This window comes from Leptospira weilii serovar Ranarum str. ICFT (assembly GCF_000332415.1).
Taxonomy (GTDB): Bacteria; Spirochaetota; Leptospiria; order Leptospirales; family Leptospiraceae; genus Leptospira; species Leptospira weilii_A.
Window position 1 is genome coordinate 56156 of record NZ_AOHC02000014.1, and the last position, 115343, is coordinate 171498.

109 protein-coding genes, 1 tRNA gene and 5 pseudogenes (2 of these 115 running past the window's edge) are annotated in these 115343 nt (G+C 43.2%); 28 read left to right on the top strand and 87 right to left on the bottom strand.

Translation table 11 applies throughout. The features are described 5' to 3' along the window. A protein-coding gene (locus tag LEP1GSC060_RS03350) for an AMP-dependent synthetase/ligase (protein WP_036095271.1) crosses the window boundary here: on the bottom strand, positions 1 to 1541 show its 5' portion. It extends 505 nt beyond the left edge of the window; 1541 of the gene's 2046 nt are visible here — the first part of the coding sequence; the start codon lies at positions 1539 to 1541; the stop codon falls past the left edge of the window. A gap of 165 nt (positions 1542 to 1706) precedes the next feature. Continuing rightward, positions 1707 to 2204, bottom strand: a complete 498-nt coding sequence (locus tag LEP1GSC060_RS03355; RefSeq protein WP_036095300.1) for a TlpA disulfide reductase family protein — start codon at positions 2202 to 2204, stop codon at positions 1707 to 1709. A gap of 87 nt (positions 2205 to 2291) precedes the next feature. Here LEP1GSC060_RS03355 and LEP1GSC060_RS03360 point away from each other — a divergent pair, with 87 nt between their 5' ends. Next, the gene (locus LEP1GSC060_RS03360; protein WP_002996200.1) at positions 2292 to 2714 is read left to right on the top strand and encodes a hypothetical protein; all 423 of its coding nucleotides are present in this window, start codon (positions 2292 to 2294) and stop codon (positions 2712 to 2714) included. Positions 2715 to 3218: 504 nt separating this feature from the next. Here LEP1GSC060_RS03360 and LEP1GSC060_RS03365 read toward each other — a convergent pair. The 9 genes from LEP1GSC060_RS03365 to LEP1GSC060_RS20720 all read right to left on the bottom strand — a co-directional run bounded on the left by LEP1GSC060_RS03365 (position 3219) and on the right by LEP1GSC060_RS20720 (position 14245). Beyond that, positions 3219 to 4385 carry a glycosyltransferase gene (locus LEP1GSC060_RS03365; protein ID WP_002996258.1) on the bottom strand — a complete coding sequence of 389 codons (1167 nt, stop codon included), beginning with the start codon at positions 4383 to 4385 and terminating at the stop codon, positions 3219 to 3221. A 16-nt stretch (positions 4386 to 4401) separates the two neighbouring features. After that, the gene (locus LEP1GSC060_RS03370) at positions 4402 to 5247 is read right to left on the bottom strand and encodes a 3'(2'),5'-bisphosphate nucleotidase CysQ (protein ID WP_002996060.1); all 846 of its coding nucleotides are present in this window, start codon (positions 5245 to 5247) and stop codon (positions 4402 to 4404) included. A gap of 24 nt (positions 5248 to 5271) precedes the next feature. Further along, positions 5272 to 5700 (bottom strand): LIC11625 family surface-exposed protein, encoded by a 429-nt coding sequence (locus LEP1GSC060_RS03375; protein ID WP_002996182.1) that lies wholly within the window; start codon positions 5698 to 5700, stop codon positions 5272 to 5274. 60 nt (positions 5701 to 5760) lie between these two features. Beyond that, complete coding sequence (locus LEP1GSC060_RS03380; RefSeq protein WP_036095301.1) at positions 5761 to 7959, bottom strand: ATP-dependent helicase; 2199 nt, start codon at positions 7957 to 7959, stop codon at positions 5761 to 5763. Positions 7960 to 7961: 2 nt separating this feature from the next. Then, entirely contained in the window at positions 7962 to 10850 is a 2889-nt protein-coding gene (locus tag LEP1GSC060_RS03385) for a BamA/OMP85 family outer membrane protein (protein ID WP_476703306.1), read from the bottom strand. A gap of 59 nt (positions 10851 to 10909) precedes the next feature. Continuing rightward, a complete protein-coding gene (locus LEP1GSC060_RS03390; RefSeq protein ID WP_002996359.1) occupies positions 10910 to 11359 on the bottom strand; it encodes an ExbD/TolR family protein in 450 nt (149 codons plus the stop codon). A 2-nt stretch (positions 11360 to 11361) separates the two neighbouring features. Further along, positions 11362 to 11967, bottom strand: coding sequence for a MotA/TolQ/ExbB proton channel family protein (locus tag LEP1GSC060_RS03395; RefSeq protein WP_002996020.1), 606 nt, complete (start codon positions 11965 to 11967; stop codon positions 11362 to 11364). Between the two features lie 111 nt (positions 11968 to 12078). Beyond that, the gene (gene recN, locus LEP1GSC060_RS03400; protein WP_002995899.1) at positions 12079 to 13785 is read right to left on the bottom strand and encodes a DNA repair protein RecN; all 1707 of its coding nucleotides are present in this window, start codon (positions 13783 to 13785) and stop codon (positions 12079 to 12081) included. Between the two features lie 337 nt (positions 13786 to 14122). Next, positions 14123 to 14245: a hypothetical protein gene (locus tag LEP1GSC060_RS20720; protein WP_268914466.1), complete on the bottom strand. Its 123-nt coding sequence runs from the start codon at positions 14243 to 14245 to the stop codon at positions 14123 to 14125. 72 nt (positions 14246 to 14317) lie between these two features. On the opposite strand from LEP1GSC060_RS20720, the gene LEP1GSC060_RS03410 reads away from it, so the two are divergent. The 3 genes from LEP1GSC060_RS03410 (at position 14318) to LEP1GSC060_RS03420 (ending at position 16259) form a co-directional block, all read left to right on the top strand. After that, positions 14318 to 15028, top strand: a complete 711-nt coding sequence (locus LEP1GSC060_RS03410; protein WP_002996124.1) for a hypothetical protein — start codon at positions 14318 to 14320, stop codon at positions 15026 to 15028. Further along, positions 15012 to 15782 (top strand): SDR family oxidoreductase, encoded by a 771-nt coding sequence (locus tag LEP1GSC060_RS03415; RefSeq protein WP_002995972.1) that lies wholly within the window; start codon positions 15012 to 15014, stop codon positions 15780 to 15782. The genes LEP1GSC060_RS03410 and LEP1GSC060_RS03415 overlap by 17 nt, the downstream gene beginning before the upstream one ends. Before the next feature lie 177 nt (positions 15783 to 15959). Beyond that, positions 15960 to 16259, top strand: coding sequence for an ArsR/SmtB family transcription factor (locus tag LEP1GSC060_RS03420; RefSeq protein ID WP_000031888.1), 300 nt, complete (start codon positions 15960 to 15962; stop codon positions 16257 to 16259). 13 nt (positions 16260 to 16272) lie between these two features. Here LEP1GSC060_RS03420 and rfaD read toward each other — a convergent pair whose 3' ends face one another. The 6 genes from rfaD to LEP1GSC060_RS03450 all read right to left on the bottom strand — a co-directional run bounded on the left by rfaD (position 16273) and on the right by LEP1GSC060_RS03450 (position 23038). Next, positions 16273 to 17244: an ADP-glyceromanno-heptose 6-epimerase gene (gene rfaD, locus LEP1GSC060_RS03425; RefSeq protein ID WP_002995949.1), complete on the bottom strand. Its 972-nt coding sequence runs from the start codon at positions 17242 to 17244 to the stop codon at positions 16273 to 16275. A gap of 14 nt (positions 17245 to 17258) precedes the next feature. After that, on the bottom strand, positions 17259 to 19016 hold the full coding sequence (locus LEP1GSC060_RS03430; protein WP_002996153.1) for a UbiD family decarboxylase: 1758 nt from the start codon (positions 19014 to 19016) through the stop codon (positions 17259 to 17261). Positions 19017 to 19020: 4 nt separating this feature from the next. Continuing rightward, positions 19021 to 20148: an A/G-specific adenine glycosylase gene (gene mutY / locus LEP1GSC060_RS03435; protein ID WP_002996210.1), complete on the bottom strand. Its 1128-nt coding sequence runs from the start codon at positions 20146 to 20148 to the stop codon at positions 19021 to 19023. 106 nt (positions 20149 to 20254) lie between these two features. Then, positions 20255 to 21352: a redox-regulated ATPase YchF gene (gene ychF / locus LEP1GSC060_RS03440; RefSeq protein WP_002995943.1), complete on the bottom strand. Its 1098-nt coding sequence runs from the start codon at positions 21350 to 21352 to the stop codon at positions 20255 to 20257. 44 nt (positions 21353 to 21396) lie between these two features. Beyond that, on the bottom strand, positions 21397 to 22383 hold the full coding sequence (locus LEP1GSC060_RS03445; protein ID WP_002996256.1) for an LIC11612 family fibronectin-binding protein: 987 nt from the start codon (positions 22381 to 22383) through the stop codon (positions 21397 to 21399). 7 nt (positions 22384 to 22390) lie between these two features. After that, on the bottom strand, positions 22391 to 23038 hold the full coding sequence (locus tag LEP1GSC060_RS03450) for a ferritin family protein (protein WP_002996263.1): 648 nt from the start codon (positions 23036 to 23038) through the stop codon (positions 22391 to 22393). A gap of 104 nt (positions 23039 to 23142) precedes the next feature. On the opposite strand from LEP1GSC060_RS03450, the gene LEP1GSC060_RS03455 reads away from it, so the two are divergent. Together LEP1GSC060_RS03455 and LEP1GSC060_RS03460 are read left to right on the top strand one after the other, a co-directional pair. After that, a complete protein-coding gene (locus LEP1GSC060_RS03455; RefSeq protein ID WP_002996011.1) occupies positions 23143 to 24042 on the top strand; it encodes a 4-hydroxybenzoate octaprenyltransferase in 900 nt (299 codons plus the stop codon). A gap of 284 nt (positions 24043 to 24326) precedes the next feature. Next, positions 24327 to 24941: a UbiX family flavin prenyltransferase gene (locus LEP1GSC060_RS03460; RefSeq protein ID WP_002996257.1), complete on the top strand. Its 615-nt coding sequence runs from the start codon at positions 24327 to 24329 to the stop codon at positions 24939 to 24941. 13 nt (positions 24942 to 24954) lie between these two features. Here the strand turns inward: LEP1GSC060_RS03460 and LEP1GSC060_RS03465 are convergent, their stop codons facing one another. From LEP1GSC060_RS03465 to LEP1GSC060_RS03480, 4 genes are read right to left on the bottom strand one after another with little or no spacing between them, the layout of a single operon-like run. Continuing rightward, positions 24955 to 25644, bottom strand: a complete 690-nt coding sequence (locus LEP1GSC060_RS03465; RefSeq protein ID WP_002996018.1) for a hypothetical protein — start codon at positions 25642 to 25644, stop codon at positions 24955 to 24957. A 46-nt stretch (positions 25645 to 25690) separates the two neighbouring features. Beyond that, positions 25691 to 26734 carry an Mrp/NBP35 family ATP-binding protein gene (locus LEP1GSC060_RS03470; protein ID WP_002996298.1) on the bottom strand — a complete coding sequence of 348 codons (1044 nt, stop codon included), beginning with the start codon at positions 26732 to 26734 and terminating at the stop codon, positions 25691 to 25693. Between the two features lies 1 nt (position 26735). Next, positions 26736 to 27614, bottom strand: a complete 879-nt coding sequence (locus LEP1GSC060_RS03475) for a metallophosphoesterase family protein (RefSeq protein WP_002995914.1) — start codon at positions 27612 to 27614, stop codon at positions 26736 to 26738. Next, a complete protein-coding gene (locus LEP1GSC060_RS03480) occupies positions 27611 to 27871 on the bottom strand; it encodes a lipoyl domain-containing protein (protein WP_002996185.1) in 261 nt (86 codons plus the stop codon). The genes LEP1GSC060_RS03475 and LEP1GSC060_RS03480 overlap by 4 nt, the downstream gene beginning before the upstream one ends. Before the next feature lie 67 nt (positions 27872 to 27938). Between LEP1GSC060_RS03480 and LEP1GSC060_RS03485 the strand changes: the two genes are divergently transcribed. Further along, complete coding sequence (locus LEP1GSC060_RS03485) at positions 27939 to 28769, top strand: hypothetical protein (protein WP_002995968.1); 831 nt, start codon at positions 27939 to 27941, stop codon at positions 28767 to 28769. Between the two features lie 397 nt (positions 28770 to 29166). Here LEP1GSC060_RS03485 and LEP1GSC060_RS03490 read toward each other — a convergent pair whose 3' ends face one another. From LEP1GSC060_RS03490 to LEP1GSC060_RS03525, 8 genes are all read right to left on the bottom strand, one after another. Continuing rightward, a complete protein-coding gene (locus tag LEP1GSC060_RS03490; RefSeq protein ID WP_002996094.1) occupies positions 29167 to 30018 on the bottom strand; it encodes an Rpn family recombination-promoting nuclease/putative transposase in 852 nt (283 codons plus the stop codon). A 42-nt stretch (positions 30019 to 30060) separates the two neighbouring features. After that, a complete protein-coding gene (locus tag LEP1GSC060_RS03495) occupies positions 30061 to 31377 on the bottom strand; it encodes a PQQ-dependent sugar dehydrogenase (protein WP_230458299.1) in 1317 nt (438 codons plus the stop codon). Positions 31378 to 31903: 526 nt separating this feature from the next. After that, positions 31904 to 33340: an ATP-dependent protease ATPase subunit HslU gene (gene hslU / locus LEP1GSC060_RS03500; RefSeq protein ID WP_036095272.1), complete on the bottom strand. Its 1437-nt coding sequence runs from the start codon at positions 33338 to 33340 to the stop codon at positions 31904 to 31906. 10 nt (positions 33341 to 33350) lie between these two features. Next, entirely contained in the window at positions 33351 to 33893 is a 543-nt protein-coding gene (gene hslV / locus LEP1GSC060_RS03505) for an ATP-dependent protease subunit HslV (RefSeq protein WP_002996179.1), read from the bottom strand. Further along, on the bottom strand, positions 33880 to 34815 hold the full coding sequence (locus tag LEP1GSC060_RS03510) for a tyrosine recombinase XerC (RefSeq protein ID WP_002995974.1): 936 nt from the start codon (positions 34813 to 34815) through the stop codon (positions 33880 to 33882). The genes hslV and LEP1GSC060_RS03510 overlap by 14 nt, the downstream gene beginning before the upstream one ends. Before the next feature lie 49 nt (positions 34816 to 34864). Further along, positions 34865 to 35431, bottom strand: coding sequence for an aminoacyl-tRNA hydrolase (gene pth, locus LEP1GSC060_RS03515; RefSeq protein ID WP_002996091.1), 567 nt, complete (start codon positions 35429 to 35431; stop codon positions 34865 to 34867). After that, complete coding sequence (cimA, locus tag LEP1GSC060_RS03520; protein WP_002996080.1) at positions 35419 to 36969, bottom strand: (R)-citramalate synthase CimA; 1551 nt, start codon at positions 36967 to 36969, stop codon at positions 35419 to 35421. The genes pth and cimA overlap by 13 nt, the downstream gene beginning before the upstream one ends. Further along, a complete protein-coding gene (locus tag LEP1GSC060_RS03525) occupies positions 36966 to 37277 on the bottom strand; it encodes a Smr/MutS family protein (protein WP_002996290.1) in 312 nt (103 codons plus the stop codon). Before LEP1GSC060_RS03525 ends, cimA begins: the two co-directional genes overlap by 4 nt. A gap of 148 nt (positions 37278 to 37425) precedes the next feature. Here LEP1GSC060_RS03525 and LEP1GSC060_RS03530 point away from each other — a divergent pair, with 148 nt between their 5' ends. Next, positions 37426 to 38985, top strand: a complete 1560-nt coding sequence (locus tag LEP1GSC060_RS03530; RefSeq protein ID WP_002995978.1) for a phosphatase domain-containing protein — start codon at positions 37426 to 37428, stop codon at positions 38983 to 38985. Between the two features lie 321 nt (positions 38986 to 39306). On the opposite strand, the gene LEP1GSC060_RS03535 is transcribed toward LEP1GSC060_RS03530, so the two are convergent. Next, positions 39307 to 39948, bottom strand: coding sequence for a DedA family protein (locus LEP1GSC060_RS03535; protein ID WP_002996032.1), 642 nt, complete (start codon positions 39946 to 39948; stop codon positions 39307 to 39309). On the opposite strand from LEP1GSC060_RS03535, the gene LEP1GSC060_RS03540 reads away from it, so the two are divergent. From LEP1GSC060_RS03540 to LEP1GSC060_RS03555, 4 genes are read left to right on the top strand one after another with little or no spacing between them, the layout of a single operon-like run. Continuing rightward, complete coding sequence (locus LEP1GSC060_RS03540) at positions 39937 to 40551, top strand: hypothetical protein (RefSeq protein WP_051061394.1); 615 nt, start codon at positions 39937 to 39939, stop codon at positions 40549 to 40551. The genes LEP1GSC060_RS03535 and LEP1GSC060_RS03540 overlap by 12 nt on opposite strands. A 5-nt stretch (positions 40552 to 40556) precedes the next feature. After that, entirely contained in the window at positions 40557 to 41687 is a 1131-nt protein-coding gene (locus LEP1GSC060_RS03545) for an AI-2E family transporter (RefSeq protein ID WP_002996218.1), read from the top strand. 3 nt (positions 41688 to 41690) lie between these two features. Continuing rightward, positions 41691 to 42956 carry an exodeoxyribonuclease VII large subunit gene (gene xseA / locus LEP1GSC060_RS03550; RefSeq protein ID WP_002995991.1) on the top strand — a complete coding sequence of 422 codons (1266 nt, stop codon included), beginning with the start codon at positions 41691 to 41693 and terminating at the stop codon, positions 42954 to 42956. Positions 42957 to 42961: 5 nt separating this feature from the next. Continuing rightward, positions 42962 to 43258: an exodeoxyribonuclease VII small subunit gene (locus LEP1GSC060_RS03555; protein ID WP_002995966.1), complete on the top strand. Its 297-nt coding sequence runs from the start codon at positions 42962 to 42964 to the stop codon at positions 43256 to 43258. A gap of 452 nt (positions 43259 to 43710) precedes the next feature. Here LEP1GSC060_RS03555 and LEP1GSC060_RS03560 read toward each other — a convergent pair. Continuing rightward, positions 43711 to 43786 (bottom strand) — tRNA-Asn (locus tag LEP1GSC060_RS03560). A gap of 208 nt (positions 43787 to 43994) precedes the next feature. On the opposite strand from LEP1GSC060_RS03560, the gene LEP1GSC060_RS03565 reads away from it, so the two are divergent. Then, complete coding sequence (locus LEP1GSC060_RS03565) at positions 43995 to 47600, top strand: vitamin B12-dependent ribonucleotide reductase (protein ID WP_002996136.1); 3606 nt, start codon at positions 43995 to 43997, stop codon at positions 47598 to 47600. Between the two features lie 174 nt (positions 47601 to 47774). On the opposite strand, the pseudogene LEP1GSC060_RS19230 reads toward LEP1GSC060_RS03565, so the two are convergent. Both LEP1GSC060_RS19230 and LEP1GSC060_RS03575 read right to left on the bottom strand, forming a co-directional pair. Further along, positions 47775 to 48666, bottom strand: a pseudogene (locus tag LEP1GSC060_RS19230) (zinc-dependent alcohol dehydrogenase); the annotation flags it as partial. A gap of 28 nt (positions 48667 to 48694) precedes the next feature. After that, positions 48695 to 48919, bottom strand: coding sequence for a tautomerase family protein (locus LEP1GSC060_RS03575; protein ID WP_036095275.1), 225 nt, complete (start codon positions 48917 to 48919; stop codon positions 48695 to 48697). 183 nt (positions 48920 to 49102) lie between these two features. On the opposite strand from LEP1GSC060_RS03575, the gene LEP1GSC060_RS03580 reads away from it, so the two are divergent. Further along, the gene (locus tag LEP1GSC060_RS03580) at positions 49103 to 49699 is read left to right on the top strand and encodes a TetR/AcrR family transcriptional regulator (protein ID WP_036095277.1); all 597 of its coding nucleotides are present in this window, start codon (positions 49103 to 49105) and stop codon (positions 49697 to 49699) included. Positions 49700 to 50130: 431 nt separating this feature from the next. Here the strand turns inward: LEP1GSC060_RS03580 and LEP1GSC060_RS20245 are convergent, their stop codons facing one another. From LEP1GSC060_RS20245 to LEP1GSC060_RS03660, 16 genes and pseudogenes are all read right to left on the bottom strand, one after another. Next, a complete protein-coding gene (locus tag LEP1GSC060_RS20245) occupies positions 50131 to 50445 on the bottom strand; it encodes an HNH endonuclease (protein WP_080634504.1) in 315 nt (104 codons plus the stop codon). Positions 50446 to 51059: 614 nt separating this feature from the next. Beyond that, positions 51060 to 51280: pseudogene (locus tag LEP1GSC060_RS20800) on the bottom strand (hypothetical protein); the annotation flags it as partial. A 54-nt stretch (positions 51281 to 51334) separates the two neighbouring features. After that, a complete protein-coding gene (gspN, locus tag LEP1GSC060_RS03595) occupies positions 51335 to 52249 on the bottom strand; it encodes a type II secretion system protein GspN (RefSeq protein WP_002996362.1) in 915 nt (304 codons plus the stop codon). After that, positions 52246 to 52773 carry a hypothetical protein gene (locus LEP1GSC060_RS03600; protein ID WP_002996139.1) on the bottom strand — a complete coding sequence of 176 codons (528 nt, stop codon included), beginning with the start codon at positions 52771 to 52773 and terminating at the stop codon, positions 52246 to 52248. Before LEP1GSC060_RS03600 ends, gspN begins: the two co-directional genes overlap by 4 nt. A 7-nt stretch (positions 52774 to 52780) precedes the next feature. After that, complete coding sequence (locus LEP1GSC060_RS03605; protein ID WP_002996328.1) at positions 52781 to 54406, bottom strand: cell division protein FtsA; 1626 nt, start codon at positions 54404 to 54406, stop codon at positions 52781 to 52783. A 6-nt stretch (positions 54407 to 54412) separates the two neighbouring features. Next, positions 54413 to 55672 carry a type II secretion system minor pseudopilin gene (locus tag LEP1GSC060_RS03610; RefSeq protein ID WP_036095278.1) on the bottom strand — a complete coding sequence of 420 codons (1260 nt, stop codon included), beginning with the start codon at positions 55670 to 55672 and terminating at the stop codon, positions 54413 to 54415. Next, complete coding sequence (locus tag LEP1GSC060_RS03615; protein ID WP_002996316.1) at positions 55635 to 56279, bottom strand: type II secretion system protein GspJ; 645 nt, start codon at positions 56277 to 56279, stop codon at positions 55635 to 55637. Before LEP1GSC060_RS03615 ends, LEP1GSC060_RS03610 begins: the two co-directional genes overlap by 38 nt. Positions 56280 to 56288: 9 nt before the next feature. After that, complete coding sequence (locus LEP1GSC060_RS03620) at positions 56289 to 56834, bottom strand: type II secretion system protein (protein ID WP_002995896.1); 546 nt, start codon at positions 56832 to 56834, stop codon at positions 56289 to 56291. Continuing rightward, positions 56809 to 57378 (bottom strand): type II secretion system protein, encoded by a 570-nt coding sequence (locus LEP1GSC060_RS03625; RefSeq protein WP_036095279.1) that lies wholly within the window; start codon positions 57376 to 57378, stop codon positions 56809 to 56811. Before LEP1GSC060_RS03625 ends, LEP1GSC060_RS03620 begins: the two co-directional genes overlap by 26 nt. 21 nt (positions 57379 to 57399) lie before the next feature. Beyond that, on the bottom strand, positions 57400 to 57876 hold the full coding sequence (gene gspG, locus LEP1GSC060_RS03630; protein ID WP_002995926.1) for a type II secretion system major pseudopilin GspG: 477 nt from the start codon (positions 57874 to 57876) through the stop codon (positions 57400 to 57402). 21 nt (positions 57877 to 57897) lie between these two features. Continuing rightward, positions 57898 to 59124 (bottom strand): type II secretion system F family protein, encoded by a 1227-nt coding sequence (locus LEP1GSC060_RS03635; RefSeq protein ID WP_002996351.1) that lies wholly within the window; start codon positions 59122 to 59124, stop codon positions 57898 to 57900. Between the two features lie 5 nt (positions 59125 to 59129). Beyond that, on the bottom strand, positions 59130 to 60803 hold the full coding sequence (gene gspE, locus LEP1GSC060_RS03640) for a type II secretion system ATPase GspE (protein ID WP_002996068.1): 1674 nt from the start codon (positions 60801 to 60803) through the stop codon (positions 59130 to 59132). Positions 60804 to 60805: 2 nt separating this feature from the next. Further along, the gene (gspD, locus tag LEP1GSC060_RS03645) at positions 60806 to 62593 is read right to left on the bottom strand and encodes a type II secretion system secretin GspD (protein ID WP_002996117.1); all 1788 of its coding nucleotides are present in this window, start codon (positions 62591 to 62593) and stop codon (positions 60806 to 60808) included. 4 nt (positions 62594 to 62597) lie between these two features. Beyond that, positions 62598 to 63500, bottom strand: coding sequence for a hypothetical protein (locus LEP1GSC060_RS03650; RefSeq protein ID WP_002996331.1), 903 nt, complete (start codon positions 63498 to 63500; stop codon positions 62598 to 62600). 67 nt (positions 63501 to 63567) lie between these two features. Then, positions 63568 to 64578, bottom strand: coding sequence for a LysM peptidoglycan-binding domain-containing M23 family metallopeptidase (locus tag LEP1GSC060_RS03655; RefSeq protein WP_155119615.1), 1011 nt, complete (start codon positions 64576 to 64578; stop codon positions 63568 to 63570). Further along, complete coding sequence (locus LEP1GSC060_RS03660) at positions 64547 to 64921, bottom strand: type II secretion system-associated lipoprotein (RefSeq protein ID WP_002996026.1); 375 nt, start codon at positions 64919 to 64921, stop codon at positions 64547 to 64549. Before LEP1GSC060_RS03660 ends, LEP1GSC060_RS03655 begins: the two co-directional genes overlap by 32 nt. A gap of 167 nt (positions 64922 to 65088) precedes the next feature. Between LEP1GSC060_RS03660 and LEP1GSC060_RS03665 the strand changes: the two genes are divergently transcribed. After that, positions 65089 to 66624, top strand: coding sequence for a YifB family Mg chelatase-like AAA ATPase (locus LEP1GSC060_RS03665; protein WP_002996325.1), 1536 nt, complete (start codon positions 65089 to 65091; stop codon positions 66622 to 66624). A gap of 19 nt (positions 66625 to 66643) precedes the next feature. Here LEP1GSC060_RS03665 and LEP1GSC060_RS03670 read toward each other — a convergent pair whose 3' ends face one another. From LEP1GSC060_RS03670 to rfaE1, 28 genes are all read right to left on the bottom strand, one after another. Further along, complete coding sequence (locus tag LEP1GSC060_RS03670) at positions 66644 to 66841, bottom strand: hypothetical protein (protein WP_002995996.1); 198 nt, start codon at positions 66839 to 66841, stop codon at positions 66644 to 66646. 95 nt (positions 66842 to 66936) lie between these two features. Continuing rightward, entirely contained in the window at positions 66937 to 67287 is a 351-nt protein-coding gene (locus tag LEP1GSC060_RS03675) for a YraN family protein (protein ID WP_002995957.1), read from the bottom strand. Positions 67288 to 67336: 49 nt separating this feature from the next. Then, a complete protein-coding gene (locus LEP1GSC060_RS03680; RefSeq protein WP_002996221.1) occupies positions 67337 to 68521 on the bottom strand; it encodes an HD-GYP domain-containing protein in 1185 nt (394 codons plus the stop codon). Continuing rightward, positions 68518 to 68781: an EscU/YscU/HrcU family type III secretion system export apparatus switch protein gene (locus LEP1GSC060_RS03685; protein ID WP_002996281.1), complete on the bottom strand. Its 264-nt coding sequence runs from the start codon at positions 68779 to 68781 to the stop codon at positions 68518 to 68520. The genes LEP1GSC060_RS03680 and LEP1GSC060_RS03685 overlap by 4 nt, the downstream gene beginning before the upstream one ends. Further along, positions 68782 to 69522 carry a hypothetical protein gene (locus LEP1GSC060_RS03690; RefSeq protein ID WP_002996364.1) on the bottom strand — a complete coding sequence of 247 codons (741 nt, stop codon included), beginning with the start codon at positions 69520 to 69522 and terminating at the stop codon, positions 68782 to 68784. It lies immediately after the preceding gene. Positions 69523 to 69594: 72 nt separating this feature from the next. Beyond that, entirely contained in the window at positions 69595 to 70272 is a 678-nt protein-coding gene (locus LEP1GSC060_RS03695; RefSeq protein ID WP_002995931.1) for a ribonuclease HII, read from the bottom strand. A gap of 6 nt (positions 70273 to 70278) precedes the next feature. Continuing rightward, positions 70279 to 70698 (bottom strand): 50S ribosomal protein L19, encoded by a 420-nt coding sequence (gene rplS, locus LEP1GSC060_RS03700; RefSeq protein ID WP_002996170.1) that lies wholly within the window; start codon positions 70696 to 70698, stop codon positions 70279 to 70281. Then, positions 70695 to 71363, bottom strand: coding sequence for a tRNA (guanosine(37)-N1)-methyltransferase TrmD (trmD, locus tag LEP1GSC060_RS03705; RefSeq protein ID WP_002996030.1), 669 nt, complete (start codon positions 71361 to 71363; stop codon positions 70695 to 70697). Before trmD ends, rplS begins: the two co-directional genes overlap by 4 nt. After that, positions 71353 to 71883 (bottom strand): ribosome maturation factor RimM, encoded by a 531-nt coding sequence (gene rimM / locus LEP1GSC060_RS03710; protein WP_002995905.1) that lies wholly within the window; start codon positions 71881 to 71883, stop codon positions 71353 to 71355. Before rimM ends, trmD begins: the two co-directional genes overlap by 11 nt. Next, positions 71876 to 72106: a KH domain-containing protein gene (locus LEP1GSC060_RS03715; RefSeq protein WP_036095281.1), complete on the bottom strand. Its 231-nt coding sequence runs from the start codon at positions 72104 to 72106 to the stop codon at positions 71876 to 71878. The genes rimM and LEP1GSC060_RS03715 overlap by 8 nt, the downstream gene beginning before the upstream one ends. Further along, positions 72106 to 72372 (bottom strand): 30S ribosomal protein S16, encoded by a 267-nt coding sequence (gene rpsP / locus LEP1GSC060_RS03720; RefSeq protein WP_002996253.1) that lies wholly within the window; start codon positions 72370 to 72372, stop codon positions 72106 to 72108. Before rpsP ends, LEP1GSC060_RS03715 begins: the two co-directional genes overlap by 1 nt. A gap of 205 nt (positions 72373 to 72577) precedes the next feature. Beyond that, positions 72578 to 73225 carry a ribulose-phosphate 3-epimerase gene (rpe, locus tag LEP1GSC060_RS03725; protein ID WP_002996097.1) on the bottom strand — a complete coding sequence of 216 codons (648 nt, stop codon included), beginning with the start codon at positions 73223 to 73225 and terminating at the stop codon, positions 72578 to 72580. Next, positions 73222 to 74217 (bottom strand): PASTA domain-containing protein, encoded by a 996-nt coding sequence (locus LEP1GSC060_RS03730; RefSeq protein ID WP_002996051.1) that lies wholly within the window; start codon positions 74215 to 74217, stop codon positions 73222 to 73224. Before LEP1GSC060_RS03730 ends, rpe begins: the two co-directional genes overlap by 4 nt. Further along, on the bottom strand, positions 74214 to 75161 hold the full coding sequence (gene fmt / locus LEP1GSC060_RS03735) for a methionyl-tRNA formyltransferase (RefSeq protein WP_002996382.1): 948 nt from the start codon (positions 75159 to 75161) through the stop codon (positions 74214 to 74216). Before fmt ends, LEP1GSC060_RS03730 begins: the two co-directional genes overlap by 4 nt. Position 75162: 1 nt before the next feature. After that, on the bottom strand, positions 75163 to 77106 hold the full coding sequence (priA, locus tag LEP1GSC060_RS03740; protein ID WP_002996073.1) for a replication restart helicase PriA: 1944 nt from the start codon (positions 77104 to 77106) through the stop codon (positions 75163 to 75165). Further along, complete coding sequence (locus LEP1GSC060_RS03745; protein ID WP_002996109.1) at positions 77103 to 77948, bottom strand: hypothetical protein; 846 nt, start codon at positions 77946 to 77948, stop codon at positions 77103 to 77105. The genes priA and LEP1GSC060_RS03745 overlap by 4 nt, the downstream gene beginning before the upstream one ends. Beyond that, positions 77941 to 79287: a sigma-54-dependent transcriptional regulator gene (locus tag LEP1GSC060_RS03750; RefSeq protein ID WP_002995941.1), complete on the bottom strand. Its 1347-nt coding sequence runs from the start codon at positions 79285 to 79287 to the stop codon at positions 77941 to 77943. The genes LEP1GSC060_RS03745 and LEP1GSC060_RS03750 overlap by 8 nt, the downstream gene beginning before the upstream one ends. 6 nt (positions 79288 to 79293) lie before the next feature. Next, complete coding sequence (locus LEP1GSC060_RS03755; RefSeq protein ID WP_002996371.1) at positions 79294 to 81081, bottom strand: LIC_11548 family sensor histidine kinase; 1788 nt, start codon at positions 81079 to 81081, stop codon at positions 79294 to 79296. Between the two features lie 14 nt (positions 81082 to 81095). After that, entirely contained in the window at positions 81096 to 81359 is a 264-nt protein-coding gene (locus LEP1GSC060_RS03760; RefSeq protein WP_002995929.1) for an HPr family phosphocarrier protein, read from the bottom strand. Then, positions 81331 to 82296, bottom strand: a complete 966-nt coding sequence (hprK, locus tag LEP1GSC060_RS03765; RefSeq protein WP_002996063.1) for an HPr(Ser) kinase/phosphatase — start codon at positions 82294 to 82296, stop codon at positions 81331 to 81333. Before hprK ends, LEP1GSC060_RS03760 begins: the two co-directional genes overlap by 29 nt. Positions 82297 to 82299: 3 nt before the next feature. Continuing rightward, on the bottom strand, positions 82300 to 83721 hold the full coding sequence (gene rpoN, locus LEP1GSC060_RS03770) for an RNA polymerase factor sigma-54 (RefSeq protein WP_002996283.1): 1422 nt from the start codon (positions 83719 to 83721) through the stop codon (positions 82300 to 82302). Next, positions 83718 to 84443 carry an LPS export ABC transporter ATP-binding protein gene (lptB, locus tag LEP1GSC060_RS03775; RefSeq protein ID WP_002996043.1) on the bottom strand — a complete coding sequence of 242 codons (726 nt, stop codon included), beginning with the start codon at positions 84441 to 84443 and terminating at the stop codon, positions 83718 to 83720. The genes rpoN and lptB overlap by 4 nt, the downstream gene beginning before the upstream one ends. A gap of 9 nt (positions 84444 to 84452) precedes the next feature. Further along, positions 84453 to 85817, bottom strand: coding sequence for an LptA/OstA family protein (locus LEP1GSC060_RS03780; protein ID WP_002996246.1), 1365 nt, complete (start codon positions 85815 to 85817; stop codon positions 84453 to 84455). Continuing rightward, the gene (gene lptC / locus LEP1GSC060_RS03785) at positions 85814 to 86398 is read right to left on the bottom strand and encodes an LPS export ABC transporter periplasmic protein LptC (protein ID WP_002996369.1); all 585 of its coding nucleotides are present in this window, start codon (positions 86396 to 86398) and stop codon (positions 85814 to 85816) included. Before lptC ends, LEP1GSC060_RS03780 begins: the two co-directional genes overlap by 4 nt. A gap of 11 nt (positions 86399 to 86409) precedes the next feature. After that, complete coding sequence (kdsA, locus tag LEP1GSC060_RS03790; RefSeq protein WP_002996008.1) at positions 86410 to 87273, bottom strand: 3-deoxy-8-phosphooctulonate synthase; 864 nt, start codon at positions 87271 to 87273, stop codon at positions 86410 to 86412. A 2-nt stretch (positions 87274 to 87275) separates the two neighbouring features. Further along, positions 87276 to 88892: a CTP synthase gene (locus LEP1GSC060_RS03795; RefSeq protein ID WP_002995986.1), complete on the bottom strand. Its 1617-nt coding sequence runs from the start codon at positions 88890 to 88892 to the stop codon at positions 87276 to 87278. Between the two features lie 197 nt (positions 88893 to 89089). Continuing rightward, on the bottom strand, positions 89090 to 89566 hold the full coding sequence (gene rfaE2 / locus LEP1GSC060_RS03800) for a D-glycero-beta-D-manno-heptose 1-phosphate adenylyltransferase (protein WP_002996188.1): 477 nt from the start codon (positions 89564 to 89566) through the stop codon (positions 89090 to 89092). Positions 89567 to 89568: 2 nt separating this feature from the next. Next, positions 89569 to 90582, bottom strand: coding sequence for a D-glycero-beta-D-manno-heptose-7-phosphate kinase (rfaE1, locus tag LEP1GSC060_RS03805; protein ID WP_002996380.1), 1014 nt, complete (start codon positions 90580 to 90582; stop codon positions 89569 to 89571). 54 nt (positions 90583 to 90636) lie between these two features. Between rfaE1 and LEP1GSC060_RS03810 the strand changes: the two genes are divergently transcribed. Further along, positions 90637 to 91260: an LON peptidase substrate-binding domain-containing protein gene (locus LEP1GSC060_RS03810; protein WP_080634505.1), complete on the top strand. Its 624-nt coding sequence runs from the start codon at positions 90637 to 90639 to the stop codon at positions 91258 to 91260. Between the two features lie 334 nt (positions 91261 to 91594). On the opposite strand, the gene LEP1GSC060_RS03815 is transcribed toward LEP1GSC060_RS03810, so the two are convergent. The 4 genes and pseudogenes from LEP1GSC060_RS03815 to LEP1GSC060_RS20490 form a co-directional block, all read right to left on the bottom strand. Continuing rightward, the gene (locus tag LEP1GSC060_RS03815) at positions 91595 to 92866 is read right to left on the bottom strand and encodes a C40 family peptidase (RefSeq protein WP_002996269.1); all 1272 of its coding nucleotides are present in this window, start codon (positions 92864 to 92866) and stop codon (positions 91595 to 91597) included. 166 nt (positions 92867 to 93032) lie between these two features. Then, positions 93033 to 94337, bottom strand: coding sequence for a peptide MFS transporter (locus LEP1GSC060_RS03820; RefSeq protein WP_002995920.1), 1305 nt, complete (start codon positions 94335 to 94337; stop codon positions 93033 to 93035). Next, on the bottom strand, positions 94313 to 94864 hold the full coding sequence (locus LEP1GSC060_RS03825) for a cob(I)yrinic acid a,c-diamide adenosyltransferase (protein ID WP_002996295.1): 552 nt from the start codon (positions 94862 to 94864) through the stop codon (positions 94313 to 94315). The genes LEP1GSC060_RS03820 and LEP1GSC060_RS03825 overlap by 25 nt, the downstream gene beginning before the upstream one ends. Then, a pseudogene (locus LEP1GSC060_RS20490) lies at positions 94842 to 95138 on the bottom strand (hypothetical protein); the annotation flags it as partial. The gene LEP1GSC060_RS03825 and the pseudogene LEP1GSC060_RS20490, both read right to left, overlap by 23 nt. A 50-nt stretch (positions 95139 to 95188) precedes the next feature. Here LEP1GSC060_RS20490 and LEP1GSC060_RS03830 point away from each other — a divergent pair. After that, on the top strand, positions 95189 to 96040 hold the full coding sequence (locus LEP1GSC060_RS03830; protein ID WP_036041769.1) for a flagellin N-terminal helical domain-containing protein: 852 nt from the start codon (positions 95189 to 95191) through the stop codon (positions 96038 to 96040). A 104-nt stretch (positions 96041 to 96144) separates the two neighbouring features. Here LEP1GSC060_RS03830 and LEP1GSC060_RS03835 read toward each other — a convergent pair whose 3' ends face one another. The 6 genes from LEP1GSC060_RS03835 to LEP1GSC060_RS03860 form a co-directional block, all read right to left on the bottom strand. Beyond that, entirely contained in the window at positions 96145 to 96381 is a 237-nt protein-coding gene (locus LEP1GSC060_RS03835; RefSeq protein ID WP_002996042.1) for a hypothetical protein, read from the bottom strand. Beyond that, positions 96378 to 99788 carry an efflux RND transporter permease subunit gene (locus tag LEP1GSC060_RS03840; protein ID WP_002996375.1) on the bottom strand — a complete coding sequence of 1137 codons (3411 nt, stop codon included), beginning with the start codon at positions 99786 to 99788 and terminating at the stop codon, positions 96378 to 96380. Before LEP1GSC060_RS03840 ends, LEP1GSC060_RS03835 begins: the two co-directional genes overlap by 4 nt. A 7-nt stretch (positions 99789 to 99795) precedes the next feature. Continuing rightward, positions 99796 to 100863: a heavy metal-binding domain-containing protein gene (locus LEP1GSC060_RS03845; protein ID WP_002996004.1), complete on the bottom strand. Its 1068-nt coding sequence runs from the start codon at positions 100861 to 100863 to the stop codon at positions 99796 to 99798. After that, the gene (locus LEP1GSC060_RS03850; RefSeq protein WP_002995983.1) at positions 100860 to 102248 is read right to left on the bottom strand and encodes a TolC family protein; all 1389 of its coding nucleotides are present in this window, start codon (positions 102246 to 102248) and stop codon (positions 100860 to 100862) included. Before LEP1GSC060_RS03850 ends, LEP1GSC060_RS03845 begins: the two co-directional genes overlap by 4 nt. A gap of 41 nt (positions 102249 to 102289) precedes the next feature. Beyond that, complete coding sequence (locus LEP1GSC060_RS03855) at positions 102290 to 102715, bottom strand: hypothetical protein (protein ID WP_002996203.1); 426 nt, start codon at positions 102713 to 102715, stop codon at positions 102290 to 102292. A 184-nt stretch (positions 102716 to 102899) separates the two neighbouring features. Beyond that, positions 102900 to 103748: a flagellin N-terminal helical domain-containing protein gene (locus tag LEP1GSC060_RS03860; protein WP_036095285.1), complete on the bottom strand. Its 849-nt coding sequence runs from the start codon at positions 103746 to 103748 to the stop codon at positions 102900 to 102902. A 324-nt stretch (positions 103749 to 104072) separates the two neighbouring features. On the opposite strand from LEP1GSC060_RS03860, the gene ispH reads away from it, so the two are divergent. The 11 genes and pseudogenes from ispH to LEP1GSC060_RS03910 all read left to right on the top strand — a co-directional run. Then, positions 104073 to 105011: a 4-hydroxy-3-methylbut-2-enyl diphosphate reductase gene (ispH, locus tag LEP1GSC060_RS03865; protein ID WP_002996145.1), complete on the top strand. Its 939-nt coding sequence runs from the start codon at positions 104073 to 104075 to the stop codon at positions 105009 to 105011. A gap of 354 nt (positions 105012 to 105365) precedes the next feature. Next, a complete protein-coding gene (locus tag LEP1GSC060_RS03870) occupies positions 105366 to 107573 on the top strand; it encodes a PAS domain-containing sensor histidine kinase (RefSeq protein ID WP_036095286.1) in 2208 nt (735 codons plus the stop codon). Further along, positions 107536 to 108795 carry a hybrid sensor histidine kinase/response regulator gene (locus tag LEP1GSC060_RS03875; protein WP_002996114.1) on the top strand — a complete coding sequence of 420 codons (1260 nt, stop codon included), beginning with the start codon at positions 107536 to 107538 and terminating at the stop codon, positions 108793 to 108795. The genes LEP1GSC060_RS03870 and LEP1GSC060_RS03875 overlap by 38 nt, the downstream gene beginning before the upstream one ends. Before the next feature lie 17 nt (positions 108796 to 108812). Next, positions 108813 to 109175, top strand: coding sequence for a response regulator (locus tag LEP1GSC060_RS03880; protein ID WP_002995898.1), 363 nt, complete (start codon positions 108813 to 108815; stop codon positions 109173 to 109175). Positions 109176 to 109182: 7 nt separating this feature from the next. Then, positions 109183 to 109581 (top strand): STAS domain-containing protein, encoded by a 399-nt coding sequence (locus LEP1GSC060_RS03885; RefSeq protein WP_002996100.1) that lies wholly within the window; start codon positions 109183 to 109185, stop codon positions 109579 to 109581. Between the two features lie 2 nt (positions 109582 to 109583). Then, positions 109584 to 109967: pseudogene (locus LEP1GSC060_RS20950) on the top strand (Hpt domain-containing protein); the annotation flags it as partial. A 63-nt stretch (positions 109968 to 110030) separates the two neighbouring features. Next, positions 110031 to 111734 (top strand): annotated as a pseudogene (locus LEP1GSC060_RS03890) (chemotaxis protein CheA); the annotation flags it as partial. 45 nt (positions 111735 to 111779) lie between these two features. After that, on the top strand, positions 111780 to 114305 hold the full coding sequence (locus LEP1GSC060_RS03895; RefSeq protein ID WP_002996167.1) for a methyl-accepting chemotaxis protein: 2526 nt from the start codon (positions 111780 to 111782) through the stop codon (positions 114303 to 114305). 11 nt (positions 114306 to 114316) lie between these two features. Next, on the top strand, positions 114317 to 114838 hold the full coding sequence (locus LEP1GSC060_RS03900) for a chemotaxis protein CheW (RefSeq protein ID WP_002996345.1): 522 nt from the start codon (positions 114317 to 114319) through the stop codon (positions 114836 to 114838). Further along, positions 114835 to 115338, top strand: a complete 504-nt coding sequence (locus LEP1GSC060_RS03905; protein ID WP_002996023.1) for a chemotaxis protein CheD — start codon at positions 114835 to 114837, stop codon at positions 115336 to 115338. Before LEP1GSC060_RS03900 ends, LEP1GSC060_RS03905 begins: the two co-directional genes overlap by 4 nt. Continuing rightward, a protein-coding gene (locus tag LEP1GSC060_RS03910; protein ID WP_002996314.1) for a protein-glutamate methylesterase/protein-glutamine glutaminase crosses the window boundary here: on the top strand, positions 115335 to 115343 show its start. 1035 nt of this gene lie beyond the right edge of the window; only the first 9 of its 1044 coding nucleotides appear in the window; its start codon is at positions 115335 to 115337; the stop codon falls past the right edge of the window. Before LEP1GSC060_RS03905 ends, LEP1GSC060_RS03910 begins: the two co-directional genes overlap by 4 nt.

Here is a 115343-nt window from a genome sequence, read left to right on the forward strand (position 1 = left end):
ATCGCCTTGGAAGTAGCTTCTTCATTTTTGAAGTAACCTTTCATCACTTGAAGACCTTTGACGAAGACAACCCCTTTTAATCCGAGTTTTCCTTGGGTGATGTTTCCGTTTTCGTCGATTTCGGTTAACACTGCGTTGTTATCGTTACGGATCTGAAGTTTCGTTTTGGGAACGACCACACCCACGGAACCTATGATGAGTTTTTCAAAAGTTCTTACGGAAATTACCGGAGAAGTTTCGGTCATACCATAACCTTCCAAAACGTTGATTCCGATATTACCGAAAAATTCGTCTACGTGCCTTGGCAGCGCTCCCCCTCCGGAAATAGACGCTTTCAGTTGACCGCCCGTAGCCGCTCTGATCTTAGCCAAAACGATTTTGTCCAACGTAAAGCTGTTCAAAATAAGCGCCAAACCCGCAACCGTATAAAGCGGAGAAGTTAGAAAATACAACTCGGTTCCCGCGAAATAAGCGCCTAACGCGCCTGCGAGAAAGGTCAAAGTGAAAGGTCCTGTTAACAAAAGCTGGATGAACATTAGAATTCCGTAAAAGAAGGATCCGATCGGATTTCTTCCCGTATAATCCACCTCGATTCCTTTCAAAAAACGGAGCGCTTGATTTTTCTTTCTGGAAAAGAAATACGCGAGTTTAAAAAGACCTCGGCGAAACGCGGGAGTTTGAGCGGGATCGTTGATTCTAGTATAAATTCCGTTATAAATGTTTTCCCAAAGTCTGGGAGCGGAACCCATAAACGTAGGTTTTACGGTAGCCAAATCCTGACGAAGATCTCTTACGTTCGTGTAATACGTAGCCGCGCCGATTCCGAGACAAACGTATTCTACAACTCTTTCAAAAACGTGCCAAATCGGAAGAATGGAAAGAAGGCGAGCATCCGATTTGATGTCCAACATCGGACTTACATAGTTTACCTGGTGCATCATGTTGGAATGTTTCAACATAACACCTTTCGGAAGTCCGGTCGTTCCGGACGTATAAATCAATGTGAAAAGATCCTCTGAATTGATTGCCGCGACTCTTTCTTCCGTTTTTTTGGATCCGTCCGCCCGAAGTTTTTTTCCTTTTTCGATCAGATCCTGCATCTTCAACACCCCGGGAGCATTGCTCGTCGGGTCCATCATAATTAAGGTTTTCACGTTAGTGAGCTGTGACTTGTTTTTATTGAATTTCTCGAGCATCTTATCGTTTTCAATAAAAACCACTTCCACTTCGGAGTGATTGAGAATATAAACGATTTCCGAATCCGTAACATCCGTTCCACGGGGAACGTCAGCCGCACCAGTAAGAATCACGCCGTAATCCGCAATGATCCATTCGATCCGATTGTCAGCGAACAAACCTACTCTTTGTTTCTGTTGAACGCCTAATTCAATTAGAGCTTCGGCAAGTTGAATTCCTTGCTCATACAATTGACCGTAAGTCGTAGGGTAATAATTCTTTTTAGAATCCTTGGAAAAGAAAGCCGGTAGGTCCCGATATTTTTCCGCAGATTCGCGAAATAGCTGCGCTAGGTTTTCCGCCATCAAACTTCATTTAACTCCTGGTATCTTTCGTTATCACAACTTGGGGATTCCGACAAAGAAACTGTCGGCAAGGATTCAAAAGTAAATAGGGAACCTAAGAAATAAACCCTTTTTTTAGAAATGGTTTTAGGGAGGTTCTATTTTATTTGCTTTGTTATACAATATTTAGGGCGCATCCAACCAATTCGAAAAACTCGCCCTCAGTTTCGGATAATCTTTTTCTTGAATGCCGTACTGAATTTTCAATAGAGCTCCGGACTGGCTAAAAACGATCAAAGCCGGTTGCCCTTCCACCTTGTACTGATTGATAAACGTAAAATTTCGATCCACAAAAAACGGATAGGTTATCCCGAATTCGTGTGCGGCTTTTAAGTGTTCCTCTTTGGAAAGTTCCGGTTCGGTATTGATTCCTAAAAGAACGCCATTCTTCCCTTGCAAATCTTTAGAAAGTTTTTCCAAAACCGGAACCGCATCCTTACAGGGCTCGCACCAAGAAGCCCAAACATCCAAAAGCAAAACCCTTCCCTTATATTCCTTGAGAGAAACGGGACGTTCGTCCAAGTCGTATAAGGAAAGTTTATAGAGAATCGATTCTTCCTTGGAAAAATTACAAGAGACTACCAAAAAAACAACTAACGTTAAAATCGGACAAAAATTCCACATAACCCATCCTAGTAAAAGAAACGGTAGGAAAGTAAAAGGAAAAAATCTTTTCAGTAAAACGGTTCCCTTCAAATTAGGCTCACTCCAGTGAACCCGGTCTTCTACAATTATTTCTCAGGTCCTGAAGAATTTCTATCCTATCTTAAGAACGATCGATTTTCCGGTTCAGGTATGATTTCCACTCCCGCACAAAAGGAACCCTATTTTTCGGAGACAAATCGAAGGGCCAATTTGGAATGTAAGGAAAATCGACTTTTGATCCTCTTAGAAGGAAAGGAAAGTTCAAAATCATTTTTGATACCCTTAAATCCGACCGAGACAAATTCAAAGAAAAAACGGAAACTCGAGTTTCTTCCGGATTATCTCCACTTTCAAAATGAGGAAGAAAGATTTTCCGCGAAACTCCAACCTTTGGATCGGAAGAGAATTCATCTCCAGATCGATTCTAAGATCGGATTGGAATTTTCCGGAACACTGACTAGACTCGACGGTTGGAAGAAATGGTTTTAGTTTTGCGGTAAAATTGCGCGCTTAACCTTATCGTTTCACTGTTAGTCTAATTTCCTGGGAGTTCCCACATTTTACAGCGAGACTTGAATTTCGCGGGAGTTCCCACATTTTACAGCGAGACTTGAATTTCGCGGGAGTTCCCACATTTTACAGCGAGACTTGAATTTCGTGGGAGTTCCCACATTTTACAGCGAGACTTGAATTTCCTGGGAGTTCCCACATTTTACAGCGAGACTTGAATTTCGTGGGAGTTCCCACATTTTACAGTGAGACTTGAATTTCGTGGGAGTTCCCACATTTTACAGCGAGACTTGAATTTCGTGGGAGTTCCCACATTTTACAGTGAGACTTGAATTTCGCGGGAGTTCCCACATTTTACAGTGAGACTTGAATTTCGCGGGAGTTCCCACATTTTACAGCGAGACTTGAATTTCGCGGGAGTTCCCACATTTTACAGTGAGACTTGAATTTCGCGGGAGTTCCCACATTTCTCATTCAACCAGTTTAGACCGGGTTCTTCGACTTCAGAACTTCCCGGATTTGATCCGCGATCGTTTTTGCTGCAGCGCTTCGATAGAATTTTCGAATGTCCGCTTTTTTTCCCGAATACGGCTTTTTGGAAAAATCCAAAAGCGCGGAAGTCCAAAGATTTTCTTCGAGTTTCAAATACCGAATTTTATCCCCGCCGATTTCTCGAAACACCGAAAGATCCGTAACAACCGCCGGTTTTTGAAAACTCAATGCCTCTAAAAGCGGAATCCCAAATCCTTCATACAGAGAAGGAAATACGAATAAGGAACATTTACGATACATGTGAGCCAGTTCCACGTCACTCGGACTTTCAATCCAAAGGATTCCGGCCGCCTTGCTTTCCGAACTTCGAAGGGTTTCTATAAACGCCGGATCTTCCCAACCGGCCTTTCCGCCGATTACCCAGGAAAACTTTCGACTTGATTTTATAGATTTTGAATATTCAATATATGCGTTGTACAAAAATCGAAAATTTTTCCGAGGTTCGACGGTTGAAACCGTAAGAAAAAAATTTTTAGGGAGGGAATCCACTCTCTCGCCCGGTTTTTTTTTAAGCAAACCCTTAAATTCGGAAAGTTCGATTCCGGGATAAACCACTTGCATCTTTTCGAACGGGATATCAAAAAACTCCGCCACTTCGTTTCGAGTCGATTCCGAAATCGGGAGCAATTTATCCGCGCGTTGAATCGAACGGGAAAGATAAAACTTTTGTTGGATTCGAGCAAGAGTTCTCATCGTATCGGGAAAACGATACGCGACCAAATCGTTGTAGGTCAGAACGGTCGCGGTCTTTTTGGAAAGAAAAGGAGGAAACACCTGTTGGGTTCCCCAGAAAAGATCGAGTCGAATTTTTCTCAGTTGAAGCGGAAGAGCGATCGCAAAATAAAGCCCTCCTTTTTTGGAAAAAAATCCTTCTCCCTTAATAAAACGAATTCCGGGAAGGTTCAGGAGGTTTGTATAACTCGGATGAAGATCTCTATGAGAAAAAAGATAAAATTCGAAACTTGGATCCTTCCCCAAATCAAGCAAAGCGCTGTGAATCATTTTACCCACTCCGGAAACGGGAGTGGAAAAGGGCCTGGCGTCTACGCCGATCTTAATCGTATAAATTCCATTTTTTGAATATTCATTTCTTTTCATAAATCTGACGGAAAAATCAATTCCAGTCCCGCAAACCGGATTGAAAGGACGATTTCGAATTTTCCCAAACCTGCAAGAGAGACCGAGTATGTCCTGCGATAAGTCCTTCCCCTCTACCGTTTTTGGTCTGAAACTCATAGGGTTTACCGGATCGAATTTCCAGATCGGAACCTCCGGACGCCTTTACGAGCGCAATCCCCGCACATATATCCCAATCGTTTTTCGGTTTTAAGGAAACGGAAAGCGCCGCCTTTCCCGCCGCCACCAAACCGAGCTTATACGCGATCGAACCCATCGCGGCAAACTCCCAACCGGAAGGGATCATGGAGGAGGAAAACAATCCTTCTCTTTCTTCGGTTTTGGAAATGAGAACTTTTTTTGCAGGCTCAAAATCGTTTAACATTTTTGTAAAGTTCCGAGACTGGACGGAAAACGAATCGGGTATCGTTTCCGACTTCTGATAAACGACTCCCAAATTCTCAGCTCCGCAAATGAGTTCGCACGTAACCGGATTAAAAATCACTCCTAGGATCGCCTTTCCTCGGACGGACAAACCGAGGCTGATCGCAAACTCGGGATTTTTATGTACGAATTCGCGGGTTCCGTCGATCGGATCCAAGATCCAAGCCGCTTCTAATTTCGAAATGTCTTTTCTTTCCGAATCTTCTTCGGAGAGAATCGGAATATTCGAAAAACGTAATTTTTCAGAAATATGCGATCCGGCTTTTAGATCGGCTTCGGTAACGGGATCGTTTTTCCCCTTATCGGTAACCTTAAAATCGGAATGATAGATTTCTAATACGATTTTGCCCGCTTCCAAAACGGAATCTACCGCGGGCTGAAGATATTGAATCGAATCCAAAGAAGAAAATACTCGAAACGGAAATTACTTTCCGGTGGTCGTCGCATTTTCCTTATGTGGGTCGTCTAAATTCTCAGGACGTAGATAAAACACTTCGTTTTCAGGAGTTTGGAGATAAATTTCGGGATCCATTTTGAAACTGTAAAAGAAAAGATATTTTTTGAATTTTACGTAAACCGTATACGTACCTTTTTGCGGTTCATAAAGCATAGTGTCCGCGTTCAAATCCTTCGTGATTTCCTTATACTCAAGATATCTATGATGAAGCGTATATTTTACGGCGGAAAGAAGATTCTTTTCCAGGGTCGCTTTTTTCATTACGTCCGAAAGTTTCACGTTCTTGTTGAATTCTTCCACCTTGTTGAATTCTTCCACGAGACCTTGCGATTTTCCAGCCTGAAGGCCGACAAAGGCAAAGAGAAATATAAAAGAGATTGCGAGTATATTCTTCATCTGGGTTTCCTGTTTCCGTTATTAATATCGGATTTTAAAACGGACAAACTTACCTCTTCCTTATAATTTCTCAAGCGGAGTGTAGGCAACAAAAAAGTTCTTCTCCACGTTTCCGAACCGGATCGCAACCTTCGTATTTTTTTCCCTGCCCGAAACCGTCAAAATGGTTCCGATTCCGAATTGTTTGTGTTTGACTCGATCTCCCGGTTTTAGGAAGGCGTTGTCCGGGGACGGTGTTGTAGAAAAACCGGAATCAAATTCTTCTTCCACTTCTCGCACTTTGGACGCAAGAGGCGGTCCTTGCGGCTTTCTCGCCGTGTGTTCTCGGCTCGTGTAACCCCGGTTTCCGAAACATTCTTTCGGAACCTCGGATAAAAATCGGGATGGGATTCGATCTTCCACCTTTCCGAATTTTCTGGAAGTCCTGCAATAACTGAGGAACAATTCTTCCCGAGCCCGTGTAAGAGCGACGTAAAAAAGTCTTCTTTCCTCTTCGTCTCCGAAATGAGACTCATCCAAACTCATATCGTGCGGGAACCTGCCTTCCTCCAAACCGCAGAGAAAAACGATATCAAATTCCAATCCCTTAGCGTTATGCACCGTCATGAGATTTACGTAATCGCTCAGTTCCTTCGAATCCTCTTCACTTGTAGTTAAACTGATCTGATTCAAATATTCCTCCAAAGAGGGAGAGTCCGAATTTCTTTCGTATTCCGCGATCGAGTTGACTAGTTCCTGAAGGTTTTCCAAACGAGCAAAGGATTCTTCCGTTCCCTCCTCCTTTAGATGAGACATGAGACCGGAACGATTCAAAAGTTCTAATGCGATTTCGGAAGGAGACGAACCCTTTTCGGATTTTTCGATCAGATCGCCGAATAGATTATGGAGTTCTTTTCCCTTGGACTTGGCCTCTTTTTTAAGAGGAATGTCTTCCTGTCCCAAGGTTTCCAAAAGAGAAATTCCTTTTTCCAGGGAGAATTCACGAATTTTATCGATTCCGGAATCTCCGATTCCTCTCGGGGGATAGTTTACGATTCGAAGTAACGAGACGCTGTCGAGCGGATTGGAAACCACGTTCAGATACGCAATCATATCCTTGATTTCGGCTCTGTCGAAAAATCGAAAACCTCCGAAAATTTTATACAGAATTCCGGCGTTCTTCAGCGCCGTTTCAAAATTCCTAGACTGAGAATTAGTTCTGTAGAATATTGCAATATTCTTATATTCTGTTCCTCCGGAATACGCGGAACGAATTCTCTGAATCACTCCGTACGCTTCCTCGGATTCGTTTTCGAATTCGTTTAATACGACGGGAGAACCTTTCGGATTGTTCGTAAAGATTTCTTTTTGTTTTCTTTGTGTGTTGTTCGAAATCACTTTCGAAGCGGCGAATATGATATTCGAAGAAGAACGATAATTCTCCTCCAGTTTGATAACCGCGGTTTCCGGAAAATCTTTTTCGAAGTTCAGAATATTTCCGATATCGGCTCCCCTCCAGGAATAGATGGATTGATCGTCGTCTCCTACGACACAAAGATTTCTTTTTTCACCCGAAAGAAAAAGTATGAGTTCGTATTGTACCTTGTTCGTATCCTGGTACTCGTCCACCATCACGTATTCCCATTTGTGACGGTATTTGGCGATCGCGTCCGGAGACTTCTGAAAAAGTTGAACCGTTTTCCAGATGAGATCTCCGAAATCGAAAGCACGGCTTGCATCCTTTCTCTTTTCGTATTCCTTGTAAATCGCGGAAACGGTTTTTGAAAAATCGGTGCGACCTTCCTTTTCCAGATAAACCTCCGGCGACAACATCTTGTCTTTCAAACCGCTGATATAATTTCCGAGCATGGAAGGTTTGTAGAACTTCGGATCCAAGGAAAGATCCTTTACGACTTGTTTGAGAAGGGATTCTTGCAGAGTCGTATCGTAAACGGTAAAGGCGCCGTCGAATCCGAAAAAAGAGGCTTCTCTTCTCAAAATGTAAAGGCAAAGTGAATGAAACGTTTTGATCTGAAGGTTTGCGGGTAAGAACGGAACCAAGTGTTTTACCCGTTCTAACATCTCGGCCGCAGCCTTATTGGTAAAAGTTACGGCACAAATTCTATCGATTCCGTGATTGACGAGAAGATTTGCGATTCTATGCGTGATAACTCTAGTTTTACCCGAGCCCGCTCCCGCTAAAATCAATACCGGACCGGTTACTTGTAAGACGGCTTTTTTTTGTTCTTCGTTCAGACCGACAAGGAAGGAGGAATCCACGATCAAAACCTATAATCGCCGATGCCGAATACAAATTGAAACGCATTATCGGATTCAAATTTTGTAAAGGGATGGTCCGCAACTCCGGTGTATTTCAGTTTCTGCGCGAAGTAAATTCGAAGGGGAAGAACCGGAATCTGAATCCTGAGACCGATTCCCCAGGAAAATCGGAACTTATCCAAGGCGATATTGTTTCCGGAAAGTACGAGGTTCGCCGGATTATTGAGTTCTTCGAACGTATAATCGGCTTTTCGAAAAGCGCTCAGATTGTAGTGATTAGCAAGCGCATATCCGACCGGATCTTTCAATTGAGCTTCTCTGACCCTTTGGTCATAGGTCGTGAACAAATCCCTTCGAACGCCGGTGGCTCGGTTGACTTCTTCATATAAGGCGCCCGCGTCGAAAAAGGCGACTAACCAAAGTAAGGTGGGTTCGATCGGAAAACGAAGTTCCGAGCCGAAGATCATCCGAGTAGCGGCCCCGTCCCTCCATTCGGTAGGATATTTTGCGTCGTTATAAAACCAACCGCGAAGAGATTCGTAACCGCCTAAGAACTGTAAGTCCTGCAATTGAATGTACGGCTTTTGAATCGGATCCTGTTTTCCGTAATACGGAACTCTTTGATAGGTAAAAAGCGAGGAACTTCTGAATTCTTGAACGACTCTCCAACGTCTGAGGGCGTTGTTTCTAAAAAGTCCGAAAAGACTGTAATCGAACCAAGTGTGATAGTACTCCGCAAGAACCTTATATTGATCGAAGTGGGACTGACCGCCAAGCGCCTGACCCACGTTGTCCATCTGAAAAAGTAAATCGTAACCCTGCGTAGGATTAAAAACGTTATCCCGAATGTCATACACGATCCCGTTCGAAACCTGAGAACGAAACTGCCAACCCCTACGAACCTCCGCAAGAACCTGATCCGACACAAGGGAAGAAGGATTTGTCGAAGCGTAAATACTCGGAGAATATCTGTGAAAATGAGTCCAGTTGATAAAGATCCGGTGACCGATCCCGACCGTAAAACCGACCCCGTCCCTGGAATAAACTGCCTGTTCCTTGATCGATTGTTGATTGTTGTTCTCCGTAATGGAAACGGCGCCCACGTTGTAGATTCTAGAAGAATAAAAAATAGAAAGAGAAAGAGACCAAGGTTTATTGTAAAGCCAAGGTTCCGTCCAAGTGATCTGAAAGAGCCTTCGAAACGGACCGAATTCGAGACGTCCCGAAATTTTTTGACCCGTTCCGTTTAGGTTGTTTTCACCGACCTCGGTAAAAATGGAAAATCCTGTGATCGTCCCGTAACCGCCGCCCATGGAAACCGTTCCGGTGGGTTGTTCGAGAACTTCGATGATCAGATTCATTTTTGTCTGATCCGAACCCGGTCTCATGTTAAAGTTCACTTCTTTGAAATAACCCAGGTTGTAAATTCTTTCCCGGGAACGGTTGACCAGAATCGAGTTGAACAAATCTCCTTGTTTAAAAAGAAGTTCCCTTCGGATCACACGATCCTGAGTTTTTTTATTCCCTTTGATGACGACGTTTTCCACGTAAGCGAGATTGTTTTCTCGGATATTAAAATCCACGTGAACGAATTTTTTACCGTGTAACTCCGGTTTGGTGTTGTAGAGTTGCCTCAGACGTTTGATATGAAGTTGGGAATATTCAGTCTCGCAGATTTTTCTTTCTTCCTCGGATTTACGGCCGTAACAATTCTCGTAGTATTCCAAATTTTCGCGATCAAGAGAAATCACCTTTCTGCGAGGAATCACCTGAGCAAATAGATAACCTCTAGAGCTGTACAATTCGTTCATGGCTCCGCGATCCCGCATAAAACGGGTTTCGTCGAAGATTACACCTACGTCAACGTCGGTGTAATCCAAAGTTTTTTCGATTTCTTTAGGAGCAAAAAGCGGTTTCAATTCGTCCTTAGTTGTTTCCGGAGGATTTTTTTCTTTGTTGAGGAAGAGGGGTCTTCCTTCTCCGTCCAAAGACATATCGTGATTGAGCGTATAACCGTTAAAAAAATAAACCTGACCTTCGGAAATTTTAATGTTTACGATGATAACTCTTCGGTCTTTTTTTTCCGGATTTTCCCAGTGTATCTCCCAGTTGGTTCCTTCTCGAGCCAGCTCCGCATCCAGATAACCTTTACTTTTCAAATAAGCGACGATCGTATCCTTGTCCTTTTCAAAGGAAGATTCCTTGAAATTTCCGCCTTCGAAAACGCCTTCCTCTTTCATTTCCATAACGGAAAGAATTTCAGAAGTTTCGATGGATTCGTTGCCGTAAACGTTGATTTTGGAAACGGGAATCTCTTCTCCTTCGTCGATGATAAAACGAACCCGAACCAGATTCGTTTTTGGATCGGGTTTTCCGAGCTCCACTTTTACATAGGCTAGGAAAAATCCTTCGTCTCTGTATTTCTGAAGAATCAAATCTCTCGACTTCGTGATCTTTTGAGGTGTGATCACTTCGTTGTCTTTGAGAGGAAGTTTATCTCTTAAGTCCGCCGGAAAAACTTCGTCCGCGCCTACGAATTCTAGTTCTTTAACACGGGGTCTTTCTTTGAGATCGAAGATGATCCTCACACCGTCCTGCAAATCTTCCGCTTGAATATCGACGAAATAGAAAAAGCCGGAGTTAAAAAGATTCTTTAAATCCCGATCGAGTATTTTTTTGGTAAGGGTCTTACCTACTTTCATCTCGATCATCGATTCAAGATCTCCGTCCGGAGTATTTTTATTTCCCTTGAATTTAACTTCTTTGATGACCTTCCCGAGAAAGTCGTTCCGTTTGGAAAGGATTTGGGTCAGTTCGCCCGAATAGAATAAAAGTCCTAAAAGAATCGCGAATAAGGAACCTTTTAAAATTGGTGAGAATATTCGTTTCAAAGTAAAAACTAAAACCACCGGATATTTGCAATCAGAATCAAAACCGTTCAAACCGGAATTTATTTTTCTCCGGAACCAGTTTGTCTTACCATGGCTAGGTTAAACTTGCTTACTCCTGCCTCATTTACCTTATCGATAACTTTGATCACAGTTTGATAACTTGCGGTTCCGTCGCCGCGGATGATGACCCGATTTTTTCCAGGCTCTCTTTTGTCCGGAGGACCCAGGAAAACGTTGATTTTTTCGGTGAGTTTTTCCAATGGAACCGGATCGGTATCCTTATCCAAAAAAACCTTACCGTCCTTATTGACCGTAATCACAAGTTCGTCCTTTTTCTTTTCCTGTGCGGTCGAAGAGGAACGAGGAAGTTCGATCTTCATCACCGTCGATTTCTCCAAAGTCGCATTCATCAAAAAATAAATAACGATAAAAGAAATGACGTCGATGAGAGGCGCCAATTCGATTTGGCTCGTTCTGCTGGCGGAGGATCGAAACTTTCTGAATTTCATATTTATTTCAGATATTTGAGAGCTTGACCGGAGAGGTTTTCCATCTCGGCAATCGTATCTTCCTTTTTCTTTTGAAAGTAGTTGTAGGCAACGTAAGCCGGAATCGCGATTGCAAGTCCCATCGCTGTCGTAATCAAGGCCTCGCTGATCCCTACTTCAGCCCCTCTTGTACCGGAACCTTCTTCGAAAGAACGAATGATTCCGAGTACGGTCCCTAAAACTCCAAGAAGAGGAGAAATCGTAGCGATCGTCCCGAGTCCGGAAAGAAATCTTTCCATTTTTAGAATCTCTGTAAAACCCGCTGAAAGCATTTCTTCTTCCGCGCCTTCTAAATTTTTAAGCGAAGATTCGATACCGGCTTGAAGAACGAGAACGGAGGGTCCGTTGTTTATGCCTTTGAGATAATCAATAGCAGTGCTCCAATTTTTCTGCCGAAACAATTCTTTGAGAGAACGCCAGTCGTCTAGAGCGATCGGTTTCCACTTAGAAAAATAAATGAGCCTTTCAATGATGATTGTAAAACCGATGATGGAAACTAAAACGATAACAATCGGTACGGATTCCGGAGGAATTGCAGAAATTAGAGAATCGGATTTGGCTAAAAACATTTGAGTAAAATTCTCCCAGAAGTAGAGTTTAAAACTCTCTTGTAGCTGCCAAACAGTTTTCTAATCCGCGTACCTCCTTTTTATAGGGAATCCAAATCGGGGAATCGGCAACTATACAGCCTGTTTTTTCAGCAGTTCTTTCGCGTGTTCAAGAGCGCCTTTTGACACTCTCTGACCCGAAATCATTCTTGCAAGTTCCAAGGTTCTCTCCTCTAAACTCAAAAATTCCGCTTTCGAAAAAGTACGTCCGCCTTCCACCGATTTCGTAATTTTCAAATGATCGTTCGCCGCCGACGCAATCTGCTGCAAATGTGTGATTAAAATCAATTGATGATTGGCGGCCAGGTTTCTGAGTTTACGAGCCACATCCATCGCAATCTCCCCGCCTAAACCGGAATCGATTTCGTCAAAGATCAAAACCCTTAGATTGGATTGACCTCCCAAAATGGAACGAATCGCAAGCATCACTCTAGATACTTCTCCACCGGAAGCGATCTTACGAAGCGGTCTCGGCTTTTCACCCGGATTCGGGCTGAAATAAAATTCAAGCTGGTCCAACCCCGATTCGTTTACGATATAACTTTTACCGGAAGAGGATACTTCTCCTTCCGGGCTCGTCTCCCAACGCAGTACTACTTGAACCGCGGCTCCCGGCATTCCGAGCTGTTCCAATTCGGATTTGAGAGAGGATTCGAAACGAATGAGAGATTCCCTTCTCGCTTTGGAAAGTTGAATCGAAAGAGAAGCAAGTCTGGAAGTCACCTTTTCGATTTCCACTTCCATCGATTCCTTATTCTTGGAATTTTTTTCCATCGCTTCCAATTCCTGTTCCGCTTTGTTTTTGCATTCCAGAATTGAGGTTAGATCAAAACCGTATTTCTTTTTCATTTTGGATATCAAATCCAAACGGGACTGAACGAACTGAAGCCTATCCGGAGAAAAGAAAACCTCTTCTTTTTCGTCCAAAACGGACGAATTGATTTCTTTGAGTTGAATATAAATTTCCTGCAAAGAATCCAAGGTTTTCGAAAAATCGGGTTGAATGGATTTGATTTTCTCGGCTGCGCCAAGAAGTCTCGGAAACGAAGGAAGAATCGCAGACTCGCTATCCGCCAGATACGAAGATAGAATTTCATAATTCTCCGCAAGAAGTTCGCCGTGAGTCAAAAGATTTTCCTCTTGAATCAGTCCTTCCTCCTCTCCTTCCTTAAGATCGGCCTCTTTGATTTCCCGAATTTGAAAGTTCAGAAACTCGATCCGTTTGGATTTTTCTTCCTCGTTCTTACGCAATTCCTCCAGGCGTTTTTTCAAACTCCTGTAAGTAAGAAAACATTCCTTTACTTCGTTTCTCAAGGGAACGAGTCCCGCGTGAAGATCGATGATATCCAATTGTTCGCCTCGATCCAAAAGAAGAATCTGATCGTTTTGATTGTGAACCTCGGCGAGCAATTCCCCCAAACCCCGAAGAGTGGTCGAAGAAGCCAAGGATTGATTGATCAGAATTCGAGACTTTCCGTCCCGTCCGCATTCCCGATGGAGAGTGAGTTCTTTCGAATCGAAAGGAAAACCCTTCTCTTTCAACCATTCCAGTGCGACTGGATTTTTAGAAAGATCGAATACTCCTTCCAACACATAACGGGAGGCTCCGGTTCGAATTTCCATCGGACTACTTTTCCCGCCTAACAAGGACGATATCACATCCAAAATGAGAGACTTTCCGGCTCCCGTCTCTCCGGTAATCACTGTCATTCCTTTTTGAAAATCGATACAGGCTTCTTCAATCAGAGCAAAATCTCTTATATTCAGGGTTTTAAGCATACTTACCTCGAAATACTTAACAAATTATACCCTTCATATAATTACTATACAAATGATTGCAATCATTTTTTCTCGAAAACGGTTTTTTTGTATCTCTCAAGGTCGATTTACTTCCGAAATCACAAATTTTAGAAATTCTCCTTGCCGACACAGCAAAAACAAAATTGCGATTACACGTTCGCTTTAGGGAATGCGGGCTTTCAAAAACTAAAAGATTCCCTTCTTATAAGTTTGAATTCGACAAAATTTCAAATTCAAATATGAAGAATTTAGAATACGAACTTTTGTGAATCTCTGAGAAAAATCCTCCGACCATAGGTTATGAATCCCATGACCTTTAAGTTTTAGGAAAAGTGAGTTTGGGTTTTCCAGTTTTAGGAATCGAAGAAAGAATCGGAGCGATTTTAGAGGATTTACCGATTTTTAGAATATCGTAATTCTGGAATTTGATTGATTCCATCTCTTTGTTATCGAAACTGACAGGGAAATTTTGTAGCGTTCGGTTTTTTTATACGAGGGGATTTTAAGAAATATGGCAAAAAGTTTTCAAGACTTAGATCAAAAGCTGACGGAACTCATCCAAACGCGCTCCCAAATCACGCTACAATCTTCTCGGATGAACTCCAAACTGGAACATTACGTCCTCAAGATCATCACGGAGATTTTAACCAAGGTCGGTCAGACCCGTTACATCGAAATGTTATATACGATTACGAAAGAGATGTCCATCAACGGCGTTAAGGCGAATCAAAAGAGAGTCTTTTTCGAAGACGAAGGTTTGGATATTCGAAATCCTGAACATTACGAAAAAGGAATTACCGCCTTTAAAGCGAAGTTCTCGGAAAAAATGGTGGATGAATATGGCAAGCGATGTCTTGCGCGTGGAATTTCAGTAAAACTAAACATAACGTATACAAATGAAGGACTCGCGGTGGAAGTCACGAACAATACTCCGGTGATCCAAGAGGAAGAAGAAAGATTGCGGGAGAAGATGAAAAAGGCGATGGGATACAATGACATCGCCGAGTTTTACATGGACAATATGGACAATACCGAAGGAGCGGGACTTGGGATCGCACTCATTATGATTTTATTAAAAAGTGAGAATATAGATCCTCAACTTTTCAGAATCATGACTCGGGAACACGAAACCATTTCGAGGGTGGAAATTCCGTTTTCGAAAAATTATATCAGCTTAAGAAGCAAAGAACAAAAGGAAAACAATCTTGGACATAAAAGGTAAAACAGTACTCGTTACCGGTTCCGCAGGCGGACTTGGCAAAGCGATGGCGGAACATTTCGCCAAAAAAGGGGCAAAAATTGTTCTTTCGGACATATCTGAAGAAAAACTAAAAGAAGCCGAGAAAGACATCAAGACCTTAGGCGCGGACGTATTTTCATTCAAAGCGGACGTATCCAAAGAAGAAGATGCAGAAAAGCTTATGCAGTCTGCGGTGAAACATTTCGGAAGTTTAGACGTTGCCGTATTGAATGCGGGGATTTTAAGAGACGGATTGTTGGTAAAAACGGATAAGGAGACCGGTAAAGTCGTTTCCAAAATGTCTTTGGCAAATTGGCAATCCGTTATAGACGTTAATCTTACCGGGGTATTTCTAACCGGAAGAGAAGCTGCAATTCAAATGATAGAATGTAAAAGTAAAGGTGTGATCATTCCGATTGCATCCGTTGCGATGCACGGAAATCCGGGGCAGACAAATTATTCGGCGGCAAAAGCCGGAGTTGCCGCAATGACAAAACTATGGGCAAAAGAGTTAAGTAGGTACGGCATTCGTGTGGCAGGGATTGCTCCCGGATTTATAAAAACAGAGATGGTAATGAAGGACATGAATCCCGAAGCATTAAAAAAATGGGAAGCGCTTATACCGATCGGTAGATTAGGAGAACCTTATGAGATTGCCCTCTCCGCCGAGTTCATTGTTAACAACGATTTAGTGTCGGGAGTAGTATTAGAAATATCAGGTGGAGTAAAAATTTAATCGGAAATCGTTTTTTGCAAGAAAAGAACTTTACATTAAGATAAAATTGTAATAAAATAGACAGTAATTTACCGAATTGAGATTTACTAGTTTACTAAAATTGAATAAACTTGATTCGGTATTTTGGTCTAAAAAGAGAAAGCATCCTCTTTTAGAAATATAAATAAGAGTAAAACAATGTCTAAAGAAAAATCAGCATTAAAGAAAAACCAATTGGAATCGGCAATTCGCGGAATTAAGGGGATCGCTCACCCTGACCGTTTGCAGATTCTTTTCTTCCTCTCTCAAAAAGAACACAGCGTAGGCGAACTTGTGGATTTACTGGGAATCAGCCAATCGGCGGCCTCCCAACACCTTAGCAAAATGAAAATCAACGGAATTCTTTCCAGCAGAAAAGAATCCAATCAAGTTTTCTACTATTTGAAAGACGGAAAATATAAGGATCTGATCCGTACGATCGTTAAAATCTACGGTTAATTCTTAAAATCGGTTATGTGCCCTCTTCTTCATTGAGGAGGGTTACATACTCTCTCACCGCTTCCTGTAACCGAGTAAATCCCTCCGAATAACCTGTTTTTAAAAGTTTGGTCGTATCGGCGCAAGTGTAGTACTGGTATTTCGCCTTTAGAGTTTCAGGCATTTCAATATACTCGATAGTTTTAGGAAGTTTTAAAGTATCGAAAATTGCGGACACCAAATCGTTCCAGGTTTCGGCAATTCCTCTTCCGAGGTTGTAGATCCCGCCGTGACCGCCAAACGCCAGATAGGCGGTAATCTTGGCGGCGTCCTTGGCGTATAAAAAATCCCTTTTTTGCTCTCCGTCCTTGTAAGACGGTTTATAGGATTTAAAAAGACGAATTTTTCCTTCCTTTCGGATCTGTTCATATCCTTTGAGAACTACGCTCCTCATATCTCCCTTATGCCCTTCTCCGTATCCGAATACGTTGAAGTATTTGATTCCTGTGATTCTGTTTAAAAAACCGTGTTTTTGGGCGTAGAGGTCGAACATATGTTTCGAATATCCGTACATATTCAAGGGTTTGAGAGAATCGATGGAAGTCTTATCGTCGTATCCGTTTGCCCCGTCTCCGTAGGTCGCGGCCGAAGAAGCGTATACGAATCGAATTCCGTTTTTAAGGGATTCGTTCGCAAGAAGTTTCGTATACTCGAAGTTGTTTTCGATCAAATAAGAGGCGTCGGTTTCGGTCGTGGAGGAACAGGCGCCCAAGTGAAACAAAATATCATAATCTTTTAATAGAGAAGAAAGAATCGCACGGTCCAAAAAATTCCCTTTTTCAAGATAATCGGAATACTTTTTTCCGATCAAATTTTTCCATTTGGAGGAAGTTCCCAAATGATCCACTACGAGAATATCCTCTATCCCCTGGGCGTTGAGTTCTTGAATGAGATTGGACCCGATGAGACCCGCCCCGCCGGTAACGATACATCTTTTTTTCACCATAGAATTCAAATTTCCTAAAGAGAGTCTATCAGTCCACCAAATCTATCGTCCACTTTTCGAATCGTCTTTGTGTCGGCTTCCGTCAAAGGAGGATACCAGGTTTTCATCCTGCAATCGATCACAACCGGAGGAAAAAGCGCCGGATGATTTCGGATTAATTTCGTGTCCGCGTAGATATCTGCGGCCGGTTCAAAACGGGTAAAAATCGACCAAATAAAATCGTGATCGGAACGGGTCGCGTCTTCGGAATCGTCCACGATGAACACGAACAAAAAATCTCGGATCGATTTTTCTTTCAAGAGTTTGGAAGGAACTCCGTCTTTGGTTTTGTAAGGGCGTCCGGAAACGACCAAAACTCCGGGATAAGGAACCTTCGGGTTCTTAAAGGAAGAATCGGCGAATTTTCCTTGAAACCGGCTTTTCAAATCGTTCTTCTTTTTGCCCGAACCCAAGAACACCGCCTTACTTCCTTTGTTTACCTCCGGTCCTGTGTAATCGAGAGTGTCCTGGGAAATATTTGAAAAAATATGAAGATCTGTAATCGGATTCATTCTTTCTAATACTCTAATAAACGTTTCTCTAAAGTCTTTTAGATCCACGTTTTGATCCGTTACGAGTAATACTTTTGTGAGAGATAACTGTCCTTCTCCCAAAATTCGAAGCGCGCCCGTAAACGCCTCTCCTTCGTATCTTTCCTGGACGATCGCAGCCGCAAGAGAATGTACACCCGATTCTTCGTAAGCCCACACCCCGCGTACTGCGGGCATCACGACGGGAAACATAGGAGATAAAAGATCTTGTAGATATTCGGCGATCCAATGATCTTCCTGAGGGGGACGACCGACCACGGTCGCGGGCCAGATCGCATCCTTACGATGATAAATTCGGTTTACTTGAACGATCGGATAGTCGTGTTTTAACGCGTAGTAACCGTAGTGATCCCCGAACGGGCCTTCCGGTTTTCGAATTTTGGGAGGAATCACTCCTTGAATTAAAAAATCGGCGTCCGCTACGATCGGCAGAGGAGAAAGATTCGGGTCTTTTTTGATCCTCAGCTTTTCACCTAACAAAAGTGAGGCGAGAATGAGTTCGCTGATTTCCTCCGGAAGCGGCGCGACCGCCGCAATCGTCAAAGCCGGAGGACCACCCGCGTAGATATGCACCGGAAGGGAGCGACCTTCCTTTTCGGCTTCGTAGTAATGATTTCCTCCGCCTCTGTGGATTTGGATATGCATTCCCGTTTCCATAGGACCATGGATTTGAATCCGATACATTCCCAAATTTCCTTTTCCGGTTTGGGGACTTTCCGTATAAACCAAAGGTAAGGTCACAAACCTTCCGCCGTCCTTCGGCCAGGATCGGATCGTCGGAAGTTCATGCAAAGAATCTAATGTGTTTTCAAGAACGGAAGCCGTTTTTACTTTTTTGAGTCCGACCCGAAGGGCCTGAAACGCGATGTTTCGCAATTCCCAAATTTTAGAGGGAGTCGGAGGAAGAATATGTCGGATCGTATGGGCGATTTTTTTTACGAACTGGATCGGATCCTCTCCGAAAGCGATTTTCATCCTCTTTGACGAACCGTAGAGATTGGTGGCGACGCTAAAACGGGAACCTTTTACGTTTTTAAAAAGAATCGCCGGGCCTCTTTTAGAAACGACCCTTCTTTGAATTTCAGCCAATTCTAATATCGGGTCCACTTCTTCTTCTATGACGAGCAACTCTTTTTGTCTTTGTAATTCCCTTACGAATTCGCCTGTGGATCTAATTTTCATAATATTATAATATTCCCACCGGAAGGTCCGGTTGTTTTTTGTTTTTATTTCTGAGTTTGCCGAGTTTTCCGGATATGGAGGATGGAAATTCTTCCTTAAGCGACGATTCTTCCACCCATTTGAATTCTACGTCTTTTTTCTTTTGTAGGATTTTTTCGATTCGAGAAACGTTCCCTTCGTCGAGTTCGCTGAACTTCAATTGAATCCTATGTTTGGTGATCGAGTGTTTTGCCCGCAAGGAACTTTGTATAAGTCCGGGATCGTCGAATAATTCTTCCACCCATTCATCCTTTTCATAAGGATGTTTTCCCTCCAAGCGAAACGGCAACGAATAGATCGTCTTAAAAAATCTTCGAGTTGAATACTTAACCAAAAGAATTCGGGCATCCGACTTTAAAAAAAGAAAATTGAGATCCAGGTCGACCCAATTCTCCGTCGATTTAGACGCGGGAATTTCTTTTTCCTTTTCGGCGGTCCTTGCTTCACAACGTTTTTCTAATGGACACGCGAAGCAGTTCGGAATCGGAACACAAACGAGCGCGCCTAATTCCATCACTGCTTCGTTATGATCTCCGGGCGATTCGGGTGTTAAAAACTCTTGCGCTAAGTTTCCCAGGGTTTGATTGGTGGAATTTGAAATAGGATCGGATTCGATCAAAAACAATCTGGATAAAACGCGTTTCACGTTCCCGTCTAAAACGGCATGATGTTTTCCGTAGGCGATCGATAAAACGGCGGACGCGGTATAACTTCCCACTCCGGGAATCGAAAGAGCCTCTTCGTAATTTTCCGGAAAAAGACCTCCGTATTTTTCAACGAGAAGACTCGCGCCTTTCTTTAAATTCCGAGCCCTTGAATAATACCCGAGCCCTTTCCAGTATCTCATCACTTCTTCTTCCGACGCCTCTTGCAACGCTTTCGGGTCCGGAAATCTTTGTAAAAATGTTTCGTATATCGGAAGCATCGCAGTGACGCGTGTCTGCTGAAGCATGATTTCGCTCACCCAGATTCGATAGGCGTTTTTATTGATTCGAGACGGAAGGTCTCTTTTGTTTTTTTGAAACCAAGAAAGTAAATTTTTTCTGAGTTCCGAGAGAAGTTTGACGTCGATGGGGTTTGTTTTAGATTTCACAGTCGTAAAGAAAATCGAAGGAAAAACCGAATTTTAAAAACGAAAACTTTTTTAAACTAGAATAGAAGAATATTCTAAAATACGAATTCCGGATCGATCTCGTTTTTTAGGCGTTGATTCGGAAATAAACCACGTCTCCGTCCTGAACGATATATTCTTTTCCTTCGATTCTGAGTTTGCCCTCTTCTTTTACCTTCGCTTGGGTTCCGGCTCTGTCCAAGTCTTCGTAACTCATGACCTCGGCTCGGATAAATCCTTTCTCAAAATCGGAATGAATCACTGCTGCCGCCTTCGGTCCCGTGCTGTTTAGAGAAGTCGTCCAGGCTCTCACTTCCACTTCGCCGGCGGTAAAAAACGTGATCAAACCCAGAAGTTTATATGCGGTTTTGATCATACGATCCAGACCACTTTCGGTCTCTCCGATTTCTTTTAAAAAGTCGAGTTGTTCGTTTCGATCCAGGCCGGAAATTTCCTCTTCAAAACGACCGCAAAGAATCACGAGTTCCGCGTTTTCATCCTTTGCCATTTGTCTGATTTGTTGAAGCAAAGGACTGTCTTTTTGGGCCGCATCCTTATCCGCAATGTTTGCGACATACATCACCGGTTTGTAGGTAATCAATTGAAAGGACTTCGCAATTTTTTTTTCGTCGTCTTTTAAGTCCGCAAGTCTCGCCGGTTTACCCGCTTTTAAAAGATCCAAGATCTTTTCAAGTACACCCGCCGTTTCCAGCGCTTCCTTGTTTCCGTTCTTCGCGTTTTTAGCGGCTCTTTGATACTGTTTATCGGCGCTGTCCAAGTCCGCAAAAATCAATTCCATGTTGACTACGGCTGCGTCGTCGACGGGATTTACTTTACCGTGAACGTGGGTCACATTCTCGTCTTCGAAAGCGCGCACAACGTGACAAATCGCGTCCACTTCTCGGATATGGGAAAGAAATTTATTTCCAAGTCCTTCTCCCTGACTGGCTCCCTTGACGAGACCGGCAATGTCCACAAATTCAATGATTGCGGGAACGATCTTTTGAGGTTTTGCGATTTCAGCGAGTCGATCCAGTCGTAAATCCGGAACTTCCACGATTCCTTTGTTGGGTTCGATGGTGCAAAAAGGATAGTTTTCCATCTGCGCACCCGCTTTGGTCAGGGCGTTAAAAATAGTGGATTTACCTACGTTGGGAAGGCCGACGATGCCGCAATTCAAACTCATGGAGTCAGATTTTCCGGGGAAGGTCTACACGAAAAGTAAAATCGTCATTCCAGTTCCCAGGATTTCCCGGAACCGTCGCTGTTGAGAGAAAAACTTTCTTGTTTGAGTCGAATCAGACGATTCCCTCGAAAGAAAAAATTTAAGACGGAAACTCCGTTTGGAATCCGAGGAGATGCACAACCCGTATAATAAATCCCATCCTCGAATCTTAAATCTTGCGGAAAATCCAAGAGTCGAATGAAAGTCATACCTTCCGTTTTTTCGGAAAGACTCGAGCTCCATTCTTCTGCGGTTTTGTCTCCGGCTAAGAATAGAATTCTTTCTCCGACCCGGGGAAATTCGATCGGATTCGTGTTGTTAGAAAACCGGAACTTCAAGGAATCAAAGGTCAATTCAAAGGAATCGTTTTGAATTTTGTCGTTTGCCGTAGGCGATGTCGTTTGTGCCGAAGTAGTCTGCGGCGTTTCTTGCGGTTTCGAAGATTCGGCTTTTTTTACTTTGGAAGAATTTTCGGAATTACTTTCTTTCGATCCATTCAAAAAACGTTGTTTAGATTTTTTTAATTTTCCGGCCTTGGATTTTCGATTCTTATTTTTTTTAAAAAAAGATTTCGTATTCTTTTCGGGTTTTACGTTTTCCTTTTTTTCAGAGAAAAAACCGATCCAAGGGAGGACGCTGTTGATCGAAGTCGGCAAATTCTCCGATACGGTTTTTGAAAAGATATAAAAATCGTAACCTTTTTGCCCGGCCAGATTCAATTGTTCAACGGGAAGTTCGGAAGAAAAAGATCCGTATCCGACGAAAAACGCGGTTCCGTTTTCCTGGACGCGTTTGTTCTTGAGCCTTTTGAAAAATAAGGAAGTGGATCTGTAATAACGGGGTTTATCCGCTCCAAAAGAGGGTTTACAAACGAACACAAAGCTGACCGGACGGTCTTTTAAACCTCCCGTTTCCGAAAATACATTCCGAAAACAGAATATACAAAAAATCAGGAAAATTATAAAACCTTGTTTGAGGACGATTCGAAACATCTTCGGATCAGCCGAGTCCGACGGATTTCAAAAGGGATTGTTCGAACTTCAAATAATTTTTCTCTTCCTTTTCCTGAAAGAGCGCATAACGCGTTGTAAATTCCGAATCTTCCCGATCGAGTGCGCTCCGCATTTCCGCAAGATGAGATTCCTCTTCTTTAAGAATCGCTTTTAGACTGACTGGAATTCCGTTTTCTTCCAAAATCCGATCGTATTCTTGATAAAGAAAATCGGCCCTTTCCTCAATGAGATGCGTGACATAGAGATACGAAAGGAAGGATTGTTTTTTGCCTCGAAACCCGGAAGCGTTTAGGTTTTTCAAAACCATTCCGTCCAGTCTTTGAAAGTAGTTGAAGGCGGAAAAACCGCAGTGTAGATTTTCGGTTTGATAATCCGGGCAAGAACCGGGAGAAACTCGTTCGCTCATCCGTTTGAAAAAATGGGCGTGTCTTGCTTCTTCCGAAGCGTGCCTGAGAATCATCTCTCCCATCGCGAATCCGCTTTGGGTAGCGAGAATTTTTCGAGAACCGATATGTTCCAAAAAGGAAATCGTGTTCAACCACCGGGAATGTTGTCGGCCGTTTTGGATGATTTTTTTTAAAAAAGAGCGAATCGCTTCCGGCGACGTGGAAGTTTTTGTCAAAGCTACGATCATAAACATATCCTTTGGGAAGGGCGGAAAAAATCATCGCTTTTTAGGCTTTCAGTTTGATTTTATGTAGGAAAAGAATTCTGGAATTTTAAAAATCTCATTCAATTATGAATACTATTTTAACATCGCTCAAGCAGTACGGAAGTCTCATCAAGTTTTCTCATACGCTGTTCGCTCTTCCGTTTGCGGGAATCGCGTTCATTCTCGCGTTCTTAAAAACATACGGAAGGACCGCTCAAGATTGGACGATTCTTTCGATTCTTATTTTGATCTCCATGGTGCTCGCAAGATCCGCGGCGATGGGTTTCAATCGAATCGTAGATACGGACATCGACGCAAAAAACAAACGAACTCGGGAACGTGAAATTCCTGCGGGAAAAATTTCAAAACGTTCGGCGATTCTTTTTGTGGTTCTTTCCTCTCTCGGATTTTTTATCGTGAGTCGGTTTATCAATCCGTTGGCCTGGTTTCTTTCTTTTCCGACTTTGACGATTCTTTTGGGCTATTCTTTGTCGAAAAGATTTACATGGTTCTGTCATTTTATATTAGGTTTTTCGATCGGACTGGCGCCGCTTGCAACTTGGGTCGCGATTCGGGAAGAAATCGTTCTCGAACCTTTGCTTTGGACGATCGGACTCGCATTGAACTTGGCGGGATTCGATATTCTTTACGCGCTTCAGGATCTGGAGTTCGATCAAAAAGAAGGACTTCATTCGATTCCCGCGAGATTCGGAAAAAAAAATTCACTTAGGATTGCACTTTTCAGCCATGTCCTTTGTATCGGATTTTTGTTCGCGGCGGGAATCGTTTCGAATCTGGGTCCGATCTTTTTGATTTTTTTAGCCGTTACCGGAGTTCTTCTATTACAAGAACATAAAATTGTAATAAATTCGGGAGACGATTTTTTCCCTCCTAAATTTTATCGAATCCATTCATTCATTTCCTCAATCCTATTCGGCGGGCTTTTATTGGATCGGATTTTCTATCTTGTGATTCTCGGCGATTGAGTTTGAGTTTTTTACCGACTTCTAAATAATAAGTACCGTTAATTTTTATCGCAAAATACTGTTTCAATGCAAAATAATCAGAGCCTGTCTCAAAACTTAAAACAATCGCAGAGATTCGCGGCCATTCCGATAAAATCGGACGGTTGGCGGACAAACTCTAAGTACTTTATTATATAGTAATTAGTAATTCTGCTTCAATTAGCGAATTGAAGGATTTACGAGAAAGACCGATTCAAAAATCGAAACTTTACGATTCTCTTATATAAATTTTCCGGAGATGAAAAATGAAACTAGTTTTAGGAATGGCCGGAGCCAGCGGTTCCATTTACGCGGAAAGATTTATCAAAGCGCTTTTTACGATCGAAGGAACCACGTTTTTCATCTGTAGCCCGGCGTCTCTGCGAGTTTTCAGAGAGGAAATGGAATGTAAGGTTTCTTCTTCGAAGGAACTTTTGGACTTTATCGTTTCCAAATACGAGATTGTAGATACTCGACACAAATTTGAGATCCGAAATTTTGCGGATATAGGAGCGGACATTGCCTCGGGTTCCAATGTTTGGAAAACGATGGTGATTCTCCCTTGTTCCATGAAAACGATCGCTTCGATTAACGCCGGTTTGACGGAAAACCTGATTGAAAGAGCTGCCGACGTGACTTTGAAAGAAAGAAGGACGCTTGTGGTCGTTCCGAGAGAAGCCCCTTACAATCGGATTCATCTCAAGAATATGTTGGAACTTCACGACGCGGGCGCGACGATTCTTCCCGCTTCCCCCGGATTTTATCAGATGCCTAAAACACTGGAAGACTTGGGTGATTTTATAAGTGAAAGAGTTTTCAGACTTTTGGGTATGGAGTTGAATCTATACCCTAGATGGAATCCGAGGAATTTCGAAGAGTAAGAAATCGTTTTTGTTAAGCGAAGTATTCTATGTCGTGAATCTTTTTCTTGAGAGTGGACGCGTCTTCGTAGTTCTCTTTCGAAATCGCGTTGAATTTCTGAAGATAAAGTCCGATCAACTCTTCTCCGGTTTGTCCCGGTAAGGCAAGAGCCTTTTTAAAATTGTCCAAATCGAATTCAGGATGTTTGGTCGAAAAATTTTCCACAAGTTGATCCATTTTGATGAGGGAAGCTTCTCTTGCGATTCCCGTGGATCTTCTGATTTTCAGAGAAAGATTTGCAAGCGCATCCAGATATTCTCTGACACCGCTTTCTTCTTCCGGAAAATTGACCTGTCCCCCGCCCACTTCCCGATTTTTACAGATTTCAACGTATTTGATTACAACGCTGTTGAACTGATCCATTCTTTCCTGGATGTAATCATTGGAGGCTTCTTTAGAAACGGGCATCTCGAAGTCGCGGATTTTAATCACGTCGTATTTTTCTATATTTTCCGAGATTACCTTCTTCAATTCCTCATAACTTTCCAACGACACGGGCGGGAATGTTACGACCGGAAAATTTTCTCCGATTTTCAGAAAGCTCACCACCACGTTAGACGCGATGATCTTTCCACCTGGACTGAGAGGGTTTTCGCCAAAGACGTTGCAATATACGATCAAATTACCAGTTGGGTTTTTTTCGGATCCCTTTTCAAACTTCAAGGTTCACCTCCCTTCTCTCTATCTACAACAGACTCCAAAGCGGATATTATTCCCACTTTTTTATTTCTTCATTTAAGTTATCGAATATGGTTTTGTAAGCTTGATACACCGGACCCTCCTTATCCTTAAGCACGGAGGGTTTACCGTCTTCTCCTGCGTTCATAATGTCCATCGTAAGAGGAATGCCACCGAGAAAACGTGCGTCGGAGGATTCGGCCAACTTATGACCTCCGCCCTTACTGAATATGGCAGAAGCATGTCCGCACTTAGGACAAATGAACTCACTCATGTTTTCAACGATTCCGAGAATCGGAACCTTTACTTGAGAGAACATGGCGGACGCTCGGGTTGCGTCTAAAAGCGCGACCGATTGAGGCGTGGTTACGATCACGGCTCCGTTTAAATCGATCAGCTGCGCGAGTGAAAGTTGAACGTCTCCGGTGCCCGGCGGAAGATCGATGAAAAGATAGTCGAGTTCATCCCAGACGATGTCGTATAGAAATTGTTCGATCGCTTTTCCAAGCATCGGACCTCTCCAGACAACGGGTTGTTTTTCATCGATTAAAAAGGAAAATGAGATGAGTTTAAGTCCGTCTTTTTCCAAAGGATAAATTTTATCTTCTTCGGCTCTTAACGCCACTCTTCCGTTGATTCCGAACATCTTTCCGACGGAAGGGCCGTAAATGTCTGCGTCTAAGATCCCGGCCTTGTAACCGAGCGAGGCCGCAATAGCCGCGAGATTGACCGTAACGGTCGACTTACCGACTCCGCCTTTTCCGGAACCGATCGCGATCACATTCTTAACTCCCGGAATTTTATTGGAATCATCCAGAACGAGTTTGGGGTCCACTTCGAATTTAATCTTCACCTTTCCGACTCCATCCAGTTTGGTGAGAGCCTGACGGATCTGCGCTTCAAGGCCGATCTGAATCCTTCTATCTTGGTTCGGAGTTTTGAGAAGAATATTCGTTTCCCCTTCTTGGATATCCAAGGAACCCACCATACCGAGAGATACGATATCCTTTTTGAGTTCGGGATGTTTGATCTTAATCAATTCTCTTTGAATTTTAACCGCTTCGATTGTTGACATTCTATTCCTTTTCCGAATAGGAAACCAAGGGCGCTTCCGTAAACTTAGACTTTTCTATATTGTAAGTATATCTTTGAATTTTTACATTCTGTTTTTGAATTTCCAAAAGATGAAATCCGCTTTCGTGTCTCGCGTCCGAAAGGCGCGTACTGGAGGCGGAATTCACGACGTAATAAGGCAATTCGTTTCCGGGGAATTTTACCCAGTTGGTATGGACGTGACCGTGCAGATAAACGAGGGGGGGGTGTTCCTTCAATAAGGAAGCGATCTCTTCCCGATTTAGCAATTTATGATGTACGGTTTCCTGTCTATCGGCCGGGTTCCAAATCGGATGATGACATACAAGAACGTAGTTTCCGATTTTTTTTTCGGAAAGAAATTTTTTCGTTTGTAAAACAACTTCCGGTCGGATCCTGCCGTAAGCGTTCAGAATCGAAAGGGGATTATTGGAATCCCAACCTACGAAGTGTAAATCGCCGATTTTTTTAATGCGAATATAGTGTGCGTTATGCGAAATCGATTCGCCCGAAAGTTCGGAGAAATATTTTTCGTAAAAAGCGTTTTCTCCCGCGGATTGTTTCATGTAACGATCGTGGTTTCCCGGAATATAAAAAACTTTTTCTTGGGGAAGTTCGCTTAATATTTTTCCGGCCGTTTTGAATTCCTCTTCGTGAGATACGTTGGTAATATCTCCCGACACGACGATCGCATCCGGGTTCGTCTCAAGAATAAAATTTAAGATAGAGTCCCAAACTTTCTTAGGATATTTTTTTTTTCTTCTAAGATTATAATTCAAATATCCTAAGAACATCTTTCCCTTCAGTTGAAAGAATGGAACCGAAGTCGGAAAGTGTAAGTCTGAAAGGTGAAGGATTTTCATTCGGATTCGAAAAGTTCTAAGATTCCCAACACGTCCCCTTTGCGAACGATAGACCCTTTCTCTTTTATAATTCGCGTTAGCTTTCCTTTCACGGGTGACTCCATGGGAAAACAAGCCTTATCGGTAACGAGTTCTAAAACTTCCTGACCCGGTTCCACAAAATCGCCTAACTTCGAATTCCAATAAACGAGTTCGATCTTGTCGGTATCTCCGAGATCCGGTGTGATCAATTCAAAAATGTCGGATTTTGGTTTCATAGTTTAAAACAAACTTGCGTAAAAGACTTTGTGCGTCAATGATACCTAAAAAACTCGGTGGGGATATATGGCAAACCAGAAAACGGCGCTTAAAGGCAGCGAGATTTTGAAAAATATCGAAGCTCTTAAGAAAAAAAAATTCTTTCACCTTGAACTCAAAGGTCTGACGAAACCCACTCGGGACATTTTATCAGAACTAGTAAACGGGATTTTATCGGAGATCGGCGCCAATCCTTTAGCGGGTTTTCATCTTTTTAGCGGACTTATGGAAGCCCTTCTCAATGCGATCAAGGCAAACATTCGCCATATAATTTTCAGGGACGAGCTTCTTAAAAAATTAGAACAGGGAGAATCCAGTCCCCAAAACGCGGAAGAACTTTTGGAAATCATAATGGAAACCTCTCTTCTTAGAGACGCAATGCATCGATACATCGTTCCTGAAAAAGTAAAAAGACAAGTGCAAAGCGTCCTTTTACTGGAAGATAAGATTCGTACAAAAAAGAAAGTTCTTACGGAAAGTGAAAAAGCGTTTCTCACCGACGTTCGAGCAAAAATCAAAAAGTACAATATGAACATTTCTCTGAAGATTCGTATCACTTCCGAGGAACTGAGTTTTCGGATTCGTAACGATTCTCCCATTCATCATTTGGATTTCGAGAGAATTCAAGAATCCAGACTCAAACACAAAGAACTTTTTGATAGCGGGAATTCTGCGGATTTTTTTCGTCCCGAATTTTTAAACGAGAAAGAAAGCGCCGGTTTCGGAATTGCGATGATCGACGAAGGTTTTTATTCCATCGGTCTAAATCCTCTCGATTTGCTTACGATCACTTCCGGCGCAAGAACCACTACCGTTTACATGAAATATCCGATCTCCGGATTGAAGGTGGATTTTTGAGAGTTTTCTAAAATCTATTTAACGTGAATTCGTGGAGAAAAATTTCTTAAAAGTAAAGTTTGTTCCAAAACCTATTAACGGCACTTTCTAATTAAAATGGTAGCAAACGCCCATTGCTTGAGAAAAAAGGGAGAGCGAGTTCGTAAAAAATCAATGGAACGTCATACGTAGTTGGATCTGTTGCGAGTTAACCCCTCACTCATTCTTTTTTTGACTCTTTACACTTTACAAGCACTAACTTTTAAGACTATTTTATTCATTGAAAATACGCTTAAATTTCGTGAATTGAAAAATGAGAACACAATTTGAAGAAACGTGAGAATTCTTTTTAAAGTAAAAACTTCATTCGTAATGAACACTTACTGAATACCCGATCTGTTCTTGATTATTATAAACGTTATATCAGATCCTTTAGATCTTTTTCACTCAGACCGGTGATTCTAAGAACTACATCTAACTTAAAACCTTCTTTCAACATCCTACGGGCCGATTCAAACTTTTCTTTTTCAACCCCCTGAAGTTCACCGGCCTCGAAACGAGCCGCTAAGTCATACGCATAGTCACGATCGGATTTCAACTTTGCTTCCAACTCATCCCGTTTCTGAGGATCGTTCGAATATTGTTCTAAAATTGTAAACGCCTTATTTAAATCCGGAGTTTTATCCACTAAGATTCTCATTTCTTCTTCCTCCAACTCAGAAGTATGTTTTAACACATACAGCCAGATTTCTAAATTATTCTTTAAATCCCTTACGTCGTTTTTTACGAACTTACCCAGTTCTAAAAAATGAATCTCCACATCATCCGTTAAGATTATATCCGGATTTGACTCTTCTCGAAACTTAAACTTGCTATGAAAATTCTCCGAAGGAATTAGGTCAAAGTCAACTATATTTATCTGATACACCGGCTTCAAATCAGAATACATAGAACCTCGGTTTAACTGGTTCCGAATCAATCCGGAAAGATAATACATACTTCTTTTAATGAATGAACTCTGATGAGCTACTTGGATTTCTACGTGAAATATTTTTCCGTCTTCATCCTGCGCCCGTATATCTAAATACGAACGTTTGTCGTTTGGAGACGAACCTACAAGTTCCGGATTCAGAATTTTTATATTTCGAATCGTATGTTCCCTGTCCGGAAATAGAACACTATTTAAAATCGAAATCAGTAATTCCGGTTCTTTTACGAACAGAATCTTAAACATCAAATCATTGGTTAAGGGAAAGAAGTTTTTAGACATCGGCTTGGTTCTTTGTGTTTCGGAATTTCTCTTGGTCTTTTTTTACTCCTTAAAACGATCGATTCGATAAATCTTACCGCTACCGAAGTCGCTCAAGTAAATCTTTCCCGCCGCATCTTTTCCAAAAGAAGAAATTAGAACGGGCCATTTCCCGAGGTTATAAACTTTTTTCGCGGGTTGTCCAAGTGAATCGGGAAGTTCTAAGGCCCAGATTCTACCCGAAACAAAGTCGGCGAAAACGTATTTTCCGTTTAAATCCGATATTACTTTATTAGAATATACGTAACCGCCTGTAATCGATTGTCCTTCCTCTCGACCATATTCGTAAATCGGATCGGTCAAACCTTCCTCCTTACAATTCCGCTTCGGTTCAAAACAATGGGATGCTTCTTTAATATTCCATCCGTAATTTTTTCCGCGTTCTACGATGTTGATTTCTTCCCAGAGATCCTGTCCTACGTCGGCGACAATCAATCTTCCTTTGAGGTCAAAGCTGTATCTCCAAGGATTTCTAAAACCGAAAGCGAACGTTTCGGGTGCGCAACAAACATCGTCGATAAATGGATTGTCTGCGGGTATTTTATACGGCTTTCCGTTTTCCGAAGAATTTACGTCGATACGGAGCATACTTCCTAAAAGGGTTTTCGGATTTTGTCCGTTTTTCTTAGGATCGTCCTTCCAGCCTCCGTCTCCCCAACCTATGTATAAAAATCCGTCGTGTCCGAACGCAAGCTGGCCCGCATTGTGATTCGGATACGGCTGAACCACTTCCATGATAATCCTTTCGGAGGTTATTTTAGAATTCGCTAAATCTTTTGGAGAAGAAGCGATCCATTCGCTCACTCGACTCGTATCCTTTCCGTTTACCTTTAGAACGTAGTTGAGATAGAGTTTTCCGTTTTTTGCAAAATCGGGATGGAACGCAAGACCGAGCAAACCTTGTTCCGCTTCCGAAAGAACATTCAAAGTCAATAATATTCCGGTTTCGTTTTTGCGAACTTTTCCCCAACGGAGTTTTCCTTTTTGTTCTGTGATTAAAAAGGTTTCCGTTTCACCGGGAGGGAATTGAATGTCCGTGGGTTGTTTGAATCCGGCGGCGACTTCCTTGAGTGAAATCAAAATTTTGTTTTCGTCTTTCCCGGAATAGATCGGTTGGATAAGATCCGAATTTCCTTCCGCCTTGTACTTATCCGGCGCGCCCAAAACTTCCACGAGAGTTTTTTGAATCCATTCGCAACCGTTTGTAAAAACGAGAAGGATGGATAAAAGGAAGTAAATGAAAATTTTTTTACAGAGAAAAGAATCTAATTTCTCTCTTTGATTTTTTGAAAGACGAACGGTCCTTGGATCGTTTTCCATAGGAGAATGTTTCCAATTTTTACGGACCGGTTTGGAGTATAAGAACATGCGGGATTCTTTGGACGTTTTTTGAATCCAAACGCAAACGTTCTTAAGGTTCGAAAAACAAAGGAAGATCGAATGTAAAAACGTAGTTTCGTTTTTTTGAATGAAGAATCGAAGACGGGCAACGGTTGTAAAAAACATAACGCCCAAGAATTTTGATTTTTGAAACCGAGTCAAATCAAATCTTTGAACCAAGGAAACGTTGAATCTTTTGAAAAAATTCGAATTCCTAATTTAAAGAAATGGAAACTATTTTTTTAACGCGGGTTGGTATAACAAATGCGAAAGCGATTATTATTTGCGAGCTGCGGAGCGACCCAGGAAACTCAGTGAACGCCTTCCTATGGGTCGGCGTTCAGGGAGCGAACGCACTCGAGTTTTTTATTCGCCCAAGATTTCAACGACCGAACTCACGTTAATTACATATTTTTTGTGAACTCTGTACAAACGACCTTAAAATCCGAATTTAAGATCGTTGGTTTTAAAGAATATATTGGCTCAGATCCTTGTCTTGAATCACATCTTGTAGTCGGCCCAAAACGTATTTTCCGTCGATTTTTACTTTTCTTTGACTTTCAGCAAGATCAGGGCCTTCAAAACTCACTTCTTCGAGCAAACGTTCTAGGATCGTGTTGAGTCTTCTGGCTCCGATATTCTCGTGTTTTTCGTTCATATCGTATGCGATTCTTGCAATTTCTTGAATGCCGTCTGTCGTGAATTCCAACTGAATTCCATCCGTGGAAAGTAAAGCTTCGTACTGTCTTGTAAGGGAGGAACGGGGCGCGGTCAGAATTTTTTCAAAGTCCTGCCTGGAAAGTTTTTCAAGTTCCACACGAATCGGAAATCTTCCCTGCAATTCCGGAATGAGATCGGAAGGTTTTGTCATATGAAACGCACCCGCCGCGATAAAAAGAATGTGATCCGTTTTTACGGGACCGATCTTTGTATTGACCGTCGCCCCTTCCACGATCGGAAGAAGATCTCTTTGAACTCCTTCTCTGGAAACGTCCGCCCCGCTCTTTCCTTCTCTTCCGGCGATTTTATCGATTTCGTCTAAGAAGATAATTCCCATTTCCTCCACTCTTCGAAGCGCTTCCTTTTGCACCTTATCCGGATCCAGAAGTTTTTCGGCTTCGGATTCTTCCAAAGCCTTGAGGGCTTCCGGAATTTTCAGTTTGCGTTTTTTATTTTTTTTGGGCATCATATCTCCCAAAACATTTTGAAGCTGACTATCAAGGTCGTCTAAGTTCCCCGCTCCGAAAACTTGAAGCATCGGAATCTGAGACATACTCGGGTTGGGAAGATCCAGTTCCACTTCTTGCTCGTCCAACTTTCCGGTTTTTAATTTCTTTCTCATAAACTCTCTAGTTTCGAGAAAATGAGTTTTTCTTTCTTCCTCGTCAGGAAGCGGAGAAGTTGCAAATCCGGTAATCTGTCCGGAGTTATGTTTGTTTTCACTCGGAAACGGAAGTAGAATGTCGAGTAACGAGTCTTCCGCTTTTTGTTTTGCGGTTTCTTCCACCCTCGTTCTGAATTCCTGTTTTACAAGATTCATGGATATGACCGCAAGATCTCGGATCATGGATTCTACGTCCCTTCCGACATAACCGACTTCGGTGTACTTGGTGGCCTCTACTTTTAAAAAGGGTGCGCCGCAGAGTTTGGAAAGTCTTCTTGCAATTTCCGTTTTTCCGACTCCGGTCGGTCCGATCATGATGATGTTTTTCGGATAAATTTCCTCTCTCATTTCCGGATCCAGTTTTTTACGTCTGGTCCTGTTCCTAAGAGCGACCGCGACCGCTTTCTTCGCGTTTTTCTGGCCGATGATATGTTCGTCCAACTTTGTGACGATCTGCCGGGGAGTCAGTTCTTCTTCGATCGGCAGCATAAGGTCCTGGTCTTTGGTGTGCTCTGTCATAGTTTTATCTTTAAAGAATTTCTTCTACGGTGATATGATCGTTCGTATAGATACAAATGTTTGCGGCGATCTTCATGGACGATTCTACGATTTCTCTCGCGGACAAATCCGTATGATCGTAAAGAGCCTTAGCGGCGGCTAACGCGTAATTTCCACCGGAGCCGATCGCGATCACTCCTTCGTCCGGAGAAATCACGTCCCCGGTTCCGGAAATCAAAAAAGATTCATCTTGATCGGCTACGATCAAAAGGGCTTCGAGCCTTCGGAGCATTCGGTCCGTTCTCCAATCTCTTGCGAGTTCTACGGCGCTTCTGGAAAGACTTCCACCGAATTCCTGAACTTTCTTTTCAAAAAGTTCGAAAAGAGTGAACGCGTCCGCGGCCGAACCCGCAAATCCGGAAAGAATTTTTCCGTCGTAGAGTCTTCTGATTTTTTTCGCGGTATTTTTCATGACGGTGTTTCCCATAGAAACCTGACCGTCTCCTCCGATGGCTACTTTTCCGTTTTTTCGTACACAAAGAACGGTTGTGGAACGAATCTTATTTTCTGGCATGGGGGTGGGCCTTTCTATAAACCTCTTTGATTTTTTCCTTACTCACGCTCAAATAGATCTGAGTTGTGGAAAGAGAAGAATGTCCGAGCAATTCCTGCACCGCTCTGATTTCGGCTCCCGCATCGAGGAGGTCGGTCGCAAAGGTATGTCTGAATTTATGAGGTGTGATCGTTTTCTCCCAACCCATTTTTTTTCTTCTCTCATTCAAAATATAACGAACGCCCCGAGTCGTCAGTTTCTTTCCTTTTTGATTCAGAAAAATTTCCTCCACATCGGGAAAAAAACCGTTTCTATATTCCAAATATTTTTGCAAAGAATCCACGGCTTCCTTTCCCAAATAAACGAATCTTTCTTTTTGTCCTTTTCCAAGAACTTTAAGAATCGTTAAATCCTTGGAAAGAGCCCCAAGTTTTGCGTTTACGAGCTCGAAGACACGAAGACCCGAAGAATATAAAACTTCGATCATGGCCCGGTCTCGGATCTCGGAAACTTCCGAACTTTTTTCCGCTTCAAATTCCAGGATGTCTTCGGTTTCGAGGATTCTGAAATTTTTAGGAACGTCCCTTCTGACTTTCGGGAAACTGATCTGGGCCGCGGGATTGGATACAACCTGATCGTCTCGGAGAAGAACCTTGTAAAAGGTTCTGAGCGAGGATAACTTTCTACTTTGAGACCTGCGATCCAGCTCGTGTTTTTTTGCGAGATAGGCAAAATAAGATCGAATGTCCACGGATTCGATCTGAAAAATATCCAGTTGTTCCTTTTCGCAGAACTCGAAGAAAAATTTCAAATCGATGCTGTAAGCGTTGATCGTATTCAGCGAATAATTCTTTTCGATTCTTAAGTAGGTTATGAATTTCTTGGCCGCTTCGTTTAACGACTCGGAAGAAAATTTTGGAAATTGGAAAGGATATTCGCCCAATGAAAGTCTCCGTATATGATTTCTAAAAAGAATCGAAACGATTCCGTCTTTACTGATTATCGGAGAGTTTTCGAAATCCGTTTTTTCTTTCTCGGATCCAATCGGAGATTTTTTGCAAAGATACTTTGACTAACTCCGGAATTTTTTCTTTTTCTTCCGGGCGAAAATTAGAAAGTACATAGTCGGGAACTTCCGAAGTTGTGGAAGGTTTTCCGACACCGAATCGCAAACGGAAGAATGTGTTCGTTCCGAGTTTTTCTACGATATCTCGGAGTCCGTTGTGTCCCGCGTGACCGCCTCCGCCTTTGAGTTTTAATTTTCCGAATTCGAAATCGATTTCGTCGTGGATCACCAAAATATTCTCGGGCGGAATTCCGTTTTTTTTTGCGATTTCGGCGACGGCCTTTCCGGAAAGATTCATGAATTCGAGGGGTTTTAGATAAAAGATCGTAACCGCGTCCTCGTCGGTTCTCGCAAGAGAATACTTGGAGTTCGTTTGATAACTTCCTCCTTCCAAAAAAGCGTCGAGGATCACAAAACCGATGTTATGCCGGTTGTGCGCATACTTTTGGCCGGGATTTCCGATTCCTACTAGCAGAAGTTTTAAGTTTGCCATGGTTGGAGAATCTGATTGAGCATTTTTTCGGTCGCGTGTACCGCCGCAATCGTTTGATCCGGATGAACTCCCATCGTTTTGAAAGTCAGATCTTCGTCTAAGTCCGGAGATTTATTCCAGGTAATCATCGTTTCCACAAGAGCGTCGGTTTTTCCACCGGGAGGAATTCGAACTTCGTAATCTATGAGTTTGGGAATGCCGATTCCGAGTCGATTGGTGATTTTTGTAAGGGCGTTCATAAACGCGTCGTAACCGCCGTCTCCCTCGGAAATTTCTTTGTGAATTTTTCCTTGGTATTCGAGTTCGATCTGCGCGTGCGGACGGATTCCGATTCCGGAATGAATATTACAAGATTTGATAGTGATTACTTTTTCACCGGTTCTTCCCGATACGTCCGCGATGATAAACGGAAGGTCTTCCGGAGTTACGAGTTTGTTTTGGTCTCCGAGTTCGATGACCCTTTCGAGAACTTTTTGAAGAACCGTGTCACTTAAGACCATCCCGAGTTGTTTTACATTTTCGGAGATGCTCGCTTTGCCGGCGAGTTTGCCGAGCGCATAACTTCTTTTTCTACCGAAACGTTCCGGCAAAATCGGGTTGGCGTATAGATTTCCTTTTTTGTCTCCGTCCGCGTGAACTCCCGCGGTTTGAGTGAATACGTCTTCGCCTACGATCGGTCTGTTTGCGGAGATTCTTTTTCCGCTGAACACTTCCACGAGACGACTCGCTTCCGTAACCGAAAGTTCGTTTACGTTCGTCTTCGCTTCCGACTTATCGTGGATCGCCGTGATGAGAGCTTCCAAAGGAGTGTTTCCGGCTCTTTCTCCGAGCCCGTTCATGGAAGCGTGTAAACCTTTTACTCCCGCACGAATCGCCTGTAAACTGTTTGCAACGGAAAGATCGTAGTCGTTGTGTCCGTGAAACTCGAAATGAAGATTCGGATATTTTTGAACGAGACTGTCCACTCCTTGGAAGGTCTCTTCGGGGGAAAGAACGCCTAACGTGTCCGGAAGAAAAATTCTTTCTATATGTTCCTTGCTCAGATGATCCACGAGGGCTAGGACGTAATCGGGGCTGTTTCTAAAACCGTTGGACCAATCTTCGAGATATACGTTGACCTTAAGTCCGTTTTTGATCGCGTACTCGATGACAAAGGAAACGTCCGTAAAAAATTCTTTCGGAGTTTTGTTTAATTGTTTTTCAAGATGATGTAGGGAACCTTTGGTGAGAAGGTTCAAAACCTTGGCGCCGCTGTCTCGGATCCAATCCACGGTTTTATTTCCGTCCACAAATCCGAGGAGTTCGATTCGATCCGTGAGTTCTTCGGTCTCGGCCCATTCTATGATTTTTTGAACCGTTTCAAATTCTCCTTTGGAAACTCTTGCGGATGCGATCTCGACCCGATCCACATTGAGTTTTTGTAATAAGAATTTTGCAATATTCAGTTTTTCGGAAGTGGAAAAACTGACCCCTCTCGTTTGTTCTCCGTCTCTCAAGGTTACGTCTAAAATCTCCAGAGTGTTTTTTGTTTTTGTCATTTGAGATACCTTTTGAGACTTTCCTTATCAGGGCCCGATACTTCAACGAGGGTGGAACCCGGATTGGAAATTCCATATCGGGAATAGTCGACTTCTTTTAAAAAATCGTGGGATCGGATCGTATCTATCGTTAATTTTTTGAGAATTCCTTCTCCGATTCCATGTACGATTTCGACCAGAGTTTCTCCGGCCAAAAACGCTTCCTGAATTTCCCTTTCGAGTTTCTGTTGAGCTTCTTCGAACCTGAGTTTTCGGATATAAATCGTTTTCGCACCCGAATATCCAGATTTGACAGAATTTTTTTTCATACGATCCGGGCTCTTTCTTCGTACCAGTGTTTTTTTGTTCGGAAGTACAGAAAACAAAGAATTTCATTTTTTATGCTTTCACTCTCCGAACGATTCGGTACAATTTTCAATCCATCCATTCTATCAAAAATAGGCAGGTTCTAAAACCTTGAGCGAACAACCAGAATCCAAAACGGAAGCGGCAAAGTTAGTGGATAAAAAAAGAATCGCCATCTGCGGCGGAACTCTCGGACGTGAAAATCGTTATTACGTTCGGGGTCAGGTTGTGGACGTTGCAATCACCGAGGAAATGAGGGACGATACCCGTTGGGATTTGGCGAACGGTCTTTTTGAAGGTCAGGAAAACGAAATCACTCCGTTTTTGGATTACGGATTGGAACCGGTTCGAAAGCCGATCTTAGTCGCGGAAATCTGGGACGAATCCGACAACCTGGTACATCAATCCCCCGAAATCAAAGGAGACGACGGAGGATTTTTCTTTCACGAGTTCACCAAACCTCTTCATCCCGGCAAGTATACGTTTCAAATTCAATTTCGAAAACTGGATTCGTACAGACAGTTTACAAAAGACATCGCGTACTTAAATCAAAAAGGAAAGAGCGAAATTTCCGGTCATACTCTGATCGGAAAAGGAAAACTCAGAATTCTTTCCGAAAACTTCGACGGTTATGTGACAACTTCGGATATAGACCAGACGTACCTCGCGACGGACATCCATTCCAACAAAGGAAAACTTTCCACGTTATTCGAAACACCGCAGCAAAAACTTCCTCTTCCGGGAATGCCCGCGCTTTATCGCGAAATTCGGACGGCGACGAACGATTCTCCGCTTTGTTTTATCTCCGCTAGCCCTCATTTTTTTAGAAGAACGTTACTCGCCACCATTCGAAGTCATTCCATCGTAACCGAATCCTTACATCTCAAATATCTGGAAGGAACGATCAAAGGAATCGTGGAAAAATTTTGGAATTCCGTGACTCATCCCGCAAAGTTCATCACGGACGGAATCTTAGGTTCCGTCGAAAGGATTCGAAAATTTGCCGGAGCGTCCTTTCAGAGTTTGTTCGATCAGATGAGTTACAAACTTACGATCTTACTCCGAGACAGATTGTATCTTCCCACAAACGCAAAAGAAATTTTGATCGGGGACAACACCGAAAGCGATTATCTGATTTTCATTCTTTATCAATACATTCTCTGCGGTAAGATGCACGGACAAGATTTGGAAGAGTATCTGTATCACCTAAACTTTTTAGGAAGGGACGCGATCACAAGAGACGCCGCGAAAACGATTCGAGAACTCGGAGAGGAAAACCGTAAAATTCACGGAGACGTAAATTCGGTTTCATTAGTTCTCATTAACAAAACGGCCCACGGACCCGACGAAGAGGAAATGCACTGGAACATACAAAGCGCACTTCCCGCGGGAATCGATCCTTTTAAACAAAAGGAAATTCATCCGTACATTCTCACCGAAGGTGCGCCGGGATTTGCGGTAGTACTTCAGGATAATGGAATATTAGATACTTCTGCTGTATTTCGGATCGTGGCAGAAATGGCGGGAGAATGGATGGAAGGTCATGTGATCGATCCGCAGGCTTTGATGGATTGGATTCGAAACCTGACTCTTCCCGGTGACTATCAAGATGAAAAGGATCTGATTTTGGAAGGACTCAAAAAAGCTCTGGAAAAGGAGGAAATTTCTTAAAAGTCTATCCTACTATTCTCTAAAATCGATTACCGTTAATTTTTATCTCAAAATACGGCTTTAATGCAAAATATTATGTCTTTATCATATAGTTATGAGCAATTCAGAATATTAGATACTTATTATATAATCTGAATAAAATTCAAAACGATCACTGCGACTCGCGGAGATTCCGATGGAATCGGATGGGTTCGGGAAAAATTTTGAGATCCGTAAAAAAGAACGCATAACGACTATTTGTTGAGAAAGGATTCTTCCCGGTTAACTTAGGGTTTTACGGGAAAAGTCGTAAGGATTTTTTTGATCGTTTGGCAAAGGACGTTACGAGTTTTGTTTTGAGACCTTTTGTCTTCGATGCCAAAAAAACAAAATCGTAACGAGAACCAATAGAGTAATGATGATTCTATTATAAATTTCTAAAAAAACCAAAACGTCTTCCCAATGAGAACCCAGATAAAAGCCGGAAACGATCAAAACTCCGCACCAAAGAACGACGGCCGCGCTAAAACATCCGAAAAAAAGAATCGGATTCATCTTTACCATTCCCGCGACGATCGAGACAAAAAATCGAATCCCCGCGGAAAACCGGCTGAACAAAACGACCAAGATGGAATTCTTTCGAAACCAAGAGAGGGTCTTTTCGATGGATTCCGGATCGTAAATGGAATCCTTAAACGGAAATTCTTTTTCTTTGACCCAATGCAGAAAAATTTGTCCGAAACGATACATGACCCAGGCGCCGAATACGTTTCCCGCCAAAGTGCTCGTGATCAGTTCGGTCCAACCGAATGAATTTAGATTTCTAGCGACCAGGAAACCGCCGAATACGGTGATCGTATCTCCGGGCCAAGGAGGAAAAACGTTTTCCGCAAAATTGGAAAATGCGAAAAAGAGCCAGAGGAAGATCGGGTCCGTTTCGGAAAGGCGGCTGAGAATTTGGATCAGAGTTTCCTGAAAAGTCATGAAGTTAGAATAAAAGAATTGTCAGTGATCCAGCGTAGCGTTCAAGTAAAAAAAGTGAACCCTAATCTCTTTTCATCTTTGAACCGTTCGACCGGAAAATTTCTTTTCACGAAAAAAAAGAAATTTTTCCATCCGACTTTCCTAAACATTCGGAGAACCTGCCTCATCCTAGCTTTTTGGTTTTCCGTTTTTAACTCGCCCGCGTTTGCACAAGCCGAAAGTTCTAAAAAAACGGAACTCTATCGTTACAATAAACTTACGTTACAGAACCATCCGGTTCGAAATCCAAGATCGCTTCCGATCGAATTCGTTCCGGAGGGTTCCGATCTGATCTATTCCACGGAACTCAAATCCGAACGAGGTTATTTCGAGACGAGGGAATCCTTTCTTCTGTTTACGCACGCTTTTAAAAAAAAGCAGATGGAAGTATATTACGATTCTATTTTTAAATCCCTCTACTGGAAGGTTTTGCAGGAAGAGATCACGGATACGAAAACGGTGATCATGGTCGAAAGCCAAAATAAGAAGGTAGTGACGATTCAAATCGAAGCCGTGGACAACGGAAGTAAGATCAAACTTTTTTATAAAAATTCGGGAAGTTGAAAGTTATGATCGAACCGATTCACATAAACCCGGAACCGGGAAAATATACGTTTCTCGTTTTTTTTTCGATCCTATTCGTACTTGCAATCGGAGTTTTCTTTTTGGTATTTCGACCCTATCTCTACTCTTCCTTGATGGCATTGATCCTGTATCTGGCCACACGAAGACCGCATAAGTTGTTAAAAGGATATTTTGGGGAGAGTTTTCAGTGGCTCGTTCCGTGGATTATGATTTCGCTCGTGTCTACGATCGTCCTCGTTCCGTCCTATTTCGTAATCCGTACATTGATCGGAGAGGCGCTTTCCATTCTTTTTAAATTGAGAATTTCTTTAAGCGAAGACAAGATTATCGAAACTCTGATGAACTTCGCGATGCTCACCGATTTTATCACGGACAACGAATTCTTCTGGGTAAAAATCCCCGAAATTTACGGAGAGTTTGCGGAAAACTACGTGGATATTCTGAACTTGGATAGTATCTACGGAATTTTGAGCAACGCGTCCTCTTTTATCCTGGGAAACATAGAATTGCCGACCGGAATTCTGATGAACCTTTTTTTCGCATTATTAGTTTTGTTCTTTCTCTACCAAGACGGAAAAAAAGTGGAACGATTCATTTTGGACAACCTTCCCTTTTCCAAACAATTGGAAGAACAAGTCGGAAGAAAATTAACCTCCGCGGTTCAAACCGTAATCCGAGGAAATCTAATCATATCGATTCTGCAAGGAGCGGCGATTTATATTCTTCTTTTGATCGCTGGAATTTCGAGCCCGTTCTTATACGCGAGTTTGGCCGCGTTCTTTTCCATCATTCCGGTTGTCGGAACTTCCGTGGTTTGGCTTCCGATCGGGCTCTACATTCTCTTTTTGGAAAACAATCCGATGATGGCCGTCTTTTTTATGGGAAGCGGACTTTTCTTTTATCTCGTTTTGGAAAATTTCGTAAAACCGAGAATGTTGGATAAAAAACTGCAAGTACATCCTCTTTTGATCTTTTTGTCTCTGATCGGAGGAATCAAAGAATTCGGAATTATGGGACTGGTCGTGGGTCCGGTCACGGTCACGTTAGTCGTCATTCTGTGGGATTTTTGGAAACTCTATCGCCGAGAATTGATTTTAAATAAGGGACATCGGTAAACATTGGAAGATTCCAAACCTCTTTCCGTTTCGGAAGTCACGAGGATTCTCAAGAACCTGATCGCCGGGTCCAAGGATTTAAAGAATATCTGGGTTAGAGGGGAAATTTCCAATTACAGCAAGGCCAGTTCGGGTCATATTTACTTTTCTCTCAAAGATTCCAATTCGCTCATTCGATGCACTTTTTTCAACTACGCAAATAAGAATTATTCCGGAAAACCGCTCTCCGACGGAAAAGAAATCCAGGTCTACGGAACGATCACACTCTACGAGGCGGGAGGTTCTTACAATCTCAACGTGACCCGAGTGGAAGAATTGGGACAAGGGGATATTCTCCTCCAAATCGAAAGACTCAAACAAAAACTCGCCGCCGAGGGAATTTTTGATCCGGAAAAAAAAAGAAGAATTCCTTCCTTTCCGAAAACGCTCGGAATCGCGACCTCTCCTTCCGGAGCGGCGATCGAAGACATCATCAAAATCGCCCGTTCTCGTTTTCCGGGGATCAATATTCTCATCGCACCCTGTGCCGTTCAAGGAGAGGAAGCTCCGAATTCCATCGTTGCTGCGATCGAAGAACTGAATCGTCCCGGTTGGGAAGTAGACGTGATCATCGCGGGACGAGGAGGCGGAAGTTTCGAGGATCTGATGGCGTTTAACGATGAGAAGGTGATTCGAGCCTACGCAAATTCCAGGGTTCCCATCATTTCGGCCGTGGGTCACCAAACCGACGTTTTGTTAAGCGACTTTGCGGCGGATTATTTTTCGCCGACTCCCACCGCGGCGGCCGAATATGCGGTTCCCAAAGAAGAAGATGTGCTTCAATTCTTATCCCAATTGGAAGGAAGGCTTAAGACATCCCTACTTGCGAGAGTTTCTTCCAGCAAAGACAAACTCAGGCTTTTGTCCGGAAAGTTTATCTTTAAGGAACCGATGCAACTTCTCAATCAGAGAAATCAGAGAGTGGATGAAATCGGAATCCGATTACAAAAGGCGTTGTCCAATAAACTGAATTTGGCGCGCGTTCGATTGGAACGATACGACAATCTTACATCTAGAATTCATAATATTCTTTTCCATAAAAAACAAAAAGCGGAATTTTGGACCACCAAGGTGGAAGATCTGTCTCCGGCGGCTACGATGAAACGGGGATATTCGATCCTTAGAAACGAAAAGGGAAAAATCATACGGTCTCCGGACGAAACAAAACCGGAAGAAGAATTGCAAGTTTTACTTTCGGGTGGAAAGATGCAAGTGATCAGAAAAGGATAATAAGAATGGCGGAAGCAAAATCAAAAATTTCATTCGAAGACGCTCTGATGGAACTCGAACAGATCGCCGAAAAACTAGAACGTCAGGATTTCAGTTTGGAAGAATCTCTCAAGGCTTATGAAAGAGGAATGGAACTCAAAAAAATCTGTCAGGGAATTTTAGATACAGCGGAAGGAAAGATAGAAGCCCTTACTAAGGACGAATCCAAAAAGACAAACAAAACCGGTTTTCGAGGAGAACCCAAAGTTCCTGAAACAAAAACCAACGGAACTTCTACTTCCGGAGAAGAGGATCTATTTTAGATTCTTATCTTCCTCTTTGGAAGAAGATCCGTTTTATTTTCTTTTCCCAAAACCTTAAATCAGTTCCGGGATCCAAGCCTTGAAAAGAACCGGCAATTTTTGGGATAAGCTTCTTCAGTTCCTAGGAAACAATTAGGATGAATGAGACAAAACGCCGACGGACCAAACCTAGTTCGGTAACCTTCCTCATTCAATTAACGTTTCTTTATTTTCCAGCCTGTGAAACGGCGTGAGACTATTCAATAGGCAATTCTGATCTTTTTTATGGAGATTCTTTTTACTTTCGTTCCTCTTCCTATGGCCCCCAACCCACTCGCCATTTTGAAACGTGAGGATTTTTCTTAAAAATACTAAACAGAAATTGAGTTTTTTATCGTTTTTTCCGGTTAGGGGTGTCTAACAAGAACCAAAAAAGGAAAAGAATTCAAAATTGTAGGAAGGGATGAAGAAGTTGGCTCCCCCTGCTGGGCTCGAACCAGCGACCCAGTGATTAACAGTCACTTGCTCTACCGACTGAGCTAAAGGGGAGTATCCTCGGTAGTCAGGCCCATGTTTCCAAAAAGGGGTACGGACGCAATCTCAATTTGTCTCATTGCGACGCCTTTTTCCAACTTTTTAAAGGAAAAATTTTGAACCTTAGAAAGAGGAAGAGCGAAAAAAGCTTTGGATCATTTTTCCTCTCGTTTAGAGTGACATAATCCCTTCTTACCAGTGTTACGGAGTCAAAGAAAAATTTATGAAGATAAATCGACATTTTACCGTTCCTCAAAACGGAAAATCGTCCACAATTCGGTGGGCCAAACGAAATTCCAGGATTACCAATCCTGATGGATCCAAAGTTTTCGAGGCAAATGATATCCTCGTTCCGGAAGATTGGTCTCAGGTTGCCGTCGATATTTTGGCGCAGAAATATTTCCGAAGAAAAGGTATTCCCAAGTATCTCAAAAAAGTGCAAGAAGACGAAATTCCGGAGTGGCTGCAAAAATCGGTTCCCGATACGGAAAAATTGGAATCTCTAAAACCGGAGGATCGTTTCGCGGGAGAAAACAGCGCACTTCAAGTTTTTCATAGACTCGCCGGTTGTTGGACGTATTGGGGATACAAATATAAATACTTCTCCGATGAGGAAAGCGCAAAGGTTTTCTATGATGAAATCGTATCTATGCTCGCGACTCAAATGGCGGCTCCCAATTCTCCGCAATGGTTTAACACCGGTTTAAACTGGGCGTATGGAATCGACGGAAAATCTCAAGGTCATTATTACGTGGACCCCGCAACCGGTAAACTTGTCAAATCCGCTTCCGCCTACGAACACCCTCAACCCCACGCTTGTTTTATTCAAAGTGTGGACGACGATCTCGTCAACGAGGGCGGGATCATGGATCTTTGGGTAAGGGAAGCCCGTCTTTTTAAATACGGTTCCGGAACCGGAACCAACTTCTCCAATTTAAGAGGAGAAAACGAACCCCTTTCCGGTGGTGGAAAAAGTTCCGGTCTGATGAGTTTTTTAAAAATCGGCGACCGCGCCGCCGGTGCGATCAAGTCCGGTGGAACCACTCGCCGCGCCGCTAAGATGGTTTGTCTCGATGTGGATCATCCGGATATCGAAAGTTTTATCGATTGGAAAGTGACCGAAGAAAAGAAAGTCGCTTCTCTCGTAACCGGTTCCATGCTCAACAACCGTCATCTCAACGCGATCATATCCGCTTGTTACGAGATGGAAACCGAAGATCGTTTTGATCCTAAGAAAAATTCTTCCCTGAAAAAAACCATTCTGGAAGCGAAGAAAGTTCTGATTCCGGATAACTACATCAAACGTGTGATCGACCTTGCCAAACAAGGATACAAGGAAATTCTTTTTGAAGAATTGACCACGGATTGGCAGTCGGACGCATACAACACAGTTTCCGGCCAAAACAGTAATAACTCCGTCCGTCTTACGAACGAGTTCATGACCGCGGTGGAACAAGACCAACCTTGGAATCTATATTTCAGAACCGAAAAGGAAAAAGCAAAATCGGAAGGACGTAAGGCGAAACCTTCTCAAACGCTCCGGGCCAGAGAACTCTGGGAAAAAATTTCCTACGCGGCTTGGGCGAGCGCTGACCCGGGAACACAATATCATACCACAATCAACGAATGGCACACTTGCCCGGAAGACGGCCCGATCAACGCTTCCAACCCCTGCTCCGAATATATGTTTTTAGATAACACGGCTTGCAATCTCGCATCCGCGAACTTACAAAAATTCGTGGACCTGGAAACGTTGAACTTCGACGTGGAGGGTTTTCGTTATCTCTGCAAACTCTGGACCATCATTCTAGAAATCTCAGTGACGATGGCTCAGTTCCCTTCCAAAGAAATCGCCGAACTTTCCTACAAGTTTCGCACGTTAGGTCTCGGTTATGCGAACCTCGGTTCCATCCTGATGATTCTCGGAATTCCTTACGATTCCCAGGAAGCCATGGCGATTACAGGGGCAATCTCTTCTATCATGCATATGACCGCCTACGCTACATCCGCAGAAATGGCGAAAGAACAAGGTTCGTTTGCGGGTTACGAAAAGAATAAAAGCCATATGCTTCGTGTGGTTCGCAATCATCGAAGAGCCGCCTACAACGCGCCTTCCGGAGACTACGAAGGTTTGACCATCACTCCCGTCGGCATCAACCCCGCGTTCTGCCCTTCTTATATGCTCAAGGCCGCGCAAGAAGATTCGGATTTGGCGCTTTCTCTCGGTGAAAAGTACGGATTTAGAAACGCACAAGTTACGGTGATCGCGCCGACGGGGACGATCGGACTTGTGATGGATTGTGATACCACGGGCATCGAACCTGACTTCGCCCTTGTGAAGTTTAAAAAACTGGCGGGCGGCGGTTATTTCAAAATCATCAATCAATCCGTTCCTTTCGGTCTAAAAAAACTAGGTTATTCTCCTTCCGAAATCGAAGCGATCGTAAACTATTGTAAAGGTTACGCGACTTTGAACGGGGCGCCCGTAATCAATACACAAACCCTAAAAGAAAAAGGTTTTACAAACGAAATTCTTGAAAAAGTGGAAGCCTCTCTTCCTCTTGCATTCGATATCAACTTCGCATTCAATAAGTTTAATTTGGGAGAAAACTTCTTAACCAAAAACTTAGGAATCGCCAAGGAAGTTTATGACACTCCCGGTTTTTCTCTTCTGGAACATCTCGGTTTTACCAAAGAAGATATCAACAAAGCGAACGACTACGTTTGTGGGACGATGACGATTGAAAACGCTCCTTTCTTGAAGGAAAAGGATTATCCGGTTTTTGACTGCGCGAACAAATGCGGAAAATACGGAAAGAGATTCCTTTCTTACGAATCTCATATCCGCACGATGGCAGCGGCTCAACCTTTTATCAGCGGTGCGATCTCCAAAACCATCAACCTGCCCGAAGACGCGGTTGTGGAAGATATCAAAAACGCATACTTCTTATCTTGGAAGATGATGATCAAAGCAAACGCTCTTTATAGGGACGGATCCAAACTTTCTCAACCGCTTAATTCCGTATTAGAACTTTTGAATGGAATCGAAGTGGACGATCAGGAAGAAATCAGAGAAGCGATGATCTCCAGAGATCCGGTTCAGATCTCGGAAAAGGTAATCACAAAATATATTTCTCATCGTAGAAAACTTCCGAGCCGAAGAGCGGGATATACACAGAAAGCGATCGTGGGCGGGCACAAGGTTTATTTAAGAACCGGCGAATACGAAGACGGTCAAATCGGAGAAATTTTTATCGATATGCACAAGGAAGGAGCCGCGTTTAGAAGTTTGATGAACGCGTTTGCCATCTCCGTTTCTCTGGGATTACAACACGGTGTTCCCTTGGAAGAATACGTGGATGCGTTTACTTTCTTCAAATTCGAACCTAATGGAATCGTTTCCGGAAACAAACATATCAAGATGAGTACTTCCGTAATCGATTATATCTTTAGAGAATTGGCGATTACTTATCTTGGAAGATACGATCTTGGGCAAGTATCTCCGGAAGACTTAAGAGGTGACGAAATCGGTTCCAAACGCGCGACAGCGGAATCAAACGGCCGGGAAACGGAAACTCTCAGCCCAACGGCGGCGATTGTGGAACCCGCTCCGAAAAAGGAAGTGGAAACCATTTCCTATTCCCAAATGATTTCCAAAGAAAGACCCACGTCCCCTCCTACAAAAACCGCCCTCTTGGAAGAAGTCAAACTCGCGAGGATAAAGGGTTATACGGGTGATTCTTGTTCCGAGTGTGGATCTTTTGAGATGGTGCGTAACGGATCCTGTCTGAAATGTATGTCCTGCGGATCCACCACGGGATGTTCTTGATCGGAAATAGATAGTACAAAACGAGGAACCGAGATTTATGATTAATCATCTCGGAAGAGATAGATAAAAGCCTGAATGGGATTCTCCATTCAGGCTTTTTTACTTTTTAACGTAAGTTTAATATAAGGTTCTATCCCGCAAGGAACTCGGCTAACGTGAGTTCGGCGGCGTAACAAAGTTAGGTCTGCCCATCCCACGCCCCGTGTAGAAGTGCAAACCCTTCGCATACATATCCAACATCGGCAGTGCAATATCTGCAAAGTGTCCGCCGATACTGGAACAATAACCTTCAGGTTCCGTGGAACGAATTGCACATAAAAGGCCCTCCGCTGAAGCGCTCGCATCAACGGTGATGGGATATTTACCGGGACGTCTGCCAATCCGTTGTTTAGGTGCGCTCTCAATGGGATTCGCCCCTATCTTCTCGGCGATTTCCAATCGTATTTTGTTTGTATCAACATAGTCAACGGATCCCGCTCCAGCGGCCCTCGTATAGGAAGCCGCAAACAGTCCGATGGAACCGGCGCCGCCCATAATCAATACGTCGGCTCCGCCATTACGAGAAAGATGAGGCACAGTTAACTCGTAGCCGAAAGGGATATTATCGCTTAGACTTGCAACGTGCGAAGGATTGATCCCCGGTGGTAACCCGAATAGTGTCGCATTTGCATTTGGCACACGAATGTAGTCCGAAAAAAACCACCCCATTTGCCGCCGACGGACATACCGAACATCGCACCTTGAGGATAGGAAGCACAGGTATTCATCAATCCTCGTCTACATCTGTGGCATTGACCGCAAGAAAGATGCCAGCTAACAACGACTAACTGCCCGGGATAAAACTGCCTTACTCCTTCTCCGATCTCTACTATTTCACCGATACATTCGTGACCGATATCAAAAGGACCTTTAAAAGGAGTTTTGCCTTGGATAATCATTACATCCAAATCACAAGTCGACGACGCCACCGGACGAACGATTGCGTCTTCCGGATGTAGTAATTTAGGTTTTGGCATTTCACGCCAATCTAACTCTCCCGGTGAAAGTATGTGAGAACTCGGTTCATCGTGTTGGTTCCTCTTCTATTTTTAAGTCTATTCTGCCTTTTCGATCGATTTTTTCATCGCGTCCAGAGTGACTACCTTTCCGGACATTCCCCAACCGCCATCCGGAACCTCATTGATATGAACCCAAGTATATCTGCGGACGACGGGTTTTCCTTCCGCTTCGACAACCGCATCGGTAACTTTCTGAATCATATCATTTTTCATCTCCGCTGACAAAGATCCGGCCGGTACAAAAATTTGAACAAGTGGCATAACAATCTCCTGAAATGTATCAATCAGGATGTATGATGATCATCATAATTTTCAAGAAAATTTTATCCAATTGTAGATAAATCTAGGAGAATATGCCAAAAATCGGCCTTTTTTTACGGATTGCCGAACAACGTATAAATAAAAGTATGATGATTTGTATAATAATCTACCGTCGATGATGAAATGCAAAAAATAGCTCGTACGAAACAAGAGATGATCACCGCTGCTCGTAAGCTGATCCAAGCAAAAGGTGTGGCCGCAACAGGGCTTATGGAAGTGGTTACAGTAGCGGAAACGTCGAGAGGTTCGATCTACCATCATTTTCCGGGCGGGAAAGACGAATTGATTTGTTTGGCAATTGATGAGGCCACTGTTCTTGCAGAAGCCAGCATCCTTCGTATTAGCAGAAAGGGGCGAAGTGTTTCCGAAGTGATCCGGAGGATTGCATCCGTTTTTCGAATGATACCGGAAAATTCCAAATGGCAGGTGGGTTGCCCTGTCGCAGCAACCGCTATCGAGGGACATTCCCAGTCGGAAGTAGTACGCGACGCAGTAGCCAATGCCTTCTCGCGTTGGAGCCAAGCAATCGAATTCACTTTATTGAATGCAGGTCTCGAACCTAATGAGGCGAAATTGGCGGGTGTGGGTATCCTAGCGGCGCTGGAAGGCGGTTTGATCATATCCCGCGGACTATCTTCTTCAGAACCTTATGACGCTCTTGTTGATTTGATTGTCTCCGGAGTAACGGCAAAAGATCGGTCGAAAAATAAACAATCCTGAAGACACCTCATTGTTATTAAACGATCATTCTTGAATATAATAAATTTATAATTATCCTTATATCAAATCCAACTTCCATTTTGTCGATAAGATAAAAAAGCATATGAATGACTCTCTAAACAACAGAGTGTCGCTAATTTTATATCCGAAAGGCCAATTCTCGTCGAGATCAAATACACTTTAGAGTTTGTCCCAAAACGTCTCGAGTTTTTTCGGCATCGCATTCATTTCCGCAATTTTCGTATGCTTTGGGACGAGCTCTTAATAAAAACTCGTAGTTTGATTTTAATTTTCCAAAAGTAGCCTTTATTCTTTTTTAAATTTTATTGGGATAAGACTTTAGTTCTTTATTATGAGTTTGTCCTAAAACCGTCCGATTTTATCGGAATGGCCGCAAATCTCTGCGATTGTTTTGAGTTTTGGGACAGGCTCTATATTTCACCATTTTCTTTTTCATAACGAATCAAAGCATTATGCCATCTTTTCATAGAATCGTCGAAAAACTCTATGGACTTATCTTGAATGTACGATTTATACCAGTCGATTAGACCATTCCAATTTTCGAGATTTCCTTTTTCCTTAACTGCAAACCCAATCTCATTCAATAGAAAATTAGATTTCAATAAATTATTCTTCATAGAAGTAGTCACTAAATTTTCATCAGAATCGGAGCCACCTTGCGCTATCGGAACGATATGATCGCAGGTAGGTATAAATTCCCAATAGGCAATATGGCATTCGGACATTTTCCAATTTGTATGATACGGAAAGGATGTAGTCAAATTGAATGAAATTAATCTGAGAACATTCGGAAATACAAGCTGATCGCCTGTATAACGATCTATAAATCCATCCCGGATAAATAAACTCAGTTTTTCAAAGGTGGATAACTTTCTTTTATCATATGAAATAAATCTGTGCGGATAATGAATATCAATAATTTCTTTCGCGCCGAAAACGTCGTTTTTCATTAAAGAATCCGCAACGTCTATAATTGATTTTAAACCTTTATTCATTAAAATACATGTTTCCTGTTATGAAGCCAACTACATATCAATTTAAAAATGTTAAAGTTGATTTTAATGAAAATAAAATTCAAGAAAATTTTATCATTTAGAGGCTACTTTAAAATTTTAGAAGATATCTCTAAAGTTCTCAAACAAAACAAAACGCCTTCTTAGCAAGAAACTCACACAAAACTTAGAAATTACAGTTTTTAAGAGTTCATTATAAATATGGGAACTACCGCAAAAATTCACTATTGAAAAAACGATTCAAAACTATAAAACAAACCGACGAGATTAATTCCCAGGAACTCATTCGTCAAAAGTCTGTGAGAAAATTTTCAACTGTAGAGCTATTACATCTTCTTTTTGAGAGTTTGTGAGAAATTTCTAATAAACATTTTTCTAAAGTCTCTATTTATTCCTTGAACCTGAATTTCAAATCGGTTAACGGAGATTTTTTTAAATCCGTGACCGCATAATTCTCATTCATTTCTTTTTTGTAATCGAAGGTTTCGATCACTTTACCGGAATATAAACTATGGATTCGAAAAACACCGTCATCAGGAGCGTAAACGTGACGGAATCTTTTTTCAACGAACGGAAATCTTACATTAAAAGCGCTTAAAACTTACGGACTGGCAGGCGTTCCGGTCAGTCCGGGAATTTTGACTTCCGGTTTATTAATCGTTCCCAAAACAGGAATACATTTGGCTCCGCTTTGTTTTTCCAAAAGAGTGAGCATATCGGCGATGTCCTGTCTTTCCAACGCGAAGTTGCGATCCAGTTCCAAGCAAATTCTAAGATTCAATTGAGAAAAGGACATGTTCTCAGATAGACGAATGTTCCCCGTAATATCAAAACGAGCGATCGATGTGTCTAACGTAAAATCGTTGAAAATCAGATTCCCACCTTGAAGATTAATCTTTGTAAGAAACTTTTTAATCGTGATGTTTTTCAGCTCGCCTAAAAGAGGGATTTCAGGAAGTTCTTGAATCATACCCGAAGACGATCCGGCCGGGATTTCCAAATCCAAGTTGCCGTTCATTCTCGTTAGGCCCTGGTCTAAGTTATCGAATTTTCCCTGGCCTTCAAAGTTACGGATTTTTGCCAAAGGTCCGTTTTCCGTATCGATCTTTAAGGAAACCAGTTTAAACTTACCGTCGAACTTTTTCTTAATCAAACCGAACAGGGAAGTTTTTAGAACCGCCTCTTCCGTTTTGATTTTAAGATTGGAAGACGTAGTGATTTCGAGAGTATCCAAAGTAACGTTTCCTAAAAGCGAAATACTCATATCCCGGAAATTGACGATCGTTCCCGTTTTAGCGGAAGAAGAATTTAAAGAACTTCGAATGATTTCATCCAAAGGAAACAACCAAATCGTAAAAAGGAGAAAAGAAAATACTCCGGTTCCGATGAGGATTAATTTTTGTTTCAGGGTAAACCTAGGCGCAGCCTCTTCCTCTTCTTCTTGCAATTCAAGAGTTAAAAATTCTTCCTCTTCGCGAGTCAGCGCCGTCTCTTCCTGAAACTCTTTTTCTTTCATCGTTTTACACCCGGCACGCGGCTATAGGTGGAGAGTTTCAGATTTACATCATAAACTTCTTTTCCTTGAAACGGCTTTTTAAAATTCAAATATTCCACTCTGGCGTTAATCATTTTGTTCTTTTCTATATCATAGATCAGTCGAAAGACATTGTCCAAGGTCGCCGATCGAAAATTGATATCGATTGTAATCCGATTGTATTTTTTCTCTTCGACCGAATTGAAATCCTTCATCGTCGAAATTTTTTCCTTCAACCCGTGTCGAACAATAATCTCGTCTAACTTCGCGTAGACGCCGCTTACATCGGTTTCGCCTCCGGAAGAATCCAAGGATCTGAAATCGTTGAATTCTTGGATAATCTTATCCAGTTTTACGGGCGCGGTTCTCGAATCCTGAACACTTTCCGTCAGACTTTGGCGAAGAGTTACCACTTTGCGGATCGTCATAAATACGATCAGCAAAAGAATCGCCCCGATTCCTCCGAGTACGATGAGTCTTTCTCTGGGCTCTAATTTATCAAGCATGGCGGTCTTAAAACGATTCCTCCGCAGAAGCCGATTTATTCGTAACTTTCATCTTAATGACAAAAGATACTTTATAGTTTTTTATACCTTGCATCAATTTTTTATCCGCAATCTCTATATCCTTAAACATCGGAGATTTTTCCAAGGATCTTTGAACAACGCCGATTTCACTGAACTCGTTCACCCTTCCGCCGATTTTGACCAGATCCTGATCGTAGTCGAACTGATCCAACTGAAAAGGTTGCATATCGGAAGAAGGAAAATTCATGGAAAGTTCGAATAAAATGTCGAGAATACTCGGCTTACTTAAATACAACCTGTAAATCTCGGTCTTTTTCTTTTCTTCGTTTTTAAGTTTAGTAGCATATTCTAATATATCCGCGTCTTCGGGAACGGTTCTGCCGAAACCTCTCTGGAACTTTTCCGCGAGCATTTTATCGCTAGCGCTGAGTTTGCGTTTATCGATTACAATTCCAACGAAAAAAACCGTGATCAAAATGAACAAGGAAATCCCCGAAAAAATCAAATGCGGCCTAAACTGTTCGAAATTTAGAATATTCTTATTGATTCGTTTAACATGCGGAGTATCGATAAAATCGATCTTATCCTTTTTTGCAAATCCGAAATGATAACCCATTCCCAAACAGGTCGAGAATGTATCCCCGTTCAAAGAAAGGAAATCGTATCTACGAACGATAAGTCCCAACGAATCTCCGAAAAAGGATTCGATTCCACGAATCTTACTTCCTCCCCCCGAAAGGTATAAAACCTCCGGTCTTTCGGTTTCGTTCATCGACACGATACTTCTGTGAATTTCGGACGAAAGTTTTTCCGCGAACTTTGCCGCGGTTTGAAACGCCTTTTTGATATCAATCGTTTTGAGTTTAAATTCTTTCGCGAACAGATTGAGACCGTCTTCCTCCGTCGCAAAAGGTTCGAATTGAAGGGAAAGTTTGATGGCTTCCGCTTTTTCAAAAGGAATCTTAAGATCGGAAGCGATCTGCTCCGTAAGAGTATCCCCTCCTACGGAAATGTATCTCGTATGAGCGACTTTCCCTTCGCACAATAGATTTAAGATCGTAACTCGTCCGCCTAGGTCGGCTTGGGCACAATTTTTAAAAGTGATTTCTTTGTTGGAATGTTCGGAGACGACGGAAGAAAGACTGACCGAATCCACGAACAAACCTCTAAATACGATATTACTTTCGAAAAAAGGCGCGGTGATAAAATCCAATTCGCTGTGGTGCGCCGAGTACGCGATCACGTCCGATTTTTCCTGATCGATTCTCCATATATTTCCCGTGACTTCCACCGTTTCCATCGGAAACGGAATTCTATTTTCCACTTCGAACGGGATCACTTCCCGAATGGCTTTTATCGTCGTGAGAGGAATATGAAGTTCCCTTACAAAAAGACGGTCCAGGGGAAGATTCAAAACGATACTCGTCTCGCCGGGAAAGTAGGAATTGATGAAACGTAGAATATTGTGTCTGTACTCATCCTCTTCTCCATGAGAAATACTCATGATCTCGGAACGTAGAATACTTAACTTTCCCAGAACTTTTTGAAAGAGAACGCCCTTGATCGTACTCGTTCCGTAATCAATTGCAAGAAATTGATCGTAAATAAACATCTGTCTTTAATCTTCCATATAATAAAGCATTTGGTTGTTGGTCAGATCGAAAATACCTGTGATTCTGCGAATTGTATTCCCCACTTGACCTACGGCTACAATTCTAAAAATTTCTCCTTTGGTTTTCACTCTTCCGCCGGAAACGTCCGTTCCTTCCCCCGCAAGTTCCTTATAAAGAGTCAATCCGCCCGCGGTCGGAATTTGAAATTCCTGAAATTTTTCCAGTTCCTTGATTTCTTTGATAAAGCCGCCTCGTTCCAATTTGAATTTAAGAATTCTCATGGCTGCCTGTTTAGTCATAAAATCGGATAAAGACATCAAAACAAAGTATGGCGCGCCGTTCAAGTTGATTCTATCGTCCGAGTTTTGCCCGGAGGGAACGTACGCGGTTATGTTATTCGCTAAGACAAAGTCGCTGTCTCCGATCAAAGCCCTTTCCTCCTCAGACTGAAACGCTTTGGAATATTTCTGATCGAAATCCGCCGGTTTTAGAGAACCGTAAACCGTCGCTCTGTCAAATCCCTTCACGGAAACGAGTTCGGAAAGAGAGTACATAAAGGAATTCTTATTCTTGCGGGGGGGTTTTAGGGAGGAATAGTATCCGTCTTCCGCGCCTCCTCCGGTTTCTTGCAGATCGGTGTCCAACCAATCGAAGATCGGAAATATTTTTTCCCGCTTGATACCGAATTGATCGAAAAGTCTAGAAAGCATTTCCACAGAACGTAGATTCTGCTGATTGTCGTCTTGGTTCAAGAGAGAATTCAAATTGATCTTTCCGTCTTCGGAACTGATCTTATAGTAAATGGTTCCACCTCCCAACGGCAAAGGAGGAGGATTGAGTGCGATTCCACTTTTGTAGAGATACTCCTCCGGAATTTTTTTGAGCGCCCCCAAGGCGCCCTGAAAACCCGCCTTTGCCAAAAGAAGCGCCCTAAATCCGTCCGCCGCCGCCTGAGCCACTCTCCTTTCGCCTAAGGAACGTTCTCCGAATTCTGTGGCCGTATAAAACGAAGCGGTTCCGATCGCCATCACGAGAATCACGACCATAAAACCTTCTCTGGATTTTCTAACTTTCAGTTCGGACAAAGTTGTTTTTGTGTTTTTGTTTTCGATTTTGAATAAAACGTTTCGACTGGTTTTTAAAAAAGATAAGACGTTGGAACGGTTCATCCGCATTTTTATAAAAGTTACAAACGTCTTTGATAAAGAATTTAATAAAATTTGAATATTACTTAAAAAGAATACCTGGAAACGCAAGAGTTTCATAACGGACCTCCTTTTTTCCGGAGTTTACGATCAGCTCGACTCGGATCAGTCTCGGAATCGCCTTTGTGAGTTTCGAATCCCACTCTTCTTCCCATTTCGTCCCGGTTCTGGAATACTTGAGTTGAAAACTTTTTACGTGGGTCAACAACGTATATTCCGTTCCGCCCGATTTCGGATAACGGTCCACCATTTCGTCCTCTCTTCGGATAAGAACGTTGTAATTGGAATCCTCGGGCATCGGTTTTAAGTAGAAAGAAACTTCACGAACCTCCGGCATGGAAGTCTCTTCCGAATTCGGATGTGTGGCGGCAAAATCCAAACGATCCTTACGATCCACTCCTCTTCCTTCGTTTTTACCGATAAAAATCAGTCTTCTCTGCGTTTGATGAAAGTACGTCATCGCGATCGTACTCCGGATATTCTCCATCGCAAGAAGAATGTCCCTTTTGGCCGCGCCTCCGGGAGAAGAGGATTCCCTGGAAATTTTAAGAGCGGTATAATATGTCGAAAAAATTCCGGTAAAGATCACGCCCAAAATCATCACCACGATCGAAATTTCGATCAAAGTGAACCCGCTTCGTTTGGAATGTATGTTTCTCATCTTCATTCTAAACTCTTAATATTGTGCGGACTTGAACGTTTCCGCCGTATAAGATTCGGTTCCGCTCCCCGTCGGATATTTGATCGTAACCTTGATTCTAAAAACACGGATGATCCCCGCCGTGGCCGCTCCTTGGTTCGCTTGTCCCGACCTTCTCATAATCAATTTATTCATTTCCGAATCTCGACCGCCCAGTAAATCTTCGGGTTTTTTACTGTCTTTTCCGGAGAGTTTCAGAAGATCCATGTCTTCTTCATTGATTATCGTTTCAAAACCGTAACCCGGATAACCCGGAATGTTCCCCGAGGTCTTATCGGATTGAAGCACGGATACCGAATCGATCTGAGCCATTTTGATTTTAGCGAGATGAACCGCGTTTGAAATTACCGCCGCCATCCTTTGTTGTTTGATCCCGTTGGCAATGACCATATACGTGTACGTCATCGCAATTCCGGCTAACGCGAGTGCGATCGAAACCTCGATCAAATTGAAACCCTTTCGGATCGATCGGTTTTTCAAAATAAGGAATGAAAATTTACGGTTGTTGCTGTTCATTTTCATCCTGTTCTTTCCAATTCTTATCCGTCGCCAAATTCGAAGAAGTATGAAACTGCTCGCCTTCCAAAACGGAAACCTTGCCGCCGTATCGATAAAGAATTAAGGTTCTGTAAATGGAAGGATCGTTTCCTAAATGAACGCTATAATCCGCCGAGATTCCGAGATACGTATACGGAACTTTGACGATTCCTTTCGTATATCTAAAACCTCTAATATCGGTGATGTCTATAATTTCGGAAGTATAAGGAAGTTTTTGCGGTTTAAAAACCAGAATCTCTTTGAGTCCGCTTTCATCTCGAACCAATTTTTTGACCGTATATGTGTCGTTGTCTATATCCAACTCCAACACCATCGTGGTATTCGTTAAGATCGATTTTCTATAACAGAATTCGGCGGCTTGTTTGAGCGTCTGGGCCGCGTCGTCTCCGGAAGGAATGATGAAGTTTGCGGCTGTACTTGCAAGAATGCTAATTAACCCTGCGAGGATCGCAATCACTACGATCAACTCGATCAAAGTAAATCCTTTCCGGGTATTTCTAATTTTCATAACCGGAAAGGAAAGAAAGAGTTATTTTCTGCGGAAGTCGCTAGGGTATTCGTCTTCGTTGAGGATGTTAAAGTCGGCATTCTTACCTTCTCCACCTTCTTTTTTATCCTTACCCGTGGTCACGAGTTGAACGTCTCCGTTTGTGTCCCTTTTGAGTTTATACGCGGTTCCCCAAGGGTCGTTGATCGCCGCTTTTTTACTCAAGATGGGTTTCCAATCTTCGGGAACCTCTCCCGTTGTCGGCTTTTCCACCAAAGCTTCAAGGCCTTGTTCGTCGGAAGGATAAGTTCCGTAACGTTGTGCGTATCTTTCCAGATGCGATTGAAGTTCGTAGGCGTCTTTCTTCAATTTGAGCGCGGCGGTATCGTCGCTGATTTCACCGGGACTGAAGTTGGAATAAACGAGTGCGATCAGAGCGCCTAAGATGATCACAACAACGGCGAGTTCGATCAGCGTCAGACCCTTTCTGGGTTTTCTTTTTAATTTGGACAGATTCAATTGAATTCTCCTTATTCTAAACTATATATTCTGAAGTTGCTGCGTCAAGTTGTACATTGGGACCATGATCGAGGCCATAATCGTTCCGATCAAAAGACCCATGACCACAATCATCAACGGTTCCATGGATTGTGTCATCGTTTTAATCGCGGTATCCACTTCCGTATCGTAGATATCCGCGAGTTTATTCATCATCTCCGGAACCCGGTCCGAAACCTCTCCCGCTGCGATCATACCGATCACCATCTGAGGAAGAATCGCCGAACCGCTGAAAGAAGCGGAAAGTTTTTCTCCTTCTTTGATTCGTTCCACCGCGTTTTTGATTTCTTCGCCGAAGATGGTATGATCCACTATCTTTTCCACGATCACAAGAGTGGAGATCAACGGAACTCGGTTGCTTAAAAGGATTCCAATGTTTCGCGCAAAACTACTCACAAGAACCTTACGCGCGAGGGAACCCAAAATCGGAATTTTTAATACGAACTCGTCCCAGTTTCGTTTTCCTTTAGGAGTGTTTTTGTAATAGATAAAACCTACAATCGCTCCGAAACCGACCGTAAGAAGTAACCACCAAAATCCTATGAGAATATCCGAAACTCCGATTACGATACGAGTGATGAGAGGAAGTTTGGCGTCGAACTGCAAAAACAATTCCTGAATCTGAGGAATGACCACGGTTAACAAAAAGATCGTAACGAAAATGGATAAGGAACCCATGATGAAAGGATAAACCATCGCGACTTGAACCTTTGCTTTGAGTTCGCTCGATTTCTCCTCGAGTTCGGCAAGTCGGGTCAGAGTGGCTTCGTAATCCCCGGTTTTTTCACCGACTGCGACGAGAGAAGGAAACTGGCTCGGAAAAACGTCCGGATGTTTTTTCATCGCTTCGGACAAGGAAGAACCTTCCGTGATGTTCGCCTGCATTCCCGTTAGAACTTTACGGAAATTCTGATTGTCCGTTTGTTCCACGATACTCGCAAGAGATTTATCCAAAGGAATTCCAGCGCCTAGAAGAGTCGCGAGTTGTCTTGAAAAAAGTCCCACTTCTTTGCGGGGAATTCTATAAAAGTATTTGGCTAAGAATGGGAATAACTCTCTGTCTTTTCTTTCGGAGTCTTCGGAGATATTTCGTACATACAAACCCTTGTTTTTCAACTTGGATCTTGCGGCTTGAAGAGAGGCCGCGTCTATGATTCCTTTCTCTTCCTTTCCTTTTTTGTTGAATGCGACGTAAGAATAAATTGCCATGACGTTTAAGTTACTCGAAGGACTTCGTCGATGGTCGTAACTCCGTCGATTACCTTTCTGATTCCGTAATCTTTCAGAGTGTGAAAGTTATGTTCGAGTGCGATCTCGTTCAACTGACCCGCGTCCTTACCTTGTAGGATCGCGTGTTTAATTGGAGAATTCACCAACAAAAGTTCGTAAATTCCCGTTCTTCCTTTAAAACCGGTTCCCATACAATGAGAACAACCCCTACCTTTATGAAGGCTTCCGTTCTTCAATGCCTTTTTCGCAATCCCGATGGATTCCAATTCGGAAGCGGTCGGCTTATAACTTTCCTTACACTGAGTACAAATCACACGCACAAGTCTCTGAGCCATAAAACCCAAAACGGTGGAAGTGATGAGATAAGGTTCGATTCCCATGTCCACCAAACGAGTCGCGGCGCTGGCCGCGTCGTTCGTATGCAATGTGGAAAACACAAGGTGGCCCGTAAGAGAAGCCTGGATCGCGATCCTCGCGGTTTCCTCGTCCCGAATTTCCCCCACCATGATCACGTCCGGGTCTTGTCGTAAAATCGCACGAAGGCCCGTAGCAAACGTAAGACCGATCTTCTCTTGCATTTGCATCTGAGAGATCCCTTCGAACTGGTATTCCACAGGATCTTCGCAGGTGATGATGTTTCTTTCTTCGGTGTTCAGTTCACTGAGAGCCGAATACAAGGTGGTTGATTTTCCGGATCCTGTCGGACCGGTTACAAGAATGATTCCGTGAGGTTCGTAAATGAGAGATCGAATCGTTTGAATCAATTCCGGATAGAACCCCATCGTTTCCAAAGAATACTTTTGATCCGTTTTATTCAAAAGCCTCATCACGATCCTTTCTCCGAACTGGCAGGGAATTGTGGAAACCCGGATATCGATGTCTTTCCCCGCAAGTCTGAGTTTGATCCTTCCGTCCTGGGGAAGTCGGTTCTCCGCGATGTTCAGGTTCGACATGATCTTGATACGGGAGGAAATCCCCGCGTGATACGATTTGGGAGGACTGAGAACGTTATGCAAAATACCGTCCACACGATAACGGACGATCAAAGATTTTTCGTACGGTTCGATGTGAATATCCGAAGCTCTTTCGTTAACCGCTTGCGAAAGAATCACGTTGACCATCTTGATGATGGGCGCGTCGTCGCTTAGGTCGAGTGAATCGTTTTCGAACGCCTCCGCGAGTTCGGAAAAACTTCCTTCCATCTCGCTCAGCATTTCTTTCGCCGAGGAGGAAGTCGTATCGAACTGAGAATGGATGATTCTCATGATCTCCGGTTCCGGAGCGAGAATGAATTCCACGTCGTATCCTTTTAAAAAGTTACGCGCGTCGTCCATAGGATGTAGATCGGACGGATCGGAGATTGCGATCCGAATCGTATTTTTGGAAAGTTGAAACGGAACGATTCGGCTTCTTTGAATCAGTTTCAGGGGAATCTGTAAGAATACGTCCTCCATTCCCGTAAACTCGAGTTTTTCTCTGAATTCAAATTGATAGAGTTTGGATAACGCCCGGAGAATATCGGCCTCTCCGGCGATTCCTTTTTTCTGAATGATATGACTGAGGGGAAGGTTGTTTTTTTTCTGAACCTTAAGGGAATCTTCCAGATCTTTTTCGGATATGATCCCCTCTTCGATTAGGATATCTCCGAGAGTTTTCAAGGTCAGTCCCCTCTTTCTTTGATTTCTTTTTCTTTGTTGAGGATTCTTTCTCTTTCGAGTTCGTAACGTTCCTGTTGCATCTTTTTCTTTACGGTCATCTTATCCGCATTTTCTCTACTGTCTAGTATATGCGGAGTGATAAAAACCATCAAGTTCGTCTTTTTGATTTTTTCCGTCGTTCTTTTGAAAAGATGTCCTAAATACGGAATGTCTCCGAGAAAAGGAATTTTAATGATTCTTTTTTGTTTGTCGTTCGAGATCAAACCCCCGATCACGATGGATTGAGTGTTTTCGATGGAAACGGAAGTTTTGATCTCGCGTCGATTGAAGGTCGGGTTCCCGCCGGAAAGAGCGATCTCTGCGATATTTTTGATCTCTTGGAAGAGTTCTAAAGTGATCCGATTGTTTTTGTTTACGTGCGGAGTGAACTTGAGTTTGATCCCGGTCGGACGGTATTCGTAGTTATCCACCGTCACCGCGTTCGTACCACCGGTTCCCGCGTTTCTACTCTGAGTCCTGACCGGAACATCTTGACCGACGCTGATCTCGGCTTCTTGGTTATCCACCGTGAGCACCTGGGGTGCGGATAAAACATTGAAGTTTTCGTTCCCTTGGTTGGCGCTTAAAATACCGATGATTTGTTCCGAACCGGCTTTCAAAAATCCCAAAGAGAAACCGCTGAGAGTGTTGATATTCGGATTCACCTGACCGTTTGAGTTGATGATATTCGCTTCCTTGGAAAGTCCCGAATTGAACTGACCGAAAGCCTCTCCCTTATATCTCCAATCGATCCCGAAATCGTTCAAATCGCTGGAAGTAAGCTCCACGATCAAAACTTCCAAAAGCACCTGCTTTCTAGCGGAATCCAAAACCTTAATGATCTTTCGAATTTCGGCCCATTCGGCGTTTGTAGCGGTTACGATCACGGAGTTGGATTCCTTATGACCGACGGCTTTGATCTTATCGACTTTAGCGGGCATCTGTCCCTGAGCTTTTTTTTCGGGACTGAGTTCTTCGGCTTGAACCACCGGATTGTCCAGTTTTACCAGAGTGGCCGCAATCTTTTCGGCTTCGCTGTGTTCCAGTGTATAAATGTGAACGTCGCCCGCGGACGCGATCGAACCCGGACTCGCCTCTTCCAATTTCAAGTCGAGTTCGTTGATTAAAACCAACAATTTATTGATATCGGCCGCAGAACCGGAAAGTACGATTGTATTCGTGTTTCTATAAACGATCACGTCCGTGTTGGGAGAAGTAAGACGTTTGAGGATCGGTTCCAATTCTTCCGGTTTTACGTTTTCAATCGGAATGATCTGAGTGATCGTTCTGAAATCTCCGACTTCGTTTTCCGGAATCAAATCCTTACCGACTCGAACCACGGGAGATCTCGCAAGCGCGTCCTTAATCTTGACGATAGAAATCAGATCCGGTTCTTCCACCACTCCGAAACCGAGCGATTCTAAAACGGATTTCATAAAGATGAATCCGTTTTTGATCGGAATTTCCTTTTGAGAGATGATCGTGATTTTTTTACCCTTTAAACTTTCATCCAAAAGAATATTTTTCTTTAAAATGGCGCTCATTCCTTTGAGAAAGTCGTTCAGTTCGGTATCTCTCCAGTTTGCGTAGAATGTTTTTTCCGCCGGTTCTTCCGACGCGGCCGATTTCGTCTTAACGGGAGTTTTTTTCTTACTCTGAGGAAATACGGGTTTGTCCCATACTAAAAACAAAAGTATGAGAATGGAGAATATTCTGAAAATTGAAAGTTGACTGATTGTTGTTCCGGGCATTTTTTTAGTTTCTGATAATAAATTCGTAGGTGAGAATCTGGCTACCTCTTTCCACATCTACCGTAATCTTATCGGCAGTTTTTACGGCTCCCCAGATTTCCAACATTTTTTCCGTTTCGGTCAACGGCATACCGTTCACTCGTTTGATGATATCTCCGTTTCTGGCACCTAAGGCATAAAAGATATGATCCGGCGTTACACTATAAATTTTATAACCGGTAATTTTTCCATTGATGAGCGCGGGACCGAACCTAGCATTCTTAAAGATCGCGGCTTGGTCTTTCAACTTACGGTTTACGTCCTGCCTCGAAAGAACCTTTCGGATCGTATCGCCCGCAGGAGGCCCTCCTTCCGCTTTTGCACCGGCGTCCAGGTTGAGCTTGGCCCTGGCTTCTCCCGGAGTTTGACCGATCTCAACCTTGAGAGAGATTCCGCCTTTTTCCAAAACGATGTAGTTAAGAGCAATCGAACGGATCTTATATCCACCAACGGTTTCACCCGTTGCAAATTCTTGAGCTTCCGGTTTTCCTTTTTCCACAATCGTAACCCGAGCAAAGGACCAGTGTCCGCTCAAGGTTCCGGTCACCTTCATTTCCTCCCCCTCGCCCGCATCCGGAGGAGCCGCTGACATTTCACCTTCCGTAGGAATATCTCCTTCCCTGGGAACGATTCCCCGAATTAGATTTCCTTGAACCATTTCTTCATAAGAAGAAAGAGATCGGTTTGTCGTTTCCGAACCCATTTTTCGAACCGGATTTACGTTGGAATTTGCCGCTTGAACGTTCGGATTTAAAAAAGCGAGAATGACCGCTCTCAAAAGATAAGAAAGTGAATAAGAGAAAAATAAAATTACGGGAATGAGAGTATAGAATGTATTCTTCCGTAGTTCTAAAAAAATCGCGTTCATAGGAATCCGATCAGTAAATTTCTTTCAAAGAAATCGAAATGTTTCCGATTTCCATCCGATTACAATCTTACAATCTGGCAAATTTACCCGGTTCTAAAGGTGTGACAATCTTCAGAGTCTTTTTCAAAGCAGCGTCCGGATTGATCCTATTTCCGTTTAAAAAAACTTCAAAATGAAGATGTGGTCCCGTAGCCGATCCGGTTCTACCAATGGCTCCTAGGACCGTTCCAGTGCTGATCCTCGTTCCCTGTTCGATCATAATTTTCGAACAGTGTGCATACATCGTTTTATAACCGTTTTCGTGATCGATAATAACCGTATTCCCATAACCACCGTTCACTCCGGCAAAAGATACGACTCCATCTGCCGAAGCAAGAATCGGAGCACCTTGAGAACCTGCAAAATCCAAACCGGTATGATAACCGCCCGAACCCGTATGGAACGGATCCTTTCTTCTACCGTAACGAGAGGTTATTTTTGCGTTTAGGACGGGATGGACAAACAATTTGAAAAATTCCACTTTTTCGCGACTTGCGTTACGGACTTGAACCGGGATGGAAATATTTTGACCGACTTGAAGCGTTGCATTCTTTTTCAAACCGTTTGCCGAGAGAATCTTTTGAACCGAAGTTTTCATTTCCCTCGCGATTTTGGAAAGGGAATCTTTCGGCTTTACAACATAACTCTTATGGATGATTCCGCTATGACTCACGATTTTGGAGGAAATGATCTTATTGACGTTGATAAAACTGGGAAGTTCTAAATTGGATTTGTCCTTATGATAATTGAGGGAATATTTTTCTTCCTGCCAATTTTCGGGAGATTGGGAGAATAGTTGTTTAATCTTACGCTCTTCCTTATCGGAGAAAAAAGACGAGTCCTTATTGGTATATTCGGAAATTTCGGCGTCATAGTTTTTCAAAGGATCCGCCAAAAGAGAACTTAGGACCAAGGTGGAAATCAGGGGAATAAAAAAAAGTTTTCCATTCACTTTCTGAGTATCGGACGCGACTCTAGCCGATCTTGATCCCGCGCTGCCGGAGGACTTATTTTTTCTTTTTGTATTCCACGAGTTCATTGGCTATCAGTTTATCCAGGTCATCCACCGTAATTTTTTTAGCGCCGTAGTCATCATTCAGTTGATAGAGAATCATTCTTCCGATGGCGTATTCTCTTTTATGATCCGCAGGGTAACATTTAATTTTCACCATGGAAGGGGTGGATTCCACATAAATCCGAACGAGCATTCCCTTCTTAAAGGTTTCCGTATTGGAAACCTTTTTGTCTTTCGTTAGGTAATAAATTTTTTCCGAATAATGTTCGTTGATAGGAGCGATTGCGTCTTTGCGAATGAGCCGGCTACCACAACCCGCGAGGAAAAGAAAAATCGCCGGAAGTAGGAAAACGGGGATACGAAACATTTCAGAGCAAAATTACAGGGGCTAAACGTATTTGAAACTAGTTTTTTTGAAAAAGGCCGGATAACTCGTTCAATTTTTAAACCAAAATCCGATTTTCTAACACAAAATTGCGATCTTCCGTAGTCCGCCGGTAAAAGAGCCGGAACCGTACTCTTACGGAGGGAAGTATGAAAAATTCTTGGATCTGTCTGACTGGGGCCAATTTGGAAGGGTTAGATTCCTTTGCCGTCGATGTGGAAATCAATCTCAAACGGGGCCTGCCTCGTTTTATGATAACGGGACTGGCCGCTCAATCCATTCGGGAATCGGCGGAACGAGTTAAAATCGCTCTGGAAAACAGCGGTTACTCCTGCCCACTCCAAAACATTCTGGTCAATCTCGCGCCTGCAGGTAGAAAAAAGGAAGGTACTCTTTTGGATCTTTCGATCGCGTGTGGAATTCTAGCGTTAACCGAACAGATTTTTCCTTCCGGAAAATTACAAAGAACACTTTTCCTGGGAGAATTGGGTTTGGACGGAAGTTTGAAACCGCTCAAAGGTGTGTTACCCATCCTATCCGGAATTTCTTCCGAAAAATACGACACCGTGATCGTTCCTTTTGAAAATAGGGAGGAAGCGGCGCTTTTACGAAAATTCGAAGTTTTTGGGATTTCTCATTTGAGGGAATTGGAAGAAGTTCTTGGAAATCGAAGAATACCGGAGCCAAAATCAAAAATCCAAATCAGAGGAGTTACAACCGCTAAAAATATAGAACTGTATCAGGATCAGATGATTGCGTTTAGGGCCGTTCAAATCGCGGCGGCGGGATGGCATCATATTCTTTTATCCGGCCCGCCCGGAATCGGCAAAAGTCTTTTAGCAAGGACGGCGGTTCTTTTACTACCTACCCCCGAAGAAAACGAAGCGCTCGATATATTGAAAATTCAATCCGTAATTTCTCCTTTGAAAGAATTGATCGTCGAAAGACCTTATCGGGCTCCTCATCATACGACTTCGGACATTACCTTGGTGGGAGGTTCCAGGGATTTGAGAATGGGAGAAGTTACTTTGGCAAATCGAGGGATTTTATTTTTGGATGAACTCGCGGAATATAAATCGGGAATTTTGCAATCTCTTCGGGAACCGATGGAGGAAGGGAACATTACGGTTTCTAGAATCAGCGGAACCGTCGTTTATCCAGCGAATTTTTTATTGGTAGCGGCGACCAACCCTTGTCCCTGCGGATTCTACGGAGTCAAAAGAGGAGGTTGTTCCTGTAACCCTCAAAAAATCAAAAAATACCAATCTCCCTACTCAGGACCGTTTCGGGATCGGATCGATTTGGAAGTGGATATGTTTCCCGGAAAAGAAAAAAAACGAAAAAGGATTTTCATTTCGTTGGAAGAATCTAGAAAACAAATTCAAAGGGCCTCCGAGATTCAAAGAGAAAGATATCGTGGAAGCGGATTTTATTTCAACGGACAACTTCGAGGGGAACTTGTGAATTCTTATCTGGAGTTCGATTCGGCCTGCGAAAATATTTTAGAAAACGAAATGAAAAAGAAACGGTCGAGCTTGAGCGTTCGGAAGGTCAATCAGATTCGGAAAGTAGCGCGGACGATCGCCGATCTGGAGGAGAATTCTTTCGTAAAAGAGGAACATCTTCTAGAGGCCCTGAATTTCCAAATGCCGGAAAAATACGGAGAAAACAGGGCCATCGCTTAATTCCCGTTAAGCGAGAAGTTCATTTTGAAAGAAAGTGAGAGATTTCCATCGCAATTTTATCGATCGCAAAATCGATATAACTCGGGTCCTCCAATTTCTTTTTATAATCCTCAAATTTTCGCTTTTTTACCGGCATTCCCCGTTTCCGGAGAATGACCGGATCCGGACCAAAATCGTCAGATTCGGCCAGATTCCCTAAAATCGTGATGCTCTTCATAGTTACTTCCTTGTAACGATTTAAGGCTCTCTTCCTTGAGAACCCGCAGACAATTTAAGAATTCGGTGCTTGTTGGAAGTACCTGAACCACTATTTCAGAAAAGATCGGGATAATATTCACATCCCTTTTTTTGATTTACGGAGACAAGACAGAATGAGACAAAATGGTTTTGAAAGGAAAGATTCTCCGAAAGAAAACCGTTCGCCGCCTTTCGCATTCGAGTCTGTTTTGCGAGATTGAACGTAAAACGGGGATCAAACTCCTCGAAGTCCTTCCAAAACTTTACTTCCGAGAAGAATAGAACTTCGTCTTTGGTTGAGATTATGTCGATCTCACACCGAAGAAAACGGTAATTTCGTTTCAGAATCACGTGACCGAGAGAAATCAAAAAATCCGTAGCGATGGATTCTCCTTCGTCACCTTTAATCTTTTTGAATATACTCAACGAAAAAACTACACCGTGCCAAAATTTAATTTTACTTTATCAAAAAAAATTATGCAGTGATTTCCTGTAGATCCACCGGACGAGAGATAAAAAGATTCGTTTCCTTTAAAAGATCCACGAGAATCAGATTTCGAACCATTTTACCATATTCATCTTTTATAATACGAATATAAGGCCGGATCGGTTTGTCGAGATTCGGTCCTAAAACGACTCCGATTCTTTTGTCCGATAATTCTATACAAGAGCCTACGGGATACAGGGAAAGATGATTGAGGAGCGTTCGAACCAGTTTCAGATCGAACTTTCCCACGTCCATGCTGATCATCGACTTGATCGCTTCGTGCGGAAGAATTTTTTTTCTATGAGGACGATTGGTCACAAGCGCGGAAAAGTTATCCGCAATCGCGTAAATTCTGGCTTGTTCTTCGATGGCCGTGCCCGCTAACTTTTGCGGATATCCGTTTCCGTCGTAACGTTCGTGATGCTGCAGAGCGACGATCGCAAGGTTGTTTTTCAACTTCATCCTTTGGGAAAGGATCTGATATCCTAGGATCGTGTGTTTCATGATCGCTTTAAATTCTTCTTCGGTGAGTTGTTCATTTTTCTCCGAAATCGCCGCAGGAACCTTGGACATTCCTATATCCGCAAGTAGGCAGGAAATGCCGAGATCGATCATCTTCGGTCTGGAATACTCCAGAAGTTTTCCAAGAATCAAAGAATAGAAAGTCGCGTTTGCGATCTGATTGTACAAATAGTACCCGTACGGATTGTTCGCTAGAATCAAATACGATATGTTCTGGTTGGACCGTACGAAATCGGTCAACCTTTCGGCAATCTCCCGAGCCGAAGTGACTTCCAGAGGTTTTTCATCCAATGTTTTTTTGAATATGTCTTGAATGACTTGCGTGGATTCTCTGAATAAATTTCCGAAAGTGATTTTGATCCGATTGAGGTTGTCGTAAACCGCTTTGAGAGGTTGCAGCTCGTCTTCTACGATTGTGTTGACGATCATATCGTCGATACTCGTTTCCAAAATGTTCGGATCGGTTTGAACGTCCAGTTGGAGCACCTCGCCCGCCGTCATCACTTCCTCAATTCCGAATTTATTCAGTCGATCCAAATCACTGTCGGTGACAGGCGTATTGGAAGTAATAAATAAATTTTCCTTATCTAAGTAAACGGGTTTTGAAAATCTCATTCCCGGCCTCAGTTCGGATACGGCAAACTTCTTCATCTTAACGTTTCCCTTTTTACGGAATTTAAATCCATGATCATAACAAAGATCGCACCGACCGCCTTATAAAGACCTTCCGGAATTTCCGAACCCAGAGGAAGTTCGGAAAGGGACTCCGCTAGGATCGGGTTTTCTACGGTTGGAACCGAATTTTTTTCCGCGATATTACGGATAACGTCGCCTAAAAGACCGGACGCGGCCGCAGTGATTACGGGTGCGTTATCATTTTGAGGGATGAATTTAAGCGCCACACTGATCATTTAAGCGTTCCATTCCTTTCGAGTCAGGGACGGCTTGTAAGCTAAATTATATCCCTGAAAACTTACCGACGATTCTATTAAACTTCTCTTAAATTTTTCTTTGTTTTGGCAAGCATGCAAGTACATTTTCAAATTATCAAAAGAAGCGTTGATTTGCATATCCTCTCCCGAAGTTTTCTTCCATAAAAACAGAACGACTGTTCTTCCGGTATTTTCGGTTTGAATCCGAAATAAGAATTTTTTAGATTCTTTCTGCGGGTCGTACACTCCTTCCGCATTACCTCCGTCAAACTCCCAACGAAAATACGGCAATTCCGAAGCCCATTCTAAAAAAGGATAATATGATTTTAAAACCTTGAATAAGGACGTTTCCGATGGAACGTCTTTAGTATCGGATCCCATCACTTTTTCGTAAAGTTCCCGAACGCTCATTCCAACGTTCTCCAATTTATGAGGAAAATCCGCTTTTCCAATCAATTCCCTTTCCACAATACGCAGTTCGATTCCTTTTTTGTCCGGTTTTGCGACTAACGTAAGTTTCTCCCCCACAAACAGAAGATCCGATTTGGAAGAAACTCTCAGTCGTTTACCTCCGATGGAAATCCATCCGCCTCCCGGAAAGACATTGAGTACATCCCCCTTAAGGTTTGTTCCGGCGGAAAGGTCTAAACTTTGAAATTGAAATTCTTTCCCTAAAAGAAGACGTAAATTTCTCACGGAAAAATCCGCAGAAAGTTTCATAAGTACCCGCTTTCAAAAAGTATCATCCTAGACATCGTATCGACATCTCCGTCCCCCACTCAGTGATTAGACTTAAGGGAGAAGCGGTGGAAATTTTCCGGTAAAACTTCTTCTATGAATATCGGAAAGACCATGGCGAAGAATCAGTTCCTCGTGAAGTTTTGTTCCGTATCCTTTGTGTCGGTCGAATTTATAAACGGGATATTTTTTGGAGACGGAGATCATGTAACGGTCTCTGCTGACTTTCGCGAGAATCGAAGCCGCCGCTATACTCACGATTCTGAGATCTCCTTTCGTATAAAAAGAGGTTCTATTTTTGAGAAAATTCCATTCCGGATAACGGTTGAAGTTGTAGTTCCCGTCTATCAAAAGTTGAAGTGGAAGAGTCGCTTGTGTGGAACGGATCGCGAGTTTGGCGCATTTTCGGATTCCTTCCAAAACGGCTCGGTTGATTCCTAGTTTGTCTATATAATTGGGACTTAGGAAAGTCCGGTAGGAAATCTGCGCGGTTTTGAGAATTTCGGGATATAACTTTTCCCTTTTTTTCTCGGAAAGTTTTTTGGAATCGGTCAATCCTTTTAGAATTTTTCCTTCTAAGATGGAATTCAGCGTATTTTGAGAAAAAGAGACGAGCGCAACAGAAAGAGGCCCCGCGTAAGGACCTCTTCCGGCTTCGTCGATTCCACAAGGAATCGATTCTGAGTAGAACCGAAGTTCTTCCGGTTCAAAAGGAGATTGGGATTCCGGCAAACCGGCTTATTCTGCTGGAGCCGCCGGTTTTGCAGCAGCGGCGGACTGTTGTCTTTTTCTATCTTCGCTCACGAGAGTTTTACCGCCCTTGAGTTCTTTGATACGAGCCGCTTTTCCTGCGAGATTTCTTAAGTAATAAAGTTTTGCTCTTCTTACTTTTCCTTTACGGATCAGTTCGATTTTAGCGATCCTGGGGGAAAAAAGAGGGAAAATTCTTTCTACTCCGATATCGTAGGAAACCCTACGAACCGTAAAGGTTCTTCCGTTCGCTTCATTGGAGATGGAAATTACGACTCCTTCGTAAACCTGAACTCTTTCCTTTCCGGACTCTACAATTTTATAATGTACTTTAACGGTATCTCCTACTGCGAAATTTTGTTTTCTTTCGGCGTCCGGAGTTAATACTTCTCTTAAAAGTTGATTCATAATTTCCTCTCTTGATCGGGGTCGATCCTCTTTCTATTTTGTTCCCTCCACGCTTCTATATGTGCGTGGTTGCCGCTAAGCAGGACGTCAGGAACTTTCCATCCATTGTATTCCGAGGGTTTTGTAAACTGCGGATATTCCAAAACATCAGGACGGTTGTGAGACTCATCCAGCAGGCTTTCCCCTGCTCCTAAAAAACCCGGCAGAAGTCTGGACACGGCATCCGCTATACAAATGCTTGCCAAATCCCCGGCAGATAATACATAATTTCCAAGGGACATTTCCATGTCAACCAGATGTTCCGCAACGCGATGATCCACACCTTCGTAATAACCCGAAATGAAAGTCAGAGGTCTCCCGCTCTCTTTCAGTTTAGTCGCGACCCCTTGATGGAAAGGAATTCCGGACGGAGAAGTTAAAATTACGATTCCCTTATCTTCTCCCAAAGACAAAAGGGCCTTGTGAATCGGCTCCACTCTGAGAAGCATTCCCGGCCCTCCTCCGTAAATCGTGTCGTCCACTCGATTGTGTTTATTCCCTGAAAAATTTCTTAACTGGATTGTGTTTACGGAAAATACTCCGGACTCGATCGCTTTTTGTTGGAGTCCTTCCGAAAAATAGGATTGGATTTTTTCGGGAAAGAGTGTGATGAAATTAAACTTCATTCCAAATCTCCGGCCGAATCAAAACGATCGTCTTTTTTACAACGTCGACGGCGCCAACAAAAACGTGAATGAACGGAATCAAAACTGATTCTCCGTCCGGTTTTACAAAAGTGAGAATGGAATGCGCCGGATTATCTTGCACTTCGATCAGTTTCCAATCCAGATTTTTTCCCGACTCGTCGATCGCTTGTAAGCCGATCATATCGGTGATATAAAACTCATCCTTGGTTTTGATTTTGGGAAGAAGGTTTTGCGGTAAATGAAGAATTCCTCCGATCCACTTCTCCGCTTCTTCGGGAGTGGAAACTCCTTCGAAACGAACGACGAATTTTCCGCTATGAGGACGGATTTCTAAAAGAGTGATTTCTTTTGCCGGAAAAGTAGGATCCGGCTTTTTGAGTTTTAAGGAAATAGGAAGTTTAAACTCGGTAAGAACGGATTCTCGAACATTAAAACGAAGCCACCCTTTGATCCCAAAGGGTTTGCCCAGTTGTCCGAGCGAGATCCATGCTTCAGTCAATGATTTCTAAGGAGAAGTTTTTTCCTGCTTTTACGGAAGCCGCAGTAAGAATGGCTCGTAGGGATTTTGCAATACGACCGTTCTTACCGATGACCTTTCCCACGTCTTTCGGGGAAACCCTGAGTTCGATGATATTTTGTTCTTCTCCTTCGATTTCCCGAATTACGATTTCTTCCGGAAATTCAACGAGAGAAGCAACCATGTACTTCAGTAATTCTTCCATTACTTCTTAAGAGCGGTTTTGTATTCTGCCCAGATTCCTGCGTTTTTAAACAGGTTCAGAACGGTTCCGGTCGGTTGAGCCCCGTTTTTTAACCAGGTAATAACTTTTTCTTTATTGAATGTAGTCTGTTCTTTGATTTGCGCCGGATGGTAATGGCCCACGATGTCCACAAACTTCCCGTCTCTAGGAGCTCTGCTGTCAGCGGCAACAATTCTATAATGAGGATCGTGTTTGGTTCCGGTTCTTTGTAATCTAAGCTTTACCAAGGGATATTTTTCCTTTTAACCCATTCTCATCTTTCGGATTTTATAACGTCCGAAAAAAGAATGCATGATTTTTACCAATATCGTGCAATATGTCCCTCTGTCAAGAAAACATCCCACCGGAATCGTATTACAAAAATCGCAATTCAAAATGTGGGAACTCCCACAAAACAAATTACTCGCCTGAGGACTGGTGGGACGGATTCATTTAAATCCGTGCTAAGGACTTGAGATTTTTTGCGTTGTCTACGGGGTTCCCCGTTTTATACAATCCGGCGCCCACTACGACGATATCCACTCCGTTTTTCTTTAAGTCTTGGATGTTGGTATCGTTGACACCTCCGTCGACTTCGAGTTCGATCGGCCTGGAACCGATCAGCTCCTTTGTTTTGCGGATTTTTTCCATTCCGTTTGCGATGAACTTTTGTCCGTAAAATCCGGGTTCAACGGTCATGAGAAGAATGAGATCCACGTAAGGCAGTACGTTTTCCAAAGAAGAAACGGGAGTTCCGGGATTGATGGAAACCCCCACTTTGATTCCGTGGCTTTTGATCTCTTGGGCGAGCCGCACGGGAAAGTCGGTCGTTTCGATATGGAACGTGATACAGTAAGGATGAAGTTCGTAGTATTTGGAAACGTGATTTTCCGGTTTGGAAACCATCAAATGAACGTCTAACGGAATTTCGGTGAGAGCCTTTACTTCCTTGCTCAAAGCCTCTCCGAAACTGATCTGAGGCACAAAGTTTCCGTCCATCACGTCCATATGCATCAAATCGATCGCCTTAGGATCGTACTGAGGAACTGTATTTCCCAGTTCGGTCAATTTCGTCGCGAGGATGGATGCGGAAATTTTCAAAGCTCGCTCTCGTAGGATTTGGATTTTACTTTGGAATCGGACGCGTCCAAAAGAGTTAGCTTTGTATTTCCTTTCCGATAAAATACGGTTTGAAATTTCTCACCGTCTTTGAGAGAGATCGGTAGCGTCAAAATATCCGCCTCTTCCCGATCGGGAGATTTTAAAATCGCTTTATAACTTCCGTCGTTTCCGACTTCGTAAGAAAACATTTCGTATCCGCTTTCTACCGCAAGCTCGGGTTCGAAGTAATAAACCTTAAAACGAACCTCGTCGCCTTCCAGTCTCGCGGAGGAGACGATTCCGTTCTCCGATCGAACTCGCGTGTTGACAATTTCTTCCACTCTGTTTTTGATTCCGGAACGAGTTAAACTTTTTTGAACGAGAGGAAAGGAAGCCCCTTGAAAAGAGGTCGGTGAAAATTCTTCCTTATTTTTGCTCGGCGCCTTGGTCACGAGTAAGAATACTTTTTCTCTTGCGGAAGTATTTTTTCCGGGTTCCGGAATCTGATCGATCACCGTATTCGGAAGTTGATCCGATTGTGGTTCGATATATGTGATCCCGCCGATTTGCATTTCTACGTAGGTTTCTCCGGAAAGAACTTTCTGAAGATTTGCTTTTGCGGAATCGATGGATTGTCCGCGCACATCGGGAACCGTCAGACGATCGATTCCGGTGTTGACGGTCAGAACGATTTTACTTCCCGCTTCGATTTCTCTTCCGGGACGAATGGATTGATACAAAATGATTCCGTCCGTTTTGTCCGGATACCGTTTGTTTTCCAGACGCACTTTCAATTGTAGACGACCTAATTCGTTGTGAACCTCGGGATAGGATTTTCCAATCAGGTCCGGGACGACGACCTTCGCCGTACTTTTCGTTCTTACGAATACGATTGAGAACGCCGCGCTAAAAAATAAAAGAAGACCGGCCGCTAAGAATAAAACGTAACCTCCGATCGGAAGATACTTTTCTTTGATTTGTTCCTGATTCACCCGAATGTTTCCCCTTCTTGGATCCTGAAACCGTTGAGAAAATCGGATGCAGACATCCTGTTTTTATTTTCCGGTTGTAATTCCAGAATCTCCAGAAATCTACCATCACCACACTGTGTAAGAAGGCCTTTTTTGTCCAACCGTTTCAATTTGCCCGGCTCCGGATTCGATTCGGCAGGTAAGGAAGTATGTTTCGCTTTCAAAATGCCGATCCGTTTTTCCCGAAACTTAGTCGTCGCGACCGCGTCCGGATAAAGTGCGCGAATCCGATTGTGAAGTTCATCCGCGTTTCGGCTCCAATCCAAAATTCTATCCTCCGATTTGATTTTACCGCAGTATGTGGCTTTGGTTGAGTCCTGAGGTTTTGCGGGAAACGGTTTTCCATCATACTCTTTTAGCAACCGTAGGATGGATGTAATTCCCGCTTCGGTAATTTTATTCATCAGAGTTCCGGTATCATCATCCTCCGTGATTTCCACTTCTTGGGAAAGGAGGATATCTCCTTCGTCCATCTTCTCGCCGATGTATTGAATCGTGATCCCCGATGTCGCATAACCTTTCCAAAGAGCGGTTTGAACGGGAGAAGCTCCGCGTAAATCCGGCAACAAAGATCCGTGTAAGTTGATCGAGGTCAAAGACGCATGCGCGTAAACTTCTTTGGGAAGAATGGAACCGTATGCGAAGATTATGTAGAGATCCGCAGGAAAGGAACCGAAGTCGGAAAGCGCCTTTTCTTTTTCCTTTTTGATCGATTCGTATTGAAAGACGGGTAGGTTGTACTCGAGCGCCATTTTTTTTACGGGTCCGGGTTCGGGTGTTTTACTCCGGCCCTTAGGACGATCGGGATTGGTGACTACGAACAATACTTCCGCAAGTCCGGAGTTTATCAGCGCTTTTAAAAGTTTTGCGGAATGTTCCGGGGTTCCGAAGTATCCAAGTTTCATGTTACACCAAATCCAAAGGATCGAAGTCGATTTCCAAATACACTTTTTTGGAAAGTTTCAGGGGACGAACTTCTTTTTTAAAAATTTCTCTCCAAGTACCCGGAGAAGACGTTTTGAGAATGATATGATTTCTAAAATTGGAATCGATCCTATAAAAAGGGCAAGGAGCGGGACCGAGCAAAACCGTATCTTTGGAGGGAAAGAATTTTTTGAGAACTCCGAACACGAGTTCCATCGTTTCGAGCGAAACCTGTTCGTCCTTGGATCGGGAAACGATTCTCACGAGCCTGGAATACGGAGGATAAAAAAGTTCCTTTCGAACCGGAATTTCAGATTCATAAAATTGAATGTAGTTTTGACTCATCGCCATCCGGATAACCGGGTGATCGGGTGTGTTGGTTTCTATCAAAACCTCTCCTTTGAGTTTGGATCGCCCCGCCCTTCCGGCAACTTGAGTCAATAAGGAGAACACCCTTTCGTTGGCTCTGAAATCGGGAAGTCCGAGACCGATTCCCGCGTTTAAAACGCCGACTAACGTCACTCGAGACGCGTCGAGTCCCTTGGCGATCATCTGCGTTCCGGTGAGAATGTCTATTTCACCGCCGAGAAGACGGGATATGACTTCGTTTAACAAACTTCGGTCCTGGATCGAATCCTGATCCAGACGTTCCACTCTTGTTTTCGGAAAGGCTTCCAAAAGATTCTCTTCCAACTTTTGGGTTCCCGTACCTTTGAGGGTCAGAGTTTCCCCCATTCTTTTTTCAAGGGAATCTAACGTTTCCGTATGTCCGCAGAGGTGGCAGATCGCCGTTCCTTTTTTATGATAACAAAGATTGGTCGTACAGTTCGGACAAGGAACGTAAGAAGAAGTAGAAGGAGAATAAATCAGAGGACTGTACCCTCTTCGGTTTAATAAAAGGATCACCTGTTCCTTTTTGTCCAGTCTTTGTTTGATCGCAAAGGAAAGTTCCGAGCTGAGAACGTTAGACTCCTTTTGATTCTCCACGATTTTAACCGTGGGAGGAAGAACTCCTTCGGGTCTTTTGGTGAGTGTGTGTAAATGGATTTTGCCTTCTTTCGCTAAATGATAGATTTCCAAGGAAGGTGTCGCGGTTCCCATAACAAGAACCGCGTGATTCGTCTTGCATCTCTGCAAAGCGACCTGCCTTGCGTGATATCTCGGACTTGAATGTTCCTTAAAGGAAGAATCGTGATCCTCGTCAATGATGACGAGACCCAGATTGGAAACGGGAGCGAACACCGCGCTTCTCGTTCCGACCGCGATCCTTTTTTTACCGCTTAAAAGTTCGTTGTATGCCTTGAACTTTTCGGAAACCTTCAGAGCCGAATGGAGCACTGCGAGTTGCCCCGGAAAGATCAGTTCCAACTTTCGAATCATATGAAACGTTAAACTGATTTCCGGTACGAGTAAAATCACGGAACGATTCGGAATTTCGAGAGCCTTTTGTATAAGATGGATGTAAACTTCCGTTTTTCCGGAGCCGGTGATCCCGAATAAAAGATGAACCGCAGCGCTCCCGAACGTGGAAAGAATATTTTGAAACGCGACTTCCTGCTCCTCGTTTAATTTTACCGGTTTACCTTCGGCGTCCGAGGGAAAGGTTTCGAGTTTTACATGTCGTCTTCCGGCGGGAATCATCTTATAGATACATTCCCCCAGAGAAGCGATGTATTGATCCTTCATCCAATACGCGAGATCGATTTGTTCCTTGAGAACGATCGGAGTTTTATCGATGATTTTGTCCACGGGTAAAACCTTATAATTCGGTTCGTTTTGGTGAACGGAAACGATCATTCCTTCTTCTTCCCGATTTCTGAGTTTGACTAAAACTCGAACTCCTATCTGCGTTCCTTCCACAACCTCGTATGTAAACGTGTCCTCTTCGATCGGAAGATCGAACGCAACTTCCGCGTAATAGATCAAAGTACGTCCTTGAGTTTATCTTGAAAAAGTGCGAGCTGTGAAAGAATACTTTCTTTGATCGCAATCTCTTCCTTTTTGATCGTTTCAAATTCGAAAGAATCTTTGGAGCCGGTGAAATTTTTGCGTTTGGTTTCGATGGCGGAGATCGCTTCGGGAGATCTTAGAACGATCATGGGAATTCCCGGAAGGAAGTCTAACGTTCTTCCCATCATCTCCAGCGCTTTTTCCTTTCCGTAAACGGCGATCGCACTCGTTCCCAAAAGAATGATTCCTTTGATCCTTTCGGAATCGATCGTCTCCTTAACCTGAGTCTCGCATTTTTCCGTTCTCAATTTCCAGTCTTGAGCGTTGGACTTGGAATGGGCAAAAATACAAGCGGGATATTCTTGATAGTAAAATTCCCTGTGACCGAATCCGAATTGTTTTTGGATCATTCTTCCGAAAAGTTCTTCCGCTTCCTTGGTTCTAAAAATCTGATCCGGAGAGGTTTTCGAAAACGACGGTCTTCCCGGTGCGATTTCTCCGGTATAATGAAGTACTAATATAGGTTTTCTTCCTTTGACGAGGAAATTACGGATCGCGCTGATTCGATCGACACAAAGTTTACAGACGAAATTCCTTTCCGCAACACGAGCCGATCTTCGAACCTGAATTCCTTCCGCTTCCAATTCAAGATCGTCGGATTGGGAAGCGGAAGTCCAAACTTCCTCCTTCCAAACGAGTTCCGTTGTCTCCGGCGGTTTTTCTCCCGCAAGTTGCAGAATGGGAATTTGTTTTTTTTGAATCAAAAAACGGAGATCTCCCAGAATTCTTCCGAGGCTCGTGAGAAATTGTTTATCCATCCGTATATTGATCCGAAGAAATGTTAAGCGACTTCATTTTTCTATACAAATGAGAACGTTCGATTCCGAGAACGCGGGAAGTTCTGGTTACGTTGCCCTCGTTTGTTTGTAACGTTTTTATAATATACTGTCTTTCGAATTCTTCCTTTGCCTTTCGAAAGTCCCCGAGTTCCACCATCTCGTTGGCGGTTTTAAACCCTTTGAGTGCGTCTTTTGCGTCGTTGGCGGTGATCGTAGAACCGACCGTCATGATACAAAGTCTTTCCATCACGTTTTTCAATTCCCGAATGTTTCCCGGCCAAAAATGATTTTGAAGAATGGAAACCGCTTCCGATTCGATTTTTTTGGATGGAAGATTATTTTCTTCCAAGGTTTTGGAAATATAATAATCTAAGAGCAACGGAATATCCGAGGCCCTTTCTCTAAGAGGCGGGATCGTGATCGGAATCACATTCAATCGATAGTATAAATCCTCTCTAAACTTTCCGTCTCGGATCGCTTCTTCCACCGGAATATTGGTCGCGGCGATGATTCGAACGTCCACCGTAATCGTTTCTGTGCTTCCCAGTTTTTCGAATCTCTGTTCTTGCAAGATTCGTAATACTTTTGCCTGTGTGGATAAGGACATATCGCAGATTTCGTCTAAAAATAAGGTCCCGCCGCTCGCGGCCTCGAACTTTCCGATTCTGGAATCGGTAGCGCCCGTAAAGGCGCCTTTGGTAAATCCGAACAATTCCGATTCTATGAGTTCTTCCGGAATCGCCGCGCAGTTCATTTCCACAAAGGGCAAATCCTTTCGTTTAGAATTTTTGAATATAGTTTTCGCCACGAGCTCCTTTCCCGTTCCGTTTTCTCCGTAGATAAAAACGCGGGCGTTCGTGGAGGCGGCTTGTGCGATCGCGAACTTCACTTTCTGAATCGCCGGAGAGTTTCCAAGTATTTCATCATATTCTAATTTGATATCGGAAGCGGCCGTTTTTTGGTGCGGTTTTAAAACGTGTTCGATCGCTTGTAAAACCTTTTCGATGGAAAGCGGTTTTTCTAAAAAATCAACCGCCCCTTTTTTTGTGGCGGTCACCGCGATTTCGATCGTCCCGTGTCCGGAGATCATGAGTACGGGAAGGGTCGGATAGATTTTTTTACATTCGTCCAAAACGACAATTCCGTCCTCTTTTCCCAACCAGACGTCCAAAAGGATCAAAGAAGGTCTTTCGTTTTTGAGTTGTTTGAGTAAACTTTTGCCGGTGGAAAAAGTTTCCACTTCGAAATTTTCGTCTTCTAAAATTTCCTTCAGGGATTTTCTGATTTCGGGTTCGTCGTCTGCGATAAAAATTTTCATAATCGGTTACGATACGGGAAGTTCGATTTGAAAACGACAACCGCCCATACTGGAAGAATCTACGGATATATGCCCGTTGTGGTCAATCACACTTTTCTGAACGATCGCCAAACCGATCCCGGACGTGTTGTTGTTTTTAGTGGAGTAATACGGTTCAAAAACTTTTTGTTTTAATTCCGGTGAAATTCCGATTCCGTTGTCTTCGACTGAAATCAAGGCGACTCTTCTCATGATCTTTCTCGTGATCGAAGCGGAAATCAAAATAGAACCCGTATAATCCGGAATGTCCTCTTTTTCCCGTTTCCGTTCGATCGCCTCGATCGAATTTTTGACGAGGTTTGTAAGAACTCTCAAAATGATTTTTTGATCTAAAAATAATTGAGGAAACCCTTTGGAAATGCTCGTTGTGATTTTGGTTTGAGGAGTGTGTTCGAAAAGTTTTACGGCTTCGAGGAGGATGGGTTCCAGATTTTGATTGATGAGTTTCGGCGTCGGCATACGGGCAAAATCGGAGAACTCGTTAACGAGATGTTCCAATACGCGAACTTGTTTGATGATCGTATCCGTTCCTGTGGAAACGATCTCCCGAAACTGTTCTATGTTTTCCGATTTCATCTTTCTACGAATTCTTTCCGCCGAAAGTTGAATCGGAGTCAGAGGATTTTTGATTTCGTGCGCCATTCTCTGCGCGACTTCCTTCCACGCCGCAATCCTTTGACTCTGCATGAGTTCCGCGTTTTTGGATTTTAGATCCTGAACCATCTGATTGAAAGAGTCGATCAGCGCTCCGATCTCACCCGCTTCTCTGATTTCAAGATTGATATCCGTATCGCCCATGGAAATTTTTTGAGTCGCATTAGCCAACTCTATGATCGGCCTGGAAATTTTTCTCGCAAAAAGAAGGGAAAAATAAATCGCAAGAAGAAAAATGGAAACGGTAATGATACTGAACGTTAGACGAATTCGATACGGAAGTTTTTCCTTGGTTAAATCGGCTCGGTCGTAATTTCTTCTCGTTGAAATCACCGAATATACGTTCCTTTCCTTTTCCTTATGAATCCTAATTCCGGTTTGAAGATTGTAATTTCCAGCGGGAAACGGAACTCGAATGAAATACATACAATAATCGGGACGATAACTTGAGAATTCCTTCCAGTTCGAAGTTTTTGAGAAAGCCTTAAAATTTTTTTCGGAGGGTTTGTATTTTAACGCCCTGTTTTCCAAAATGGGTTTTTCATTTTCGTAGATCCCGACGTAGAACTCGTCGTTTTGAATCAGATTGAGTTTGGACGCGCCCGCGACCAAAGATTCCAAGTTGAGAGGTTGTATTCTTAGAAAACTTTCCAGAAGTCTGGTTTTTTCCACGAGCAACTTTTTTTTAGGTTTTTCATCGTTAACGATCAGAGTTTCGCCGGAGGAAAGGGCCTCTTCTATATCGATTCCGTAGAATCTCTCGTAGAGTTTTCCGGTGACGTTGGAGGAAAGAAAAAGAATGGGAAGCGAAGGAAGAAAAGCGACGAAGATAAAGGATAACGTTAGACGATATCGAATCGAACTTTTGAGTCTTCCCGTTTCCAGATTCCGTTTGTTCCGATAAAAGTAAGAGATGAGAAGGGAAAGGGAAAAAAGAGGAATAAAAAAGAAGATATAAACGACGATTCGATCCAAAAATCCTATATCGTCCGATAAACTCTGCCCCGAAAATTGAATCACCTCCGCGAGGAGCACGGAAAGTAAAATGATCAAACCTAAGATGAGCAAGTCCCTTAGGTAATATCTGGTTTCATCGTTCATCGGGTTCGAGTTTGTTAAACGAAATCGTTGTTTACGATATTGCTTAGCGCCTCCAATGCCTCTTCTTCCTTTTCACCCTCTACTTGAATTTTAAATTCGTTTCCGGGCGCGAGTGCGAGCATCATAAGTCCCATGATACTTTTTCCATTTACGACAACGTCGTCTTTGACGACCGTGATTTCGCAGGGAAATTTGGACGCGCAGTTCACAAAAACGGAAGCGGGCCTTGCGTGCATTCCGGTCCCGTTTTCATTGATTTTGAGGAGGATTTCTTTCAACTTTACCCTGCTGTAAGTGCTGACTTAGTTTTTGATTGAATTCTTGCGCGGCATTTTTACCGAGTTTACGCAGACGTTGATTCATCGCCGCGGTTTCCACGATGATCGGGATATTCCGTCCCGGTTTGACCGGAACTCGAATGAGTGGAATCTGAACGCCCAAAAGTTCCTCGGTGGGATTTTCAAGGCCGGTTCTGTCGAAATCCTTGTCCTCGTTCCACTCTTCCAGATGAATGATGAGTTCTATGAGTTTATGATCCCTTACCGAACCGATTCCGAATATATCCTTAATATTCAAAATTCCTAATCCACGAATTTCCATATGATGTCTTAACAAATCCGAACAGGTCCCGATGAGATAACTTTCGGAAAGTCTTCGGATCTCAACCATATCGTCCGCGACGAGACGGTGACCTCTTTCTATGAGTTCAAGAGCCGTTTCGCTTTTACCTACCCCGCTTTTTCCGGAGAGAAGGATTCCGATCCCGAAAACTTCGATCAAAACTCCGTGTCTCATGGTTCTCGGGGCCAAACTTCGGTCCAAAATTCCGGAGATAAGCGTGATGAATTTATGAGTGGAAACGTCGGAGATCATAAGAGGGATTCCTAGTTTTTCGCAATTTTCCATGAAGATCGGAGGAGGCATGTTACCGTGTGTGAAGATGATACAATTGAGATGAAAGCTGAAAAAATCGGCGGCGATCTGTTTCAAATCTTCCGGAGCTCGGGAAGTGATATAAGCCCATTCTCCTTTGCCGAAAATTTGAATCCTGTCGTGTGCAAAACTTTCGTAAAAACCGGTGAGGGAAAGTCCGGGACGATTGATCTCGGACATATTGATTCGATTGGTAAGTCCTTTTTCACCCGCAAGCAAACGCAAACCTAACTCTTCGTGTTCGTTGAGAATATTGGAAACGTTGATTCCAGGCATGGACATAAATTATCTGGACTCCAAAGACTTGACTTTTTTTCTCTGACTGGAAGGAAGAATTTTCAAGATATTTCTGTATTTGGCGACCGTTCTTCTTGCGATTTCGATTCCTTGTTTGCCGATCGCCTCCACGATTTCCTGATCGGAAAGAGGATTGTCGGATCGTTCTTCTCTGACGAGATTTCGAATGAGATCGTGGATTTTTTTGGAAGATTCCATCCCACCTTCCGCGGAACGAACCCCCGAAGAAAAAAACCATTTTAATTCCAAAATCCCCCGGGACGTTTGAACGTATTTGTTGGAAGTGATTCTGGAAACCGTCGACTCGTGCATTTCCAATTTTTCGGCGATGTCCCTGAGAGTAAGAGGTTTGATATGTTGGATTCCTTTTTGAAAAAACGCAGTTTGCATTTCTATGATGGCGGAAGTCACCTTGAACAAAGTTTGTCTCCTTTGGTTTACGGAACGGATCAACCATTCCGCGGAGCTAAGTTTGGTTGTGATATATTCCTTATCGTTTTCCTTTGCGTTTTTTAGAATATTCTTATATTCTTTATTGATTTTGAGCCGGGGAATCCATTCGTCGTTGATATAGACATCGAACTCCCCCTCTACTTCCCTGACGATCACGTCCGGAATCACATAGTCCGGTTTGTTCGGAGTGTAAAGAGTGGCGGGATACGGCTCCAACTTTTTGATTTCGGAAGCGAGAGATTCCACCGTTTCCAAAGATATTTCCATCTTTTTGGAAATCGTTTTGTAATCCAGTTTTTCCAGATCCTTGATATGATCTTTGATGAGAACGTGCAGTTTTTCATCTTCCGGCTTTAGGATTTTCGCTTGGATAAGAAGGGTTTCGGGAACGTCCTTGGCTCCGATTCCGATCGGATCCAGTCTATGAATCTGATCCAATACCTTACGCACTTTTTTTTCGTTCAGCTTCATCTCTCTACAGAAATCCGAAATCGGAATCGGGATGAATCCGTGATCGTCCAACATGGAAATCAGAATTTCTCCGATGGAAATTTCCTCCGGCTTTAAATTGGAAAGCCTGAGTTGCCAGAGAAGGTGTTCCGACAAAGAACTTTTTACGGGAGAGGATTCGATGTATTTTTGATTTCGATCCGACGCATCCGAGCCCGCGCTGCCCGCCTTATCCAAGGAAAAATTATCCTGCCAAGTAACGTCCGAATTTTTGATAAAATCGTTTTTCTCTTTTCTTTTTAAATCGTCTCGGCTGTAGAGTTCGGGAGTTCGATTTCTTTCGGAAGTGTATTCTTCTTCGAGCATCGGATTTTCCACAAGTTCGGAATTGATACGATCGGAAAGTTCCAAAGTGGACAAGGGCAAAAGTTCTATGGACTGTCTTAGGTCCTGGGTCATCACCAGTTTTTGGGTTTGTTTTTGAACCAGTGATTGACTGAGATTCACAGCGTAAAGTCCTCGCCCAAATAAATTCTTCTCGTTTCGGGATCGTTGACGAGATCGTGGGTGGAACCGGAAATCAAAATTCTTCCGCTGTACATGATATATGCACGATCCGTAATCTTCAAAGTTTCGCGTACGTTGTGATCCGTGATCAGGATTCCAAGTCCCCTTTCTTTCAGAGACTGAATCACCATTTGGATATCCTTTACGGCGATCGGGTCCACGCCGGCAAACGGTTCGTCTAACAAGATAAAGTCGGGATTGGTGACAAGGGCCCTTGCGATCTCACAACGTCTTCTTTCCCCGCCCGAAAGAGTATAACCTTTTTGATTGGCGACTCTCATAATCTGAAGTTCGATCAGAAGTTCGTCTCTTCGTTTTATAATTTCGGGTCTGGAAAGATTCATCGTTTCGAGGATCGCTTCCAAATTTTCCGCAACGGTCAACTTGCGAAAGATGGAAGCTTCCTGTGCGAGATAACCGACTCCGAGTCTGGCACGGATATGCATCGGGGATTCGGTCACGTCTTGTCCGTCTATGTAGACGTTACCGGAATCCGGTCTTACGAAACCCACGGACATATAAAAAGAAGTCGTCTTACCGGCTCCGTTCGGACCTAAAAGTCCGACCACTTCTCCCTTTTTGATATTGAAGCTGGCTCCGTCTACGACCTTTCTTTTGTTGTAGACCTTGACCAGGTTATCCATTCGAAAGGTTTTGCTCATATACTTAGATTACTTTCCGGGATCGATTCCGTCGGTCAAAAGCGCGCGACCTTCTCTCGGAAAGAATATTATCCTTCCTGCATGAATGTCTCTGCCGTTTTTTCTCAGAGTCGGATTTCCCTCAAGATACAATTTTTCCTCTTTTTCATAATAAGTTGCGTATTCTCCCGTTGCGGAAGAATCCTTTCCTTCTATAAGAACGTTTCCTCGAATTACGGTTTCATTCTTATCCATAAACCGTTCGAACTCGACCGCCGTCATCGTACTAGTAACCGCTTCCGTTTTTTTATCTAAAAAATCGATCTTTCCGGAATCGGTCAAATGAATGTATTGATCGTTTTTAAAGTAGTCAAGGACATTCCCGGAAAGGATCAACGCGTTTTCTCTGTCGTGAACCGTAATTTGATTTCTGGCTTCGATCTTAGAAGAATTTTTTCCGTAACTCGTCAACTTTTCCGCGTTCATTTTCAGATTACGGCGATAGATAACGGCGTTTCCGTACAAACCGATTCTTGTTTCTCCGTTTTCATCCTTGTCGCTCACGAGTCGATCCCCTTTAAAAATGGAAACTCTCGTAACTTCTTTTTTGATCTTTTCATCCGCCGAATTTTTTTTGTCCTTATTTTCTATCGTTTCCAGTTCCGTATAATTTTGAAAAAGAATACTCTCTCCGTTTAACTCCACTTTGTTGATGTTCGTATAAAACGTGAGTTGTTTTCCGGTAAGGTAACGATCCTTTGCGATGAGAATCGGATCCGGATCGGTGGTGATCTTATCCGCATCCTCCTCAAAAACCGCTTCCTTACAAAGAATGGTAATTTGCGGATGAGCGATGATCACGTTTTCCTTTAAGAGAGTCGTTTTGTTCGCAAGATTTCTTTCTATAAACGTAGCGGAGATGACCGTTTTGACCCCGCTTTTGTCCGTGTGAAAAAGCCTGGGACGAACTTTAATCGTTACCTTTTCCTCGAACTTATCGTATTCTCCGACCCCGGCGCGAAGAGTCACTCCGTTGTCTCCGTCTTGAATGAAAACCCCGCCCCGCAAAAATCCCTTGAACGCGTCCTTACCGTAGATCTCGATCTGGTTTGCGGAAAGTTTTACCTTCTTGTGTTGAATCCAAGCGCCTCCATCCAAGAGAAAGGCGGTCACTTTCAGACCGGAAACCGTCTTATCCTCCTGGGTTAAGGAAGATCCTCCCCAGAGGGTCGGAAAGTTCGGAGTTGTGTTTTTCTTTTCCGGATTTTCCGGAAGGACGTTCACAAACTTCCTGTCCGCGGTTTCGTTTCCCACGGGAATAGGAGGTTTTACATTTCCATAATATGGAAAAAATGGAATACACCCTAAAACAAAAATCGGAATTTTACGAATCATGGAGGTCCGACCGATTTCAGGGGATTGGTTCCGCCTTGTGTGATCGCGGTCGGCCTCAAGATGGTGAATTTATTTAAGTCCTTATCCGCCCTAAGTCCGATCCCTCGGATCGTGGTTCCGTCCGAGTTCACAGTCACTTCCGAATCCGAGAACAACTTCTTCGTATCCATGTTGTATTCCATCGTCTTTGCGGTGAGAATTTTGTTGTCGTCGGTTCGTAAAAAAATATTACCTTCGAGAAGCATCAATCTTGTCTTATGATTGATTTCGCCTTTTTCGGCTAAAAGTTTGGATTTAAATTTTCCGCCTTCATACTGATCGAAATCGATTTTGTAGAAAGTGGTTTTATTCTCGTTTACGTAGACGTAGGATTCTTCCGCTCTGAGTTCCCATTGGAGTTGGCCTTGCGCGTCGTAGGCTTCTCTTTTGAAGTTTCGAATGGAAATCGAAGAGCCGCTTTCTTTTTCCTTCTCCACTCTTTCGTAATTTACTTTTTTACAATTTTCGAATGTGTTTAGGAAAAATCCGCAAACAACCGAAATAAAAAGGATCCGAATCCGATTGTTTTTCGTATTCTTCATAACAAAGCCGATTACGACAGACTTCTGGAAACGAGAATCTCTTTTTTAACGTAACGATCCAAGCCGATCATTTCTTTCAAAAGACTTTTGATCTCGGAAAGAGGATATTGAGTCGTCGCGTCCGAAAGAGCTTTTTGGGGATCCGGATGTACTTCCATAAAAACCCCTTCGATCCCAAGCGAAACCGCGGAACGAAGAATACTCGGAATCAATTCCCTTTGTCCTCCTGTGCTGTTTCCCGCCGCTCCGGGAAGTTGTGCGGAATGAGTCGCGTCGAACACGAGAGGAATGTCGAATCCGTGGATGATGGGAACGGCCCTACCGTCGAAGATCAGATTTCCGTAACCGAACGAGGTGCCCCTTTCCGTAACGAGTATCTTATCGTTTCCGGATTCTTTCATCTTTACCGCGATATGACGCGTATCTGCCGGCGCGAGGAACTGACCTTTTTTTACGTTCACCCATCTTCCTGTTTTTGCGGACTCTGCGATGAGATCGGTTTGTCTGCATAAAAAAGCGGGGATTTGATAGATATCGATCACGTCTTTTAAAGGAGCGATTTGGTGTGTTTCGTGGATGTCCGTGAGAACCGGAACGTTGTACTTATTTTTAATATATTCCAAATTTCGAATGCCTTCCGCGAGACCCGGACCCCGATAAGAATTTACGGAGGAACGATTGGCCTTATCGAAACTGCTTTTAAAAATATAAGGAATTTTTAATTCCGCGCAGATTTCGATCATCTCCGCGCAGACCCGATCCAATAGATCCCGATTTTCCATCACACAGGGACCGGAGATCAGGAAAAAAGGTTCGTCCCCTCCGATCTTACTTCCGTTTAAAAAATCCCTCTTTGTACAGGTGTTGTCTCTCATGTTTATCCTTTCTTTAAGTATTTCACGGCGGCTCGGATAAATCCAGCGAATAAAGGATGAGGAGCCGTCGGTTTGGATTGAAACTCGGGATGAAACTGAACTCCGACGAACCAGTTGTGTTTGCGTATTTCCACGATTTCCACGAGATTGTCGTCCGGCGAAGTACCCGCGATGAACATTCCGTTTTCCTCATATTGTTTTCTGTAACGATTGGTGAATTCGAATCTATGTCTGTGACGTTCGTGAACGAGTTCCGATTTATATTCCGCAAAGACAAGAGTATCTTTTTTGATCTTACACGGATAGGAACCAAGCCTCATCGTTCCGCCCATCTGTTCGATATCGTTTTGTTCTTCCAAAAGGGAAATCACCGGATGTTCTGTGTCGGGTCTGATTTCGGTGGAGTTTGCGTCCTTAAGACCTAAAACGTTTCTTCCGTACTCGACTACGGCGCATTGCATTCCGAGACAAATTCCGAAAAACGGAATTCCCTTGGTTCTTGCATATTCGATCGCGAGAATTTTTCCTTCGATCCCCCGATCTCCAAAACCCCCCGGAACTAAAATTCCGTGTACGTTTTTTAACAAATCGGCAAAGTTATCCTTGTTTAAATTTTCGGGATCGATTTTGACGAATTCCACTTTGGTATCGTTTGCGACTCCGCCGTGCGAAAGACTTTCGTAAATGGAACGATAGGCGTCTTGTAGAGAAATGTATTTTCCGACAACGGCCACTTGGACGGTTTGTTTTGTGGTGAGTAAACTTTTCACCATCATATCCCATTCCGAGAAGTTCGATTCTCGAAGTTCCATTCCCATCGTTTTGAGAACGACCTCGTCGAGTTTTTCTTCCTTATACATTTTAGGAATTTCATATATAGAAGTCGAGATATCGTTTGCGGAAATTACGTTTTCTTCTTTTACGTTGCAAAAGAGAGAGAGTTTGTTCTTCATCTCCTTGGTCATCGGTTGAGAAACCCTACATACGAGAATGTCCGGTTGGATCCCGAGCCCGAGTAATTCTTTGACGGAATGTTGTGTCGGTTTTGTCTTTGCTTCTCCGGCGGCGGTGATGGTCGGAACTAACGTCAAGTGTACGAACAACACGTTGGAACTTCCGTGTTCGTAACGCATCTGACGAATCGCCTCCAAAAACGGAATCGATTCGATATCACCCACGGTTCCTCCGATCTCAACGATGATAAAATCCGGATTTTCTTCCCTCGCTACGATGTACATCCGGTTTCGGATTTCGTTCGTGATATGAGGAACGACTTGAACCGTACGACCCAAGTAATCTCCCTTTCTTTCTCTTTGAATGACCGTGTTGTAAATCTGTCCGGTGGAGACGGAATTTTTTCGGGTCAATTTGGAATGCGTAAAACGTTCGTAATAACCGAGATCCAAATCGGTTTCGGCGCCGTCGGCGGTTACGTAAACTTCCCCGTGTTGGTACGGGCTCATCGTTCCCGGATCGATATTGATGTAAGGGTCCATTTTTTGGAGAGAAACCGTGTAGCCTCTGCTTTCCAGCAAACAACCCAGGGCCGCAACCGTGACTCCCTTACCCAGTGAGGAACTCACCCCCCCGGTAACAAAGATAAACTTAGTTCTCGACAAATTGTATTCCCGCCTTTTAAGAACAGAGTTTTGAGTCTTTCTTAGAAATTCAAACCGGAATTTCCGAGAATTCTGTCTCTAAAAGAGGTTATACGTTTCAAACGACAAGTGGTTTGATTTTAAGAGTTAGGGGACATTACACGACTAAACCCTGAAACCGACTCGATAAAATCCGTCGAACGGTGATCGGCTTCGTTTTAGAGTTTCAGGATTTTCTCGATGAGAAGAGAGGTGGATTTTCCGGGAACAAAAGGCAGGATCTTAACTTCTCCGCCGAATTCGCGAATCACCGGAGTTTCGGGGAGATCTTCCGCTTTGTAATCCCCTCCTTTAACATGAATCGCAGGTTTGACCAAACGAATCAGATCGAGAGGCGTATCCTGAGAAAATATCGTGACGGCGTCCACAAATCTCAGATTGGAAAGAAGAATCGCTCTGTCCTCTTCGCTAACCACGGGTCTTTGTTCTCCTTTCAGACGTTTTACGGAAGAATCCGAATTCAATCCCACCCAAAGAAAATCGCCGAGTTCCCGAGCTTGAGAAAGATACGTTATGTGTCCTTTGTGAACTAAATCGAAACAACCGTTCGTAAAAACGATTTTTTGATCCTTTCGAATCCGGTCCGCAATCGTCGTTACGTTTTCCCAGGAAATGATACGGCTCTTTAAATCCATTTTTACTTTTGAAAACTCCCCATCGATTGTAAAGAAACGTCCAGCTCTTCGGGGGTTACGGTTTCCGCCCCTAACTTACCGACCACAACTCCCGCGGCGGCGTTGGCAACCACACTCGCATCCAATTCGCTCAAACCAGCCGCGTGATAAGCGGTGTAAGCGCTGATAACCGTGTCCCCCGCACCCGTAACGTCAAAGACCTCTCTTGCGACCGTCGGAATATGATAAATTTCTTTTTGAGAAGAAAGATACAAACTCATTCCCTTTTCTCCCCTCGTGATCATAAGAGAAGGACAGGAAAGTTTTTCCGAAATTTCTTCGGCGGCTTTTAGGATGTCGGAATCGTTATCCAATTTTTTTCCGATCGCTTTACCCGCTTCGTGATGATTGGGCGTAAGAATACTCACACCTTGGTAAAGAAAAAAATGACTCACCTGAGGATCCACGGTTACGATCTTTTTTTTACTCGCACAGATCTTGGAAACTTCCCGAATGATTCTCGGAGTTAAGGTTCCCTTGTCGTAATCGGAAAGAATCACCGCGTCTGCGGAATCGATTCTTTCCGAAAAAGCTTTGAGAAGTTCGTCTTCTTCTTTTTGTGTGATGGGTTTTAATTCTTCCTTATCGATTCGACAGACTTGTTGATGTCCCGCGATCACTCTTGTTTTTAAAATCGTCGGTACGTCCTCGGATTCGATTAGGAAATTTTGATTCTTATCCGTGTTTTCATTTAGAAGAAGTTCGGAAAGACTTTTCGCCTTTTCATCCTTTCCCGCTCTTCCCAAAACGACGGACTTCACTCCTAAACTTGATAAGTTCTTCACTACGTTTCCGGCTCCTCCTAAGGTGATCTTTTCTTTACGAACCCAGACAACGGGAACGGGGGCTTCCGGTGAAATTCGATTCACTTCTCCGATGAGATATTCATCCAAAATGAAATCTCCGATAACGATAATTTTTAAATTTTTAAGATGTGTCGTTGCGGTTTGAAAGATGTTTCTGTTTAGATAATACAAATTCTACCGATCCTTGGGATTTTGATTTACGGTTTCTCTCTAAGCAGTTATAGTATCCTTCCCGTGTCAATCACTACTGTCCCCATCTTTCCACTACCGGAAATCATTCTATTTCCGGGGACATACTTACCACTTCATATCTTCGAACCAAGATATAGATTGATGCTCGACTATTGTATGGAATCGAACGAAGAATTGGCTATAGCGCCCATTCTTTCCGCAAAGTCAAGAGCGCCTTCCAAACATCCCGAAATCGAAACCGTATTCGGTTGGGGAAAAATCATCCGAAGAGATCCTCTACCCGACGGAAGATCCAATATTCTTTTGGAAGGAAAAGGAATCGCGAAGCTGATCGACTACGAGACGGTGGAACCTTTTCGAGTCGCGAAAATCGAAAAGATAGAACCGAACTTCGAGTATCTGAAGGACGAAAATTTTAGGAAAACTTTCGAAAGGCTTTTGTTTCTCACAAAAAGAATTCTTCTTTCGGAGGGAGCGGGAGAAGACTTGATTTTGCGAATGAACGAACTCATGACTCATCCCTTCCCGATCGATTTTATCGCCTCCATTCTCAATTTCGAATTTTCCAAAAAACAGGAAATTCTAGTCGACCCGGACCCTATGGAAAAAATGAAAATTCTAATGGAAATCGTGGAAGAACTCAACTTGAGAGAATGAAGTTTTTTGAATATACGAAATAACGTAAGTTCTACCTATGAAAATCTAGGCGAATCGGAAACTCAATGGCTTTCGCTCCCTGAACGCCGCCCCATAGGAAGGCGTTCACTGAGTTTCCTATCATAACCGACCCACAAGTTACTTGGATCTTAATATAAATCTGTCGGAATTACGACAAATCTTCTGTGAAACTTACGCCCCACCCTGATTTTATTCACCGACTTCTAGAACATTCGCGTTTTTGATCCTTTTATATTCCAAAAACCTTTCAACTTGTGGGTTGGTTATACTAACCGACCCCCTTGAAACGTTTGCAACGAAATACAACGGATCTTCATTGCACTTTTTGAAACAACCTTCTCGATGTCACATAACGGTCGATCCACCACTTCATGGAAATCTTATCGATCACAACACCTCTTGTGGAGGAAGCGTGAGCGAATTCTTTTTCGCTGACGACGAGCCCGACGTGAGTGATCTTACTCTGATTGGGAGAGGCCGAAAAGAAAATCAAATCCCCCGCTCTTAAATGATCGTGTGAAACCTTTTTTCCCGAATTGGCTTGTTCTCTTCCGAGACGAGGAACTACTTTTGCGGGAACTCCCACCCTTTTGTCCGTCAAAGAACTGAACGTAAAACCGGAACAATCCACACCTTTTTTAGAAGTCCCACCCCAATAATAAGGAGTTCCCAACCACTCCTTGACGACGGAAAGTAAATGAGAAGAATTTAATATTTCCCATTCCGATTTTCCCGGCTGAACCGGAACGTCCGGTTCCACATCCGGAACCAACGGGGGTTCCGGAATATTTTCCTCGAAACCGAATTTCGGTCTGTCTCCGATTACGATTTCACCCGTAGAATCCAAACTTCTATCCAAGGTTCTCGCGGATGCAATCGCTCCCGTCCACGAATCCAAGGATTTACTTTTGGTTCCGTCGTGCAAAAACTTGAGCTGAGATAAAAGATCGGATGCGAGAGTATAACGGTCGTTTGTCGGATTAAAAAAAATCGCCTGTCTAAAGGCAGTGTCCGTTTTTTCAAACGGAGAAGTGGCTCCCTGTTTCGGAAAAAAGCTCAACACCCTGGACGCGAGTTTGTTTTCCGGGATTCCGACATATTTACCCGCGATGAGAGCCCGACCTCCCGCCAAAATCGAAAATCCGTCCCAACGAGATTTTAAAGCCGTCGATAAAAACACGTTACGCACCTCTTCCCGAATTCCCGCCTGATCCGTTTCCTTAACGAACAAGGACGCCAAAACAAAATCCTTATCGGAAAGTTTTTGTTTGGAGAGAATCGGAATCGCATCCTCCGCGTCGGTAAAACGTATACCGGACAAGGAAACGTAGTATTGATTTACGATCAGATCCGCGATCGTGTCGGGAGCCAAACCCTCCATAATCGCCCAGGGAACGGTGTTTTTGACGATTTCGATGACTTTCGGATCCTTGGATTTACCGCCTAACTTCTGAAAGACGGAATTTCGGATGAGAAGCGTCTGACCGGTTTCAAAATCCGCTTTGAGAAGATCGGAAAACGGGTCCGCAGAAACGGAAACCGGAATCCAAACAAAGACCCAAAGGATCGCGAGAATTCTAAACATCAAAGTCTCCTAATATACAAATTTTAGAATCAACAAAAATTCAGCTTCTTCCCGTAAAAGTCACTTGGATCCAAAAATAAACTTGTAAAAACACTCCGACGGAAATCTTTGTTTTGAAGTTCTCATTCCGATTTCCTCTCAACTTACGGAATTGATTTTCCTTTTTTTACAAATCTCCGCCGTGCATCCAAACCTGAAATTTTTTTCGTCCGAGATAAAGAATGATTCCTCCGGTAAACGCAAGTCCCGCAAACATTCCGAAAAACTTAGGAAAACTGTCCGTTCTCATAAGACCCGCCAATTCTCCCGCGAGAATGTTACCGAAAAAACTGGAAAGAAACCAGACTCCCATCATAAAACCGCCGAGGTGATTGGGAGCCAATTTCGTAACCAAGGCCAGCCCGCCGGGAGAAGTGAATAATTCTCCGACCGTGATACAAACGACCATCAAAAGAAGCCATACCGCGGAAATCTTATGCCCAAGCCGAAAATCAATGGTGACTAACGTTAAAATCAAAAAACCAAAAGCCAAAATAAAAAAGCCGGCCGCAAACCGGGTGGAAGTATCCGGCTTCCAGTTTCTTTTGGAAAGCGCGGTCCAAAAGGAAGCGACGAGAGGGGCCAGAATCAAAATCAAAAGAGGATTTAAGGATTGAAAAAAAGGAGTCGGAATGTCGTAACCGAACCAGTTACGATCCACGTGACGATCGATAAAAAGATTCATGGAAGAACCGATTTGCTCGAAAACGGCCCAGAAGACGATCGCAAACGCGGTGAAGATGAGAATGACTGCGATTCTCTGTTTTTCTTCCCTCTTGAGAGGCGCGTGTCTACGTCCTTCTTCGATATGATTTCTTTTGCCGGATTCAAATACACGATCCGAAAACCTTTTTTGTCCGAAAAAAAAGATTAAAATCCCGAATAACACGCCGAAGGCGGCTACTCCAAAACCGTAACCCCAACCGAAAGATTCGCTGAAATAACCGCAGAAGAGAGGCCCGAAAAATCCGCCTAAATTGATTCCCATATAAAAAATTGTGAATCCGGAATCCTTCATGTGATTCTTATTTTCTTCTTCGTAAATTCTCCCCACAACCGTGGAGATGTTCGGTTTAAAAAAACCGACTCCGATGATGAGTAAGGCCAAACCCGAAAAGAAAAATTCCCTGGTTTCAAAGGCGAGGCACAGATGTCCGAACATCATAAGCGTAGTTCCCAAAAAGATGGATCGTTTAAAACCGAGATAACGATCCGCGAGATAACCTCCGATAAGCGGAGTTAAATAAACGAGCCCCGTGTAAATTCCGTAGGTTCGATTTGCATTCGAATCGGAAAAATGAAAAACTTTGGTAAGGAATAACACGAGTAAGGCGCGCATTCCGTAAAAACTGAATCTTTCCCAGGTTTCGGTTAAGAACAAAACCCAGAGCCCCTTCGGATGAGAACTCACGTCTTGGCTCTGGAGGTCCATAAGGGTTCCTGAATATTCTCTTCTAAGTTTGAAAAACGCGCGGCTACGAAAAAGTAGTCGGACAACCGATTGATAAAAATCAAAGGAGGAGAAAGAATTTCAAGACCTTCCTCCTTGAACTTTACCATGTCGCGTTCCAATCTTCTCGCCACCGTTCTAGAAATATGTAAAAAGGAAGAAGCCCTGGTTCCGCCGGGAAGGATGAACTTTTTCAGCGGCTCCAATTTCTCCTGCATTTGATCGATTTGACTTTCTAAAAACGTAATGTCCGTTTCTAAGATACAGGATCCTTCCTTGGGTCTAAAACCGGCCAGCTCCGATCCCAATTCAAAAAGAAGATTCTGGATCGTTTCCAAGGGAGGACGCAGATTCGAATGTTGCGGTAAAAAAGATTGAACGACACCGATCGTGGAATTGAGTTCGTCCGCCGTTCCGTACAATTCCACTCTTCGATCGGACTTTGGAACCTTTACGCCGGTTGCCAGGGAGGTCTGTCCGAAATCCCCTTTTTTTGTATAAATTTTCATAATTCTCTAACTTGTAAATCGTTCCGCTTTCTTAAAAAAGGGACAAAATAAAATCAATGGAAACGGAAAGAAAAGGACTTTTTTTATAAATTGAAGTAAAAGAGTTGCTTTCAGAAACAGTTTTGGTTACTATTTTGACAAAAGTTTCCTAAACTAAGATTCGGCTCCCTCCGCAGAATACTTTAGGAAAAAATATAAAAACTTTCACCCCCGTTCCAAAAACAGAGTGAAGGTTCGCAGTGGAAAAAACAAGAGCAGAGGAATCTCTGCCCAAACTTCGACCCGGACGGATCCGGGTAACATAGAAACAGGGAGGTTGTGACAATGATCATCAATCACAACATAAGCGCACTCCGTACAAATAATGTACTCAAGAGTGTAAATAAAGAATTGGATAAAACCATGGAGAAACTCTCCACCGGTCAGCGGATCAACCGCGCCGGGGACGATGCCCTCGGTTTTTCCATGTCGGAAAAGATGCGGACTCAGATCCGCGGTCTCGCGCAAGCAGAGCGTAACGTGATGGACGGGGTTTCCTTTATCCAAGTGACGGAAGGAACTTTGGAACAGGTAAACAACATTCTGCAGAGACTCAGAGAACTTTCCATTCAGACATCGAACGGAATTTATTCCAATGACGATCGTAAACTGGTGCAACTGGAAGTGGATCAATTGATCGAAGAAGTGGATCGGATCGGGAAGTCTGCGGAATTCAACCGGATCAAACCTCTTTCGGGGGATCATTCCAAACAATCCAACAAACCGATTCAACTCCAAGTGGGACCGAATCAAAATGAGAAGCTGGATGTTTTTATCGATTCCATGAACGCAACCGGTTTGCAGTTGATGACAAACGGAAAAAAACAAGCCCTTTCCTCTCCCGCCAGCGCGAACGCGATGATCGGAATTTTGGATAACGCGATCACAAAGGTAAACCAACAAAGAGCCGACCTCGGAGCTTACTACAATCGTTTGGAAATCACTTCTCAGGGTTTGCAGTCGAGTTACGTAAACATGGTCGCCGCGGAAAGCCGTGTGAGGGACGCGGATATGGCGGAACAAATCGTGGATTATACGAGAAATCAGATTCTCACCAAAAGCGGTTCGGCGATGCTCGCCCAAGCGAACATGAGACCCGACCAAGTGGTGAAATTGTTAAGCGACCGATTCGGTTGATCTAAAAAAAACCGTAATTTCATTCGTAACAAGCCGCCTTTTTTAAGGGCGGCTTTTTGTTTTCAAAACTTCTTAAAAAACCTTCTGCTTTCGCAGTTCGCTTTCTACTTCTTTCCTTTCGATTCTTTCATCTTAGAATGATCGTGTCCCTTTCCGGAATGTTTTTCTTTTCCTTTCCCGGATTCCTTGTGTTTGGAATGATCCCCGTCTTTTCCGTGTTCATGGTGTTTGTCCATGGAATCTTTGTGGTCCTTGTGATCGCCTTCGTGTTCGTGCGCAGACAATGCGGCCGCAGACAAGAATCCGATTAGGATAAGAATTTGAATTGTCTTTTGAATCATGGTTTTTCCTTCTTTGTATGTTTTTTCTTTCGATTTTTATTTTCGCTTACAAGATTTTCAGTTTTCGAATCCGAGGTTTCTTCCTCATTCTGGATAAACTTTTCCGTTTCCGGGAAGTATGATTCCATTCGGAGTCCGCTTTGTTCCTTCGGATTTCCGAATTTAAGAAGAGAGGAAAGTGTTCCTTGTTTCCAGAGCAGATAGATCGGAGGATAGACCAGCAATTCTAAGATAAAACTCGTCACAAGACCGCCGACCATCGGAGCCGCGATTCGTTTCATCACATCCGAACCAGTACTCTGGGACCAAAGGATCGGCATCAAACCCATCATGGCGGCGAGCACCGTCATAATCTTAGGACGCACCCGATGAACAGCTCCGTGTAATACGGCGTCTATCCATTCTTCTTGGTTGCGCAGTTTTCCCTTTTTCTTTGCGTCTTCATAAGAAAGATCCAAATAAAGAAGCATAAAAACTCCCGTCTCCGCATCCAATCCCATGAGTGCGATCATTCCCACCCAGACCGCTACCGAGATATGATAGTCAAGGATATACAAAAGACCGATCGCCCCGATCAAAGAAAACGGAACCGCAAGAAGAATGATTAATGTTTTTGCATACGACTTTGTATTTGCATACAATAATAAGAATATAATAAAAATTGTAAGTGGGAGGACGTATTTCATTCTCTCTCGAACACGAATCATATTCTCATATTGACCGCTCCATTCTATGGAATAACCGCTCGGAAGAAGAATCTTATCGGAGACGATTTTTTTGGCCCGATCCACGTAACCGCCGATATCAGTAGTCGACGGATCTACGTAGATGTATCCAGCCAAAAACCCGTTTTCGTCCCGGATCATGGAGGGACCTGTTTTGACCCGAATGTCCGCGATTTCGCTTAACGGAATGTGTCCAAAGGTCGCGGTCGGAACCAAAATCATTTTCATCTTTTCTACGGAATCTCTTAACTCTCTCGGATAACGTAGATTGACAGAAAATCTTTCTCTTCCTTCTATCGTTTGTGTGATCGATTCTCCGCCTATCGCGGAGACCACGATCTGTTGTGCCGCGTCTACGGATATATTATATCTTGCTAAACTAGTTCGTTTTAATTCGACATCGAGATAATAACCTCCCGCGGTTCTTTCAGCGAAGACACTTCTCGTTTCCGGAACGGTTTTTAGAAGAGATTCGATGGAAACTCCGATCCTTTCGATTTCTTCTAAAGAGGCTCCTAAAACCTTGATTCCGATCGGAGTCCGCATTCCAGTGCTCAACATATCGATTCTTGCTTTGATCGGCATCGTCCAGGCGTTGGTCGCTCCGGGGAATTGCATCTCTTGATTGAGGATTGCGACCAATTCTTCTTTGGTAACTCTTTCCGATGTGAACGGAAGAAAAGGCCATTGTAGAATTCGAGGCCAAGAAGAATAGAATCGATCCGCCTTTCTCCATTCTTCTTTTGGATGTAGAATAACTACGGTTTCCATCATGGAAAACGGGGCCGAGTCCGTTGCCGTGTCCGAGCGTCCCGATTTTCCAAAAACCCTTTTGACTTCGGGAACGGATTTTAATTTTTTATCCATCGCGGTCATTAATTTTTCAGCTTCTGCCACTCCGATTCCGGGTAACGTGGTCGGCATATAAAGAAGGGATTCTTCGTCCAGTGGAGGCATGAACTCGGATCCTAAACTCAAGTAAACCGGTATCGTTAGGATCACCAAGATGAGTCCGGTGGAGATCGTCTTCTTAGGATTGTGCAAAGCCCAGCGGCAGGCCGGTCCATAGAAGCGAAATAGAATTTTACTGACAGGATGTTTTTCTTCCGGATAGTATTTTCCCACAAAAAGACTCGTTGCCATCTTAGAAATCAATGCGTTCTTAAAAACAAAAGGATCCATCCTTGTAAAAAGCATTCGAAAGGCGGGATCCAAAGTGATGGCAAGTAAGGCCGCGACCGCCATTGCAATGTTTTTTGAATATGCCAAAGGTTTAAATAACCTTCCCTCTTGATCCACGAGCGCGAATACGGGAAAGAACGCTACCGCGATGACGAGCAAAGAAAAGAAAACGGAGGGGCCGACTTCCAAAAGGGCTTCCAATCGGACTTGGTGATAGTCTCCGATTCTTCCGGAGGTTTCCCATTTTTCTAATTTCTTATACGCATTTTCAACTTCTACGATGGCCCCGTCGACGAGGACTCCTATGGAAATCGCCATTCCGGAAAGAGACATGAGGTTTGCGTTGATATCCAAAAGATACATCGGAATAAACGTAATGAGAACGCTGATTGGAATCGTAAGGATCGGAATGATCGCCGAAGGAAAATGCCAGAGAAACAAAAGGATTACCGCGGATACGATCAACATCTCTTCGATCAATTTCCATCGAAGTGTGGAGATCGCGTGTTCGATCAGTTCCGATCGATCGTAGGTCGTTACGAGCTCTGTTCCGTTTGGCAGATTTTTTCGAATCGATTCTATTTTGATTTTGAGACGATCTATGACGTTTAACGCGTTTTCTCCGTGTCGCATAACAATCGTCCCGCCGACCACGTCTCCTTCTCCGTTTAAGTCCGCGATTCCTCGTCTCAGATCCGGACCCAACGAAACCGTTGCTACGTTTTTTACAAGAATAGGAGTTCCGTTGAGATCCGTTCCTAAGGATATATTTTCGATGTCCTCGATGGAAGAAAGATATCCCCTTCCCCGGACCATAAACTCGGCTCCGGAAAGTTCTACGAGTCTGCCGCCTGTTTCCTGGTTACTTTCTCGTATTTTTCGGATCAAAGTTTCGAAATCTACATTATAGGAACGTAAAGCGTTTGGTTGAAGCGTAATCTGGTATTGTTTTTTAAATCCACCAATGGATGCTACTTCGGAGACTCCCGGCACAGCGTTGAGTAAGAATTTGAGTTTGAAATCCTGATAGGTTCTAAGATCGGAAAGAGAAGAATTTCCGGTCGTATCGGTCAGCGCATACTGATAGACCCAACCCACCGAACTCGCGTCCGGACCCAATTCTATCTTCACTCCGGCCGGAAGATTCGATTGAATCCGCGTTAAATATTCGAGCACACGGGATCTGGCCCAGTAGATATCAGTTCCATCTTGAAAGATCACATAAACATAGGAAAATCCAAAATCTGAAAATCCACGAACCGCCTTGATCTTAGGAGCTCCCAGAAGAGATGTGATGATCGGATACGTTACCTGGTCTTCTAAGATATCGGGGCTTCGATCCCAACGGGAATATACGATTACCTGCGTATCCGAAAGATCGGGAATCGCGTCCAATGGAATGTTCTTTAGAGAGATGACGGATCCTAAAAGAAGTCCGATCGTTACCAAAAGAATTAGAAATTTATGATTTACTGAAAAACGAATGACGTTCTGAATCATGACGACCTCAATGATTGTGTAACGCGGAGCCAAAGCGGATTCTTGCTTCGGAATCGATTAGGAACGTGGATTCGGAGACAACCCTTTCCCCTTCCTTCAACCCTTCTTTGATTTCCGTCCAAGCTCCGATACTCAATCCGGTCTTGACCTGAGTCGCCAAAAAACGATCCGGTCCCGTTTGAACATAAACGACTTTATGAGTTCCCGTATCTAAAATCGCAGAAGTCGGCACACTCAACGTTTGTTTTAGAGGAATCTGAATTTCCAGATCTCCGAACATTTGTGGTTTGAGTTTTTGTCGCCCGTCTTCCACTTCGCTTCGCAGACGAAGGGTTCTACTGTTCTTATCCAGGATCGTATCGATACTTCGAATCGTTCCCGGAAAGATCACGTCTGGATAAACGTTTGTTTTGAACAAAATTTTTAAACCGACATGAACCGAAGAGAAATCCGATTCGTAAATCTGGGAATAGATATGAGCTCTTCCGGATTTTCCGCCTAATATGAGTTCCGATGGATCTCTTTTACCGGAAGTCCAAAGTCGAATCTGATCCGTGGAAAGACCTAACTGTCGCAAACGGATTTGAAGATTTTGACCTCCTAGTGCGGAGCCCGCATCCGAGAAAAATTCTCGAGAACGAAGCATCTCCTTATACTCCGTCAAAGCCGTGTATAACTCGGGATCATAAGCAACCGTAGAATAGGCTGAGATCTTTTTTGTCAGATCCCTTTTTAGAACCAGATCTGTTTTGATACCGATGGATTGTTGTTTTTCTAAGGAAAGCGAAAGTTCCAATGCGGGAGCTACATTTCCGCTACTTTTTGGATCGTGAGAATTGTGATCTTCTTTTGTCGAAGATTCTATATTAGAATTCGATGAACTTGTATTGTGATCCTCGTGATCTCCCTTTGTCCTTTTGACCAGATCCATATTGCAGATGGGACAGGTCCCGGGACGATCGGAAGTATACGTCGGGTGCATCGGGCAATAATAAATTTCCTTTTCTTTAGCGCAGTTCCAGGCAAAAACGAGGATCAGGATAACCGCGACCGCAAAGCGAAACGAGAATTTCATAGACGAGCTCCTTCTTCTCCATGACCGGATTGGGTTCCATCGTTTGGTTCGGAATAAATTTGACTCAGGATTCGAAGTACGTTTAAGATCGATTCGTTTTTCCTTTCTATCAAATCTTCCTTACGAATTTGCGCGTTGATCACTTCCACTTGAGTCATCAGGATGTCTTGTGGACTGGCCTTTCCGGGAACATACAAAGAAGCGTTGGCTCGAACGACCCTTTCCAATTCGGGAATCAATCTTTTCTCGAGAATTTCAATCTGCTTCTCGTAACCACGGATCAGTTCTACGTTACGATTTAATTCCGAGATCACCTGCATCTTCACTTTCTCCGCGGATTCTTTTCCCGCGTCCGCTTCCCTTTCATATTGGCCCGTAATACTTTCCCATTTGAGCGCTGACCAAACTGGAATTCTTAAATTCACCCCGAAGCTAAAAAGGTCGCCTCTGTATTCCGTCGTGTCCATCAATTGATAGTTCAACGGTCCACGATCGATCGCGAAATTTTGATTTCTACGATTCATGTACGACACAAAAACTTCAGTTTGAGGAAGAAGAGAAAGTTTACTGAGTTTGGCCGATTCTTTGAGTCTTTTTGCACCGGTGAGAAAGGATTTGTATTCCGGATTTGAACTCGCGGCCTTTTCTAAAGAATCCTTTAAGCCTAGAATTTTAGATTCATTTTCTTTAAAGTAGTCTTCGAGATTCAAAGAAGAAAGATCGTGAAAGGAGAGCCTCTCTTGGATTTGAAAATAGCTCAATTGAGAAGAAAGGTCTTTTAGATTTGTATTATATTCCGTTTCTTTTTCAAAGGATTCCGTTTTTGCTACCGTGGCCTTGAGGCTTCCCGCGAGGGAAATGTTTCCGGAAGAATAATAACTTTCCGAGATATTCTTCTGCGCCGAAAGAATTTGCACAATCTTTCCGTTCAGGTTCTTTTTACTCTGAAGTCTTTGATATCGATTGAGCTTGGAGAGAAGATCTCCCAAAAGTCGATTGATTCCGGAAAGATAACTAAAACCCGCTTCTTTCTCCATATATTTGGAAATTTTTTGTTCGGCGCCTAACTTTCCCGGAAACGGAAATTCTTGAGAAAGAGAAAACTCCACTCCGGTCATTGTAGGCGTATCGAGAGGTCTGTCGTTGAGTGTGTAACCGTTTCTTGTGGGAAAGTTACGATAGGCGACACCGATTTTCGGATCGGGAAGAATTCCGGTCGCTTCCGTATGCGATTGGTGCGCGTGTGTTAGGTGACCGAGGGACTTTGCTTCGGGATGTTCTTTTGCAATCAGTTCTAAAACCGTATGCACGTCTTTTCCTTCTCCCAAAATGGGAAGGGAATGAGAAAATAGAAAAATCGTAAAATAAATGCGTAGAGAACTCATAGGTTCCTCCTAATTTTTTAAAAAGAGAAGAACGAGTCGGATTAAATTAGAAAAACTTGAAGTAAGGAGATTGGATTTTTGCGATCGGAAAGAGAGACACTTTGACGACGGGCCGAATCGATATTTTGGCCCCTAAGATTTAGAATCGAATCCGGAGGTAGTAAAAACAAAACAAGAATCGTATGAGTTGAAAAGAAGTTCTGAGTTTCGAATCGAAACTCAATGGAAGAATCCGCTTTTACAACATCGGAGGAACAACAAGGTGCGGAAGAATCGGAAGAAGTCGAGTTCGAAGATTCTTTATGACAAGGAGGAATAGAATCCGCAGATACAGCGCCGATCAAATTCGGCATACCGATCGGACAGATTCCGGAAAGATTCATCCAAGAAGCACAGAGAAGATTGAATGCAATTCCAAAAAGGAAAAGTCCCCCACTCCATTTACGAATCGTTTCCATCTTGTCCATTGGACTCGGGGAACTTAAGAAAGGAAAGAAAAAAAGCCCGAAGATTCTTTCGAGAATAATCGGGCTTCAGAGTCGTACGGCGATTTATAACGGGAATTATAAATCCATTGTAGATATCGTTCCTTTCCGGCGTTTGCTTAACTCTTCCGGCCGAAATTAAAGTTCTTTCAGCCGGAAGAAACGGTTACTTCAGTAACTGAAGAACCGTTTGCGGTTTCATATTGGCCTGAGCCAACATCGCGGTAGCAGCCTGAGTCAGGATCTGATAACGCGTAAAGCTGGTCATTTGTTCGGCCATATCGGTGTCACGGATTCTGGATTCCGCAGCTTGGATGTTCTCATAAGCGTTCATGAGACCTTTTGCAGCGTGTTCCAGACGGTTGTAATACGCCCCCAAGTCCGCTCTCTGTTTAGAGATGGAACGGAGCGCATCGTCAGCCAATCCGATTACCGAGTTCGCCTTGCCTGCGGTAGAAAGAGAGATAAACGTCAAAACGGTCGGGTTTCTGAGACCCAATGCCGCCGTATTCATCGTTTCAATGTAAACTCTTTCTCTTTGGTGCATGTTGGCGCCCATATGAAACCACATACTCGCAGTAGGATTCAATCTGGCGAAAGCTCCGGTAAGGAGTTTCATTTTGTTGAATTCCGCCTGAGAAGCGATTCGGTCGATCTCGTCCACCAACTGAGAAACTTCCACTTGGATCTGTTGTCTGTCTTCCTCGGTATAAATACCGTTGGCAGCTTGGACGGCCAGAACCCGGATTCTCTGAACGATTTCATGAGTTTCCTGGAGATATCCCTCGGTTGTTTGGATCAGAGACATACCATCTTCAGTGTTCATTTCCGCTCTTCTGAGACCTAAAATCTGAGTTCTCATCTTTTCGGACACTGCAAGACCGGAAGCGTCGTCACCTGCACGGTTGATTCTCATTCCGGAGGACAATTTTTCAATGTCCTTACTCATGTTTTCGCTATTGAACTTCAACGTTCTGTGCGCGAAAATGGCACTGATGTTATGGTTGATAATCATTCGGTTCCTCCTTGAATCCGATTTCCCTTAAAAAGGGGGTTATGATTTTTCAAAGGTCTTCCTTGACCTTTTCAGTGAATCCATCGACGGTCCCGTAAAATCCGATAATGAACTTTTTTCCGGATTGTAAGATAAAAGTATTCTTCCCCGTTTCTAAGCCTATGTCACTGAAACGCGATCCATAGAGAGCGTTTCAGCTGAAGATAGCGGAGAAATGTTTCGGCTCTTCATTTTCCGTCGTGGAAAACGGATCTCAGAAAAGATTTTTTTGATTCTTTGCCCGCCGCCGGTTTCGAAGAATGGTAACCGAGAGACGGAGCGATCATGTTAGAAAAGATTTATTTAGCCAATCCCAGAGGATTTTGCGCCGGGGTAAAATACGCGATTTCTTACGTGGAACAGGTCCAGGCTAATTCCGAAGAAAGGATATACGTTCGTAAAGAAATCGTACACAACCGCCGCGTTGTGGAAGATATGAAAAAAAGAGGAATCCGTTTTATCAACGATCTGGACGAGGCGCCCGACGGAGCCACCGTCGTTTTTTCCGCACACGGGGTCGCTCCTTCCGTTGTAGAAGCCGCCAAACGCAGAGGAATGAAAATCGGAGACGCCACCTGCCCTCTCGTTACGAGAGTTCATCGCAAAGCGAGAAAGATCAAAAACACACACCAAATCATCTACATCGGACATGAAGGCCACGACGAAGCGATCGGAACCATGGGAGAAGCCGAGATGTTTCTTGTGGAATCGCCGAACGACGTGATGGCGCTCAAGGAAAAAATCGATCCGAACAAACCACTTACTTATCTGATGCAGACTACTCTTTCCGTTGCGGATACGAGAAACGTTGTGGATCAAATCGCAAAGACCTTTCCGTTCGTGGAACATCCCGCTAAGGATGATATTTGTTATGCGACAACGGAAAGACAGGAAGCGGTTTCTTTGATGATGAACGGTATAGACGCGATGCTCGTAATCGGAGCCGACAACAGTTCCAATTCGTTGCGTCTTTTGCAACTCGCTCAAAAATCCAAACCACATTCGTTTAAAGTGACCGGAGCCGACGATCTTTCCAAAGAGTATATTCAAAATAACGATATTAGAATTTTAGGATTAACCGCGGGGGCCTCCACTCCTCAGGTTCTCGTAGACGAAATCATTTCCAAGTTAAAGACCTTTTATCCGGACGCGGAAGTGGGATTGTTTCCCGGTTCCAGAGAGGATTCCATGAACTTCAAACTCCCCGGAATTTTACTCAGCTAAAAAATCGAATGTGTGAGTGGATTCATTTTAGAAATCGGTGGACAGTTTTAAAATCCCGAACCCTGATTTCTAAAACTCGCCCGTACTCATTCCTGATCAAATCCCCCTTGAAATCTAGGAACTCCTAGTTTCGAACAGCGATTAGAAACTAGGAGTTCCTATATTTTCGGAACGTTTTTAGGAGACAAAATCCAGATTCATTTTCAGCTTTTTCCTTCCAATTCCGCCAAAATCCAATCCCGTCTACCAAATCCAAAATTTACTTTAGAATTTTTTACTTTTTTAATATCCTTTTAGCCCTCTGAAATAATAAAATTATTGATCTTTTTATAGAATTACGGATTTTACACCGTCGTGGAACGGGACCTGGAAAACTTCGAACATTCACAAGAACTTTATGAAATTCTGGTAAATCAGATTTCGGATTCCATATTGGTGACGGATGCACAACTGGAACCCCCAGGACCGAAAATCATTTTTGTTAACCCCGCTTTTTGTAAAATGACAGGCTATCCAAAAGCCGATTTAATCGGTCGGACCCCGCGTATACTCCAAGGCCCCTTAACAAACCGAAAAACGATGAGAGATTTAAAACGGGCATTGACCCAAGGAAGGGATTTTTCGGGAGAAACGATCAATTATAAAAAAGACGGAAGTCCCTACAATGTAGAATGGCATATTTCCGCGATTCGGAATCCTTCGGGGAAAATCCTATACTTCATCTCGATACAAAGGGACATCACTGAAAAAGTCAAAAAGGGAGAATCGGTTACAAGGCACCTTCGTTTGGAAATGGGGATCACCTCGGCCACACAAATCCTTCTTTCTACATCAGTAGAACTTAAAATTCTAAAATACGCAATGGAACAATTTCTCGTATTCGTGGATTCCGAACGGCTCTACCTTTTCAAGAATTCGGAAAACGCGGATTCTGCGGAACTTTTTCTGGAAGTAAACGATCCGGACGCGTCCAAAATCCCTACGACCGAATTTATCGTTTATAATGAAGGTTATTCCCGCTGGAAAAAAATTTTTTCATCGAGCGGTTATCTTCAGGGAAACGTATGCGAATTTCCGGAAGACGAAAAAAATTTTTTCAATCAAAGGGAAATTCGTTCCGTCACATTAATCCCCCTTTTTGTTTCCAACGAATGGTTCGGATTCGCCGGATTCGAGAATTTTAAAACGACCGACGTGATCAAAGAGGAGATTTTTACGATTCGAACTTTTGTGGATTTGATCAGCGTATTTCTAGAACGAAAAAACGTATTAGAAGAATTGAAAGTCCACAGGGAAAAGCTCGAAGTCCTCGTAAATCAAAGAACCGAACAACTGAATCTTCAGAAAGAAAAGGCGGAAAAAGCGAACAATACAAAATCCGAATTTTTGGCGAACATGAGTCACGAACTTAGAACGCCTCTCAATTCCATCATCGGATTTTCCAGATTGATGCAACTTCCGGAGGAAATGGAAAAGGAAAACAAATACAAGGATCTGATCTTTCATTCCGGGGTTCATCTGCTGAACATCATCAATGATATACTCGACCTTTCCCGAATCGAGGCCGGTAAACTCGTGTTAAACGAATCCGATTTCGATCTCAAGGAACTGATTTCCACGTCGATCGAAATGATTCTGGGTGAGGCGATCACAAAAAAGATCGGAATGACTTTCGAATTTTTCCCGCAGGACGCCGATTTTGAAATCAAAGCAGACCCAAAACGAATCCGACAAGTGATTCTCAATCTTCTCGGAAACTCGATCAAGTTTACGGATTCTTCCGGTGAAATTCTGATTACGTTAAAAAAACTCGAAAATAGTTTCGAACTTTCGGTTCAGGATTCCGGAATCGGAATTCCCCAAGATGAAATTCATAGAATTTTTGAAACTTTCCATCAGGTTAAAAGAGAGGATCGAGCCGCATACGAAGGAAGCGGACTGGGTTTGCCGATCGTAAAAAAAATCGTAGAGGCCCACCGAGGTTCCATCGAAGTGGAAAGTGAACTCGGCAGCGGAAGCAAGTTTAACGTTTTTCTTCCGTTTTCTCCCGGCTTAAAAAACTCGAATCCCTTCGATTCAAACTTTCAAACCGGAGCCTATCATCCGAACACGGCTTTTCAGCAATCCGTTTATCCGAGCGAACTTAAATCCTTACCCGTTCTTCTCACGATTCAGGATAGAATCTATGAACGAGCCATCGAAAAGTATTTCCTATACAACTCTCAAGAGTTCATAACGCTTCATACCGTAAAAGATTTTTCCAAAATACCTCAAGATCATCCCCATAAGGTATTGTTATATGACACACGACTTCTTTTGGAAGAAACGGAAGTTGTTAAATCCTTACGAACGATTTTAAACGAGGATTCCAAATTTAGACATTTGGTTCTTTTGGAAACTGCGGATATTCCGCTTCCCTTTCAGGAGGATTTGCTTCCGTTCTTCCCGGATTATACGATCCAAAATCCGTTTTCATTAGATAAGCTGAAATCGATTTTAATTGAGATTGAAAAGGAGATATATCTTGAAGATCGAGCTGAAAAAGAAGAATACTTTTCATAAAATTCCGAACGATCCTATTTTGATCGTCGAAGACAAACAGGAAAACAGCATTCTTCTGGAAAGTTTATGCGACGAACTCGGCGTAAAACACGAGGTTGCGTCTAACGGAGCGGAGGCGTTGAAAAAAATCGAAGATCGGAAATATTCGCTTTTTATTTTGGATCTGATGATGCCCGTAATGGACGGAGGCGCCTTTCTCCTTAAACTTAAAGAGATTTATCCTAACGCGGTGGTTCTCGTTCAAACCGCAATCGACAGCAACGAGAAAATCATCGAGATCATGAAACTAGGAGTTTTCGATTATATTTTAAAACCGATCTATCCCGAAATTTTCCTCAAAGTCCTTCAAAAGGCTCTGAACTATTGTTATCTGAAGAATATGGAAGAGAATCTGGCCGAAATTGAAGGTCAGAAATTGAGAAACCAACTCGAATGGCTTACTTATAAGGAAACGATCCGCAAGTCCGACAGCGAGTCTTTCGAAAAGAATTCGATTCATAGTTTAAAAACATCCCTTTCTCAAGGAAGCGGGATCGGCGCTATGACCAGCCTTTTGGATATGATCGATTCGGTTAAAATTCAGGAAGGAAATTTTTACAAGGTAGATAAGGAAATTTTGGATCTGCTGCTTACGAACAATCGAATCACGAAAAACATGCTCCTCGGCCTTGAAAAGCTGTTGAATCTGATCGATCAAAACTTAGAATCTTGTGTCGTTTCCACCAAAGAAATTTTGGAAAAAATAAAGGAACTTCCCGAGGGTTTAAATTCTTTTCTACAATCGAAAAAAGTTTCCGTCAAACTCCCCGTTTTTAAAAAAGAATATAAGGTAAACGTAAACATTTCTCTTTTATATCTTGCTATGGAAGAATTGCTTCTCAATGCGTTTAAGTACTGCTCCTTCAACTCTCAGATCGATATTTTTACGAATATCAACCAGAGTTATTTCTGTATCACGTTTAAAAATCGAGTGGATAAAAAACCGTACGGAGGGATTCCGGAAAAGTTCGAACAACTCGTGATCCAACCTTTTTTCAGAATTTATCCTCCGGTCGAAAACGTAAGTCATTTGGAAAAGTTCGGACTCGGGCTGGGATTGACGGCGGTGGATCATATCGTTCGCAAACATCACGGTTTGTTTTTTATCCACAACGCAAACGACCACACATCCGAAGACGTAAGTCTTTGTGTACTCGCGGAAATTTTCATCCCACTCATTTAATCAGGAGAATAGAAAAAATGAAACGAATTCTCATCGTGGACGATTCGGCGGTTTTTAGAAAAATACTCAATTTACATCTAAGTAATTCGGATTTCTCCATTTTAGAGGCCGTCGACGGACAAGACGGCTTGGATAAATTACAAAACGATAAAGTGGATCTCATCGTAAGCGATATGAACATGCCGAACATGGACGGAATCACGTTCGTAAAAGAAATCAAAAAAGATCCGAAAAATAAATTCACTCCTATCATCATGCTTACCACTGAATCCCAGGCCGAGGTAAAAAGCGAAGGTCTTGCCGCAGGAGCGCGCGCTTGGCTTACAAAACCCTTCTCTCCGGAAGAACTCGTTCAAACGATTCATAAATTATTACCCTGAATTATATATGCCGTTTTTATTATATAAAGATTTTCAGAATGTTCGATCGAAGTCGGAAGATTCGGACGTTTCCGGTTTGAAAGTTGCGATCGAAGGCGAACTTACGATTTATGAGGCCGCCGAATTTAAGGAGAATCTCGATTCCGTCCTTGAGGATTCTCCCGCTTTTATAGAAATCGATCTTTTTAAAATCCAAAAGATGGACACTTCTTGTTTACAGATTCTTCTCGCACTCAAAAAGGAAGCGCAACGTAAAAATAAAAACGTCCGTTTGATCAATCACAGTCGTAGCGTTTTAAGGCTGATCGATCTCTATGGGCTCGCTTCTTTTTTAAACGATAAGATCAAACTTTCTAAAGAAACTATGAAAGAATTTTCATTTCGATACGGTGTGAGCAAGGACTAAAAATGGATCTTTCAGAAGTAAGGGCTACGTTTATCTCGGAATCGGAAGAATTACTTTCTTCCATGGAATCCAATCTTTTGATCCTGGAAAAGGATTCCAAAAATGTAGAAGGGATCCATTCCGTCTTTCGCACCATTCACACGATCAAAGGAACTTCGGGAATGTTCGGTTACGAACCGATCGAAAAATTCACACACGAAGTCGAAACCCTTTTAGATCGGATTCGTTCGGGTAAACAAAATCTCACCAAAGAAGGAATCGAATTCTTATTCTTGGCCTGCGATCATATCCGTAATCTTGTTGCCTCCGACGGAGCGGTTGTCGATTCCAAAACTTCCCGCAAACAAACCGATCTCATGTTACTCGCTAAAACCTTGCTTTCCGATAATCTTTCCGACGATTCCCAAAAGAACACAGACTCGAAAGATTCACAAACTTCTTCCGGCGATTTAAACTTTCCTTCCGGCTCGTCGCATTGGCAGATCACCTTGATTCCCGACCTTCATCTTTTTGAATCCGGCATGGACCCTTATACGTTTATTCAATACTTATCCCAATCCGGAAAGATCCAACATCTTTTCGTTTATCCCGAGTCCGTTCCCAATTGGTCGGACTTCAATCCCGAACATTCCTATCTGGGTTTTGAAATTTCATACGATTCTCCAACGGACGGAAAGGAGATTCATTCTACATTAGAATTTTTGAAAGAAGGAAGTTATCTGAAAATCCTTCCGCCAAAATGCGGTTTAAACCTCTTTGCGGAGAATTGTGAAAACTTTCCTCTCGGAAAAGAAGTTTATCTAAACGCTCTCGAAATTCAAAAAGTACTCGCGCCGAAGGAACTTGAAAAACTTTCATACCCATCCCTTCTTTCGCCGGAAACGTTATCTTCCTCGAAAGAAATTCATTCTCCGTTTAAACTTCCCCCTTCCTTATCCGAAGAAAAAGCGGAAACTCTCAAGATACAAACAAAAACTCTGAGAGTAGATTCCTCCAAAATAGATACGTTAATCGCTCTTGTAGGAGAATTGATCACTCAAGAAGCGAACCTCAGCCGAAAGATCGTAGATACGGAAAATACGCAGTTGATCGAAAGTTCCGAATCTCTTTATAGACTCGTCGGCGAAATTAGAGAATTCGCATTGAGCCTTAGGATGGTTCCGATCTCGGATTTATTCGAGAAGTACAAACGTGTCGTACGCGACCTTTCCAAAGAATTGGATAAACAAGTGGAACTCGAAATTTTCGGAGGTGAGACGGAACTGGATCGTTCGGTAATCGAAAAAATCGCCGATCCGATCGTACACATTCTACGGAACGCTCTCGATCACGGAATCGAAACTTCCCATGAAAGAATCCAAAAAGGAAAACCGGCAACCGGAAAATTACGGATTCAAGCAAGTCACGGCACGGGAAGTATTCTTATTGAAATCAGCGACGATGGAAAAGGTTTGGACAGCGAAAAAATCCTGGAAAAAGCGATCTCAAAGGGATTGATTCCACGCGATCAAATCCTTTCGGAATCGGAAGTCGCTTCCCTGATCTTTCAACCCGGTTTTTCCACGGCGGAACGAGTTACGAATCTTTCCGGAAGAGGAGTCGGAATGGACGTCGTCCTGAAAAACATTGAATCGCTCCGAGGCACAGTTCAGATTCAAACCGCCAAGGATCAAGGAAGTTCGTTCCATATTCGCCTGCCTCTCACTCTCGCTATCATCGACGGTTTTTTAGTCAAGGCCTCCGGTTTATTCTTTATCGTTCCGATGCAGATGGTTCGGGAAACCGTGGAATCGAAAGTCGTTTTTAACGGTTCTTCCTCGAATACCGTCAATCTGCGCGGAGAACTCCTGCCGGTGCTTCATCTTTCCGGGTTCCTTTCCCTGGAAACGAATACATTCGTAAAAGAGAATATATTAGTTTTAGAATATGAGGACAAGTCTTTCGGCGTCGTGGTCAACGATCTGCACGGAGAAATTCAATCCGTAATCCGTCCTATGGCGGAAGTTTTCAAAAACATAAAATGTTTCAGCGGCACTTCCATTTTGGGAAGCGGGGAAATAGCGTTTATACTCGACGTTCCCGGTTTATACAATTCGATCCGCGACCAAGAACATTCAAAAAACAGGGAACTGGCCGTTAAAACGGGTTCGTAGTTTCAGAGGAATCAATTTTATAAATTTTGAATATGGAGAAATCGAATGTTTCGAAAAAATTTAAGCGTTTGGATCGGCCTGGCTATCACGATAAACGGATTTGTGTTTCTGTCGGTTCAAAATTTTCGCAGCGCACCCGCTAAGATCGGAGAATTTCCCGAAGGACGTTCTAGATTTTTTCAGAACACAAACGAAGCTCTTTTAAAAGCGGAAGTTTCCGTTTCGGAATTTTCCTTCCATTTGGCGCTCGGAAAAGAAAAGGAAACCCTTGTTTTAAATTTGGAAGAGATAGGAAAAAATCTTAAAAACTTAAGATCCGTTTTGAACGAGTCGAACCTGAAAGACGATCCTACGATTCGAAAGTTCGATAAAAAAATCTCCGCGCTTACTTCGGCTACGGAGGATTTGAAGGAAAAAATTTCCTCCTCCAAGGATCTCAAAAAAGACTCTTCGCTCTTTTTAAAATCCGATTTTTTTACGGGCCTCTCCACTTTCAGACAATCCCGATCCGAGATTTTAGAAGAACTCGTAAAAAAAGCCGAAAAACCTTCCGCCGCCGCTACGACGGAAACGGACAATCATTTCTGGATTACGATTATGGAATATTCCGGAATCTCTATTCTTCTCATTTCCTTTTTATGGTGGTTCAATCGTTTCAGTCACAAAACGATTTTTAACTTAGAAATGGAATTTTTAAGAATGAGAACCGCCGTGGATAACGTTACTACGAATATCATGATGGCGGATCGGAATTTCGACGTAGTTTATATGAACAAGGCCATTCGAGAAATGTTCGGCAAGGCGGAGACCGATATCAAAAAACAACTTTCGAATTTCAATCTAAACGCCTTGATGGGAACGAATATAGATTCCTTTCATAAAAACCCGGCCCACCAAAGGGGATTGTTGAACCAACTTACGGGAACCTTTAAATCTTCCATTTCCATCGGAGGTAGGGATTTTGATTTGATCGCCAATCCGATCACAGACGTTAAAGGTAATAAACTCGGAACCGTAGTGGAATGGAACGACGTAACCGAACAGAATAAAATCCAAGAGCAGAGAAAAATCGAAAACGAGGAACTGATCCGCGTTAAGGTCGCGTTGGATAATACTTCCACCAACATCATGATCGCCGATAACGAATTCAATATTCGTTATATGAATAAAGCGGTGATTCAGATGTTTGAAATCGGAGAATCGGACATCAAAAAACAATTCGCCCATTTCAATCTTAAAAATCTAGTCGGATCGAACATCGATCAGTTTCATAAGAACCCGGCGCATCAAAGAGGGGTTCTCGGTAATTTTACGGGGATTCACAAAGCTACGATCAAAATCGGAGGAAGGACTTTCGATCTGATCGCCAATCCGATTTTGGACGCGAGCGGCAAAAGGCTCGGCTCCGTCGTGGAATGGTCGGACGTTACAAACCAACTGGCGGTTCAGGAAGAAGTGGAAGGAATCGTAAACGCCGCCGTGAAAGGAAATTTTACGACTCGGATTTCTCTGGATTCTCAAACCGGTTTTTTTCTCAAACTCAGTCAATCTCTCAATCAACTTTTGGAGGTCAGCAACCGCGGACTCAGCGAGGTTGTGGAAGCCTTGGAAAGAATTTCCGCGGGAAATCTTACCCAAAAGATCACGAACGAATATCACGGTACTTTCGGAAAGTTGAAAGAATATTCCAATACTACGATGGACAAATTGGGAGAAATCATCGGAGATATCATCGTTCGCTCTTCGAGTCTTGTCACTTCCGCAAGCGAGGTTTCGTCTACCGCAAACTCTTTGAGTCAAAGCGCTTCGGAACAAGCTGCGAGCGTGGAAGAAACGACTTCTTCCTTGGAAGAGATGACCGCGTCCATCGATCAGAACGCTCAGAATTCCCGTCAGACGGAACAGATTTCTTCCAAATCATCCAAAGACGCGGAAGAAGGGGGAGCGTCCGTCATTGAAACCGTAAAAGCGATGAAACAAATCGCGGAAAAGATCGGCATCATCGAGGACATCGCCTATCAGACCAACTTACTCGCGTTAAACGCCGCGATCGAAGCGGCCAGGGCCGGAGATCACGGAAAAGGATTTGCGGTTGTCGCTTCGGAGGTTCGTAAACTCGCGGAGAGAAGTCAAAAGTCCGCCAACGAAATCGGCAGTTTAGCGATCAATAGCGTCGCCATCGCCGAAAAAGCGGGTGAACTGATTTCTCAGATCGTTCCTTCGATTCGAAAAACCGCCGACCTCGTTCAGGAAATCACGGCAGCCAGCGACGAACAAGCAGCGGGAGTTTCCGAAATCAACAAGGCCATGGGACAATTGGATCAAGTTTCTCAACAGAACGCTTCCGCCTCGGAAGAATTGGCCGCGATTTCCGAGGAGATGAACGCGCAAGCGGAACAACTCAGGGAATCCGTTCTGTTTTTTAAAATCCAAGAAGGCGACGGAAAACGGACGACCAACGGAGGGGGCCTTTTACGCAAAGAATCTTCCGGAATGATGAAAACGACCCCTACGATTCGAAAAGAAGCATCCGTGGGAATGTCCGTTACCGAAAAGTTTGAAAAATATTAAGAGGGATTACGATGAACGTTTTGGAAGAAAATCAATTTCTAACGTTTTATCTGGGAGAGGAATGTTACGGAATTGGAATATTACATATCAAAGAGATAATTGAATATTCCGGTTTGACGAACGTCCCTCTAATGCCTGAATTCATTCCGGGTGTTATCAACCTTCGTGGAAACGTGGTTCCGGTTCTGGATCTGAAACATAAGTTTTTTAAAAGTAAGATCGAACCGGATCGTAAAACTTGTGTAATCATAGTGGAATTACATTCTCAGAAAAACGAGGACCAAAAAGAAAAAACGGACCTAGGAATTCTTGTCGAATCCGTCAACGAAGTAGTTTCGATTCCGGGAAACGATATCGAACCGGCTCCCACTTTCGGTTCTAAAATCAAGGTGGATTTTATCCTAGGAATGGCGAGGCGGGAAAACGGATTTATCATTATTTTAAACACGGAAAAAATTCTGAATCTGGAAGAACTGACGTCCCTCGAGGACGATCCACCGCAACCCGCCGAGGTTCTTATGGAAAATCCATGATAGAACCGGATACGGTCCGGGATTTGTTTTTACAACCCGGAGGTTTTTGTTGGGGAAGAAAGGATCTTAGAATCAGAACCTTACTCGGTTCCTGCGTATCGATTTGTTTCTGGCATCCTTCTCTTCTCTACGGAGGTATGGCACACGTTATGCTCCCTTCTCGCCCTTCGAACGATTCCGCTCCCGTCCTAAACGCGAAGTACGCGGACGACGCACTCGATTTATTTTTTGAAAAGATCGGACAAACAGGCGGAAGAAACGGTCAATATCAAATCAAATTATTCGGAGGGGCTTCCATGTTTTCCACGGAAGAAGAAAAACTTCTGGAATTCAAATCCATTCGGGATATAGGAATGAAAAATATCCTTTCGATCAAGGAACACCTAAACAAAAACAGACTCCCGATCACTTCCGAAGACTTGGGGGGGTTTTCCCATCGAAGAGTTTTCTTTTCGTTATGGGACGGAGAAATTTACGTGGAAAGACCGGAGCTTTCATGATCCGA

Bases quoted from the DNA above. Each gene is read 5' to 3' on its own strand.
- LEP1GSC060_RS03355 (WP_036095300.1), bottom strand. From the start codon at position 2,204: ATGTGGAATTTTTGTCCGATTTTAACGTTAGTTGTTTTTTTGGTAGTC.
- LEP1GSC060_RS03365 (WP_002996258.1), bottom strand. From the start codon at position 4,385: ATGAAAAGAAATGAATATTCAAAAAATGGAATTTATACGATTAAGATC.
- LEP1GSC060_RS03375 (WP_002996182.1), bottom strand. From the start codon at position 5,700: ATGAAGAATATACTCGCAATCTCTTTTATATTTCTCTTTGCCTTTGTC.
- LEP1GSC060_RS03390 (WP_002996359.1), bottom strand. From the start codon at position 11,359: ATGAAATTCAGAAAGTTTCGATCCTCCGCCAGCAGAACGAGCCAAATC.
- LEP1GSC060_RS03395 (WP_002996020.1), bottom strand. From the start codon at position 11,967: ATGTTTTTAGCCAAATCCGATTCTCTAATTTCTGCAATTCCTCCGGAA.
- recN (WP_002995899.1), bottom strand. From the start codon at position 13,785: ATGCTTAAAACCCTGAATATAAGAGATTTTGCTCTGATTGAAGAAGCC.
- LEP1GSC060_RS20720 (WP_268914466.1), bottom strand. From the start codon at position 14,245: ATGGAATCAATCAAATTCCAGAATTACGATATTCTAAAAATCGGTAAA.
- LEP1GSC060_RS03410 (WP_002996124.1), top strand. From the start codon at position 14,318: ATGGCAAAAAGTTTTCAAGACTTAGATCAAAAGCTGACGGAACTCATC.
- LEP1GSC060_RS03420 (WP_000031888.1), top strand. From the start codon at position 15,960: ATGTCTAAAGAAAAATCAGCATTAAAGAAAAACCAATTGGAATCGGCA.
- rfaD (WP_002995949.1), bottom strand. From the start codon at position 17,244: ATGGTGAAAAAAAGATGTATCGTTACCGGCGGGGCGGGTCTCATCGGG.
- LEP1GSC060_RS03430 (WP_002996153.1), bottom strand. From the start codon at position 19,016: ATGAAAATTAGATCCACAGGCGAATTCGTAAGGGAATTACAAAGACAA.
- ychF (WP_002995943.1), bottom strand. From the start codon at position 21,352: ATGAGTTTGAATTGCGGCATCGTCGGCCTTCCCAACGTAGGTAAATCC.
- LEP1GSC060_RS03445 (WP_002996256.1), bottom strand. From the start codon at position 22,383: ATGTTTCGAATCGTCCTCAAACAAGGTTTTATAATTTTCCTGATTTTT.
- LEP1GSC060_RS03450 (WP_002996263.1), bottom strand. From the start codon at position 23,038: ATGATCGTAGCTTTGACAAAAACTTCCACGTCGCCGGAAGCGATTCGC.
- LEP1GSC060_RS03455 (WP_002996011.1), top strand. From the start codon at position 23,143: ATGAATACTATTTTAACATCGCTCAAGCAGTACGGAAGTCTCATCAAG.
- LEP1GSC060_RS03460 (WP_002996257.1), top strand. From the start codon at position 24,327: ATGAAACTAGTTTTAGGAATGGCCGGAGCCAGCGGTTCCATTTACGCG.
- LEP1GSC060_RS03470 (WP_002996298.1), bottom strand. From the start codon at position 26,734: ATGTCAACAATCGAAGCGGTTAAAATTCAAAGAGAATTGATTAAGATC.
- LEP1GSC060_RS03475 (WP_002995914.1), bottom strand. From the start codon at position 27,614: ATGAAAATCCTTCACCTTTCAGACTTACACTTTCCGACTTCGGTTCCA.
- LEP1GSC060_RS03480 (WP_002996185.1), bottom strand. From the start codon at position 27,871: ATGAAACCAAAATCCGACATTTTTGAATTGATCACACCGGATCTCGGA.
- LEP1GSC060_RS03485 (WP_002995968.1), top strand. From the start codon at position 27,939: ATGGCAAACCAGAAAACGGCGCTTAAAGGCAGCGAGATTTTGAAAAAT.
- LEP1GSC060_RS03490 (WP_002996094.1), bottom strand. From the start codon at position 30,018: ATGTCTAAAAACTTCTTTCCCTTAACCAATGATTTGATGTTTAAGATT.
- LEP1GSC060_RS03495 (WP_230458299.1), bottom strand. From the start codon at position 31,377: ATGGAAAACGATCCAAGGACCGTTCGTCTTTCAAAAAATCAAAGAGAG.
- hslU (WP_036095272.1), bottom strand. From the start codon at position 33,340: ATGACAGAGCACACCAAAGACCAGGACCTTATGCTGCCGATCGAAGAA.
- hslV (WP_002996179.1), bottom strand. From the start codon at position 33,893: ATGCCAGAAAATAAGATTCGTTCCACAACCGTTCTTTGTGTACGAAAA.
- pth (WP_002996091.1), bottom strand. From the start codon at position 35,431: ATGGCAAACTTAAAACTTCTGCTAGTAGGAATCGGAAATCCCGGCCAA.
- cimA (WP_002996080.1), bottom strand. From the start codon at position 36,969: ATGACAAAAACAAAAAACACTCTGGAGATTTTAGACGTAACCTTGAGA.
- LEP1GSC060_RS03525 (WP_002996290.1), bottom strand. From the start codon at position 37,277: ATGAAAAAAAATTCTGTCAAATCTGGATATTCGGGTGCGAAAACGATT.
- LEP1GSC060_RS03535 (WP_002996032.1), bottom strand. From the start codon at position 39,948: ATGACTTTTCAGGAAACTCTGATCCAAATTCTCAGCCGCCTTTCCGAA.
- LEP1GSC060_RS03545 (WP_002996218.1), top strand. From the start codon at position 40,557: ATGATCGAACCGATTCACATAAACCCGGAACCGGGAAAATATACGTTT.
- LEP1GSC060_RS03555 (WP_002995966.1), top strand. From the start codon at position 42,962: ATGGCGGAAGCAAAATCAAAAATTTCATTCGAAGACGCTCTGATGGAA.
- LEP1GSC060_RS03565 (WP_002996136.1), top strand. From the start codon at position 43,995: ATGAAGATAAATCGACATTTTACCGTTCCTCAAAACGGAAAATCGTCC.
- LEP1GSC060_RS03575 (WP_036095275.1), bottom strand. From the start codon at position 48,919: ATGCCACTTGTTCAAATTTTTGTACCGGCCGGATCTTTGTCAGCGGAG.
- LEP1GSC060_RS03580 (WP_036095277.1), top strand. From the start codon at position 49,103: ATGCAAAAAATAGCTCGTACGAAACAAGAGATGATCACCGCTGCTCGT.
- LEP1GSC060_RS20245 (WP_080634504.1), bottom strand. From the start codon at position 50,445: ATGTCCGAATGCCATATTGCCTATTGGGAATTTATACCTACCTGCGAT.
- gspN (WP_002996362.1), bottom strand. From the start codon at position 52,249: ATGAAAGAAAAAGAGTTTCAGGAAGAGACGGCGCTGACTCGCGAAGAG.
- LEP1GSC060_RS03600 (WP_002996139.1), bottom strand. From the start codon at position 52,773: ATGCTTGATAAATTAGAGCCCAGAGAAAGACTCATCGTACTCGGAGGA.
- LEP1GSC060_RS03605 (WP_002996328.1), bottom strand. From the start codon at position 54,406: ATGTTTATTTACGATCAATTTCTTGCAATTGATTACGGAACGAGTACG.
- LEP1GSC060_RS03610 (WP_036095278.1), bottom strand. From the start codon at position 55,672: ATGAAACTCTTGCGTTTCCAGGTATTCTTTTTAAGTAATATTCAAATT.
- LEP1GSC060_RS03615 (WP_002996316.1), bottom strand. From the start codon at position 56,279: ATGAAGATGAGAAACATACATTCCAAACGAAGCGGGTTCACTTTGATC.
- LEP1GSC060_RS03620 (WP_002995896.1), bottom strand. From the start codon at position 56,834: ATGAAAATGAACAGCAACAACCGTAAATTTTCATTCCTTATTTTGAAA.
- LEP1GSC060_RS03625 (WP_036095279.1), bottom strand. From the start codon at position 57,378: ATGAAAATTAGAAATACCCGGAAAGGATTTACTTTGATCGAGTTGATC.
- LEP1GSC060_RS03635 (WP_002996351.1), bottom strand. From the start codon at position 59,124: ATGGCAATTTATTCTTACGTCGCATTCAACAAAAAAGGAAAGGAAGAG.
- gspD (WP_002996117.1), bottom strand. From the start codon at position 62,593: ATGCCCGGAACAACAATCAGTCAACTTTCAATTTTCAGAATATTCTCC.
- LEP1GSC060_RS03650 (WP_002996331.1), bottom strand. From the start codon at position 63,500: ATGAACGCGATTTTTTTAGAACTACGGAAGAATACATTCTATACTCTC.
- LEP1GSC060_RS03655 (WP_155119615.1), bottom strand. From the start codon at position 64,578: ATGAACTCGTGGAATACAAAAAGAAAAAATAAGTCCTCCGGCAGCGCG.
- LEP1GSC060_RS03660 (WP_002996026.1), bottom strand. From the start codon at position 64,921: ATGTTTCGTATCCCCGTTTTCCTACTTCCGGCGATTTTTCTTTTCCTC.
- LEP1GSC060_RS03665 (WP_002996325.1), top strand. From the start codon at position 65,089: ATGAAAAATTCTTGGATCTGTCTGACTGGGGCCAATTTGGAAGGGTTA.
- LEP1GSC060_RS03670 (WP_002995996.1), bottom strand. From the start codon at position 66,841: ATGAAGAGCATCACGATTTTAGGGAATCTGGCCGAATCTGACGATTTT.
- LEP1GSC060_RS03680 (WP_002996221.1), bottom strand. From the start codon at position 68,521: ATGAAGAAGTTTGCCGTATCCGAACTGAGGCCGGGAATGAGATTTTCA.
- LEP1GSC060_RS03685 (WP_002996281.1), bottom strand. From the start codon at position 68,781: ATGATCAGTGTGGCGCTTAAATTCATCCCTCAAAATGATAACGCACCC.
- LEP1GSC060_RS03690 (WP_002996364.1), bottom strand. From the start codon at position 69,522: ATGAAACTTTCTGCGGATTTTTCCGTGAGAAATTTACGTCTTCTTTTA.
- rplS (WP_002996170.1), bottom strand. From the start codon at position 70,698: ATGAATCAACTTTTAAGAGAAGTATTAACTCCGGACGCCGAAAGAAAA.
- trmD (WP_002996030.1), bottom strand. From the start codon at position 71,363: ATGAAGTTTAATTTCATCACACTCTTTCCCGAAAAAATCCAATCCTAT.
- LEP1GSC060_RS03715 (WP_036095281.1), bottom strand. From the start codon at position 72,106: ATGGAAGAATTACTGAAGTACATGGTTGCTTCTCTCGTTGAATTTCCG.
- fmt (WP_002996382.1), bottom strand. From the start codon at position 75,161: ATGAAACTTGGATACTTCGGAACCCCGGAACATTCCGCAAAACTTTTA.
- LEP1GSC060_RS03745 (WP_002996109.1), bottom strand. From the start codon at position 77,948: ATGGATAAACAATTTCTCACGAGCCTCGGAAGAATTCTGGGAGATCTC.
- LEP1GSC060_RS03750 (WP_002995941.1), bottom strand. From the start codon at position 79,287: ATGAAAATTTTTATCGCAGACGACGAACCCGAAATCAGAAAATCCCTG.
- LEP1GSC060_RS03755 (WP_002996371.1), bottom strand. From the start codon at position 81,081: ATGAACGATGAAACCAGATATTACCTAAGGGACTTGCTCATCTTAGGT.
- hprK (WP_002996063.1), bottom strand. From the start codon at position 82,296: ATGTCCATGCCTGGAATCAACGTTTCCAATATTCTCAACGAACACGAA.
- lptB (WP_002996043.1), bottom strand. From the start codon at position 84,443: ATGAGCAAAACCTTTCGAATGGATAACCTGGTCAAGGTCTACAACAAA.
- LEP1GSC060_RS03780 (WP_002996246.1), bottom strand. From the start codon at position 85,817: ATGATTCGTAAAATTCCGATTTTTGTTTTAGGGTGTATTCCATTTTTT.
- lptC (WP_002996369.1), bottom strand. From the start codon at position 86,398: ATGAAGAATACGAAAAACAATCGGATTCGGATCCTTTTTATTTCGGTT.
- kdsA (WP_002996008.1), bottom strand. From the start codon at position 87,273: ATGAGAGACAACACCTGTACAAAGAGGGATTTTTTAAACGGAAGTAAG.
- rfaE2 (WP_002996188.1), bottom strand. From the start codon at position 89,566: ATGGATTTAAAGAGCCGTATCATTTCCTGGGAAAACGTAACGACGATT.
- LEP1GSC060_RS03815 (WP_002996269.1), bottom strand. From the start codon at position 92,866: ATGTTTAGAATTCTCGCGATCCTTTGGGTCTTTGTTTGGATTCCGGTT.
- LEP1GSC060_RS03820 (WP_002995920.1), bottom strand. From the start codon at position 94,337: ATGGACCTCCAGAGCCAAGACGTGAGTTCTCATCCGAAGGGGCTCTGG.
- LEP1GSC060_RS03825 (WP_002996295.1), bottom strand. From the start codon at position 94,864: ATGAAAATTTATACAAAAAAAGGGGATTTCGGACAGACCTCCCTGGCA.
- LEP1GSC060_RS03830 (WP_036041769.1), top strand. From the start codon at position 95,189: ATGATCATCAATCACAACATAAGCGCACTCCGTACAAATAATGTACTC.
- LEP1GSC060_RS03835 (WP_002996042.1), bottom strand. From the start codon at position 96,381: ATGATTCAAAAGACAATTCAAATTCTTATCCTAATCGGATTCTTGTCT.
- LEP1GSC060_RS03840 (WP_002996375.1), bottom strand. From the start codon at position 99,788: ATGATTCAGAACGTCATTCGTTTTTCAGTAAATCATAAATTTCTAATT.
- LEP1GSC060_RS03845 (WP_002996004.1), bottom strand. From the start codon at position 100,863: ATGAAATTCTCGTTTCGCTTTGCGGTCGCGGTTATCCTGATCCTCGTT.
- LEP1GSC060_RS03850 (WP_002995983.1), bottom strand. From the start codon at position 102,248: ATGAGTTCTCTACGCATTTATTTTACGATTTTTCTATTTTCTCATTCC.
- LEP1GSC060_RS03855 (WP_002996203.1), bottom strand. From the start codon at position 102,715: ATGGACAAGATGGAAACGATTCGTAAATGGAGTGGGGGACTTTTCCTT.
- LEP1GSC060_RS03860 (WP_036095285.1), bottom strand. From the start codon at position 103,748: ATGATTATCAACCATAACATCAGTGCCATTTTCGCGCACAGAACGTTG.
- ispH (WP_002996145.1), top strand. From the start codon at position 104,073: ATGTTAGAAAAGATTTATTTAGCCAATCCCAGAGGATTTTGCGCCGGG.
- LEP1GSC060_RS03880 (WP_002995898.1), top strand. From the start codon at position 108,813: ATGAAACGAATTCTCATCGTGGACGATTCGGCGGTTTTTAGAAAAATA.
- LEP1GSC060_RS03885 (WP_002996100.1), top strand. From the start codon at position 109,183: ATGCCGTTTTTATTATATAAAGATTTTCAGAATGTTCGATCGAAGTCG.
- LEP1GSC060_RS03895 (WP_002996167.1), top strand. From the start codon at position 111,780: ATGTTTCGAAAAAATTTAAGCGTTTGGATCGGCCTGGCTATCACGATA.
- LEP1GSC060_RS03900 (WP_002996345.1), top strand. From the start codon at position 114,317: ATGAACGTTTTGGAAGAAAATCAATTTCTAACGTTTTATCTGGGAGAG.
- LEP1GSC060_RS03905 (WP_002996023.1), top strand. From the start codon at position 114,835: ATGATAGAACCGGATACGGTCCGGGATTTGTTTTTACAACCCGGAGGT.